Source organism: Humibacter sp. RRB41 (assembly GCF_022761015.1).
Classification (GTDB): Bacteria; Actinomycetota; Actinomycetes; order Actinomycetales; family Microbacteriaceae; genus Humibacter.
In genome coordinates this window covers 911,398-1,026,740 of the sequence record NZ_JAKWJQ010000001.1, presented here as the reverse complement: position 1 = coordinate 1,026,740, position 115,343 = coordinate 911,398, and the positions used below count along the sequence as shown (strand labels likewise).

The 115,343-nt window shown below is 68.7% G+C and carries 87 protein-coding genes (2 of these 87 only partly in view); 28 read left to right on the top strand and 59 right to left on the bottom strand.

Annotated elements, in window-relative coordinates; translation table 11 throughout:
- The 3 genes from MJ603_RS04840 to MJ603_RS04830 form a co-directional block, all read right to left on the bottom strand.
- Positions 1 to 266, bottom strand: the beginning of a protein-coding gene (locus tag MJ603_RS04840; RefSeq protein ID WP_243062512.1) for a Glu/Leu/Phe/Val dehydrogenase dimerization domain-containing protein. The gene continues 805 nt to the left of window position 1, outside the view; the window shows 266 of its 1,071 coding nt (coding positions 1-266); the start codon lies at positions 264 to 266; its stop codon lies off the left edge, out of view.
- Positions 267 to 415: 149 nt separating this feature from the next.
- Positions 416 to 1,624 (bottom strand): dimethylargininase, encoded by a 1,209-nt coding sequence (ddaH, locus tag MJ603_RS04835; protein ID WP_279238638.1) that lies wholly within the window; start codon positions 1,622 to 1,624, stop codon positions 416 to 418.
- A 140-nt stretch (positions 1,625 to 1,764) separates the two neighbouring features.
- The gene (locus tag MJ603_RS04830) at positions 1,765 to 32,361 is read right to left on the bottom strand and encodes a hypothetical protein (RefSeq protein ID WP_243062511.1); all 30,597 of its coding nucleotides are present in this window, start codon (positions 32,359 to 32,361) and stop codon (positions 1,765 to 1,767) included.
- 49 nt (positions 32,362 to 32,410) lie between these two features.
- Between MJ603_RS04830 and MJ603_RS04825 the strand changes: the two genes are divergently transcribed.
- Positions 32,411 to 33,370 carry a hypothetical protein gene (locus MJ603_RS04825; RefSeq protein ID WP_243062510.1) on the top strand — a complete coding sequence of 320 codons (960 nt, stop codon included), beginning with the start codon at positions 32,411 to 32,413 and terminating at the stop codon, positions 33,368 to 33,370.
- A gap of 487 nt (positions 33,371 to 33,857) precedes the next feature.
- Here the strand turns inward: MJ603_RS04825 and MJ603_RS04820 are convergent, their stop codons facing one another.
- The 7 genes from MJ603_RS04820 to sucC form a co-directional block, all read right to left on the bottom strand.
- The gene (locus tag MJ603_RS04820; protein ID WP_243062509.1) at positions 33,858 to 34,124 is read right to left on the bottom strand and encodes a hypothetical protein; all 267 of its coding nucleotides are present in this window, start codon (positions 34,122 to 34,124) and stop codon (positions 33,858 to 33,860) included.
- 544 nt (positions 34,125 to 34,668) lie between these two features.
- A complete protein-coding gene (gene purH, locus MJ603_RS04815) occupies positions 34,669 to 36,267 on the bottom strand; it encodes a bifunctional phosphoribosylaminoimidazolecarboxamide formyltransferase/IMP cyclohydrolase (protein ID WP_243062508.1) in 1,599 nt (532 codons plus the stop codon).
- Positions 36,264 to 36,860 (bottom strand): phosphoribosylglycinamide formyltransferase, encoded by a 597-nt coding sequence (purN, locus tag MJ603_RS04810; RefSeq protein WP_243062507.1) that lies wholly within the window; start codon positions 36,858 to 36,860, stop codon positions 36,264 to 36,266. The genes purH and purN overlap by 4 nt, the downstream gene beginning before the upstream one ends.
- Before the next feature lie 118 nt (positions 36,861 to 36,978).
- Positions 36,979 to 38,355: a DUF6350 family protein gene (locus tag MJ603_RS04805; RefSeq protein WP_243062506.1), complete on the bottom strand. Its 1,377-nt coding sequence runs from the start codon at positions 38,353 to 38,355 to the stop codon at positions 36,979 to 36,981.
- Between the two features lie 112 nt (positions 38,356 to 38,467).
- Positions 38,468 to 40,018 carry a hypothetical protein gene (locus tag MJ603_RS04800; RefSeq protein WP_243062505.1) on the bottom strand — a complete coding sequence of 517 codons (1,551 nt, stop codon included), beginning with the start codon at positions 40,016 to 40,018 and terminating at the stop codon, positions 38,468 to 38,470.
- 247 nt (positions 40,019 to 40,265) lie between these two features.
- Positions 40,266 to 41,168: a succinate--CoA ligase subunit alpha gene (gene sucD, locus MJ603_RS04795; RefSeq protein ID WP_243062504.1), complete on the bottom strand. Its 903-nt coding sequence runs from the start codon at positions 41,166 to 41,168 to the stop codon at positions 40,266 to 40,268.
- 17 nt (positions 41,169 to 41,185) lie between these two features.
- Positions 41,186 to 42,349: an ADP-forming succinate--CoA ligase subunit beta gene (sucC, locus tag MJ603_RS04790; protein WP_243062503.1), complete on the bottom strand. Its 1,164-nt coding sequence runs from the start codon at positions 42,347 to 42,349 to the stop codon at positions 41,186 to 41,188.
- A gap of 235 nt (positions 42,350 to 42,584) precedes the next feature.
- Here sucC and MJ603_RS04785 point away from each other — a divergent pair, with 235 nt between their 5' ends.
- Together MJ603_RS04785 and MJ603_RS04780 are read left to right on the top strand one after the other, a co-directional pair.
- A complete protein-coding gene (locus MJ603_RS04785) occupies positions 42,585 to 43,424 on the top strand; it encodes an oxygenase MpaB family protein (RefSeq protein WP_243062502.1) in 840 nt (279 codons plus the stop codon).
- Between the two features lie 31 nt (positions 43,425 to 43,455).
- Positions 43,456 to 43,836 carry a hypothetical protein gene (locus tag MJ603_RS04780; RefSeq protein WP_243062501.1) on the top strand — a complete coding sequence of 127 codons (381 nt, stop codon included), beginning with the start codon at positions 43,456 to 43,458 and terminating at the stop codon, positions 43,834 to 43,836.
- Between the two features lie 37 nt (positions 43,837 to 43,873).
- Here the strand turns inward: MJ603_RS04780 and MJ603_RS04775 are convergent, their stop codons facing one another.
- Positions 43,874 to 44,083, bottom strand: coding sequence for a hypothetical protein (locus MJ603_RS04775; protein WP_243062500.1), 210 nt, complete (start codon positions 44,081 to 44,083; stop codon positions 43,874 to 43,876).
- Positions 44,084 to 44,182: 99 nt separating this feature from the next.
- Between MJ603_RS04775 and MJ603_RS04770 the strand changes: the two genes are divergently transcribed.
- Positions 44,183 to 44,554, top strand: a complete 372-nt coding sequence (locus MJ603_RS04770; protein ID WP_243062499.1) for a nuclear transport factor 2 family protein — start codon at positions 44,183 to 44,185, stop codon at positions 44,552 to 44,554.
- On the opposite strand, the gene murQ is transcribed toward MJ603_RS04770, so the two are convergent.
- On the bottom strand, positions 44,521 to 45,489 hold the full coding sequence (murQ, locus tag MJ603_RS04765) for an N-acetylmuramic acid 6-phosphate etherase (RefSeq protein ID WP_243062498.1): 969 nt from the start codon (positions 45,487 to 45,489) through the stop codon (positions 44,521 to 44,523). The genes MJ603_RS04770 and murQ overlap by 34 nt on opposite strands.
- A 2-nt stretch (positions 45,490 to 45,491) precedes the next feature.
- Positions 45,492 to 47,981 carry an ATP-dependent helicase gene (locus MJ603_RS04760; protein WP_243062497.1) on the bottom strand — a complete coding sequence of 830 codons (2,490 nt, stop codon included), beginning with the start codon at positions 47,979 to 47,981 and terminating at the stop codon, positions 45,492 to 45,494.
- A gap of 233 nt (positions 47,982 to 48,214) precedes the next feature.
- Between MJ603_RS04760 and MJ603_RS04755 the strand changes: the two genes are divergently transcribed.
- Entirely contained in the window at positions 48,215 to 49,000 is a 786-nt protein-coding gene (locus MJ603_RS04755) for a class I SAM-dependent methyltransferase (RefSeq protein WP_243062496.1), read from the top strand.
- Positions 49,001 to 49,042: 42 nt separating this feature from the next.
- On the opposite strand, the gene MJ603_RS04750 is transcribed toward MJ603_RS04755, so the two are convergent.
- Complete coding sequence (locus MJ603_RS04750; RefSeq protein WP_243062495.1) at positions 49,043 to 49,498, bottom strand: MarR family winged helix-turn-helix transcriptional regulator; 456 nt, start codon at positions 49,496 to 49,498, stop codon at positions 49,043 to 49,045.
- Positions 49,499 to 49,598: 100 nt separating this feature from the next.
- On the opposite strand from MJ603_RS04750, the gene MJ603_RS04745 reads away from it, so the two are divergent.
- Entirely contained in the window at positions 49,599 to 50,339 is a 741-nt protein-coding gene (locus tag MJ603_RS04745; protein ID WP_243062494.1) for an SDR family oxidoreductase, read from the top strand.
- On the opposite strand, the gene MJ603_RS04740 is transcribed toward MJ603_RS04745, so the two are convergent.
- Entirely contained in the window at positions 50,336 to 50,791 is a 456-nt protein-coding gene (locus tag MJ603_RS04740) for a DoxX family membrane protein (RefSeq protein WP_243062493.1), read from the bottom strand. The genes MJ603_RS04745 and MJ603_RS04740 overlap by 4 nt on opposite strands.
- Before the next feature lie 156 nt (positions 50,792 to 50,947).
- Here MJ603_RS04740 and MJ603_RS04735 point away from each other — a divergent pair, with 156 nt between their 5' ends.
- Positions 50,948 to 51,688 (top strand): alpha/beta fold hydrolase, encoded by a 741-nt coding sequence (locus tag MJ603_RS04735; protein ID WP_243062492.1) that lies wholly within the window; start codon positions 50,948 to 50,950, stop codon positions 51,686 to 51,688.
- Here MJ603_RS04735 and MJ603_RS04730 read toward each other — a convergent pair.
- Complete coding sequence (locus MJ603_RS04730; RefSeq protein WP_243062491.1) at positions 51,655 to 53,151, bottom strand: carboxylesterase/lipase family protein; 1,497 nt, start codon at positions 53,149 to 53,151, stop codon at positions 51,655 to 51,657. The genes MJ603_RS04735 and MJ603_RS04730 overlap by 34 nt on opposite strands.
- A gap of 92 nt (positions 53,152 to 53,243) precedes the next feature.
- On the bottom strand, positions 53,244 to 54,263 hold the full coding sequence (locus MJ603_RS04725) for a glycerophosphodiester phosphodiesterase family protein (protein WP_243062490.1): 1,020 nt from the start codon (positions 54,261 to 54,263) through the stop codon (positions 53,244 to 53,246).
- Positions 54,264 to 54,383: 120 nt separating this feature from the next.
- Between MJ603_RS04725 and MJ603_RS04720 the strand changes: the two genes are divergently transcribed.
- Positions 54,384 to 55,238, top strand: a complete 855-nt coding sequence (locus MJ603_RS04720; RefSeq protein ID WP_243062489.1) for a Bax inhibitor-1/YccA family protein — start codon at positions 54,384 to 54,386, stop codon at positions 55,236 to 55,238.
- A 28-nt stretch (positions 55,239 to 55,266) separates the two neighbouring features.
- The gene (locus MJ603_RS04715) at positions 55,267 to 55,920 is read left to right on the top strand and encodes a hypothetical protein (protein ID WP_243062488.1); all 654 of its coding nucleotides are present in this window, start codon (positions 55,267 to 55,269) and stop codon (positions 55,918 to 55,920) included.
- A gap of 85 nt (positions 55,921 to 56,005) precedes the next feature.
- Here the strand turns inward: MJ603_RS04715 and acs are convergent, their stop codons facing one another.
- The 7 genes from acs to MJ603_RS04680 all read right to left on the bottom strand — a co-directional run bounded on the left by acs (position 56,006) and on the right by MJ603_RS04680 (position 63,876).
- Positions 56,006 to 57,976: an acetate--CoA ligase gene (gene acs / locus MJ603_RS04710; RefSeq protein ID WP_243062487.1), complete on the bottom strand. Its 1,971-nt coding sequence runs from the start codon at positions 57,974 to 57,976 to the stop codon at positions 56,006 to 56,008.
- An 11-nt stretch (positions 57,977 to 57,987) separates the two neighbouring features.
- On the bottom strand, positions 57,988 to 58,593 hold the full coding sequence (locus tag MJ603_RS04705) for an acetate uptake transporter (RefSeq protein WP_243062486.1): 606 nt from the start codon (positions 58,591 to 58,593) through the stop codon (positions 57,988 to 57,990).
- Between the two features lie 217 nt (positions 58,594 to 58,810).
- Positions 58,811 to 60,397 (bottom strand): glutamine-hydrolyzing GMP synthase, encoded by a 1,587-nt coding sequence (gene guaA, locus MJ603_RS04700; protein ID WP_243062734.1) that lies wholly within the window; start codon positions 60,395 to 60,397, stop codon positions 58,811 to 58,813.
- Entirely contained in the window at positions 60,393 to 60,929 is a 537-nt protein-coding gene (locus MJ603_RS04695) for a DUF3817 domain-containing protein (protein ID WP_243062485.1), read from the bottom strand. The genes guaA and MJ603_RS04695 overlap by 5 nt, the downstream gene beginning before the upstream one ends.
- Positions 60,930 to 60,933: 4 nt before the next feature.
- A complete protein-coding gene (locus MJ603_RS04690; protein WP_243062484.1) occupies positions 60,934 to 61,815 on the bottom strand; it encodes an SURF1 family protein in 882 nt (293 codons plus the stop codon).
- Positions 61,816 to 61,840: 25 nt separating this feature from the next.
- Complete coding sequence (locus tag MJ603_RS04685; protein WP_374230822.1) at positions 61,841 to 63,343, bottom strand: cation:proton antiporter; 1,503 nt, start codon at positions 63,341 to 63,343, stop codon at positions 61,841 to 61,843.
- A 2-nt stretch (positions 63,344 to 63,345) separates the two neighbouring features.
- Positions 63,346 to 63,876, bottom strand: a complete 531-nt coding sequence (locus tag MJ603_RS04680) for a cation:proton antiporter regulatory subunit (protein ID WP_243062483.1) — start codon at positions 63,874 to 63,876, stop codon at positions 63,346 to 63,348.
- A gap of 322 nt (positions 63,877 to 64,198) precedes the next feature.
- Between MJ603_RS04680 and MJ603_RS04675 the strand changes: the two genes are divergently transcribed.
- Positions 64,199 to 65,158, top strand: coding sequence for a hypothetical protein (locus MJ603_RS04675; RefSeq protein ID WP_243062482.1), 960 nt, complete (start codon positions 64,199 to 64,201; stop codon positions 65,156 to 65,158).
- 141 nt (positions 65,159 to 65,299) lie between these two features.
- On the opposite strand, the gene MJ603_RS04670 is transcribed toward MJ603_RS04675, so the two are convergent.
- The 4 genes from MJ603_RS04670 to MJ603_RS04655 form a co-directional block, all read right to left on the bottom strand.
- Positions 65,300 to 67,021: a glycerol-3-phosphate dehydrogenase/oxidase gene (locus MJ603_RS04670; RefSeq protein WP_243062481.1), complete on the bottom strand. Its 1,722-nt coding sequence runs from the start codon at positions 67,019 to 67,021 to the stop codon at positions 65,300 to 65,302.
- Positions 67,018 to 68,139, bottom strand: a complete 1,122-nt coding sequence (locus tag MJ603_RS04665) for a GuaB3 family IMP dehydrogenase-related protein (protein ID WP_243062732.1) — start codon at positions 68,137 to 68,139, stop codon at positions 67,018 to 67,020. The genes MJ603_RS04670 and MJ603_RS04665 overlap by 4 nt, the downstream gene beginning before the upstream one ends.
- Positions 68,140 to 68,226: 87 nt before the next feature.
- The gene (locus MJ603_RS04660; RefSeq protein WP_243062480.1) at positions 68,227 to 68,517 is read right to left on the bottom strand and encodes a DUF2277 domain-containing protein; all 291 of its coding nucleotides are present in this window, start codon (positions 68,515 to 68,517) and stop codon (positions 68,227 to 68,229) included.
- A 73-nt stretch (positions 68,518 to 68,590) separates the two neighbouring features.
- Positions 68,591 to 69,124, bottom strand: coding sequence for a TetR/AcrR family transcriptional regulator (locus MJ603_RS04655; protein WP_243062479.1), 534 nt, complete (start codon positions 69,122 to 69,124; stop codon positions 68,591 to 68,593).
- Between the two features lie 119 nt (positions 69,125 to 69,243).
- Between MJ603_RS04655 and MJ603_RS04650 the strand changes: the two genes are divergently transcribed.
- Genes MJ603_RS04650 through MJ603_RS18725 form a run of 3 tightly spaced genes read left to right on the top strand, consistent with a single transcriptional unit; the run spans position 69,244 to position 72,604 of the window.
- Entirely contained in the window at positions 69,244 to 69,780 is a 537-nt protein-coding gene (locus tag MJ603_RS04650) for a DoxX family protein (protein WP_243062478.1), read from the top strand.
- Positions 69,781 to 69,815: 35 nt separating this feature from the next.
- Positions 69,816 to 70,973: a MalY/PatB family protein gene (locus tag MJ603_RS04645; protein WP_243062477.1), complete on the top strand. Its 1,158-nt coding sequence runs from the start codon at positions 69,816 to 69,818 to the stop codon at positions 70,971 to 70,973.
- Between the two features lie 50 nt (positions 70,974 to 71,023).
- Positions 71,024 to 72,604 (top strand): FUSC family protein, encoded by a 1,581-nt coding sequence (locus MJ603_RS18725; protein WP_243062476.1) that lies wholly within the window; start codon positions 71,024 to 71,026, stop codon positions 72,602 to 72,604.
- 4 nt (positions 72,605 to 72,608) lie between these two features.
- Here the strand turns inward: MJ603_RS18725 and MJ603_RS04635 are convergent, their stop codons facing one another.
- Positions 72,609 to 73,178 carry a DJ-1/PfpI family protein gene (locus tag MJ603_RS04635; RefSeq protein ID WP_243062475.1) on the bottom strand — a complete coding sequence of 190 codons (570 nt, stop codon included), beginning with the start codon at positions 73,176 to 73,178 and terminating at the stop codon, positions 72,609 to 72,611.
- A gap of 149 nt (positions 73,179 to 73,327) precedes the next feature.
- Between MJ603_RS04635 and MJ603_RS04630 the strand changes: the two genes are divergently transcribed.
- Entirely contained in the window at positions 73,328 to 73,828 is a 501-nt protein-coding gene (locus tag MJ603_RS04630) for a DUF1707 domain-containing protein (RefSeq protein ID WP_243062474.1), read from the top strand.
- 63 nt (positions 73,829 to 73,891) lie between these two features.
- Here MJ603_RS04630 and MJ603_RS04625 read toward each other — a convergent pair whose 3' ends face one another.
- Complete coding sequence (locus MJ603_RS04625; protein WP_243062473.1) at positions 73,892 to 74,461, bottom strand: AAA family ATPase; 570 nt, start codon at positions 74,459 to 74,461, stop codon at positions 73,892 to 73,894.
- A complete protein-coding gene (locus tag MJ603_RS04620) occupies positions 74,458 to 74,820 on the bottom strand; it encodes a ParD-like family protein (protein WP_243062472.1) in 363 nt (120 codons plus the stop codon). The genes MJ603_RS04625 and MJ603_RS04620 overlap by 4 nt, the downstream gene beginning before the upstream one ends.
- 54 nt (positions 74,821 to 74,874) lie before the next feature.
- Between MJ603_RS04620 and MJ603_RS04615 the strand changes: the two genes are divergently transcribed.
- From MJ603_RS04615 to MJ603_RS04595, 5 genes are all read left to right on the top strand, one after another.
- Positions 74,875 to 75,342: an Lrp/AsnC family transcriptional regulator gene (locus tag MJ603_RS04615; RefSeq protein WP_243062471.1), complete on the top strand. Its 468-nt coding sequence runs from the start codon at positions 74,875 to 74,877 to the stop codon at positions 75,340 to 75,342.
- Between the two features lie 140 nt (positions 75,343 to 75,482).
- Positions 75,483 to 76,589 (top strand): pyruvate dehydrogenase (acetyl-transferring) E1 component subunit alpha, encoded by a 1,107-nt coding sequence (gene pdhA, locus MJ603_RS04610; RefSeq protein WP_243062470.1) that lies wholly within the window; start codon positions 75,483 to 75,485, stop codon positions 76,587 to 76,589.
- Positions 76,586 to 77,605, top strand: coding sequence for an alpha-ketoacid dehydrogenase subunit beta (locus MJ603_RS04605; protein ID WP_243062469.1), 1,020 nt, complete (start codon positions 76,586 to 76,588; stop codon positions 77,603 to 77,605). Before pdhA ends, MJ603_RS04605 begins: the two co-directional genes overlap by 4 nt.
- Before the next feature lie 5 nt (positions 77,606 to 77,610).
- Entirely contained in the window at positions 77,611 to 78,900 is a 1,290-nt protein-coding gene (locus MJ603_RS04600; protein WP_243062468.1) for a dihydrolipoamide acetyltransferase family protein, read from the top strand.
- A 66-nt stretch (positions 78,901 to 78,966) separates the two neighbouring features.
- Entirely contained in the window at positions 78,967 to 79,782 is an 816-nt protein-coding gene (locus MJ603_RS04595; protein ID WP_243062467.1) for an LLM class flavin-dependent oxidoreductase, read from the top strand.
- 18 nt (positions 79,783 to 79,800) lie between these two features.
- Here the strand turns inward: MJ603_RS04595 and MJ603_RS04590 are convergent, their stop codons facing one another.
- The 6 genes from MJ603_RS04590 to paaA form a co-directional block, all read right to left on the bottom strand.
- Positions 79,801 to 80,565 (bottom strand): enoyl-CoA hydratase/isomerase family protein, encoded by a 765-nt coding sequence (locus tag MJ603_RS04590; protein ID WP_243062466.1) that lies wholly within the window; start codon positions 80,563 to 80,565, stop codon positions 79,801 to 79,803.
- A gap of 96 nt (positions 80,566 to 80,661) precedes the next feature.
- On the bottom strand, positions 80,662 to 81,789 hold the full coding sequence (gene paaE / locus MJ603_RS04585) for a 1,2-phenylacetyl-CoA epoxidase subunit PaaE (protein ID WP_243062465.1): 1,128 nt from the start codon (positions 81,787 to 81,789) through the stop codon (positions 80,662 to 80,664).
- The gene (gene paaD / locus MJ603_RS04580) at positions 81,789 to 82,298 is read right to left on the bottom strand and encodes a 1,2-phenylacetyl-CoA epoxidase subunit PaaD (protein ID WP_243062464.1); all 510 of its coding nucleotides are present in this window, start codon (positions 82,296 to 82,298) and stop codon (positions 81,789 to 81,791) included. Before paaD ends, paaE begins: the two co-directional genes overlap by 1 nt.
- 8 nt (positions 82,299 to 82,306) lie before the next feature.
- Positions 82,307 to 83,128: a 1,2-phenylacetyl-CoA epoxidase subunit PaaC gene (gene paaC / locus MJ603_RS04575; protein WP_243062463.1), complete on the bottom strand. Its 822-nt coding sequence runs from the start codon at positions 83,126 to 83,128 to the stop codon at positions 82,307 to 82,309.
- On the bottom strand, positions 83,125 to 83,436 hold the full coding sequence (gene paaB, locus MJ603_RS04570) for a 1,2-phenylacetyl-CoA epoxidase subunit PaaB (protein WP_243062462.1): 312 nt from the start codon (positions 83,434 to 83,436) through the stop codon (positions 83,125 to 83,127). Before paaB ends, paaC begins: the two co-directional genes overlap by 4 nt.
- Positions 83,436 to 84,410: a 1,2-phenylacetyl-CoA epoxidase subunit PaaA gene (gene paaA, locus MJ603_RS04565; RefSeq protein ID WP_243062461.1), complete on the bottom strand. Its 975-nt coding sequence runs from the start codon at positions 84,408 to 84,410 to the stop codon at positions 83,436 to 83,438. Before paaA ends, paaB begins: the two co-directional genes overlap by 1 nt.
- 112 nt (positions 84,411 to 84,522) lie before the next feature.
- Here paaA and paaI point away from each other — a divergent pair, with 112 nt between their 5' ends.
- From paaI to MJ603_RS04550, 3 genes are read left to right on the top strand one after another with little or no spacing between them, the layout of a single operon-like run.
- Entirely contained in the window at positions 84,523 to 84,924 is a 402-nt protein-coding gene (gene paaI, locus MJ603_RS04560; protein ID WP_243062460.1) for a hydroxyphenylacetyl-CoA thioesterase PaaI, read from the top strand.
- Between the two features lie 34 nt (positions 84,925 to 84,958).
- The gene (gene paaK, locus MJ603_RS04555; protein WP_243062731.1) at positions 84,959 to 86,272 is read left to right on the top strand and encodes a phenylacetate--CoA ligase PaaK; all 1,314 of its coding nucleotides are present in this window, start codon (positions 84,959 to 84,961) and stop codon (positions 86,270 to 86,272) included.
- A gap of 43 nt (positions 86,273 to 86,315) precedes the next feature.
- Positions 86,316 to 86,993: a TetR/AcrR family transcriptional regulator gene (locus MJ603_RS04550; RefSeq protein ID WP_243062459.1), complete on the top strand. Its 678-nt coding sequence runs from the start codon at positions 86,316 to 86,318 to the stop codon at positions 86,991 to 86,993.
- 53 nt (positions 86,994 to 87,046) lie between these two features.
- On the opposite strand, the gene paaZ is transcribed toward MJ603_RS04550, so the two are convergent.
- On the bottom strand, positions 87,047 to 89,104 hold the full coding sequence (gene paaZ / locus MJ603_RS04545) for a phenylacetic acid degradation bifunctional protein PaaZ (protein WP_243062458.1): 2,058 nt from the start codon (positions 89,102 to 89,104) through the stop codon (positions 87,047 to 87,049).
- Between the two features lie 192 nt (positions 89,105 to 89,296).
- Between paaZ and MJ603_RS04540 the strand changes: the two genes are divergently transcribed.
- Positions 89,297 to 89,653: a PaaI family thioesterase gene (locus MJ603_RS04540; protein ID WP_243062730.1), complete on the top strand. Its 357-nt coding sequence runs from the start codon at positions 89,297 to 89,299 to the stop codon at positions 89,651 to 89,653.
- 10 nt (positions 89,654 to 89,663) lie between these two features.
- Here MJ603_RS04540 and MJ603_RS04535 read toward each other — a convergent pair whose 3' ends face one another.
- The 7 genes from MJ603_RS04535 to groES all read right to left on the bottom strand — a co-directional run bounded on the left by MJ603_RS04535 (position 89,664) and on the right by groES (position 96,313).
- Entirely contained in the window at positions 89,664 to 90,542 is an 879-nt protein-coding gene (locus tag MJ603_RS04535) for a 3-hydroxyacyl-CoA dehydrogenase family protein (RefSeq protein ID WP_243062457.1), read from the bottom strand.
- Entirely contained in the window at positions 90,539 to 91,282 is a 744-nt protein-coding gene (locus MJ603_RS04530) for an enoyl-CoA hydratase/isomerase family protein (protein WP_243062456.1), read from the bottom strand. Before MJ603_RS04530 ends, MJ603_RS04535 begins: the two co-directional genes overlap by 4 nt.
- A complete protein-coding gene (locus tag MJ603_RS04525) occupies positions 91,279 to 92,520 on the bottom strand; it encodes an acetyl-CoA C-acyltransferase (RefSeq protein ID WP_243062455.1) in 1,242 nt (413 codons plus the stop codon). Before MJ603_RS04525 ends, MJ603_RS04530 begins: the two co-directional genes overlap by 4 nt.
- 228 nt (positions 92,521 to 92,748) lie before the next feature.
- A complete protein-coding gene (gene guaB / locus MJ603_RS04520) occupies positions 92,749 to 94,251 on the bottom strand; it encodes an IMP dehydrogenase (RefSeq protein ID WP_243062454.1) in 1,503 nt (500 codons plus the stop codon).
- Positions 94,252 to 94,431: 180 nt separating this feature from the next.
- Positions 94,432 to 94,812, bottom strand: coding sequence for a hypothetical protein (locus MJ603_RS04515; protein ID WP_243062453.1), 381 nt, complete (start codon positions 94,810 to 94,812; stop codon positions 94,432 to 94,434).
- A 68-nt stretch (positions 94,813 to 94,880) separates the two neighbouring features.
- On the bottom strand, positions 94,881 to 95,885 hold the full coding sequence (gene rarD / locus MJ603_RS04510) for an EamA family transporter RarD (RefSeq protein ID WP_374230821.1): 1,005 nt from the start codon (positions 95,883 to 95,885) through the stop codon (positions 94,881 to 94,883).
- 131 nt (positions 95,886 to 96,016) lie between these two features.
- On the bottom strand, positions 96,017 to 96,313 hold the full coding sequence (gene groES, locus MJ603_RS04505; protein ID WP_243062452.1) for a co-chaperone GroES: 297 nt from the start codon (positions 96,311 to 96,313) through the stop codon (positions 96,017 to 96,019).
- Between the two features lie 172 nt (positions 96,314 to 96,485).
- On the opposite strand from groES, the gene MJ603_RS04500 reads away from it, so the two are divergent.
- Positions 96,486 to 97,673, top strand: coding sequence for a class I SAM-dependent methyltransferase (locus tag MJ603_RS04500; protein WP_243062451.1), 1,188 nt, complete (start codon positions 96,486 to 96,488; stop codon positions 97,671 to 97,673).
- A gap of 71 nt (positions 97,674 to 97,744) precedes the next feature.
- Here the strand turns inward: MJ603_RS04500 and MJ603_RS04495 are convergent, their stop codons facing one another.
- The 8 genes from MJ603_RS04495 to glmS all read right to left on the bottom strand — a co-directional run bounded on the left by MJ603_RS04495 (position 97,745) and on the right by glmS (position 105,507).
- Positions 97,745 to 98,368 (bottom strand): DUF4190 domain-containing protein, encoded by a 624-nt coding sequence (locus tag MJ603_RS04495; RefSeq protein ID WP_243062450.1) that lies wholly within the window; start codon positions 98,366 to 98,368, stop codon positions 97,745 to 97,747.
- Between the two features lie 213 nt (positions 98,369 to 98,581).
- Positions 98,582 to 99,052, bottom strand: a complete 471-nt coding sequence (locus MJ603_RS04490) for a hypothetical protein (protein WP_243062449.1) — start codon at positions 99,050 to 99,052, stop codon at positions 98,582 to 98,584.
- Between the two features lie 205 nt (positions 99,053 to 99,257).
- On the bottom strand, positions 99,258 to 100,850 hold the full coding sequence (tsaD, locus tag MJ603_RS04485; protein WP_243062448.1) for a tRNA (adenosine(37)-N6)-threonylcarbamoyltransferase complex transferase subunit TsaD: 1,593 nt from the start codon (positions 100,848 to 100,850) through the stop codon (positions 99,258 to 99,260).
- On the bottom strand, positions 100,847 to 101,467 hold the full coding sequence (tsaB, locus tag MJ603_RS04480) for a tRNA (adenosine(37)-N6)-threonylcarbamoyltransferase complex dimerization subunit type 1 TsaB (RefSeq protein WP_243062447.1): 621 nt from the start codon (positions 101,465 to 101,467) through the stop codon (positions 100,847 to 100,849). The genes tsaD and tsaB overlap by 4 nt, the downstream gene beginning before the upstream one ends.
- A 73-nt stretch (positions 101,468 to 101,540) precedes the next feature.
- Entirely contained in the window at positions 101,541 to 102,068 is a 528-nt protein-coding gene (gene tsaE, locus MJ603_RS04475; protein ID WP_374230820.1) for a tRNA (adenosine(37)-N6)-threonylcarbamoyltransferase complex ATPase subunit type 1 TsaE, read from the bottom strand.
- Positions 102,055 to 103,179 (bottom strand): alanine racemase, encoded by a 1,125-nt coding sequence (gene alr / locus MJ603_RS04470; protein WP_243062446.1) that lies wholly within the window; start codon positions 103,177 to 103,179, stop codon positions 102,055 to 102,057. The genes tsaE and alr overlap by 14 nt, the downstream gene beginning before the upstream one ends.
- Positions 103,176 to 103,574, bottom strand: coding sequence for a holo-ACP synthase (locus MJ603_RS04465; RefSeq protein ID WP_243062445.1), 399 nt, complete (start codon positions 103,572 to 103,574; stop codon positions 103,176 to 103,178). Before MJ603_RS04465 ends, alr begins: the two co-directional genes overlap by 4 nt.
- An 85-nt stretch (positions 103,575 to 103,659) precedes the next feature.
- On the bottom strand, positions 103,660 to 105,507 hold the full coding sequence (glmS, locus tag MJ603_RS04460) for a glutamine--fructose-6-phosphate transaminase (isomerizing) (protein WP_243062444.1): 1,848 nt from the start codon (positions 105,505 to 105,507) through the stop codon (positions 103,660 to 103,662).
- A 66-nt stretch (positions 105,508 to 105,573) separates the two neighbouring features.
- Here glmS and coaA point away from each other — a divergent pair, with 66 nt between their 5' ends.
- A complete protein-coding gene (coaA, locus tag MJ603_RS04455; RefSeq protein WP_243062443.1) occupies positions 105,574 to 106,527 on the top strand; it encodes a type I pantothenate kinase in 954 nt (317 codons plus the stop codon).
- Positions 106,528 to 106,563: 36 nt separating this feature from the next.
- Here the strand turns inward: coaA and glmM are convergent, their stop codons facing one another.
- From glmM to MJ603_RS04425, 6 genes are all read right to left on the bottom strand, one after another.
- Positions 106,564 to 107,925 carry a phosphoglucosamine mutase gene (gene glmM / locus MJ603_RS04450; protein WP_243062442.1) on the bottom strand — a complete coding sequence of 454 codons (1,362 nt, stop codon included), beginning with the start codon at positions 107,923 to 107,925 and terminating at the stop codon, positions 106,564 to 106,566.
- A 25-nt stretch (positions 107,926 to 107,950) separates the two neighbouring features.
- A complete protein-coding gene (gene rpsI, locus MJ603_RS04445; RefSeq protein ID WP_243062441.1) occupies positions 107,951 to 108,445 on the bottom strand; it encodes a 30S ribosomal protein S9 in 495 nt (164 codons plus the stop codon).
- A gap of 50 nt (positions 108,446 to 108,495) precedes the next feature.
- On the bottom strand, positions 108,496 to 108,942 hold the full coding sequence (gene rplM, locus MJ603_RS04440; protein ID WP_243062440.1) for a 50S ribosomal protein L13: 447 nt from the start codon (positions 108,940 to 108,942) through the stop codon (positions 108,496 to 108,498).
- A 187-nt stretch (positions 108,943 to 109,129) separates the two neighbouring features.
- Positions 109,130 to 110,029, bottom strand: coding sequence for a carbohydrate ABC transporter permease (locus tag MJ603_RS04435; protein WP_243062439.1), 900 nt, complete (start codon positions 110,027 to 110,029; stop codon positions 109,130 to 109,132).
- Entirely contained in the window at positions 110,026 to 111,075 is a 1,050-nt protein-coding gene (locus tag MJ603_RS04430; protein WP_243062438.1) for a carbohydrate ABC transporter permease, read from the bottom strand. Before MJ603_RS04430 ends, MJ603_RS04435 begins: the two co-directional genes overlap by 4 nt.
- Positions 111,072 to 112,367 carry an ABC transporter substrate-binding protein gene (locus MJ603_RS04425; RefSeq protein ID WP_243062437.1) on the bottom strand — a complete coding sequence of 432 codons (1,296 nt, stop codon included), beginning with the start codon at positions 112,365 to 112,367 and terminating at the stop codon, positions 111,072 to 111,074. Before MJ603_RS04425 ends, MJ603_RS04430 begins: the two co-directional genes overlap by 4 nt.
- A 241-nt stretch (positions 112,368 to 112,608) precedes the next feature.
- On the opposite strand from MJ603_RS04425, the gene MJ603_RS04420 reads away from it, so the two are divergent.
- The 3 genes from MJ603_RS04420 to MJ603_RS04410 form a co-directional block, all read left to right on the top strand.
- Positions 112,609 to 113,601, top strand: a complete 993-nt coding sequence (locus tag MJ603_RS04420) for a LacI family DNA-binding transcriptional regulator (protein WP_243062436.1) — start codon at positions 112,609 to 112,611, stop codon at positions 113,599 to 113,601.
- 141 nt (positions 113,602 to 113,742) lie between these two features.
- Positions 113,743 to 115,110 carry an acylneuraminate cytidylyltransferase gene (locus tag MJ603_RS04415; RefSeq protein ID WP_243062435.1) on the top strand — a complete coding sequence of 456 codons (1,368 nt, stop codon included), beginning with the start codon at positions 113,743 to 113,745 and terminating at the stop codon, positions 115,108 to 115,110.
- Positions 115,107 to 115,343, top strand: partial view of an N-acetylneuraminate synthase family protein gene (locus MJ603_RS04410; protein ID WP_243062434.1) — the 5' portion only. 636 nt of this gene lie beyond the right edge of the window; the window shows 237 of its 873 coding nt (coding positions 1-237); it begins with the start codon at positions 115,107 to 115,109; its stop codon lies beyond the right edge, outside the window. Before MJ603_RS04415 ends, MJ603_RS04410 begins: the two co-directional genes overlap by 4 nt.

Below are 115,343 nucleotides of genomic sequence, written 5' to 3'. Positions count from 1 at the left end.
TGGGGCAGGTAGACCACAGACTTGCCACCGCCGCGATTCAGGCCGGCTGCCGCGTTCTTGAGCGTCATGCCTTCGGCGAGACGCAGCGAATCGTGCACGGCCTCGAGCCAGTTGTCGTACGTCCACAGCCGGCATCCGCCGAGGGCTTGCCCGAGACGGGTCGAATGGACCGCGATGCTGATCGTCAACCCGCTTCGCGGACCCTTCACGATCACGAGTTTCTCGTGCGGAAGGTCGATTCCTGTCGACGCTAGAAGGTCGGGCATGACGGACAACGGTGTCTCCTTCGATGGCTGTGGCAACGGGGTGTTGTGTCACAAGCGCACCCCGCCTCATGGGCGGGGCGTACCCCACCATCTTGCCACGCCGGCCGCCCGTCGCGCACGGTGGCGCGGGCCGTCAGGAGGTCAGCCCGTCAGGAGATCAGGATGCTCAGGCAGGTGACGCAGCCCTCGAGCTTTTCGAACTCCGAGATGTCCACCGTGATGACGCGGTATCCGAGGTCGCCGATCAGCGCCGCCGTCTTGGGCGCCGATGCCGACACCAGCACGGTGTCGGCGGAGAGCACGACGGCCGCGACTCCTGCCGGCTCCGGAACGGGCAGGAAGCGGTCGAAGACGCTCGTGTCGGCGATGAGCTCGGCGTTGCCGATCACGGTGCCGTCGGGCAGGGCGGTCGCCGTCGACTTGAGGTGCAGCGCACCCTTCACGGGAACCGCGACGACCGAGAAGCCCTCATCGTCGGCGATCACACGCAGCTGGCGGATGCCCTCGGCGTTCGTGCGCTCGCTGCGACCGACGTAGAGGGTGTCGCCGACGCGCAGCACGTCGCCGCCGTCGAGCGTTCCCGGCTCCTCGATGCGATCGATGCGCAGCCCGAGGTCGGTGAGCACGGCTTCGGTGCCCGGCGTCTCACCACGACGCTGCTCGGCACCCGAGCGGGCGATCACGGCAAGACCGTCGAAGACGATGGCGGTGTCCTCGACGAACACGGAGTCGGGCAGCACCTCGGCGGATGCCACCTCCACGGTGTCCCAGCCGGCGCCGGAGAGCGCGGCGACGTAGGCATCCCACTGCTCGTCGGCCTTGGCGGTGTCGACAGGCACGCGGTCGATGTTGCTGACGAGGCCCTCTGCCAGGTTCGTGGCAGGGATGCGCACCAGCGCCACCTTGCGACCCGTGACGGCGGAACGGTCGTACACCGTGATCGTGCGATAGAGCCAGCGACCGAGCGTGGGCGTGAGCACAGTGACGAACAGGATGAAGAGCAGGTTGCGCTCGCCCGCCAGAGTCCAGAGGAAGGAGATGTCGGGCTTCTGGCCGTTGGTGGCCAGGTAGATCATGCTGTCGATCGTCGTCGCGATCACACCGGTCACCAGACCGGTGATGAGTGCGCCCCACCAGGTGTTCAAGGCGTCGAACAGCGAAGCAGCGGCGATCAGAACGAACGCGAACACCGATGCCAACGTGAAGAACCCGCTCAGCGACACGATGGCGGCCCAGCCTGCGCCCTGGAGCAGGAAGGCCTCGTTCGTCAGCACCACCGTTCCCACGTGCACGAGAAGTGCGACGACGAAACCGGTGAGAACGGCGGCCACGATCTTGCGGCCCCAAGCGACAGTCATGGCTGTCACCCTATCCGAGGGGACGCTATGGACCGGCTGGATGGCGGGGGTCTCCGGCCGGGTTTCGAGATGCTCGCCGGAGGGTTTCGAGACGCTCGCTTCGCGTGCTCCTCAACCAGCGGGAAATCGGAGCTGTTCGCTCAGTCGCGACGGGTGCGGCGGCGCAGCTGCAGAAGCACGAGGCCGGAGAGCAGCGTGAGGAACACCAGGACGAGGCCGGGTGCGGTGTCCGACCCGGTTGGCGCGAGCCCAGAGCCCGACGCCGCCGTGCCGTTGCCTCCCCCGCCGGACGGCGGTGCCGGCGGGACGGGCGGCTTCGGCGGGACAGGCGGGTTGGGGATGACCTGCGCCGGCTGCAGGTTGACGTAGACGTTGGCGATCGGCGCGTGCTCGTACGCCGGGTCATCGCTCTCGCTGGAGTGGCTCACCGTCTCGACGATCTCGTTCGGGTCGATCACCGTGCCGGGCTCGTACCGCAGGTAGATGGTGTGCGCCGTCGTGTCGCCCGCGGCGACGACGAGCATGACCATTGTCGAGTAGGTGATGCCGTCGAGAGAGACGAGGGCGTAGGGATCGCCGGGGCCGTACGCGACCGAGATGGTGATGTAGACATCCGCGATCGGCGCCGTCGCCAGGCGGATCGTGTACGTGGCCTGGGTCTTGCCGGTCGACCGGATGACGGTGCGACCACCGGTCTCGGTGACGACGATCTGCCCGCCGCCCGCGAGCGGATCGACCACGGGGATCACCGGGAACACCGGCGGATCCTCGTCGGGCAACAGGGTAGGCAGCAGCGTGATCGGCCCGGCCTGCTCGCGAGTCGGCGCCGCGCGGAAGTTGCGGATCACCAGGTGCAGCCCGTCGCCGGTTGCGCCGTTGATGTTCGAGGAGACGTGGCCGAGACCGCCGACGATGTCGAGGCGCACCGTGCTGACGCCCGCGCCGCCGTCGGCTGTGACGAGTCCGTTCGACAGGAACCCTGACCCGACCTGGAGGGTGCGCAGCACGAACGCGTCGTTGCCGCCACCGGCCTCGAGGCGAAGCTCGGCGAGGTTGTGGTTGACGATGAAGGTGTCGTTGCCGAGCCCGCCGTAGATCGTGGTCGGGAAGCTGACGCCGTCGCTGACGTACCCGAAGCCGGTCTTCACGGTGGGGAACGAGTCCTCCGGGTGCACGTCGGGCGCTACGCGAGGCACCTTGTAGAGCTGGCCGACGATGAACGTGTCGTTGCCTGCTCCGCCGTTCAGGGTGGTGATCGTGCTGTCGTCATCCACCGCGAACAGGTCGTTGCCGCCGAGCCCGTTCACCGTGAGCCGGGCGTTGATGTGGTCGTCGTAGTCGATGCGCTCGGCGGCGAGCGTGGAGTGGAGCAGTGCGACGAACGCCGGCTGCTGCGCCTGCGCCTCGTCGGGGATGATGGACGACCCGCGCAGCAGGAACACGTCGGGGCCGTCCGAGCCGTTGACGGTGAGCGTGTTGAGCCCACCGCGAGCGCCGGTGTTCAGCACCTCGATGCGGTAGTCGTGCTTCAGCGGATCCACGCTGCCCCACGTGGTGACTACGTAGGCGTTGTTGCCGAGCTCACCGTCGAGGTGGAGCGTGTCGCGCACCGGCTGGCCGTCGTACGGGTCGCCCGAGGTGTCGAGGTGCGTGGTCGTCATCGTCTGCAGATGGTCGACGACGAAGGTGTCGTTCCCGTCGGGCGCGCCTGCGATGGCGGAGGGCCCGCCGAAGACATCCGTCTGCCCGCCTAGGTAGGTGTGGTCGAAGACGAACGTGTCGTTGCCGGCGCCGCCGAAGATCTCGGTCGGCTGTCCGGTGAGCGTTCCGCCGAAGGAGAGGGTCGACCCGATCGGCGTCGCCGGGTTCTGCCCGTACTCCGCGTAGATCGTGACGGTGGCGCCCTGGATGATCGCGCCGGCCGGCTCGAAGAGGTCGTCGCCGACCTGCAGCAGAACGTCGGTGCCGGCGGCGTGTGCGACGGCGCTGCCGGCGACGATGCGCCCCTGCGTGACGAGCTCGGCCCCGTCGAGGGTCTGACCGTCGTTCACGATCGTGAGGTCGGATGTTCCGCTGCCGTCGAACGGGACGGCCAGCCGAACGCTGCCGAACATCGACTCGGCGCGCAGCACCGTGAGCGGGCCGGCGGTCTCGGTGATGTCGATCTCGGCCGGCGGGTCGGCGCCGACCGGGAGCGACGGCGTGCGGTCGGTGAGCGCGTACAGCCGGCCGTCGGAAGCGGTGTCGATGTTGAACGTGGCCCCGCTCGCCCCGATGGAGCCGTTGTGCGCGATCAGGTCGATGTTCGCGCCGACCACCTGCACGGCATCCGTCGAGTCGTCGTCGAGGATCGAGCCGTCGTCGTTCGTCAGCGCCACGTCGCCGGTGAGCGAGTCGACGAGGGCGACGTACAGGTCGCCGGTGGTCTGCGTGAGGTAGATGCCGTTCTGTGCGATCGCGAACACGCTGCCGCGCGCGGCGTTCGAGGAATGGATCTCGAGGTAGTTCGCGTTCGGCGTGACGTAGCCGATGCCGCCGAACAGGGCGATCATCGTGATCGTGTTGCCCGTGACGCGGGCGCTGCCGTCGTGGATGGCGTCGACGTCGAAGATGGAGGCGCCGGCGGAGTCGGCGGCGATGAGGGTGACATCCGAGTTCGTCGACGTGATGGTGCCGACCCGCAGGTCGCTCACCGTCTCAGTGTCGACGATGGAGCCGTTCGTGTACAGGTCGATCTCGCCGACGCCGTCCTGCGTCGAGAACGGCACGGGGAACTCCGCCCCCGTGAGCGTGGCGTCGACGTTCGTCGTGACGTCGAGGTTGAGGTTCGCTCTGGCGGCCGTGTGGATGACCCGGATGTCGTTGCCGGCGGTCAGATCGGGGAACACGTACGTGCTGTCGTACGGCTGGTTCACCGTTCCGAAGGCGGTGAGCACGAGCGACAGGTCGTACGACGGCGTCTGGTCGGGGTGGAAGTACACCTTGTACTGTCCGGTCGGCGGGAACGTGGTGCCGATGTGGTCGGTGTTGTAGACGTTCACCTGCAGGTAGTCGGACGAGATCGCGGGCACATCGTTGCCCTGAAGGCTGTCGCCGAGCACGAGGTCGATGTTGTGACCGGCGTGGATCGGCCCGAGGGTCGGCGTGAACGGCACGGCAGCACCGCGCAGGATCGACGTGATGTCGAGCACGACATCCACGAGGGCGTCGGCGACCAGGGCCACGAACCTGGTCGGGTCGACGTTGTCGACCAGGTAGTCGCTCTGCACCAGCTGCACCGGGATGGGCACCCGCACCGTCGTGCCGCCGACGGTGGCGTAGGTGCCGATGGTGCCGGCATCCGCGTAGATCGCCAGGGTGTTGGTGGTGATCATCGGCGAGTCGGGGCCGGCGAGGATGTCGCCGTGCTGGTTGTCGATGTGGGTCGAGCCGATCGGGTTGTAGATCCAGCCGTCGATCACCAGCTGCGGTGTTCCGCCGCCGTCGAGGAAGTTCTCGATGTCGACTGCCGTCGGCGTGAAGATCGGGGTGCCGACGCTGAAGCGGAACGCCGAGCTGTCATCCACCTCGATCTGCATGGTCGCAGCAGTGCTGTTCAGGTTCACGACGCCGACGCCGTGCACGACCATGCTGCGGCTGGAGTGGTTGTAGAGCCTGACGAAGTCGAAGGTGTTCTGCACGGTGAACGTGCCGTCGGTGCCGGTGAGCGTGCTGGCGGGGGCCGTCGCGTTGTTCGGCTGCGTGGTCGGCGTGTTGGCGTGGAAGATCACGGTCGCGCCGCCGGTGTTCGCGATGTTCTGAACCTCGATGATGCGCCCGATCGGAATGGTCGAGCCGAGGGCATAGGTATTCCCCAGGTCGTCTTTCACGACCAGGCCGTAGAGCTTCGTGATGGTGCCGCTTGCATCGATCTCGAGCTGTGGATCGGGCGCGTGCAGGTACACGGTCGCGTTCCACACGATGGTGCGCTGTGCGTTGTTGGTGTCGCTGCCACCCCTGCCTCCGCCGTCGAACACGGCCCCGTCACGGTCGCGCTGCCAGGTCCAGCCGAGCTCGTTCTGCAGCGCCTCGACGTCGAGCGAGCCGGTGCGGATGACCGCGCCTGCCTGTGCCGTGACGTTCGAGAGGCTCTGGTAGTTGTTCGTGGCATCGGAGTCGGTGTCGCCGCCGAAGCAGCCGCAGTTCGCGTTCGAGTGGGCGATCAGCTGGATGTTCTCATGCGCGGCGGTGAGCGTGACCGACTCGTATCCGACGATCTTGGTGTCGTGCTCGATCAGCAGCGTCGAGTTCGAGGTGACGTAGATGTTCGCGGATGCCCGCGATCCGGCGCCGAGCGCCGTCGCGTGAGTGTAACCCTGGTTGTTCAGGGTCATGCCGTCGACGTCGGAGGTGAGGTTGACGGTGTCTGCCGTGATCGCCGCGCCCGGCTGGATGTCGAGGCTGGTGTTGTCGGTGACGTTGATGTCGCAGTGCGGTCCGCCGCACCGCCCGGCGTTCGAATCGGCTCCGAGGCCGCCGGCCTCAGCGTGCGTGCTCACGTTGGAGTACGCCTGGCTCTGCGCACCGAGGTTCGCCGCGTCGCCCGCGGTGAGGTGTCCGGCGATGTTCGTCGTCGCGGTGATCGTGACGGTCGCTCCCGCGTCGGACTCGACGCCGGAGCCTAGCCCCTCGGCGCTGGACTGGCTGGACGCGTCGGCCTGGCCGACCGTGACAGGGGCGATCGTGATGTCGTCGCCGGCGGTGAGTGTCGAGCCGGTGCCGACCGTGACGATGGTCGACGTCGTCACGGTCGACGTGCCCTCTGCGCTGCCGATCGCGACGAGGCCGCCTCCGCTGTTGGATGCGTTGGCCTCGACTCCGGCGTTGGAGTTGGTGGTCACCGTGATGCTGCCGCCGGCGATCAGTGTCGCTCCGCTGCCGATCGTGACGGTGACCGCCGCGGTCTCGTTCGCGGTGGGCGTGGCGCTCGAGGACGAGATGAAGCCGCCACCCGAGCCGTCCACCGTCGCGGTGGACTTCTGTCCGCCGCCCGCCGTCGCGCCTCCGATGCCGAGGGCCGTCAAGGACTGTGTTCCGTTGCCCGCCGAGGTGAGGTCGATGACGAGCTCCTGGCCGCCGCTGCCGCCGGTGCCGAGCTGCACCGGTGCGGGCACGAAGCTGCCGAGGCCTGTGATGCCGGTGCCGTCGAGCGTGATGGCCGCTCCGCCCAGCGTCGTGGACACCTGGAAGCTCGTCGAGGAGGAGTTCACGACGTAGTAGGTGCCGCCGTCGTCCAGTCCCTGGATCGGCTGCCGTCCCGGGATCCAAAGGCTGTGGGTCACGGCTTCGCCTGCGGCCGACTTGTCGGCGGTCAGTGCGATCGGGGTGACCGGAATGGGGTTGTCGTCACCGTCGGTGCATCCGCCGGTGGCCTCGCAGAGTGTGGCGGCGAGCTGGATGTCGTTGGCGTTCAGCACAATGACGTAGTAGGTGTGGCCGTTCACGAGACCGCCGATCGGGTCGGACGCTCCCTCGTAGACGACGGCCTGTCCGGTCGTGAGCCCGTGTCCTTGCACGACGATGGTGTCGTTGTCCTGGTTGACGAGCTGCGGCGGATTCCCCGTGATGACCGGCTGTCCGTTGCTGTCGGTCTCGATGTCCACGGCCTGGCTGGAGAAGCTCACGAGCGGGTCTCCGGCGTGGTAGACGATGGCGTTGCCGTCGTTGTAGGTGTTGCCGACGGTGAAGGTGTCACCACCGGTGACGTTCGACCCGGTCACGGTGACGGGCGCCTGCGACACCGTCGGGTCGAAGAGCTGGATGTGCGAGGCATCCACCACGTGCACCCGGTACTGGTGGCCGGCGATCAGGCCGGGAACGGCGGTGCCTCCGTTCGGCACGACGTAGACGACGATGTCGCCCTCGTGCAGGTTGTGGTTCAGCGGAACGAAGTTGCCGCCGATCGTCGTTCCGAACGCGATGGTGTCCGTCGCGGTGTCGACCCGGGAGCCGTCGAACAGCGATCCCAGCTGCACCGTGTTGCCGCCGATGACGATGACGTTGTACTGCAGGCCGTTCTGCAGTCCGCCGACCGGAGTGCCGCCCTTCGCGTCGTAGGTGACTGTGCTGCCCGTCGTGAAGCTGTGGTTCGCGGTCAGAGTGATCACGTTGGTCGTCGTGTTCACGCCGCTCGACCCGTCGAACTGGCTGGAGTTCGGCGAGGGGGGCGCCTGCGTGTTCTGCTGCGCGGTGGCCGTGATGATGCCGCCCGCGTAGATCTGAGCGCTCTGCCCGATGAGCAGGTTGACGGTGGGGTTGGTCGTGACCGAAGCCGAGTTGTGCGCGAGGTCGAGGGCGATGCCGACGTGCTCGCTCTCGGAGGAGGAGATGGACACCGGGTTGGACGAGACGCCCACCGCGATGTTGTGCACCGTGGCGATCGGTGCTCCAGATGCACCGAAGTCGGTCTCGACGGTGGTGACCGTTGTGGCGACCGCCCCGGCGTTGGCCACCGAGAGACCGCCGACGCTGGTGTCGCTGATCAGCGCGGTCGCGCTGTCGCCGCCGGTCGCGAGGATCTGGATCGAGAGGGCGCCCGGGGTCTTGGCCGTGGCGCCGTGCGCACCGCCGAGCATGCGGGCGAAGGTGTGACCGTTGTCGGTGGCCGCCGGGTTCGCGCTCGAGATCGACCCGAGGCCGCCGTTGGTCGATCCGCCGCGGGCGATGGCCGAGTTCGTGGCGGTCGAGACGACCGACACGGCACCGTTCGGCGCGTTGATCAGGGCGGATGCCCCGATGTTCGCCTGCGTGACGACGCCGCTCGTGATGATCGCCGAGGGAGAGGAGTCGGATGCCCCGGCCAGGCCGAACGCCCGTGCGCCCGAGGTCGAGGCGGCTGCCGAGGTAGAGCTCGCCGAGACCGCCAGACCGGTTCCACCGGTGAGGTGACCGTCGAACTCGGCGCTCGTGCCCGAGGCGACGCGAGCGATCGGGATGCTCTCGTTGCCGGCGATCAGCCCGCCGTCGAGCGTGTCGGTGTTGGAGGTCGCTGTGTTGCCGCTCGTCGACGACACCGTCACGGAGCCCGTGGTGACGAGCGAGCCCGAGCCGTAGGACGCGCTGACGCTCGCCGATCCGAGCACCTCGGCGTCGACCGCTGCACCCGTCACGCTGGCCAGTCCGATTCCGAGCGACTCCGTGGTCGCGGTCGCGGTGTTGGTGCCGGATGCCGTGATGCCGGCACCCGTCGAGCCGAGGATGCTGCCGTTGAATGTCGCGGAGACCGGGGCGGCCACGGTCCCCTTGGCGAAGAACACGCCGCCGTGGATGAGGCCGCCGCCCGTCGAGGTGATCTCGGCGTCTGCCGAGTCTCCGCCTGTGGCGAGGGATGCCCCGACCGTGACGAACCCGGAGGCGGTGAGCGAAGTCGCCGAGCTCACCGTCGCCGTGACACCTGCGGTGGACTGCACCTCGGCGTCGGCGAGCGCGCCGCTCACGCCGATCACGCTGAAGTTGTCGGCGCTCACAGTTGCCTTTGCTGCGTTCTGACCGGACGCCGTCACGATGAACGCGCCCGAGGTGGTCGAGCGGCCGTCGAACTCCGCGTTCGTGCGCGCCGCGATGATCGCGGTCGGGGCGAGGCCGCCGAGCGAGATCACGCCGACCGAGAGCTGCGAAGGCGTCGCGGTCGCGTGGTTCACGGAGGTCGCGGAGACGGTCAGTGCGCCCGAGCCGGCGTTCACCGTGGTGGCGGTCGCGTCCACAACGGCGGTGATGGCCGCGGACTGGGTGATCTCGGCATCCGCTCCGCCGATCGCTCCGCTCAGGATGCCGATCGCGAGCAGGTGCGAGTTCGCCGTCGCCGTGTTGGTCGCGTTCGCGCTCACCGCGAGCCCGTTGGCGCTGAGCACCGGGTCGCCGAGCTCGGCGCCGGTCGCCGCCTCGACGTGCGCGAACGGAAGCGACGCGCTGAAGGTGTAGACACCGATGCTGCCGACCTCGGTGTCGACGCTCGACGAGTTGGTCGCGCCGGCGGATACCGTGACCTTGCCGGTCGAGGCGATCGTTCCGCCGAGCACCGTGGCTGTGGTTGCTGCCGTCGAGGCGATCTGGGCGACGACCCCGGCGAGCGTGACGCCGGCGAAGGTCATCGAGCCGACGACCGTGCTGGCATCCGCGGTGTTCGTCGCGTTCGAGGTGACGGACACTCCGCCCGAGCCGAGCACCATGGTGCGCAGCTCGGCGGTGGTCGGGGCGAGCAGCTCGGCCGCGGCCGTGTAGGCGCCGGCGTTGAGGAAGCCGCCCGCTCCGCCGAGAACCTTGGCGAAGGCGTAGTTGCCGTGACCGGCGCCGTCGACCGTGACGTTCGCCGCGACCGAGACCAGGCCCGTGCTGCGTACGCTCGGGGAGGCCGAGCCGATGCTCGCCAGGATCTTCGCGCTCTGCGCGACCGTCGCGACCGGGAACGTGCCCTGGCCGCCGGCCAGCAGCGTGATGCTCAGCACGTCGGCCTCCGCGCTCACCTGGTTCTGCCCGGTCGCCGAGACCGCGATCGATCCGGATGCCGTCACCATGCCGTCGAGGTGCGCTTCGGTGGTGCCCGTCACGCTGGCGATCGGCAGCAGCAGCGTGATCCCGACGCCACTCACCGTGCCGCCGAGCGCCAGAACGCTCGCGTGGTTAGCCGAGGTGGCGCTCACCGCGACCTGGCCGCCCGCCGAGACGGAGGAGCCGGAGTTCACGCGGGCGAACGTGGTGCGATCGTCCCGAGCCGTGACGACCATGATGCCCGCCGCGATCACCCCTGTGGCGACGCCGAGCGTGACACCGGACGCCGTGTTCACGGCCGAGGCCGCCACGGACATGCCGCCGCTCAGCGTCGCATGGCCGTAGAAGTCCGCAGCCGTGGTTCCGGAGATGTGCGCGACCGCGCCCGCCCCGGTGATGCCGACGCCGATGCCGCCCTGTACCGAGTACGCCTCGGTCGGAACGGTGATGGACGACTGCGCCAGCTCCTTGACACCGCCTGCCGGGGCCGCGCCGCCGATCGTCACGACGCCGATGCCGGCGGTCGTGTCACCGTCGACCTCCGCGTCTGCGACCGCCGCGCCGATCGCCGCAGCCCCGATCGCTATGCCGATGGCGAGCGGGTTCACCGTGCGCGTGGCGTGTGCCTCGACATCCACCGTTCCGCCGGCGGTCGGGATGACCGCGCCGGTGTCGATGTGCGCGTTCTGCACCGCATGGCTGGTGATGACGACCACCTGCGCACCGACGCTGATCAGGCCGCCCTGGCCGGCGAAGGCGATGCCCTTGCTGTTCTCGGTGGTGTCAGCGCGCACGCTCACGTCGCCGCCGGCGGTGACGGACGCGCCAGTGGAGATGCCGGCATCCGCGTTGCTGGTCAGGTTCGCGATGACGACCGAGCCACCCACGGCCGCGATGCCGCCCGCAACGGTGCCCGCGATGCCGAAGTAGGAGTTCTGCTCGTCCGCTCTCATGCGCAAGGCGCCGCCGACGATGATGACGGCGCCGATGCCGATCAGGCCGGCGGTGCCGCGGGGCAGCTGCGGGTTGCTGAACTCGTTGTCGACGATGTCGCTGCCTGGGGCCGCGTCGTGCACCGAGGAGGATGCGCCGGTCAGCGTCGGCGCGATGCGCTGGTTCGTCTTGTCGCCGGAGCCGCTGATGGCTCCGTCGAGAATGCTCTGGTAGCCGCCCGCGCCCGAGCCGTTCGCGGTCGCGCCGGACTGGCTCTGCGCTGTGGCGCCGCTCGACGGGGCGAGGGCGTCCGCCGCACCCTCCCACTGCGTGTGCGACGTGTCGTTCACCGGGTTCAGCGTCGGGTGGTCGACCAGGGCGCCGTACCGGTTGCCGTCCGTGGCCGTGACGACGTCGCCCTTGTTGTAGGTCGCCGCCGACGACCAGGTGCCGCGGTCGACGCCGTTCGCCCCCGAGTTGTACGACGTGGTCGGGTCGGTGCCGACGGTCCAGACCGAGACGGACGCCGCGATTCCGACGGCACCGATGCCGACGCTCAGCGCGTAGCTGGAGATCGACTTCGCGGCAAGGGCGTTCAGCATCAGGTCGTGCGCCGCGTACACGGTCGCGTAGCCGCCGATGTACGCCTGCGTCGTGGTGTCGGCGATGCCGATGTCGATGCCGCCCGCGACGCCGACGATGCCGCCTGCCGCACCGCCGCCGATGGTGAGTGCCTTCGTGGCGTCGGCTGCGGAGACGTTCACCGACTGCTGCGACCCTGCCCCCGCTCCCGTGTTCACCCTGGTGCGATTGAGGATGTCGCTGTCGATGAAGGCTTCCGTCGTGGCGTGCAGCAGGGTGACGTCGATTCCGCCGGCGACTCCCACCGCGCCTGCCCCGACCGCGACGGCGAGGCCGAAGATGTTCTCGCTCGAACCGGCCTGCACTGCGAGGCCGTTGAACGGCGCCGTGCCGAACCCGACGCCGTGGAAGGTGCCGTCGTACACGCCGCCGAGCTGCGTGGCCGGCTGCGTCGCCTTGGCGTCGACCACGCTGCCAGCACCGATGAACGCCCTGGTGTCCTTCGTGATCGAGGTGACCGTCACGCCGATGCCCACGCCGACGAAGCCGCCTGCGACGCCGCCGCCGACCGCGATCACCGTGGTGTCGTCGTGTGCGGAGATCAGCACGTTGTTGCCTGCGGCGATCGTGACGGCGAGTCCGGTGTCCGCGTAGGTGTGAGTCGTGAGCACGACGACCGACGCCGCACCGGAGACCCCGACGAAGCCGACCGAGCCGGTCGCGGAGACCGAGGTCACGGCATCCGTGCCCGTCGCGACGACTCCGACGTCACGGGCCGCCCCGACATACGAGCTTTGGTCGAGGTAGGCGTCGGTCGTGAGCTTCACGACGCCGACCGCCGCGCTGGCGCCGACGCCGACCGTTCCGCCCGCGATGACCGCGGAGACCATCAGCAGGTTGAAGGCGTTGCCTGCGTCGACGAGCACGGACTGCGCCGCGTTCGCCCCGACGTTCGTGGCGTTCACCTGGGCGAGCTTGCCGACGAACGCCGTCGTGGTCGCGGTGACGACGTTGACGCTGCCGCCCACTCCGACGCCGACGATGCCGGCGAACCCTGCCGTCACGCCCGCGGCGGAGATGTCGTCGCTGTTGTTCGCGGTGATCGCCACGCCACGGAACCCGGTCTGGGTGTTGCCGGTGACGGTGTGGCTGCCGAGGGTCGCCGACGGATCGGGCGAGGGCTGATCGCCCTGCTTGACGATGCTGTGCGCCCTGCCGGTGGCCACGGACGGGTCGAGGTTGAGTGCCTGCTGCACGGAGCCGGAGCATCCAGTCGCGCTCGGGTTCGCGTGACAGAGGGAGTCGGCGAGCTGGATCTGGTGCGATCCTGGGGCGCCGGGGATGACGTAGTACTCGCCGCCGTCGACGAGGCCGCCGATCGGGGTGCCGCCGCCCGAGCTGTAGATCACCGGGTCGCCGAGGGACAGGTCGAGGTCGTACGGCAGCGTGATGACGGTGCCGGAGACATCCGACGGCTGGAAGTACGGTGCGGTGCTCGTCGGCGGCGTCGCCTTGTCCGTCGGGTTGAGCCGCTGTGACTCGCCGCCGCGCGCCGGTGCCGTGAGGACGATCGGAGTGCCGCCCGGCGTCAGGGAGAGCTGGATGTCGGTGGGCGAGACGACGTGCACGTAGTACACCTGACCCTGCGTCAGGCCGCCGATCGGGTCGCCGCCGCCGGTGTCGTACATCACCTGCTCGCCGTCGGTGAAGCCGTTCGAGAACGGGAGGTGCAGCGTGATGCCGTCCGGCTGGATGGCGGTCGAGGGCGTGAACCTCGTGTCGACACCCGTCGTGGTGAAGCCGCCGGTCGCGACGGTGATGCCCGCCGCGTTGCCGAGCGCGTTCAGCACCGAGTCGTCGCCGAGGTAGGCGGTCGTGGTCTTCGTGATCACCGGCACCGCCGCGGCGACGCCGGCGCCGACCGACCCGCCGATGGCGATCGCCCCGGCCACCACGGTCATCGTCAGCTGCTCCGTCGCCGCGACCCGCGCGTTGCCGCCGGCGTTCACGACCGAACCGGAGCTCGCGCACGCCGCCGGGGTGGCGGGCTTCGCCGTGCAGATGCCGCCGATCCACGCCTGGGTCACGATGGTGAAGACCGGCACTGCGGCGTTCACGGCCACCGCGACGGCGCCACCGCCCGAGCCGCCCGTCGAGATGGATGTGACGTTCTCGCCCGAGACGGCGTCGATCGTCGCGTTGCCGCGCACCGCGACCGTGACCCCCGGCGCGATCCACGCCTGGGTGCTCTTGTTCAGCACCTCGACGTCTGCCCCGGCGCCGACACCCGCTGCCCCTCCGATCGCGAGCTGGCCGGCGATGCCCTTGAGGGTCGTGGTGTCCGAGGCACTGAGCGCGACCCCCTCGGTCGCCGCCGCGCCGCTGTTGTCGGCGTTGACGCTCACGCCCGCGTCGATGTGGGCGTGCGTGGTGTCGTTCTGCACCCCGACGGTCGCGGATCCTGCGACCCCCGCGCTGCCGCCGCCCGCACCGCCGACGGCGAGAAGCGTGACATCCTCGGACTGCGTCGCACCGATCGACAGTCCGTTCGCGCCGTGTGCCTGGAGGATGTCGGAGGCGGCGATGTAGGCATCCACGATTCCGGTGCGCACCAGCACCTCCGACGAGACGCCGACGCCGGCACTGCCGCCGATGCTCAGGTTGCCCGCGTAGAGCGACAGGGTCGGCACGGTGTCCGAGGCCTGCAGGCTCACGTCGCCGCCTGCCAGCACGGTGCTCGGGGACTGGGCGCCGCCGTCGATGTACGCCCTGGTGCCCGGCGCGTCATCGCCCTGGTTGACGACGATCACGATGATCGAGCCGGCGACGGCGACGCTCGTCGAGGCCGCCGCATCCACCGCCAGCACCGTGAACGACTCGGACGCGGTCGCCGAGATCGAGACCGAGCCGCCCACCCTTGCCGTGACGCCGGCGCCGAGCGAGGCGCGCACATCCTTGTTGAAGACGTCGACCACGAGTCCGAGCCCCACGCCGACCTCGCCCGCGGTGAGCGCGATCGCGCCCGCCAGCTGCACGAACGTCGTGGTGTCCTGCGCGGAGATCGTGATCGACTGCGCCGCGCTGACCGGCACGTTCTGGTTGATCGAGGCGTGGTCGGCGATGTAGGCGCGGGTCGCGAGGTTGACGACGTCGACGATGACGGAGCCGCCGATGGCCACGCCGCTCGTGCCGGCACCACCCGCGATGGCGACCGAGGTGACGTTCGGCACCGTGATCTTCGGCAGATTCGGCGCGAGGGCCGCGATGCCCGCCGTCGAGGTGATGACGATGGCGCCGCCCGCGTCGATCACGGTGTGCTGCGAGGTGCTGGAGTCGATGTACGCCAGCGTCGGAACGGTGAGGATGTTCACCGCGACCGCTGCGCCGACGCCCGAGCCGTCGAACGAGATGCCGCCGGCTGCCGCGATGTTCTGCAGCCCCATCGGGTTGCTCGCCTGCACCGCGACGCCGCCGGTCGAACGCACCGTCGACCCTGCGCCGATCACCGCGGTCGTCTCGTAGTCGATGACCTGAACGCCGACGGAACCCGCGACGCTCGCCTCGCCGTCGCCGCCCGCGGCCGAGATGCCCCAGACCACGAAGTCGTTCTCAGCGTTCGCCGGAGTGAGCGCCTGCACGGCGACGCTGCCGCCCGTGATGTGGGTGCCGACGCCGATCGATCCCTTGTTCACGACCGTCGCGACGTTGAGCCCGATCGCTGCGCCGATGTTGGTGCTGCCCGACTTGAGGGCGGTGCCCATCGCCTTCGAGGTGGCGTCGGTGCTGTTCGTCGATGACACGACGACGGCTCCGGTCGCCGTGATCGTGAGGCCGTCCGCGACCGAGGCGGTCGTGGTGTCGACGAGCCAGTTGACGGTGACGGCCGCACCTACGCCTACGCCCTGACCGGACTGCCCTGACTGACTGCTCGACTGGCTGTTCGCGCTGCTCACGCTGTCGCTCGAGGACGGCAGCGGTCCCGACTTGCCCGCGGTGCTCGGCGTGCCGTTCAGCTGCTGCGACGCTTGCGAGTCGGAGTTGCCCCCGGTGCCCTTCGCCGATCCCTGGGCGCTGGCGGTAGCATCCGCTTCGCCCGCCGTGGTCGTCGACGCCGCGATCAGCACCGAGGTGCCCGTGATGCTGCGGGAGGTCGCCGCCGTGGTGGTCACGGTCAGGATGTTCAGCGCGATCACGGCTCCGACGGCGACTCCGTCGCCCGCGGCGGTCGCGTCGCCGGTGACCGAGGCGGAACCGGTGTGCGTCGCCGTGAGCTGCACCGCGCCGGTGGCGGTCAATGCGCCGCCCGTTCCGAGCCGGGCGATCGTGACGGGGCTGACGATGTTGATGCCGACCGCCGGGCTGACCGCGACACTCGATCCGGCCGAGCCCGCCGTCACCGAGTTGGTCACGGGGTCGGAGCTCGTGGCGCTCAACGTCACGTTGCGGCCGCCTGTGAGCACCGCGCCGTCCTCGACCTCGGCGCGCGTCACGTTGTCGGTGAGCACGTTGATGGCGACGGATGCCCCGACGCCCACCTTGCCGCCGCCCCCGATGCTCGTGTCGGCCTTGGCCTTCGCCGAATCGGTGCGCAGGTTCTGCGCCGTGAGGCTCACATCGCCCGTTCCCGCGCCGACGACGGCCGTGCCCGGCACGTACGCCTCTGTGTGGTCCGTGACGAGGTTCAGGGCGACCGCGCCCGCCACGCCGATGTTCTTGGAGCCGGCACCGGCGTCGGCCTCGACCGTGAAGGTGTGAGTGGTATCGCCCGCGACGTTCGTCATCGTCGCGCTCTCGGAGAACCCGTTCGCCGTGACCGTCGTGCGGGCTCCGAGCCATGCCCGGTTCACGAGCGTCACGAGGTTGAGGGCGACGGCGGCCCCGACGCCGACGTTGCTGGCCTGCACCGCGGTGCCGTCCGCCTTGACGATGCCGTCGGTGTTCTCCGACGAGCTCAGGCTGACCGGACCGCCTGCCTTCAGCGTCAGCCCGTCCGGCAGGGTCGCGGTCGCGGTGACGTCGGCGACGTTGATGGCGATGGCCGCGGCGACGGCGACCTTGCCGTCGGAGGTGGATGCCGAGGGGTTCGCGCTGCCGGTGGCACCGCCGCCGCCGTACGTGCTCGAGGTGTCGCTCGCGAACGTGCGCTGCTGCTGGGCCTGACCGTCGACGCCGCCGGCCGGCGCGTTCGGGTCGCTCGTTCCCGGCGCGCCGGAAGCGGAGGCGGAGGCGGACGCGCCGTCGGCCGATGATCCGAACGCCTGGAAGGTGATGGACCCGCCCGCAGTGATGTTCCTGCCGGTCGTGCTCGTCACGGTGTGCGTCACGAGGTTGAGCCCCAGGGCGATGCCGACCGATGCGGTGGAGCCGCCGGCGGCCACCGCGCCCGCCGAGCTCGTCGCGCCGGCGGTCTGCGAGGCATCCGCCGCGAAGCTGCCCGTGATGACCAGCCCCCCGATCGTGAGGGTGCCGATGGTGGCGGAGGTCGTCACGTCGGAGATCGTGATGGCGATCGCCGGGGTGACGGCGACCTTGGCGCTGCCAGTGCCCTGGGTGCCCATCTTCGCCTCGGTCGTCGCGATGTCGGTGGCCGAGGACGTGAGGGTGAAGTCGTGCGCGCCGGTGACGATGATGCCGTCATCCAGCACCGCCGTCGTGGTGTCGGTCACGAGGTTGAGGGCGACGGATGCGCCGATGCCCACGTCGCTGGCGCTGACCCCGCCCTGCGTGGGCTCCGCCTTCACCGTGCTCGTGGCGTTGCTGGCCGCCGTGACGGTGACGTCGCCGCCGGTCAGGGTGACGACGCCGGCGAGCTCGGCGAGCGTGTGCTGGTTGACGATGGCCAGAGCGAACGACCCGGCGACCGAGATCTTGCCCTGGCCGGCTCCGCTGGCGGACTGTGCGCCGTAGGTGCTCGTGACGTCGGCACCGTTCACGGTCTCGGTCGCCGACACGGTGAGCCCGTGCGCGTGCACGGTGTCGCCGGTGGGCAGGACCGCCTGGTTGGTCACGTTCGCGAGCGTGATGGCCACCGCCGCTCCGACCGTCGCTGTGGCGCCGTGCGAGGCCGAGCCGTCGGCATTCGTGGCGGCATCCGTGTTCTGGCTGGATGCCAGGGTGACGAGACCGCCGGCGGTGAGGTCGAGCCCGTCGTGCTCGATCGTGGCCGTCGTGTTCACGGTCGCCAGCGTGATGGCGATGGCGGCGGCGACGTTCACCTTGCCGTCGCTGGTGGAGGCGCTCGGTGCGCCCGTCGTGCCCGAGCCCTTCACGCCGTTGTTCGCGGCCGAGGTGTCGGCGAAGTCGCGCTGACCCTGTACCTGGCTGTCGACGCCGTCGCCTGCGCCGCCGCTCGACCCGCTCGACTCCGGGGCGCCCGATGCGGACGCCTGCGCCGTCGCCGACGAGTCGGACACGCTCGAGGACTTCAGGGTGATGTCGCCGCCCGCCTTGATGCTGCGGTCGGTGGTGGCGCTCACGGTGTCGTTCGCGATGGTCAGTGCGAGCCCGACGCCGATCGCTGCGCTGGATCCGCCCGCGACCACGGCGCCCGCCGTGGTGGAGGCGCCGGCGACCTGGGTCGCCTGAGCTGTGAAGGAGCCGGTCAGGGTGATCGGCGTGGCCAGCGAGCCGATGCGCGCCGTCGTCGTCACGTTGGAGAGCGTGATCGCCACCGCGGGGGCAACGTCGACCTTGCCGCCGGACGCACCCATCTTCGCCTCGGCCGATGCGACGTCGCCCGCGGTGGCGGTGAGGCTCACGTTGCCTGCGCCGGTGAGGGCGATGCCGTCGTCGAGGGTCGCGGTGGTGTCATCCTGAATCAGGGCAAGGGCGACGGATGCACCGACACCCACGCTCGTCGCGGTGACGCCTCCCGGTGTCGGCTCGGCCTTCACCGTCGTCACTGCGTTGCTCCCCGCGGTGATCGCGGCGTCGCCGCCGGTCAGGGTCACGACGCCGGCCAACTCGGCCAGAGTCTCCTGGTTCACGACCGCCAGGCCGAAGGAACCGGCCACCGAGACCTTGCCCCCGCCTGCCCCGCTGGTGGACTGCGCACCGTAGGTGCTCGTCACGTCGGCGCCGTCGACCGTCTCGGTCGCGCTCACCGTGAGTGCGTGTGCGTGCACGGTGTCGCTCGTCGGGAGGACGGCGTGGTTGGTGACGTCTGCCAGCGTGATCGCGACACCTGCGCCGATGTTCGCGGTTCCGCCACTGGTTGCCGAGCCGTCGGCCGCTGACGCCGCGTCGGTGTTCTGGCTCGACGCCAGGGTGACCGTGCCACCCGCCTTGAGATCGAGGCCGGTGCCGACGATCGTCGCGGTGGCGATCACCGTGGCGAGGTCGATGCCGATCGCCGCGGCCACGTTCACCCCACCGCTCGACGTGGTCGCCTTCGGCGTGCTCGCATCACCGGAGCCCTTCACGCCGTTGTCCGCGGCGGAGGTGTCGGCGAAGTCGCGCTGACCCTTCACCTGGCTGTCCACACCGTCACCGGCCCCGCCACCCGTGCCAGCACCACCCGAGCCGTCCGCGCTGTTCTCCGGAGCACCGGCAGCCGACGCGGACGCCGACGCCGACGAACCAGAGACGCCCGACGCGCCGAGCGTGACGTCGCCGCCTGCCGCGATGCTGCGCGCCGTCGTGCCGTTGGCCGTGTCGTTCGCGATCGTCAGCGCGAGCCCGACGCCGACCGCCGCGCTCGACGCGCCCGTGACGACCGCGCCAGCCGTCGTGGACGCCGAGGTCTTCTGCGTCGCCGTGCCTGTGAAGTTGCCGGTCAAGGCGAGGGCCGTGGTTCCGAGCACGCCGACGAGAGCCTGCGTGGTGACGTTGGAGAGCGTGATCGCCACGGCGGGCGCGATGTCCACCTTGCCGCCGGCCGCCCCCATCTTCGCCTCGGTGGTCGCGTCATCCCGTGCCGTCGCGGTCAGCGAGACGTTCGCGGCGCCGGTGAGCGCGATGTGGTCGTCGAGCGTCGCGGTGGTGTCGTCCTGAATCAGGGCCAGTGCGACGGATGCACCGACGCCCACGCTCGTCGCGGCGACCCCGCCCGGTGTCGGCTCGGCCTTCACCGTCGTCGACGCCGCGCTGCCCGCCGTCACATTCGCGTCCCCGCCCGTCAGGGTCACGTTGCCCGCCAGCTCCGCGAGCGTGTCCTGGTTCACAACCGCGAGCGCGAAGGAGCCCGCAACCGAAACCTTGCCGCCACCGGCACCGCTGGTCGACTGCGCGCCGTACGTGCTCGTGACGTCTGCGCCGTCCACGGTCTCGGTAGCGCTCACCGTCAAAGCACGTGCGTGCACGGTGTCGCCGGCGGGAAGGATCGCGTGGTTGGTGACGTCCGCGAGCGTGATCGCGACCCCGGCGCCGATGTTGGCCGTTCCGCCGCTCGTGGCCGATCCGTCGGCGGATGACGCGGCGTCCGTGTTCTGGCTCGACACCAGGGTCACTGTGCCGCCGGCGGTCAGCGACAGGCCCGTGCCGACGATCGTCGCGGTCGCGATCACCGTCGCAAGGTCGATGCCGATCGCTGCGGCCACGTTCACCCCGCCGCTCGACGACGTCGCCTTCGGCGTGCTCGCACTCCCCGAGCCCTTCACACCGTTGTCCGCCGCCGAGGTGTCGGCGAAGTCGCGCTGACCCTTCACCTGCGTGTCGACACCGTCACCGGCCCCGCCACCCGTGCCCGCGCCTCCCGAGCCGTCCGCGCTGTTCTCCGGAGCGCCGGCCGCCGAAGCGGACGCCGTGGCAGACGAGACCGAGATGCTCGAGGCGCCGAGGGTGATTCCGCCGCCTGCGCTGATGCTGCGTGCCGTCGTGCCGTTGACCGTGTCGTTCGCGATCGTCAGCGCGAGCCCGACACCCACTGCGGCGCTCGACGCCCCACTGACCACGGCACCGGCCGTCGTGGATGCCGAGGTCTTCTGGGTGGCCGTCCCTGTGAACGATCCGGTCAGGGTCAGCGTGCCGCCGAACGTTCCGACGAGAGCCCGCGTCGTGACGTTGGAGAGCGTGATCGCGACGGCGGGGGCGAGGGCTACCTTGCCGCCTGCCGCGCCCATCTTCGCCTCGGTGATCGCATCATCCTGCGCCGTCGCGGTCAACGAGATGTTGCGGGCGCCGGTGAGGGCGATGCCGTTCTGGAGGGTCGCCGTGGTGTCATCCTGAATCAACGCGAGAGCGACGGATGCCCCCACGCCCACGCTGGTCGCGGTGACGCCGCCAGGAGTGGGCTCCGCCTTCACCGTCGTGGACGCCGCGCTGCCCGCCGTCACGTTCGCATCGCCGCCCGTGAGCGTGACCGTGCCGGCGAGCTCGGCCAGGGTCTCCTGGTTCACGACCGCCAGGGCGAAGGAGCCGGCGACGGACACCTTGCCGCCGCCCGCACCGCTCGTGGACTGGGCACCGTACGTCGAGGTCGTGTCGGCGCCGTTCGGCGTCTCGGTCGCCGAGACGGTCAGGGAACGTGCGTGCACCGTATCGCCGGCAGGGAGGACGGCGTGGTTGGTGACGTCCGCGAGCGTGATCGCGACGCCCGCGCCGATGTTCGCGGTTCCGCCGCTCGTCGCCGACCCGTCGGCGGATGACGCGGCGTCCGTGTTCTGGCTCGACGCCAAGGTGACCGTGCCACCCGCCTTGAGATCGAGGCCGGTGCCGACGATCGTCGCGGTGGCGATCACCGTGGCGAGGTCGATGCCGATCGCCGCGGCCACGTTCACCCCACCGCTCGACGTGGTCGCCTTCGGCGTGCTCGCATCACCGGAGCCCTTCACGCCGTTGTCCGCGGCGGAGGTGTCGGCGAAGTCGCGCTGACCCTTCACCTGGCTGTCCACACCGTCACCGGCCCCGCCACCCGTGCCAGCACCACCCGAGCCGTCCGCGCTGTTCTCCGGAGCACCGGCAGCCGACGCGGACGCCGACGCCGACGAACCAGAGACGCCCGACGCGCCGAGCGTGACGTCGCCGCCTGCCGCGATGCTGCGCGCCGTCGTGCCGTTGGCCGTGTCGTTCGCGATCGTCAGCGCGAGCCCGACGCCGACCGCCGCGCTCGACGCGCCCGTGACGACCGCGCCAGCCGTCGTGGACGCCGAGGTCTTCTGCGTCGCCGTGCCTGTGAAGCTGCCGGACAGCGTGAGAGCGCCGCCGAACGTGCCCACCAGCGCCTGCGTCGTCACATTGGAGAGGGCGATCGCGACGGCCGGTGAGAGATCGACCTTGCCGCCCGCGGCACCCATCTTCGCCTCGACCACGGCGTCATCCGTCGCCGTCGCCGTGAGCGAGACGTTCGCGGCACCCGTGATCGCGATGCCGTTGTCGAGCGTCGCGGTGGTGTCATCCTGGATCAGGGCAAGGGCGACTGATGCACCGACACCCACACTCGTCGCGGCGACCCCGCCCGGCGTCGGCTCCGCCTTCACCGTCGTCGACGCCGCGCTGCCCGCCGTCACATTCGCGTCGCCGCCTGTGAGCGCTACCGTGCCTGCGAGCTCGGCCTTCGTCTCCTGGTTCACGACCGCCAGGGCGAACGACCCGGCGACGGACACCTTGCCACCACCGGCACCGCTCGTGGACTGCGCGCCGTACGTGCTCGTGACGTCTGCGCCGTCAACTGTCTCGGTCGCCGAGACGGTCAGGGAACGTGCGTGCACCGTGTCGCCGGCCGGGAGGATCGCGTGGTTGGTGACATCCGCGAGGGTGATCGCGACGGCCGCGCCGATCGTCGCCGTCGCCCCCTGCGATGCCGACCCGTCGGCGGATGACGCCGCGTCGGTGTTCTGGCTCGACGCCAGCGTCACCGTGCCGCCCGCCTTGAGGTCGAGGCCGGTGCCGATCACGGTCGCCGTGGTCTTCACCGTCGAGACGACGACGCCGACAGCCGCTGCGACGTTCACCTTGCCGCTGGAGCTCGTTGCGCTCGGCGTCGCGGTCGAGCCGGACTTCTCGCCTCCGCTCGCCGCCGCCGTATCGTCGGCGTTCGTGCGCTCCTTCGAGATCTGCTGGTCGACGCCGCCCCCGGCGCCACCGCCACTGCCCGCACCGCCGGAGCCGTCTGCACTGTTCTCCGGAGCACCGGAAGCGGATGCCTGGGCCGAGGCCGAGGAAGCGGACACGCCGGTTGCCGTGAGTGCGACATCCCCGGTAGCCGCGATCGAGCGTGCTGTCGTCGCGCTGACGGTGTGGTTGGAGATCGTGAGGGCGAGTCCGACACCGACCGCCGCTGTGGATCCGCCGGAGACGACGGCGCCGGCCGTGGTGCTCGCCGACGCGTGCTGGGTGGCGGAGCCGGAGAAGCTTCCAGTCAGGGTGAGCACGCCGCCCGGCTTGCCGACGACGACCGTGGTGGTGACGGTCGAGAGCGTGACGGCAACGGCCGGCGCCACGTCGACGCTTCCGCCCAACGCGCCCATCTTCGCCTCGGTGACCGCGTCGTCCGTCGCGGAGCTGGCCAGTGCGACGCTCTTGCCGCCGGTGAGGGCGATGCCGTCGTCGAGCGTGGCGAGTGTGGTGTCCGTGATGAGGTTCAGCGCGACCGACGCGCCGACGCCGACGCTGGTCGCCGTCACCCCACCCGCCGTGGGCTCCGCCTTCACGGTGGAGGCCGCAGCGCTGCCTGCCGTGATGCTCGCGTCTCCCCCGGCGAGCACCACGGCTCCGGCGACTTCGGCGAGCGTGTGCTGGTTGACCACGGCGAGCGCGAGCGAGCCTGCCACCGACAGCTTTCCGCCGCCCGCGCCGGAGGTGGACTGCGCGCCGTAGGTGCTCGTGGCATCCGCACCGTTCACGGTCTCGGTCGCCGAGATGGTCAGCCCCTTGGCGTGCACGCTGTCGCCGGTCGGGAGAACCGCATTGTTGTCGACGTCGGCGAGCGTGATCGCGACGGCTGCTCCGATGTTCGCGCTGGAGCCGCCCACCGCCGAGCCGTCGGCCGTTGTGGCGGCGTCCGTGTTCTGGCTCGCGGCCAGAGTGGCGGTGCCGCCGGAGGTGAGGGTGATGCCGCTCCCGACGATGGTGGCCGTGGACTTCACGCTGGCGACGACGACAGCGACGGCGGCCGCGACGTTCACCTTGCCGCCCGAGGTCGACGCGCTCGGCGCCGCGGTGTCGCCGGATGACGCACCGTTGTTCTCCCCGGCGACCTGGTCGGCGTTGGTGCGCTCCTTCGAGATCTGCTGGTCGACCCCGTCACCGCCGGAGCCGCCCGAGCCGCCGTTCTCGGCCGCCCCGACTGCCGATGCGGTCGCCTGCGCCGACGAGGCCGACGTTCCCGCCGCCATCAGCGCGATGTCGCCGCTCGCGGTGATCGATCGGGCCGTGGTCGCCGTCACGGTGTGGTTCGAGATGGACAGCGCGAGTCCGACCCCGACCGCCGCCGACGAGGCGCCCGACACGATGGATCCCGCCGTCGTCGACGCCGAGGCGTTCTGCGTCGCCGTTGCGGCGAGCGCTCCGGTCAGCGTCAGCAGTGCGCCGCTGCCGATGGTGGTCGTGGTGGTGACGGTCGAGAGTGTGACGGCAACGGCCGGCGACAGGGCGACACCCCCGCCGGACGCGCCCATCTTGGCTTCTGTCGTGGCGTCATCCGTTGCCGTGCTCGTGAGGGTGAGGCCGCCGGTTCCGGTGACGGACGCACCGCCCACGATCGCGGCGTTCGTCGTGTCCGTGATGATGGCGAGCGCGACGGAGGCGCCGACCCCCACGTTGGTGGACATCACACCGCCGGCCGTCGGCTCGGCCTTCACCGTCGTCGCCGCAGCGCTCCCCGCTGAAACCGTCAGGTTCGCGCCGTGCAGCGTCGCCGTGCCGGCCAGCTGCGCGAGCGTGCTCTGGTTGACCACAGCGAGCGCGAGCGACCCGGCGACCGAGATCGACCCGCCGCCAGCACCGCTGGTGGCCTGGGCGCCGTAGGTCGACGTGGTGTCGGCGCCGTTGACGGTCTCGGTGGCGCTGATCGTGAGCCCGTGCGCGTCGACCGAGTCCCCGACGGGCAGGGTCGCGACGTTGTCGACCTGGGCGAGCGTGATCGCCACGCCGGCGCCGATCGTGGCGGTCGCCCCCTGGGATGCCGAGCCGTCGGCCGCCGAAGTCGCATCCGTGTTCTGGCTCGACGCCAGCGTCACGGCACCGCCGGCGGTCAGTGTCACGCCCGTGCCGATCACGGTCGCCGTGGACTTCACCGTCGCGACCACGACGCCGACGGCCGCGGCCACGTTGACCTTGCCGCTGGAAGTGGATGCGCTGGGCGTCGTGGTGGTTCCGGATGACGCCCCGTCGTTCTCCGCAGCGACCTGGTCGGCGTTCGTGCGCTCCTTCGTGAGCTGCTGATCGACGCCGTCGCCGGCTGCTCCCCCGCCGCCTGAAGATGAGTTTTCTTTGGCGCCCGACGCCGACGCCGTGGCGGATGACGAGGACGAGGAGACACCGGTTGCCCGCAAGGTCACTGCGCGCCCGGCCGTGACGGACCGCGCCGTCGTCGCCGACACGCTGTGGTTCGCCACCGTCAGCGCCAGTGCCACGCCGACGGCTGCCGTGGTCCCCCCTGCCACGGCAGCCCCTGCGGTCCCCGACGCCGACGCGTTCTGCGTGGCCGTTGCGCTGACATCACCCGTGACGGTGACCACCGCGCCGGTGCCGAGCGAGACTGTGGTCGTCACCGTCGAGAGCGTGACCGCGACGGCCGGAGCGATGTCGACGCTGCCGCCGGAGGCACCCATCGTGGCGTCGGTGGTGGCGGCATCCGTCGACGTGCTGTTCAGCGTGAGGCTGCCTGCGCCGGTGAGCGCCACGCCGTTCGCGATGCCCGCTGACGTGGTGTCGGTGACGATGTTCAGGGCCACGGACGCGCCGACGCCGATGTTCGCGGGCGTCACCCCGCCGCCGCTCGGTTCGGCCTTCACGGTGGAGGTGGCGTCATCCGACGCCGTGACGAGCACCGCGCCTCCGGTGAGGTGGCCGGTGCCCGCGAGCTGGGCCCGGGTGGCGAGGTTGACGATGGCCAGTGCGAGCGACCCGGCTACCAAGACCTTGCCGCCGCCTGCGCCGCTGGTGGACTGCGCACCGAACGCCGAGACGGAGTCTGCTCCGTTCGTCGCCTCGGTCGCCGACACGGTGAGCGACTTGGCCGCCACGGTGGTGTTCGCGGGGAGCACGGCACTGTTGGACACGTCCGCGAGGGTGATGGCGACGGCGGCGCCGATCGCGGCGGCCCCGCCCCCGACGGCCGAGCCGTCGGCGGTGGTGGCGGCATCCGTGTTCTGTGCCGAGGTCAGGGCGACCGTTCCGCCTGCGGTGAGGGTGATCGCGGGCGCCGAGGCGAGCACGGTGGCGGTCGAGCTCTGGGTGGCCACCACGATGGCGACGGCTGCCGCGACATCCACCTTTCCGCCCGAGGTGGACGCCGACGGTGTCGAGGTGGTGCCGGTGGGGGTGGCGCCCGAGGTGATGTGGTTGGCGTTCGCCGTGTCGCCGGCGAGCTGTCGCTGCTTCGACACCTGGTCGTCGACACCCGAGCCGGCGCCGCCGCCCGACCCGCTGGTCTCGGCGGCTCCCGACGCCGAGGCGGTCGCCGACGACGCCGACGACCACAGCCCGGTCGAGGAGAGCGTGAGGTCTCCCGTGGAGGTCAGGCTGCGCGCCGTCTGGGCGAGCACCGAGTCGTTCGCGATGGTCAGCGCGAGGGCGATCCCCGCGGCGGCGGTCGATGCGCCGGCGGTCACCGCGCCGGCCGTCGTGGAGACCGTCGCGTTCTGCGACGCCGTGAGTGCGAGGCTGCCGGTCACCGCGGTCGCGGAGCCGAGCGTGCCGATCAGGGCGCTCGTGGTGATGTTCGTCAGGGTGACCGCGATCGCGGGGGCGATGGCGACCGATCCGCCGGAGGCGCCCATCTTCGCCTCGGTGGTCTCGGCGTCCATCGATCCGGCGGTGAGGGTGAGGTTCGCGGCGCCGGTGACGACCGCTCCGTCGTCGATGCGCGCGACCGTCGAGTCGGTGACGAGGTTCAGGGCGACGGATGCCCCGATCCCCACGTTCCCGCCGCTCACTCCCGCGCCCACCGGTTCCGCTTTCACGATGGAGGACGAAGCACTGTTCGCCGTCACTCCCAGGTCGCCACCGGTGAGTGTCACCGCCCCGCCGATCTCGGCGAGGGTGGCGAGGTCGATCGTGGCCAGCGCAAGGGAGCCGGCGACCGAGACCTTGCCTCCTCCGGCGCCGCTCGCGGAAGCGGCGGCGAACGTATCGGTGGTGTCTGCACCGTTCGGCGTGATGCCTGCCGACACCGTGGCCGCGTGGGCGTGGATCGTGTCGCCGGTGGGGAGCGCCGCGTCGTTGATGACGTGTGCGAAGGTGATCGCCACACCGGCGCCGATCGATGCGGAGCCGGGTGCGACCGAGGAGCCGTCGGCGGAGGATCCGGCATCCGTGTTCGCACTCGAGCCGAGCGCGACGGTGCCGCCCGCCCTCAGGTCGACTCCGTTCGCGGTCGGGTCGATCGTGGCGGAGGAGACGGTGTCGACGACCGTGGCGGCGACCGCGGCCGCCACGTTGACGCCGCCGTCGCTGGTCGACGCCGACGGCGTGCCCGTCGAGTCGGACTTCGCTCCGCCGTTGTCCTGCGAGGCGCTGTCGGCGAAGCCGCGCTGGTCGGCCAGCTGCTGATCCACTCCGCTGCCGGACGATCCACCCGAGCCGTTCTCCGGGGCGCCGCCGACGGAGGCCGTCGCCTGCGAGGCGGACGCGGAGACGCCGGATGCCGTCAGAGACAGGTCGCCGCCCGCTGCGAGGGAGCGCGCGGTCGATGCCGTCACGCTGTGGTTCACCACGGTCAGCGCCAAACTCACGCCCACCGCCGCCGACGACGCGTCGCTCACCGCGGAGCCCGCCGTCGTCGACGCGGACGCGTTCTGCGTCGACGACGCCGCGAACGCGCCCGTCACGGTGATGGTCGCTCCGGCGAGCACCGCGACCGAGGTCTGAACCGTCGAGAGGATGATCGCGACGGCCGGCGCCACGGCTACCCCGCCGCCGGAGGAGCCGGACTTCGCCTCGGTGGTCGCTGCATCCTTGGCGGTCGCGGTGAGCGTCAGGCCCGTCGCGCCGCTCACGGTGCCTGCGATCGTCGCGGCGGTGGTGTCGGTGATCAGGTCGAGGGCGACGGATGCCCCGATGCCGGCCTTCGTCGCGGTGACGCCGGCGGGCGTCGGTTCCGCGATCACGGTGGAGGTGACGTCGGACGCGGCGGTCACCGCGAGGGCACCGCCGCTGAGGGTCACCGCTCCGGCGAGGGACGCCTGCGTCAGCGGGGTCACGACGGCGACGGCGAGCGATCCGGCGACGGAGACGCTGCCGCCGCCCGCCCCGCTGGTCGCCGATGCCCCGACGGTCGAACCGGTGTCGGCCCCTTCGACGGCGACGGTCGCCGAGAGCACCAGTGATGCGGCCTTCACGGCGTCGCCGGCGGGAAGCGAAGCCGTGTTCACCGCGTGCAGCAGCGTGACGGCGACTGCCGCACCGATCACGAAGTCGGCGGTGGAGACGGCGGATCCGTCTGCGGTGGTGGAGGCGTCGGCGTTCTGTGCCGACGAGATCGTGACGGCGCCGGATGCCGTGAGCGTCACTCCCGTTCCGACCGCGGCGGCCTGAGCGGTCGGGGTGGAGACCATGACGGCGATCGCTGCCGCGGCGGCGACCCCGCCCTGCGATGTCGAGGCGCTCGGCGCCGCCGTCGTGCCGGGTGCCGCGCTGCCGGTCTGCGTCGCGAGGTCGGTCGCTGTGCCTTTCGCGCCGGTCACGGAGTCGTCGACGCCGCTGCCCGCCCCGCCTGCGGAGCCGCTCGACGGTGCTCCAGACGCCGATGCCGTCGCCGTCGCGGTGCTCGCGCTGAAGCCGGTGGCGCCGATCGCGATGGATGCCGCGGTGACGGACCTGGCGACCGTGGCCGTCACCGTGTCGACGGCGATGACGAGCGCGAGTCCTGCGCCGACCGCTGCCTTCGCTCCGCCCTGCACCGTGCCGTCGGCGACGGCGGTCGCCGACGCGTGCTGCTCTGCGCTGAGGTGTACGGCTCCGGTCGCCGTGAGCGTCGCTCCGGCTCCGATGAGCGCCGTGGTGGTGACGTTGGCCGCGAGCACGGAGCCGAACGGTGCGACCGAGACGCCGGTGGATGCCGCGCCGGCCCTCGCTGTGACGGTGGCGTCGTCGTGCGTGGTCGCGGCGAGCGTCACGTCCGTCGCGCCGGTGACGACCGAGCCGTCGCCGATCGCGGCCGTCGTGGTGTCGTTCTGCAGAGCGAGGGCGAACGAGACGCCGATGCCCGTGGTCGGGGTACTGGATCCGCTGTCGGCCATGAGTGCCGAGACGGTGGAGGCGACGGATGACGAGGCCTGCGCGGCGAGGGGGCCGGTCCCGAGCGAACCGCTCAGGGTGACGACGGGAGACGAAGTGCCGTCGATGAGAAGCGAGGCCGAGGTGGAGACGGTCGCCGATTGGATGGCGACGGAGCCGGCGATTCCCAGCGAGCCGTTGGTGCCGGCTCCAGCTGTGGAGGTGGTGGCGAACCGGTCGGTCTGGTCCGCGGTTCCGGCGGCGTTCGTGGAGCCGACGCCGGCGGTGATGCTGAGGGAGGTGGTGGTGAGGGTGGTGTGGGGTCCGACGTTCGCGGTGATGGTGACGTCGGCGACGGTGACCGCTACGGCGGCCGCGATGCTCGTTCCGCCCCCCGGTGGTGCGCGAGTCGATGGGCCGCCCGTTGCGATGGTGGCGGCCGACACGTTCTCGGTCGCGGTCAGCCCGATGGTCTTCGCGACAACAGTCACGCCGTCGATCGACGCGTCGGCGCTGGCGGTGTGCACCGTGATCGCGATCGCCGCGGCGACGCTGACCGTTCCGGCCGGGGTTGCGGGCTGACCCGGCCCCGGGTTGTCGCCGCTTCCGCCCGACCCGTCCGGCAGTGCGCCGCCCGTGGTGGGCGCCGCGTTGTCGGCGAAGGTGCGCGCCCCGGAGGCGAGGTCGCCGGGTGACGCCGGTGAGGCATCCGTGCCAGGAGCTCCGGTGTTCGAGGCCGTTGCGGTGGTGGTCACGCCGGAGGCGCCGTTCGCCGTGAGGCTGAAGGCGCCGGCCGCGGTCACGTCGCGGTGCGTGGTCGCCTGCACGAGGTGGTTGGCGTAGGTTTGCGCGACCGCGACGCCGAGCGACCCATCAGCCTGAGCCTCTCCGGTCGCCGTGGTTGTCACGTTCGCGACCTGGTGTGCGGTCGCCGTGTAGGTGCCCGAGAGCGTGACGGCGCTTCCCGTCTCGCTGTTCGCCGTGGTCCGAACGTTGGAGGTGGTCAGCGCGTACACCGGCGCGACCGCGACGTCCTTGGAGTACGCGGCGCCCTTGGCCTGGGTGGTCGCAGGCGACACGGAGTCGGAGGTGATCGTCAGGTTATGGGCTCCGTTGAGGCCCGCGCCGGCCGCGAGGCCCGCTGCCGTGGTGTCGTTGATGATGTTGAGCGCGACGGATGCTCCGATGCCGGTCGCCGCGCCCGTGCTGTCGGTGCCCGGTGCTGCGGTCGAGTTGTCGGTGTCGTTCGACGTGGCGGCCAGCGTCACGTCGGAACCCGACGCCGTCACGGGCGCACCCGTCAGAGTCGCGGTGGTGGTGAGCGTCACGATGTTCACCGCAACCGCGCCGGCGACGCCGACGTTCGTTCCTCCGCCGGCACCGGAGGTCGCACTCGCGCCGAACGTGTTGGTCGCGCCGCCCGCGGCCGGCTTCGTCACCGCTTCGACGTTCAGCGACGGCGTCGTCACCGTCACGCCGGACACGTGCGCGTCGGTCGAGACGTTCGCGGTGTTCACCGCGACGGCCACGCCGACCCCGGCGGGATCGCTCGCCGCAGCGCTGCCGTCGGCCGACGCCGAGGATGAGCCCTGGTTGCCGGCGTGCACGTCGATCGGCGCACCGCCGCCCGTGCCGCTGGTGCCGGTGACCGCGATGACCAGCCCCCCGCCGATCGGCGCGATGTACGCGTGCGTCGACTGCTGCAGGTTCGTGTACGAGAGCGCGCCCGCGACGTCGATCGTGCCTCCGGGAGCCTGAGCGTGACCGTCGGTGGTGGAGTCGGGCGAGGAATCGTCGCCGGTGGAGCCACCCGGGCTCGCCTTGGCGACCGTGACGACGACGTTGGTCGAGTCCGCTGCGACGCTGACGCTGCCGGCCGAGAGCCCGAGCGTGCTGTCGCTGTCGATGTAGGCGGCCGTGTTGCTCGTCACCCTCGAGACCGCGACGCCGGCACCCGCCGTCGCGGCGGTGGCGTCCGCCGTGGTGGTCACCGCGGTGTTGTTCGCGGAGACCAGCGAGAGCGCTCCGTTCGCGTGCACGGTCGCGGTGTCGCTGACCCGCGTCGTCGCCGTGCTGTCGATCGTCGCCGTGGCGATGGCGGCGTCCGCAGCGCTGCTCGCGCCGGTCCCTGTCGATGCGATGTTCGCGGTCACCGACGACGAGCTGCGCAGTGCGACGTCGCCGGCAGCGTCGAGGAGCGCGGCTCCGATCACGGCGACCAGTGCGCTCGAGGAGGCTGACACGATGTTCTGGCCGACGACCGGCGACCCGGACGGCGTCTGGGTCGCGGTGGCCGAAAGGGTGATCGTGCCTCCGTGCACCGTTGCACCGTCGATCGTGACGGAAGCCGATGCGGGGGCGCCGGTCTCTGCATCCGTGGCGGCGAGCGTGACGTCACCGGCGCCGGTTCCCGATCGGGTGTCGATGGTGACCCCCTGCGTCACCGTGATGGTGGCCGCGTCGATCTCGAGTCGCGCGCCAGGCAGGTCGAGATCGCCGGTGACCGTCACGGTCACGCCCGATGCGGTCGCGCTGATGGTGAGCGATCCGCTCGGCACGTCGATGGTCTGCGTCTCCATCGAGGGCGAGCTCACGATGATGTGGCCAGCGCCGTCCGAGGTCACCGTGACCGTGTCGTTCGCGGTGGACGGGTTCACGACCACGTCGGAGACACCCGTGATCATGACCGGCTCGAGTCCGGCGTAGCCGAGCACGTGTCCGGCGAAGGCGAGCGTTCCGCTCGACGGTCCGCTCGGGGTCGAGACGACGCGTCCGCCGGCGGCGTTCACCACGACGGTGTCGAAGCCTCCCGCGCCGCCGTCGATGCCGCCGCCCAGCCATCCGTTCCGGTCGAAGACGTACGTGTCGCGGTTGCCGGCTGCTCCGAGCAGGCGGTCGAAGCCGCTGAAGCCCATGGAGGATCCGCCTGCCGTCGCGGCGAGCGATCCCGAGTCGTGTCCGGTGACCTTCCACGTCGTGTTCGCCGTTGGGCCGTACAGCGAGGTGCCTGCGCCGGTCGCGCTGATCGAACGCACGCCGCTGTAGGCGAGGGATGTCAGGCCAGACGCGACCACGCTGCCTGCGCTCTCCGTGTCGGCCGTCCAGTCCACGCCGTCGCCGATCACGGCGACCGAGTCGGATCCCGACCCGGAGAACGTGATCGGAACCGTGACAGGACCTGCGCTGGTGTCGATCGTCAGCGTCACGCCGTGCGCGCCGCTCCCGGTGATCGTCGCCGAGGTCAGCGACGCAAGCGCCACTCGAGTGAGCGCCCCGTTGTCGTCGATGACCAGGTCGAGGCCGTCCACATAGACGCGAACGCTGTGAGTCGTCGACGAGGCGTCGGCGGTGTACGTGTAGGTGCCCGGAGCGGCCGGCACAGTCGAGGCCGACGACTGCGCGGCGGCCTGTTGCGTTGCGGCTCTGGTCGTGCCCGCCGCGGACGCGCCGTCGGTCGAAGGTTGCGTCGACGGGTCGGTCGATGCCGTGCCGCCCGCTGCAGGGGTCGAGCCGCCGGATGCCCCGGAGGTCGACGAGCCGGCGTCACCCGACGGCGAGGACTGCTGGGTCGACGGGTCCGTCGCCCCGGCGCCTGCGCCGCTTGAGTCTGACCCGGTCACCGACGGTGCGCCGGTCGAGCCGTCACCCTGGCCCGCGTCGCTCGCCGGGGGCGCGCTGGTCGCGCCGGTGTCGGTGGCGGCCGTGGCCGGGTCCGTCCCCGTCGAGTCGGCGCTCGTCGGAGCCGCGCTCGGCGTCGGCTGGTCGGTGGCGGCGGGAGTGGAGCCCGCGGGATCGGCCGGCGTCGAGGCATCCGTCGCATCGAACACGAATGCGAATCCGAGCGATGCACCCAGGCCGCCGTGCAACACGACACGGCCGTCGGCGCTCGGCTCAGGAGTCGAGTCGCTGCTCGGGGTGTCGGTGCTGCCCGGGTTCGAGGAGGGCGTCGGCGTCGGATCGCTGGTCTGCGTCGGCGTAGGGGTGGGGGTCGAGGTCGGAGTAGGGGTCGGCGTCGGAGTGGGAGTCGGCGTCGACGAGGGGTCCCCCGTCTGCGTCGAACCGCCCACCGAGGTGGGACCGGTGGTGCCGGGCCCGCACACCAGCGTGCTGCTGGACGTGCTGGTCGACGAGGAACTCGTCACGGTGTTCGTCGTCGGATCGACGGTGGTCGTCGGGGTCGGGGTCGAGGTCGGCGTCGAGCCGCCCTTGGTCATGTGGCAGTTCGACCCGTACGGCGACGTGGTGTGCCCAGAGGTGCTGTGGCTCGGCGTGCTGATCGTGGCCGGAACGCTCTGCTGCGAAGCTGCCAACGACGCCAGCAGCGCCGCGAGCAACGAGGGATCGACCTGTTGCACCACCTGCTGGGTGACGACCGGCGCCGGCGCCTGAGTAGTCGTCGTTGTCGTCGTCGGAGTCGGCGCGGGTGCCGGTGCGGGCTGCGGTGGCAGTTGGACGTGCACCGTGATGGTGTGCGTCGCGGGTGCCGCGGAGTCGGCGAATGCCGGACCCGTGACCACGGACTGCGCGAGGGCGAGCGCGAAAGCGCTGATCACCGCCGCGAAAACGACGACTGCCGACCGGCGGCGTGCAGGTGCGCGTGAAGTGACGTGACCGGTATCCCGATCCGTCGACATGCGCTTTCGCCCTGTCACGGCTACCCCGAGCTGAAGAACTCCATCCGCGGTGACCCGAACACCGCGACCCCATGGAGCCGACATCGGTGACGCTAGACCCAGGCTCAAGAGGGGTGCAACGACTTTCTTCCGCCTGACGCTCGCGACGGCATCCGCTCGTCATATGCCGCAGCGGCGTGTCGCGCGGCAGGCCGCCGAACTCGGGGCGTCGCAGCGGCCGCCGGTTCCCCCGAAGTGGGGGGTCAGTTCAGGTTGTGCGGCACCACCCCGCCGCGCTCGTTCGAGTCGTACGCGGCCTCGACGATCGCCATCGTGTGCTGCACGTCGTCGACCGAGGTCGGAAGCGTCGCGATCGACCCTTCGAGATACCTCTGCAGCACCCCCATCGAGCCGACGAAGGCGTCGGGGAACCAGCTGCCCTCGAACGGCAGGGGCTGCGGGCTCCGCCGAAGGTCCCAGACATGCTGGTGGGCGTCGATCATCACCATGCGCGCGGGACGGTCATGCATCGGAGTTCACCTCTTTGTGTGCCCGGGTGCGCCACGCAGTCGACATCAATCCCCGGTCGATGAGCTAGGGGTACGACAGGGTGCGCTTCGTGCGTCTGGTCTTCATCGGCGACACCGTCACCACTAGCGCCGAAATCGTGGACAAGCGCGACCATGCGACCCGAACGGAACACGGTCTCATCGACGAGCGAGTGACCGTTCAGAACGAGGACGGAGAGGTCGTTCTCGCCCTCGTCCACGTCTACCTGGTGGAGCGGGGCGGCCCCGCGCCTCCGCCGGTTGAGCGCGCCGCGGTCGCCGCAGACGCCCCTCCCCCGTCAGACCTCCCGAGGACGTTTTCGGTCCCCCAAAGGCCGTTTCGAAGTCAAATAATGCGAACCTCGAGCTCGGGGTTCGCATTATTTGACTTTCAAACGGGGCTTTCGATAGGCGTGCCTGCGGCGCGCTCCCCAACCGGCGGGAGGATCAGTGCGTGCGCTTCGCGCCCGACTGACTCCATCGGCTCGGCAGAGCACGCAAGCGTCCTCCGCTCTCGCCTCAGTCGTCAGTGGAAGAAGTGGCGCTCGCCTGTGAAGTACATCGTGACGCCTGCGGCCTTCGCTGCGTCGATCACGAGCTGGTCACGGATCGATCCGCCCGGCTGCACGATCGCCTTCACGCCTGCAGCGATCAGGGTCTCAGCGCCGTCGGGGAACGGGAAGTAGGCATCCGACGCCGCGACCGATCCCGCAGCGCGGTCACCCGCGCGCTTGACGGCGAGATCGCAGGAGTCGACGCGGTTCACCTGCCCCATGCCGACGCCGACCGACGCCCCGCCCGACGCGAGCAGGATGGCGTTCGACTTGACGGCCCGGCACGCGGTCCACGCGAATTCGAGGTCTGCGAGGGTCGCGGCATCCGCTGCCTCGCCCGACACGAGAGTCCACTCCGAAGCCGGCGTGAACCGGTGATCGGAGACCTGCATGAGCATGCCGCCGGAGAGCTGCTTGTACTCGACGGCCGGCAGCGCGAAGCCGGGCTGCAGCTTGAGGATGCGCAGGTCCTTCTTCGTCTGCAGCAGCTCCAGTGCCTGAGCCTCGTAGTCCGGCGCGATGATCACCTCGGTGAAGATCGGCTTCACGGACTGCGCCATCGCGAGCGTGACGGTGCGGTTCGCGGCGATGACGCCGCCGAACGCGGACTGCGGATCGCACTCGTGCGCCTTGCGGTGGGCATCCGCGATGTCGTCGGACTCCCCCGTCACCGCGATGCCGCAGGGGTTCGCGTGCTTGATGATCGCCACGGCAGGGGACGCGAAGTCGTTGGCGGCGCGCAAGGCGGCATCCGCGTCGACGTAGTTGTTGTACGACATCTCCTTGCCGCCGAGCTGCTCGGCCTGTGCGATGCCGTTGCCGCCCACGCTCTCGTAGAGTGCAGCGCCCTGGTGGCTGTTCTCGCCGTAGCGCAGCGACGCCTCGCGCTGCCAGGTCGCGCCCACCCACGCCGGGAATCCGGTGCCCTCGTCGTCGGCGGCGATCGTGCTGCCCAGCCATGAGGCGACGGCGACGTCGTAACTCGCCGTGTGGCGGAAGGCGTCGCGGGCCAGCGCCGTGCGGAACGCGAGCGTCGTGCCGCCGGCAGCGACGGCATCCGCCACCTCCGCGTAGCGGGAAGGCGAGGTGACGATGGCGACGTTCGCGAAGTTCTTCGCGGAGGCGCGCACCATGGCCGGGCCGCCGATGTCGATGTTCTCGACGATCTCCGACGCATCGGCGCCCGAGGCGACCGTCTGCGCGAACGGGTACAGGTTGCTGATCACGAGCTCGAAGGGTGCGATGCCGAGCTCGGCGAGCTGTCGTTCGTGGTCCTCGAGGCGCAGGTCGGCGAGCAGGCCGGCGTGCACGGCCGGGTGCAGTGTCTTGACGCGCCCGCCGAGCGATTCGGGGAATCCGGTGAGATCGGAGACATCCGTGACGTCGAGGCCCGCCTCGCGGATGACGCGCGCCGTGTTGCCGGTCGAGACGAGCTCCACGCCGGCGTTCTTCAGCGTCGCCGCCAGCTCGACGATGCCCGTCTTGTCGATGGCTGAGAGCAACGCACGACGCACGGGAATGACGTCGCGTTCGCGGTAGAGGCTCGGATCTGCGGCGTGCGGTGCGCTCATGCTGTGGCCAGCTCCTTGAGGTCGATGTGTCCGTTGGCGATGTCGAGAACTGCCTGGATGAGCAGGCGGCGCTCCACGACCTTGATGCGATCGTGCAGACTGCCCTCCGTGTCGTCGGGCAGAACCGGCACGCGTTCGCGGGCGATGATCGGGCCGGAGTCGACACCGTTGTCGACGACGATCACGCTCGCCCCGGTCTGCGAGACGCCGGCGGCGAGCGCGTCGCGCACCCCGTGGGCACCGGGGAACTCCGGCAGGAACGCCGGATGGGTGTTGATCATGTTCGGACTGAGCGCATCGACCACCCGCGACGGGAAGAGTCGCATGAACCCCGAGAGGATGACCACGTCGGGCCGCCACTGCACGATCTGCTCGAGCACGGCGTCGCCCCACTCCTCCCGGCTGTCGAAGGACGAGAACGCCACAGTGAACGTCGGGATGCCGTATTCCTCTGCCACCTGCAGGCCACCTGCATCGTCGCGGTCGCTGCCGACGGCGACGACCCTGGCCGGAAACTCCGCATCGGAGGATGCCTCGAGCAGAGAGCGCAGGTTGGATCCCTGGCCTGAGACCAGCACGACGAGCGACAGCACCCCCCAAGCCTACCGGCGCGCGAGTGCTCGATTGAGCACACCGCGAGGGCCGAAGCGACTGGCTCTTCGTGCCGCTACAGGGCTGCCGCAACGTCAAGATGGGACTGCAAGGCGGTCATCACGACCACGGCTCCTTTGCACCCAGACGCGGAATCGGTGCGGTGTCGGATGCCGTCGACTGCGCCACGGTCCTGCGCTCGCGCAGGCTGAGATGCGGCTCTGCGTCGTCGCTCTGCCGACGAAGGGCGATGCCGATCGCCGCGCCCACGAGCACCTCGAGCGCGACGGCACCGGCGATGAGGAGTCCGTTGGGTCCGGCGTGCTGAAGACGGCCGGGTCCGATCGCGCCGGCCGACCACCAGGCGAGCAGGCCGACGATCGCGCCGGAGCCGACAGCCGTTCCGAGCACGACGAGTGCGAGTCGACCAGTGCTCCAGTCATCCTGACGGGACAGGCGAAGGGCGCGTGGGGCGAACATTGGGTTCAGTCGCTGCCTGGTGAGCATGCCGGCGGCCACGCCGCACAGAACGGGTGCGAGCACGCCGATGAGCCCGAACGCCGGATCGCTCTGCGGCAGCGCTCCGAGCAGCGGCACGTTCGGCAGGGGGCCGACCAGCGTCTGCGTCGGATCGACCGACGAACCGGTGCCGAGCGCGAAGCCTGGACCGGCGAGCCACGAAGCCGTCCAGATCACGGCGTTCGGCAGCAGTGCCAGCTGGGTGAGAGTGAGCGCGGCCGAACCCAGCGCGCCGGGTTGCAGTGCCTCGTAGAGGGCCACGATCCTGCCGTAGCGCACCGCCATCAGCACGGCGAGGAACAGGGCTGCGACAGCCACGATCAGCAGGGATGCCGCGACCGCGCCCCTCAGCGACGCAGCGAGCACAGCGCGCGTCGACGGACTCCAGCTGCTCACCGGCCACGGCACGGATGCCCGCCCGCCGGGCTCGTGATCCCGGGCGCCGTGATCCGCGAGCCCGGTGTCCGCGCGATCGTGTGTCTCTGCCGCGGCCAGCCCGATCACGATTCCGAGCGCGAAGACCCCGGCCGGCAGGATCGCGCCCTGCAGCAGCGACGGCACGATCGGCCCGGTGTGCGCGCTCAACGTGACGATGGTCGACAGCACGGCGAACACCACGACCCCGGTCACGGACGCCGTGATCGCGTGCGGGGTCGCCCAGGCCCGGCGTCCGGTGCGTGATCCGAGCAGCGCGGTCAGCACGGCGAACCCGAGCGCCGCGATGGTCACGGTGAACACGGTCTGGCCGCCGAGCCCGAAACCGGCAGCCACCGCCGGGTCGAGCGTGACGGTCACGTCGACGCCATGGCCGAGCAGCCACACGTCGCAGGCGGCACGCCAGAACGTCACCCAATCGGCGGCGAGGTTGAACTGCACACCCCACATGATCGTGAGCGGAACGAGTGGAATCGCCACGCCGATACCGAGCGCGATCACCGCGTCGAGCGCGGCGAGAAGGGAGACGGCGATGCGGTTCATGCGGCATCGACCCTACCGGCGATGAGGAACCCATTCCTGCTGGCGCGCCAAGGCACAGACAGCTGTCAGCGCTCCGACGCCGGCCGGCGCCACGGTCAAGCAGTCGCGGAGGTCAGGCGGTCGCGGCGAACGGCGTCGCGGCATCCGTTTCGTCCGCTTCGACCGGTGGCCTGGCGAGCAGCTCGAGCACGGCGACCACGACAATGGCGATGACCGCTGTCCAGACGATGAGCGGCGGCGTGAGGGGCCGGCCGAACACCACGATCGCTGCTGCGATGAGCCCGACCAGCACGCGGAGCAGCAGGCGCTGACGGTACATCCAATCGCCGACCTTGCCGGTGCTGATGCCGTGCCGTTCCGCACCCCGACGAGCCGCTGCGAAGCCGGAGCTCACGTATCCGCGCAGGGCTGCGGCCCATCTGAACGGACCGGACAGAACGGCGATCACGAACACCGTGAACGCGAGCACGGCGACCGCGACGACGATGCTCTGCACGAATTGCAGGATGCCGCTGTAGATCGTGCCTGCGGCATCCGCGGGTATCACGTCGGCGACGGAGAGTTGGAAGATCGTCTTGCCCACCGAGATCCCTATGCCGACGAGCACCATCGTGAGGCCGAGTGCGAACGATGCCCAGATCAGCGCGATCGTGCGCCGCCGCGCCACCAGCACCCCGGCCGCCAGCAGCACGAGAACGACCCAGGGCAGCCAGATGCCGACCGCGACCACGAGGTTGTACAGGCCGATGTAGAGCGAGACGGAATTCGACTGTGCGATCACGATGGTCCGATTGATCGCAGGGATGCTCTTCGCGAACGTGAATCCCTGATCGACGAGCTGCTTCTTCACCGCCTCGATGATCGGTCCGAGTTGCAGGCCGATCTGGCCGCCTGTGCCGACGGTGACGGCCGCGTTCTTGTCACCGCGCAGGGTGGCGAGCAGCTGGGTGTGCGTGGTGGTGAGCGCCTGTTTCCAGATCGTGGCGAAGGCATCCGACTGCACGAAGCTCGTGACCGTCGAGGTGATGAGGCTCTTGATGCCCGCAACGAGCGGCGCCTGCAGGGTACCGAGGGCGCTCGACGCGCGTGGCGGCAGGCCGAGGTTCTCGATGCCGGTGAAGACGTCCGAGGTGATGCCCTTGATATCGACGTTCGCCTCGATCGCGGCAACCGACTGCGTCACCACCAGGTTCTGTACCGCCGGCTTCTTCGCGAGCGGGGCGAAGGTGTTCACGAAGTAGTCAGTGTTCGTCAGTTCGCGCTGCGCCCAGCTCGACACCACGGACACGGGCGCGAGCAGCGACGCGACCACCACGAGCACCGTCGCCAACAGCGTCCAGCCCCAGCTGCGCTTCTTCTTCGTCTTAACGGCCGCCACACCTGCCGTGCCAGCCTTCACGCTCGCCACGGCCGCGGCATCCACCTGCGCCCGCGCCTCCGCCAGAGCTTCCACCCTGGCCGCCTCGATCGCCTCAGCCGACCTGATCCGCTCGGCCTCGACGTCCGCACGCGCCTGTTCGGCCACTGCGTGCTCTGCATCGACATCGGCCCGAGCTTGCTCGGCCGCGACACGCTGCGCCTCGACCTCGCGAGCGAGTTCTTCGTTCGCTCTCGCGAGCTGCTCGAGCTGCTCCTGCAGTTGCTGATTGGTCAGGCGCGCCATGGCATCCCCCACACGACGTCGGCGGTCGCTGCGCCCAGCGATTCGTCCGCATCGTGGCGCGCATCGAGACGGCACACCGTACCGCTGCGACACACTCTAGGACGCTGCAACAACGTCATGGCCATGCCGGTTGCGGTTCATCCGTAAGAGATGAGCGTCAACGACCGCAGCCACTTCGCGCGTCCACAGCCAGTTCACCTGGCCGCGATTGCGCGAAGCGGCTGCGATTCGATGCGATTCGATGCGCTTACAGCGTTGCGTAGACCTCACGGAGGAGCGCTGCGGTCTCGCTCGGCGTCTTGCCGACCTTGACGCCCGCCGCCTCGAGTGCTTCCTTCTTCGCCTGCGCGGTTCCGGCGGAGCCGGACACGATCGCACCGGCGTGACCCATGGTCTTGCCTTCCGGCGCCGTGAAGCCCGCGACGTAGCCGACGACCGGTTTCGTCACGTTCGCCTTGATGAAGTCGGCCGCGCGCTCCTCGGCGTCGCCGCCGATCTCGCCGATCATCACGATCGCCTTCGTCTCGGGGTCGGCCTCGAACGCGGCGAGCGCGTCGATGTGGGTGGTGCCGATGATCGGGTCGCCTCCGATGCCGATGGCGGTGGAGAAGCCGAGGTCGCGCAGCTCGTACATCATCTGGTAGGTCAGCGTGCCCGACTTCGAGACCAGACCGATGTGGCCCTTGCCCGTGATCGTGGCGGGCGTGATGCCCACCAGCGACTCACCGGGAGTGATGATCCCGGGGCAGTTCGGCCCGATGATGCGGGTCTTGTCGCCCTTCGCCTTGGCCTCGGCCCACGCCTCGGCACTGTCCTGCACCGGGATGCCCTCGGTGATCACGACGAGAAGCGGGATCTCGGCCTCGATGGCCTCGAGCATCGCATCCTTGGCGAAGGCCGGCGGCACGAAGATGATCGAGACATCCGCCCCGGTCTTCTCGATGGCCTCTGAGACGGCGCCGAAGACGGGCAGTTCGACTGCGGACCCATCGGCCGCGGTGTGCGAGACGGTGGTGCCGGCCTTGCGTGCGTTCACGCCGCCGACGACCTGGGTGCCGGCCTTGAGCATGAGCGCGGTGTGCTTGGTGCCCTCGCCTCCGGTGATGCCCTGGACGATGACCTTGGAGTCCTTGTTGAGGAAGATCGACATGAGTTTCTACCGGATCCTTACTTCGATGCCAGCTCGGCGGCCTTGTCGGCGCCCTGGTCCATCGTCTCGGCGAGCGTGACGAGCGGGTGGTTGTAGTCGGTGAGGATGCGACGACCCTCGACCACGTTGTTGCCGTCCAGTCGTACGACGAGCGGCTTCGACGCCTCGGCGCCCAAAATGTCCAGCGCGCCGACGATGCCGTTGGCAACCGCGTCGCAGGCGGTGATGCCGCCGAACACGTTGACGAACACGCTCTTGACCTGCGGGTCGTTCAGGATGACGTCCAGGCCGGCGGCCATGACCGACGCGGATGCCCCGCCTCCGATGTCGAGGAAGTTCGCCGGCTTCACGCCGCCGTGGTTCTCGCCCGCGTAGGCGACGACATCCAGTGTCGACATCACAAGGCCAGCACCGTTGCCGATGATGCCGACCTGCCCGTCGAGCTTGACGTAGTTGAGGTCGTTCTCCTTGGCCTTGGCCTCCAGCGGGTCGGCCGCGGCCTTATCTTCGAGCGCCTCGTGGTCGGGGTGGCGGAAGCCGGCGTTCTCGTCCAGGGACACCTTGCCATCGAGGGCGACGATCTCGCCCTCACCGGTGAGCACCAGCGGGTTCACCTCGACGAGGGTCGCGTCCTCTCCCTTGTACACGTCGTAGAGCCTGACCAGCACGGGGGCGACCTTCTCGATCAGATCGTCCGGGAACCCGGCCGCCTTCGCGATCTGCTTGGCCTTCGACTCGTCGATCCCGTCGAGCGGGTCGACCTCGATGCGTGCGAGCGCCTCGGGCTTCTCGACCGCGAGCTGCTCGATCTCCATGCCGCCCTCGACGCTGGCCAGCGACAGGTAGGAGCGGTTGGCCCTGTCGAGCAGAACGGAGAAGTAGAACTCGCGCGCGATGTTCGCACCGCCTGCAACCATCACGCGGCGCACGACGTGCCCCTTAATGTCGAGGCCGAGGATGGCCTTCGCGGCCTCTTCGGCGTCATCCGGCGTCTTGGCGACCTTGACTCCACCGGCCTTGCCGCGCCCGCCGACCTTCACCTGGGCCTTGACAACGGTCACGCCGCCGAGCTTCTCGGATGCCGCGCGCACCTCCTCGACGGTGTCTGCGACGATCCCCGGCAGCACCGGGACCCCGTATTTTTCGAACAGGTCTCGTGCCTGGTACTCGTAAAGATCCACTGCTTCCCAATCCGTGTGCGGGTGAATGGCAGTCGGTGCGTGCAAGACGGCTGAGGGCACTGTGCTTACCAAAACCGTGCGGTTGAACACATCAGTCAGATAGCTCGACGCCGAGATAAATTGCCAGCGACAGCCTACCCGAGCGGCATGGCCGCTCTCTCCATGCCGGCGGACCCGTGGCCGGCTCACGTCTTGGGCCTCGCGTCCCTCCAGCCTCGGCGGCTACCGTGACCACATGATTCTGCAGCGCACTCTGAGGCGCACTCTGAGGCGCACCTCGCGGCGCATCTCGCAGCCGCTCGGGCTCGCCGACATCGGCGGCGAGTGGATCATGCCGATCGGCGGCGGGTGCGCGATCCTGCTGCAGCTCGCAGAGCCTTCCGTAGGCCGCGGCGTCGCGGACCACAGCGACTTCGCCGCAAGGCCCTACGACCGGCTGGTGAACACGCTCACGTATGTGACGGCGGTGGCGTGCGGCGATGCGGCAGACATCCGTGCCGTGCACCGCTCCATCGGTCGCGCTCACGCCCCGGTGCGCGGCGACGCGACGGATGCCTCCCCGGGCTACTCCGCGTTCGACGCCGACCTGCAGCTCTGGGTCACCGCCACCCTGTACTGGACGGCTTCGCGCGTGCACGAGCGGGTCTTTGGACCGCTCGATGCGGCATCCGCCGACCGTTTCTACCGGGAGTTCGCGGCAATCGGCACCTCGCTGCAGCTGCCACAGAATGCCTGGCCGGCCGATCGCGCCGCCTTCTCCGCGTACTGGGACGGCGCCGTCGCCGCGCTGCGCGTGACGCAGCAGGCCAGAGTCGTCGCGCGCGAGCTGTTGAGCGCGCGTTCCGCACCGGTGTGGATGCGTGTGGCCATGCCATGGGCACGGCTCGCGACCGTCGCGCTGCTGCCCGAGCCGGTGCGCGCAGCATTCGGGCTGCGGCTGAGTGAACGCAACCGACTCAGGTACGAGCGGATGATGTCGCTCACCGCCGCGATCTACCCGCGCTTGCCCCTGCGCGTGCGTCATCTGGTGCGCGATCGGCTGCTGCGGCGGCTGCGCGCGACCTCCGTGTCATAGCGCGTCGCCCGGCTCCAATATGCTGTCGGGCGTGTCCTCCTCTTACGACTGTTTCATCGCCGGCGACCACGAGGCAGCGAAGCATCTGATCGCGGGCGCACTGAACTCCCAAGGCTTCACCGTCGAAGTGCAGCCCGACAACAACTGGCTGGCCAAGCGCGGGAACCTGACGACGACGGTATTCGTCGGCGCGCTCGCTGGCGACGACTTCCAGGTCACGTTCGGCGTGCAGTTCTTCGTCGACGACCAGGGGCAACTCGTGGCCAGGCTGGACAAGAACGTCGCCGTCGGATTCTTCAAAGGCGGCGTCTGGGGCCTGAGCAAGATCGACAGGGCGTTCGCCGAGACCGCAGGGGCCGTCTATGCCGCGCTGACCGGCGCGGGCGTGCTCACGAACACGCTCGAGGGTTAGGACCGCCCGCACACGAGACCGTCACAGGACGGTGCCATCACGCCGCGCGCGAGGTCGCGACGACGGATGCCGCCTCGTTCTCGAGCTCGCCGGCGCACTCGGCGCACAGCCATACCGATTCGCCCTCGTCGTCGAACTGGAGGAAGGCGGGCTCTGCACAATCGGCGCAACGATGGGTGGCGAGCAGAGCGTCGAGGTCGTCGTCGGCATCCGCGTTCTCGATGATGAACTGCTCGTCTCGGGTCATGTCTCCATGGTGCGACGGGGGTGCGACATTCGACTGAGGCGTGCCGCGAATGCCGGTATCCGGCATGGCGCGGTCGGCGGCCCGTGCTACACCGTTGCCATGAGCGAACGAGTGCAGCGGTGGATCGATGGCTACGTCACCGCGTGGAATTCGAACGAGCCGGCCGACATCCGGGCCCTCTTCACGGACGACGCCACGTATCTCACCGCCCCGTTCCGCGAGCCGTGGCGCGGGCCAGACGACATCGTGACGAAGTGGCTGGAACGCAAGGACGAGCCGGGCGACACGAGCTTCACATGGGAGCAGATCGGCGAAGACGGAGATCGCGCCTTCGTGCAGGGCGTCACGGTCTACGAACGCGCCACGTTCAGCAACCTCTGGGTGATCGACTTCGCGCCCGATGGCCGGGCGGTCGCGTTCACCGAGTGGTGGATGGATCAGTCCGACTCGGATGCCGCCTCGGAAGAGTGAGCCGCGGCCGGTGACGCGGCGGCGATCGCGTCGCGCAGCATCCCATCGTGGTCGTTCAGGACGCCCACCGCGGCCTCGCCCCCGAGCCCCGTGACCACGACGAGGATCGCCGCCTTCACCCACCCGCCCACCGCGGCCAGCGCGGCGGCCGCGGTCGCGGCATCCGTCCCGGTCGCCTGCATCACGATGCGCTCCGACCGCGCCCGAAGCTTCTCGTTCGTGGCCCGCACGTCGACCATGAGGTTGTCGTAGACCTTGCCGAGCCGCACCATCGTGAGCGTCGAGATCATGTTGAGCACGAGCTTCTGCGCCGTGCCCGCCTTGAGCCGCGTCGAACCGGTGACGAACTCCGGGCCGACGACGGTCTCGATCGCCACGTCGGACGCTTCGCCGATGGCGGACCCTGCGTTGCACGCGAACCCGACGGTGGCCGCTCCGCGGTCGCGCGCCCTGCGCAGGGCGCCGAGCACGTACGGCGTGCGACCAGAGGCTGAGATGCCGACCACGGTGTCGTGCTCGCCGACGCCGTGCTCGTCCATCGCAGTGGCGCCGGCGACGTCGTCGTCCTCCGCGTTCTCGACCGCCGTGCGGATCGCGGTGTCGCCACCGGAGATCACGCCGATCACGCGGGAGGGGTCCATACCGTACGTCGGCGGGATCTCACTGGCGTCGAGCACGCCGAGCCGGCCGGGTGTACCGGCGCCGACGTAGATCAGCCGGCCGCCGGCGCGCATCCCGTCGACGACGAGCGCGATCGCCCGTTCGATCTCGGGCGCGGATGCCGCCACCGCCTCTGACACCTTCGCGTTCTCCGCGTTCATCAGCGCGATCTGCTCCGACAGCGGCAGCAGATCGAGGCCGTGCGTCGCGGGGTTCACGCCCTCGGTGGAGAAGGCGTCGAGGCTGTCGCGGAGTTCGGAGCGATCGTCGTTCATGCTCACAGTTTCTCGATGGGGGCGATCTTGATCAGTAGCTTCTTCGCACCCGACGTGTCGAACTGCACGTGAGCGACCCGCTTCGTGCCTTCGCCCGTCACTGCGGTGACACGCCCCTCGCCGAAGTCGACGTGACGGATGCGATCGCCCGGCTCGAGCGTGAGGTCCCCGTTGTCGCGCACCTGCGCCGTCACGCGGTTCGGCCATGCGCTGGCCGGAATCTGCGGCTTCGCGCCGAACGTTCCACCCGCCCCGGAGAGTCCACGATCGGGACCGCGCTCCGGGCGGCGTGCATTCAGCGCACGCGACTGCGTTCCTCCGCGAGAGTTGGCGAAGCCCGGCGACTGCTTCCACTCGATCAGCTCGCCGGGGATCTCTTGCAGGTATCGACTCGGCATCGCGACCGCGACCTCGCCGTATTGGGCCCTGGTCATCGCGAGCGACAGGTAGAGCCGCTTGCGGGCGCGGGTGATGCCCACATAGAACAGTCGGCGTTCCTCGGACGGCCCGCCCGGCTCGTTCGCCGACATGCGGTGCGGGAGCAGGTCTTCCTCGACGCCGGTGATGAACACGGCGTCGTACTCCAGGCCCTTCGCCGTGTGCAGCGTCATGAGCGAGACTGTTCCGCTCGCGTCGTCGATCTCGTCGGCCGCGGCGACCAGTGAGACCTCTGTGAGGAATTCGATCAGTCCGCCCCCCGGGTTGTTGCGCTCGAACTCCTTCGTCACGGCGACGAGTTCTTCGACGTTCTCCGCCCGCGCCTCGTTCTGCGGGTCGCGGCTCGCGCGCAGCGAGTCCACCAGCCCCGAACCCTTCAGCAGGTGCACGAGAACGTCGCTCACCTTCGCGGCTCCTGCCGGGTTCTCCGGGTCGACCATGCCCGAGCCCTCATCGAGCAGCCGGGCGAGGTCGACGATCGCCTTCGTCACCTTGGGCCCGAGTCCGAGGGATGCCGCGTCGCGCATCGCCTGCCTGAAGTCGAGCCCGTTCGCCTCGGCATAGCCGGCCAACTGGGTGACCGTGGCAGGCCCGATTCCACGTTTAGGCGTGTTCAGGATGCGCCTCAGTGCCATCTCGTCGGACGGATTAGCGACCGCGATGAGGTAGCCCATCGCATCCTTGATCTCGGCACGCTCGTAGAACTTGGTACCGCCCATGATGCGGTACGGCAGCGCCGACCGGATGAAGATCTCCTCGAGAGCACGCGTCTGAGAGTTGGTGCGGTAGAAGACGGCGATCTCGTTGTACGGCATGCCGTCGGTGTGCAGCTTCTCGATCTCGTCTGCCACGAACTGGGCCTCGTCGTGGCCGGAGTATCCGGTGTAGCCGATGATCTTCTCGCCGTCGCCGCCCGACGACCACAGCTTCTTGTCTTTGCGGTCGAAGTTGTTCGAGATGACCGAGTTGGCGGCCGACAGGATGTTCTGGGTGGAGCGATAGTTCTGCTCGAGCAGCACGACCTTCGCGCCGGGGAAGTCGCGTTCGAACTCCGAGATGTTGCGGATGTCCGCCCCGCGGAACGCGTAGATCGACTGATCGGAGTCGCCCACCACCGTGAGAGATGCACCAGGAACGCGGCCGGTGGCATCCACCAGCCCGCGCATCGTGAAGTCCCGCGCCTCGAGCTCGGCGACCTCCTCGGGTTCGATCGGCTGCGTGAGCGCGTGGATCAGCTCGTACTGCGCGTGATTGGTGTCCTGATACTCGTCGACCAGGATGTGCCTGAATCGTCGCTGGTACAGCGCCGCCACATGCGGGAACGCACGGAACAGGTAGACGGTCTGGCTGATCAGGTCGTCGAAGTCGAAGGCGTTGGCACGCTCCAGCTCCCGGCTGTACTGCCGGAAGATCTCCAGGAACATCGCCTCCTTCGGGTCGGATCGGTTCGCCGAGCGGGCGAACGAGTCCACGTCGGAGAGATCGTTCTTCAGGTTGGAGATGCGCGCTGCGGCGCTGCCGGGAGTGAAGCCGAACGTGTCGGCCTCGAGCTCCTTGATGATGCGCTTCAGGAGCGCCTTCGAGTCGCCCGCGTCGTAGATCGTGAAGCTGCGGTTGTAGCCGAAGTGCTCAGCCTCGCGGCGCAGAATGCGCACGCACGCGCTGTGGAACGTGGAGATCCACATGCCCTGCGCGCTCTCACCGACGAGGGCCTCGACGCGCTCCCGCATCTCGGCGGCAGCCTTGTTGGTGAACGTGATCGCGAGGATCTGGCTCGGCCACGCCTCGCGGTTCGCCAGCAGGCTCGCGATGCGGTGCGTGAGCACGCGGGTCTTGCCCGACCCGGCACCGGCGACGATGAGCAGCGCCTGCCCGCGGAATTCCACAGCTTCTTTCTGCTGCGGATTCAGGCCGTCGAGCAGGCTGTCGCCGCCGAAGTGCGGATGGAACGAGCGTTCGTCCGCACCGACATCGACACCGTCGAGGATGATCGGAGCGGATGCCCGAAAGGCGTCCGGCTCGCGCGTGACATCGGATTCGAGAGGCGTCGTCATGGGTGTCACAAGTCTACGGTCGACCACCGACCGCGCGGGCGCGCGCGTCGACTCCGGCGCAGCTCCCCCGCGCCTCCCCTGTTTCTCGGGCACGCTCCCGCACTCGAGCGGTGTGCTCGAATTCGGAGATCCGTGACGACGCGCCGCCGATCGGGGCCGACACGCGGGCATCCGCCGCGGATCTCCGAAACCCGGCACGCCGATCGCGCCACCCGTCGCGAAAGAATGGTGGCATGACCCCCTCGAGACACACTGACGGAAGCGCCGGCGACGCGAACTACGGCACGATCGGCGCGAACTACGCCAGATATCGCAGGCCCGATGCGCACATCGCCGCCCGAATCAGGGATGCCATCGGCGACGCCCGCACCCTGCTGAACGTCGGTGCCGGCGCGGGCTCCTACGAACCGACCGATCTCAGCGTCACCGCGGTGGAGCCCTCCGCCACCATGCGCGCGCAGCGACCCACCGATCTGACTCCTGCGATCGACGCGGTGGCCGAGCACCTGCCGTTCGACGACGGCGCGTTCGATGCGGCGCTGGCGACGTTCACCGTGCACCAGTGGCCCGACCTCGAGGCAGGGCTGGCCGAGGTGCGACGGGTGACGCGCGGACCGATCGTGGTGCTCACCGCTGACCCTGCACGGCTCACGCGGTTCTGGCTGAACGAGTACGCACCCGAGGTTCTCGCAGCCGAAGGCGGCCGGTACCCGAGCATGGCGCGACTGCTGGCCGCGCTGGGTGGGGAGGCCCGGGCATCCGTGCTGCCGGTTCCGATTCCGCTGGACTGCACCGACGGTTTCGGCGAGGCCTACTACGGGCGGCCAGAGGCGCTGCTCGACCCTGGAGCGCGGCTGGCGAACTCGGCGTGGAGTTTCGTGGGCGACGACGTCGAGCAACGCTTCGTCGAGCGGCTCTCCGCCGACCTCGCCGACGGTTCGTGGGATGCCCGCCACGGTGCCCTACGCGCCGCACCTGAGTTCGAGGGGTCGCTCGTGCTCGCTGTCGGGCGTCCGTGAGGCGGTGGAATCGTCCGCTCCGACGCGCCTCCGTGCCGCTCGCTATCCGGGCAGTCCGGGGTGCGCTTCCAGTAGTTTCGCCAGCAGACTCCGAAGCTGATCTGATTCCGCCGCGGAGAGATTCGTGGTGAGTTCTGCTTGAGCGGCATCGGTGGCGGCCTGTAACTCGTCCAGGTAGCGCCGTCCGCTCGGCGTGATCGAGACCGTGTTGCGGCGGCGGTCCGAAGGGTCCGTCGCCCGGATGATGCACCCGGCGTCGTCGAGGCGCGTCGCGATGCCGTTGATGCGGTTGCGATCCAGCCCGAGTCGACGGCCGAGGTCTGCCTGGCTGATGGGGCCGTATTCCTCCAACGCGGCCAAGACGGCGAAGTCCGCTCGTCCGGTCGCCGGCATCCGTGTTCCGGTCGATCGTCTTCCGGCGATGTTGACCTTGTTCACCTGCCAGCTCACGAGCGACCGCAATCGGGCCGGCGGTTGGGTCGCGTCGTCATCAGCCATGCCGACATCATAACCGTTGCCATCAACAACGAATGTATGTATCGTTGTCGTCGACAACGTTGTTTAATACAACGAATTGGATTCGAGGTTTGGAGACCCGATGAGTGAAACCCCTTGGACGACACCCGAACTGATCGGTCACCGAGTTCTGGTGCCGGGCGGCACAGGAGCAGTCGGGGGAGGCGTCGTTCGAGCATTCCTCGCGGCCGGCGCAGAGGTGATCGTTCCCACCCGGTCAGAGGAGCGGTCGATCGAGTTCCGGACCTTGCTGGGGGCGGTCGCGGATGAGCGTCTGCACCTGATCGTGCACGACTACACCTCCTTCGCCGGCGCGCAGGATCTTGTCGAGCAGATCGTGCACTTCCGCGGTGGTCTCGATTCCGTCGTCGCGCCGATCGGGGGCTGGTGGCAGGGACGCACGCTCGCGGAGGTGACCGAGGAAGACTGGCACGCTGCGTTCACCGAACTCGCGACCACGCACATGGCGGTGCTGCGTGCGGCACTTCCGCGCCTGAGCGACAAGGGCGCGTACACGATCGTCGTCGGTGATTCTGCGACCTGGCCGGTTCCGGGCAGCGGTCTTGTGAGCATGGAGCAGGCGGCGCTGCTGATGATGCAGCGAGTCGCCGCTGCCGAGGCTGCGGAATCGCGGCGCGTGTTCTCCTTGGTCCTCGGACCGGTCTCCACGCGGCATGCCGAAGGCACCGTCGACGCGGGCGATGTCGGTAGGGTTGCCGTCGCGATCTCAGCCGGCGCCACTCCGAGCTCCTCCATCGGCCTGCACGGACCGGACGAAGTCAAGACCGCTCTCGATCAACTTGCGATCGAGGTAGTGGCCTAGACGAAGGCGGCTACCAGAATGAGCGCGCCCAGCATGATCTGCGCGATGAGGCGCGGCCAGAACGGCACGGCAAGGGCTCCGAACTTCTCACGGTGCCGCGCGGCATAGGCGTTGGCCGGGAAGACGGCCGCGAGGAACACGACGAGCGCGATGCCCGCCGCAATCCGCGTCGGTGCGAAGAGCAGGCCGAGCCCGCCTGCGATCTCGCAGACGCCCGTGAAGTACACCAACATCCGTGGCGTGATCTGCGTCGAACGCAGCCGCGGTGGGATCATCGCCGCCATTCCGCGCACCGATCGCGGAACGAAATGGTTGATCCCCATCCCCACGAACACGGCAGCCAGCAGGATGCGCAATACGAACGCGGCCACGGTCATGAGAGCGACCTCCTCGTTCTGCCTGTCGTGCACATAGAGCCCGTAGCGCACATTCGGCATCTTCAGGTGGTTCATCGACACCGACGCTCAGGGGCAAGGGCCGCCCACCATCCTTTCAGTTCGTCTGGCCTCGGCCGGCCGAACTCGGGCAGGGCAGCGGATCTGAGACCGGGAGTACACGCCGAGTGCGCTTTCGACCGCGGTGTCGGTGGCTCGCGGCAGCATCTCCCCATGACAGACACCACGACGATCGTGCTCGTTCCCGGATTCTGGCTCGGCGGCTGGGCATGGGATGCCGTCGCCGAGCGGCTGCGCGATGACGGCTTCCCCGTCGTCGCGCTGACATTGCCCGGTCTCGAATCCGCCGATGCCGATCGATCCGGAGTGTCGCTCGCCGACCACGTCGGTGCCGTCACGGATGCCGTCCATACAGCCGACTCCTCCGTCGTGCTGGTCGGCCACAGCGGCGCAGGCGAGGTGATCACAGGTGCGGCGAATGCCGCTCCCGAGTCGATCGCCCGCCTCGTGTTCGTCGACAGTGGTCCGGCCGCTGACGGCCACGTCGGCTCGCAGGGCCTCGGCGAAGACGTGATCGAGATCCCCCTCCCCTCCTGGGACGAGCTCGAAGCGAACGGCTCGAGCCTTGGCGGACTCGACGACGATGCCCTCGAGCGATTCCGCTCGCGGGCCGTCCCACATCCCGCTGGGCCTGCGCGCGAGCCGCTCGTACTCCACGACGATCGCAGGCACGCCATACCCGTGACACTGATCTGTGCGTCGTTCCCGCGTGCGCAAGTGAAGGCGATGAAGGATGCCGGGCATCCATGGTTCGCGGAACTCGCCCGCTTCGACACCGTCGACTACGTCGACGTGCCGACCGGACACTGGCCGATGTGGTCGCGCCCCGACGACACGGCGGATGCCATCGCCGCGGTCGCCTACGCCGTCAGCAGCGGCCGCACCTCCGCATAGCCGTCCAGCACGACCGTCGACGGCGTGTCGAAGACGCGAGTCTCGCCGCGTTCGGCGGCGTAGCGCGGCCATCCGGGGTCACTGTCGCGCACGAACCGCACGGCGGCACCATGGATGTCGTCGGCAAGAGCCTGCGGCGGCCGGTCGCCCGCGATCGCATCCACCTTGTCTGCAGCGAGGCAGTCGAAGAAGAAGGGCACGTCATTGCAGTGCACGGCGATGCCGAAGTTCGGCGAGCGCCATGAGAACCGGTACAGCCAGGTGGGCGCAGCGCCCCTGGCCTGAGCGATCCGGAGCGCGTACACCCGGAACATCCGATCGGTGAGGTAGTGGCCGATGAACCGCGCAGTGCCGCGCTTAGCGACGTCGCGATTCGCGGCGCGATACGCCGAGCGTGCCGCGCCACGGAACCCGAGCTTGCCGAACAGGTAGCCCGCCGGAACCCAGCGCAGCTGGCGCTTCGCGACATCCAGCACCATCGAGAACTCGTCGTCGGTGGTGCCGAGCACCAGCGGCTTGTCTGCACCGACACCCTCGGCGAACGCGGCGAGCGCCGTCCGCGGCACGAGATCGCCGTCGATCACGGGTGTCAACGTGAGACCGCCGTCGATGAAGGACCGCAGACCGTCGACCGGGTCGCCCTCCAGCTCGGGCGACGTCAGCTGCTGCTGGAGCTCGAGGATGCGCTCCTCACTCAGCGCGGACAACCCGGCACGAGTCGGCTCGACACCGGCGGCAGCCGCGAGACGACGGGCGAACTTCTCGGCATCGACGACGGATGCCTGCGCGGCTACGCCCGAGACGCAGTACGCGGCGGTGAAGAGGGATTGCGCTGCGGGCATCGCGAGCAGCGTCAGCACGGCGCCGCCCCCTGCCGACTGGCCCGCGATCGTGACGCGGGCGGGATCCCCGCCGAACGCACCCACGTTGTCGCGCACCCACTCCAGCGCCAGCAGCCAGTCGAGAACGCCGCGATTCAGCGGGGCATCCTCGATCCAGCCGAAACCGTCGAAGCCCAGTCGATACGAGATCGACACGGTCACCACGTCGTCGCGGTTGAACGCCGCGCCGTCGTACCAGGGGCTAGCGGGCGAACCGGCGAAGAAGCCGCCGCCGTGGATGTACACCATGACGGGAAGGGCCGCTCCGCCGACGGGCGCCGGCGTGAAGACGTTGACGTTCAGGGTGGAATCGCCGGGGATGCTCGGTTCGGGAATGAGCGTCACGCCCGGGTCGCCGCGCTGGGCGGTCGCGCCGTACTCGAGGGCATCCAGCACGCCGTCCCACCGCCGATGGGCGACGGGCGCCGCGAAGCGCAGGTCGCCGATGGGCGCCTCGGCGAACGGGATGCCCAGAAAGGCCGCCGACGCGCCGGGACTCTCCGGGGCTCCGCGCCACCGGCCGCGCACGCTGCCGCTCGCGGTCTCGACGACGACGTACTCTGCGGCGCTCTGCTCCGGCATGCTTCTCCTCGCGACGATCTCAGACACGTGCGATGTCTCCGATACGAGTATCGGGCTTCAGTACGCACCCTGCGAACGAGCGGCGCGATAGGTCAGAGGGCGTCGCGCGCAACGACCGCAAGGTCCGGATGATCCGCGAAGACGCCGTCCACTCCCGTGGAGATGATCACCTCGAACTCGCGCTGCCAGTCGCCGAAGCGATCCGCGGGGCCGCCGCGCCGGAAACGCTTGGAAAGGAACCGGTTCTCGGGCCGCAGCGTCCAGGCATAGATCTCGAGGCCGACACCGTGCGCGCGATCGACCAGATCGGTCGTCCCGTCACCCGCGGCATCCAGCAGCAACGTCTTGCTCACGCTGATGCCGTCGAGAGCGGCGTCGCCCGTCGCGGTCGCCAGCGCGTAGAGCCCTGCGCCGTCGATCTCCTGCGCGTAGGTGCGCGCGGACGCACCGTCGCGGACGACGGCGTCGTATGGTGCTCCGCTCGCCTCGATGAGATAGACGATCTTGCCGCGAACCCCGCGCTCACGGATGCCCGCCAGCACCGTGCGTTCGAATGACTCGACCACGAGGCGGCTGGCACCGTCCTTCCAGCCGGAGTCCCGCATGACCGCGGCGAACAGCTCGTCGAGCGGCAGACCGAGATCGTGGAAGTAGCTGGCGTGCTTGAGTTCCGCGACGATGCCGAGTGCTCGCCCCACCCGCTCGGATTCGGCGTCGACCAGCTCGAACAGCTGGGAGAGACGCATCAGCGGATACCTGCCGTCGAAGCTGGAGCTCGCCTGCCGCAGTCCGGGCAGCCGCTCGACGGCGCGCAAGGTGGACAGCTCCGCCCAGGTGAAGTCCTCGGTGAACCAGCCGGTGTGCTTGAGGCCGTCGACCACCTTCGTGGTGCGCAAGTGCTCGAACTCCTTGCGGGAGGCCACGTCGGTGGTGGCCGAGATCTCGTTCTCGTGCCTGATCACGAGCACGCCGTCCTTCGTCGCCACGATGTCGGGCTCGACCGCATCGGCCCCGAGCGCGAACGCGAGCTCGTACGACGCTCGGGTGTGCTCAGGCCGATACCCGGGCGCACCCCTATGGCCGACGATCAAGGGAGACGACGGGGTGCGCATGCGCAGATCTTAGCCAGGCGGCATACCGAGTCCGTGAACGCCGTCATATCCTTCGCGTGCGCCGCGTTTGCTCAGCGGAACCCCAGCCCTCGACGGCGCGCCGTCCGGTAACGTTGATTCATGGCCCTCTCCAATCCTGCTTTCTCGCGCAATCCGGCGTTCAAGCCGAACTCTCCCGTCGACGGCGCAACGGTTGCGACGGAGACCAACGCACTCGCTACTGCCGACGGCATCCAATCGCTCTACGAGGCTCCGGCAGCGACCTCGGCCGACACCGGCCGCATGACCTACGAAGACACCGTCGTGAAGACGGTGCTGCTGTTCGTCGTGATCCTCGCCACCGCGGCGGTCGGCTGGTTCTTCCCCGTGCTGATGCTGCCGGGTGCCATCGTCGGCCTCGTACTCGGTCTGGTGAACTCGTTCAAGCGCACGCCTTCGCCCGCGCTCATCCTGCTCTATGGCGCGGCGCAGGGACTCTTCATCGGCGGCATCTCCGCCCTGTTCGAGAGCCTCTGGAACGGCGTCGTCATTCAGGCGGTCATCGCCACGTTGGCCGTCTTCGCGATCACGCTCGTGCTGTTCTCGTTCGGCAAGGTGCGCGCATCCGCTCGGGCCACCAAGGTGTTCCTCGTCGCGATCATCGGTTACGCGCTGTTCGGCATCGTGAACCTCGTCGTGATGATGTTCGGCGGTTTCAGCCAGTCGTCCACCGGCGGCCCGTTCGGCATCTACTCCATGCCCCTGCCGTGGCTGTTCGGCATTCCGCTTGGCGTGATCATCGGCATCGTCGCCGTGCTGCTCGCGGCGTACTCGCTCGTGCTCGACTTCGACTTCATCCAGAACGGTGTTCGCAACCGCGCGCCGCGGGTGATGGGCTGGTACGGCGCGTTCGGCTTGGCCGTCACGCTCATCTGGCTGTACGTCGAGTTCCTGCGTCTCTTCGCGATCCTCGCGGGCGGCGGCGGCCGCAGTTGATCCGTTCCCGCTGCTGAAGCCGCACTCGGTGATCCCGAACAGCGACCCCGCCGCGGTCTCGCACATCGAGCACGGCCCCGGCACGGGCATCCTGGCCCGCCCCGATCGTGTACGCGACGAGCCACGCCTGAGAGTCGAGCGCAACGGCGACATCATGCTCGGCGACCGGCAGATCTCCGAGGTCGAGCTGCGGCGCATCCTGACCGCGCAGGGTCTCGTGCTGCCGGTGCCGACGAAGGCGACCTACGACCAGACCACCGACGACCTCACCGGATGGCGCTTCATGCTCGCCCCGCGCTGGCTCGGCATGACGGTTGCAGTGATCGGGTATGCATCGATCGGCATCGCCGTGATCGCTGCAGCGATCGGCTGGATCGTCACCGATGTGCGGCACGGCAGGGTCAACTCGATCGACTCGCCGATGGCCTACATCGTCGGCGCGTTGCTCTACCTCACGGTCGGCGTCTGGATCTTCGTCTGGGTGGTGCGCGAGAAGCATCAGAAGGTCAACCGGTTCGATCCGCGCATCTGGATCAGCGAGCTGCGACGCATCCGCAAACAGGCGAGCAAGCCGCTCGACGACTCCGAGATCGAAGACCGCATCGTGGACGGCTGGTATGCGGCCATGCCGCCACGGTCGACGCTGACCTCAGCGGATGCCGCGCCTCCCGTGAACGATTGACCACACCGCGCCCCTGCACTCCACTGGTTGTTCGGGGCGCGCGGGGCGACGGATGCCTGCGACGCGTGCCGCAGGCATCCGCGCGTCAATCCTCGTCGTGCCTGCCGCTGGCCATGCCCTCCTTGATGGCATCCATCACCGTGGAATCCGCCAGCGTCGAGACGTCGCCGACCTCGCGGTTCTCTGCGACGTCGCGCAACAGGCGTCGCATGATCTTGCCACTGCGGGTCTTGGGCAACTCGGCAACGATCATGATCTGTCGCGGCCGGGCGATCTTGCCGATCTGCGTCGCGACGTGCTCGCGCAGCTCGGCGACGGCATCCTCACCGCCGTCGCCCGCCTCGGCCCGCAGGATCACGAACGCCACGATCGCCTGACCGGTGATCTCGTCGCTCGCCCCGACGACGGCCGCCTCGGCGACGATCGGGTGGGAGACGAGCGCCGACTCGATCTCGGTGGTGGAGAGCCGGTGGCCGGAGATGTTCATCACGTCGTCAACGCGACCGAGCAGCCAGAGGTCGCCGTCCTCGTCCTTCTTCGCGCCGTCCCCGGCGAAGTACACGCCGGGAAAACGCGACCAGTACGTCGACAGGTAGCGATCGTCGTCGCCCCAGATCGTGCGCAGCATGCTGGGCCACGGCTCGGTGATGACGATGTAACCGCCCTCGCCGTTCGGCACCGGCTCGCCCGACTCGCTGTAGACATCCACGCTGATGCCGGGCAGCGCACGCATCGCGGCCCCCGGCTTGCCGTGTGTGACGCCGGGAAGCGGACTGACCATGATCGCGCCGGTCTCGGTCTGCCACCAGGTGTCGACAACCGGCGTCGTGTCATGTCCGACGTGGTGCCGGTACCAGACGTACGCCTCAGGATTGATGGGCTCACCCACCGACCCGATCAGACGCAGGCTCGACAGCTCGTACTTCGCCGGAATCTGCGCTCCCCACTTCATCAGCGTGCGGATGGCCGTCGGCGCGCAATAGAGCTGCGTCACGTGGTACTTGTCGATGATCTCCCACCACCGGCCCTGATGCGGTGAATCCGGCGTTCCCTCGTAGAGCACGGATGTCGCGCCATTAGCGAGCGGTCCGTAGACGATGTAGCTGTGGCCTGTGACCCAGCCGATGTCGGCGGCCGTCCAATAGACATCCTCGGCGGGCTTCAGGTCGAACACCGCCCAGTGCGTGTAAGCGGCGCCCGTCAGGTAGCCGCCCGAGGTGTGCAGAATGCCCTTCGGCTTGCCGGTCGTTCCCGAGGTGTACATGACGTACAGCGGATGCTCCGCGTCGAAGCTCTGCGCCTCGTGCACGGGCGATGCGGCGTCGACGACGTCGTGCCACCAGACGTCCCGCCCATCAACCCACTCGACGTCACCACCGGTGCGTCTGACGACCAGTACGGTGTCGACGTCTGCGCCGTCGGCGATCGCCTTGTCGACGGCCGGCTTGAGCGGAGCGGGATTCCCCTTGCGGAAGGCCCCGTCGGCCGTGATGACGACGCGTGCAGAGCAGTCCTCGATCCTGGTGCGCAGAGCCTCTGCCGAGAAGCCTCCGAACACGACGGTGTGCGGCGCTCCCAACCGGGCGCAGGCGAGCATGGCCACCACTGTCTCGGGAATCATCGGCATGTAGATGGCGACACGATCGCCCTCCTTCACGCCCAGGTCGGTCAGGGCGTTCGCCGCCTTGCAGACGAACTCGGTCAGTTCGCGGTAGGTGATCACACGGGAATCACCGCGGTCGCCCTCGAAGTAGTAGGCGACCCTGTCGCCGTACCCGGCGGCGACGTGGCGGTCGAGGCAATTGACCGCCACGTTCAGGCGTCCGCCCGTGAACCATTTCGCGAACGGCGGGTTCGACCAGTCGAGCACCTCATCCCACGGCGTGTCCCACTGCAGCCGGCGTGCTTGCGTCTCCCAGAAGAGCAGGCGGTCGGCGGCGGCGCGATCGTAGGCATCCGCCGTGACGTTCGCGTTCGCAGCGAGTTCGGGCGGCGGGGCGAATCGGCGGTTCTCATGCAGCAGGTTCTCGATGGTTGGATCTGTGTTCTGAGCCATTGACGCTGCCCCTAGGCTCGTACGCCGAGCGGCAGCACCGTGCGCTTGAACGTGAAGTTCGTGACTGTTGCGAACGATCCGTACCAGGCGAGGAGCGCGGTGATGAGGCCGAGGTATCCGCCGACGTAGTTCCATGGGCTCGCTGCGATCCACGCGCCGAGCATCAGCGCCAGGAAGGTCAGGGTCAGCGCGACGAAGACGAGGAACACGACGATGTTCGTTCGCCATGCCGCGATCATCATGTAGCAGGTGAAGATCGCCCAGGCCAGCAGGTAGAGCCCAACGCCCTTGGTCGCGTCTGATCCGAGCTTGGTCGCGGTGTTCAGGTACCAGAACGACAGCCAGAACAGACCGTATGAACTGAACGCGACGGCCCCGAACGTGTTGTGGTTCGCGAATTCCCAGACCCCCGCGATCACCTGACCGACGCCGCCATAGAACATGGCGAGGCCGAACACGACGGGCGTGACGTCGGCGGGCAGCCATCCGGCGTTGATGGCGCTCAGCACGAACGTCGTCATCGCGAAGGCTCCGAGACCGAGGGCAGCAGGGTCTCCGAATGGAACGGGTTTCGCCGCGACCGCAGCCGGGGCGGACTCAGTGATGTGTGTCGACATTGAAGGCGACTCCTCTGAATACGGATCGGCACCATTGCCGGTCACCTGATTGCCACCGTACGCTCAGGCGGTTTTCAGGTCTATAGGCAAGCTATCCAATTCGCATGCGAATTCACGCAGGAATCGAACGGGCGTCAGCCCTTCCGCGCCTCGCCGGTGGATGGTCCTATGGACATCCAGCGGGGTGCGGTCGCTACCGATCAGCGGGATGCGCTCGCTACTCCCACTCGATGGTTCCCGGGGGCTTCGACGTGACGTCGAGCACCACCCGGTTCACCTCGTCGACCTCGTTCGTGATGCGGTTCGAGATGCGGGCCAGCACGTCGTACGGCAGGCGCGTCCAGTCGGCCGTCATGGCATCCTCGGAGCTCACGGGACGTAGCACGATCGGATGCCCGTACGTGCGCCCGTCCCCCTGCACACCCACCGACCGCACGTCGGCCAGCAGCACGACGGGGCACTGCCAGATCTGGGCGTCGAGGCCGGCGGCGGTCAGCTCGTGCCTCGCGATGGCATCCGCTTTGCGCAGCAGCTCGAGCCGCTCGCGCGTCACATCGCCGACGATGCGGATGCCCAGCCCTGGTCCAGGGAACGGCTGGCGCGACACGATGACCTCGGGCAGGCCGAGCTCACGGCCCACGGCCCGCACCTCGTCCTTGAACAACGCACGGAGCGGTTCGACGAGTTCGAACTGCAGGTCTTCTGGCAACCCGCCCACGTTGTGGTGACTCTTGATGTTCGCCGTGCCGGTGCCGCCGCCGGACTCGACGACGTCCGGGTACAGCGTGCCCTGCACGAGGAAGCGAACTGGGTCTCCGTCGGCAGCAGCCTCCGCGACGAGCTCGGCCTGGGCCCGCTCGAACGTGCGGATGAACTCGCGCCCGATGATCTTGCGCTTCTGCTCGGGGTCGCTGACTCCGGCGAGCGCGTCGAGGAAGACATCCGCAGCGTCGATCGTGATCAGCCGAACGCCCGTCGAGGCGACGTAGTCGTTCTCGACCTGTTCGCGCTCGTCTTGACGCAGCAGCCCGTGGTCCACGAACACGCAGGTGAGCTGGTCGCCGACCGCCTTGTGCACGAGTGCAGCAGCGACGGCGGAGTCCACGCCGCCGGAGAGCCCGCAGATCACGCGTGCCGTGCCGACCTGGGCACGGATCGCAGCAACCTGCTGCTCGATGACGTTCTCGCTGTTCCACTCGGCAGGGATGCCGGCAGCACGGTGCAGGAAGTTCTCCAGCACGGCCTGCCCGTACGTCGAGTGCCTGACCTCCGGATGCCACTGCACGCCGTACAGGCGGCGCTCGTCGTTCGCGAAGGCGGCGACCGGTGTCGAGTCCGAGGACGCGAGCACGTCGAAGCCCTGCGGTGCCTTCGTGACCGAGTCGCCATGGCTCATCCAGGTCGTCTGGTCGGAGGGCTGGTCGGCCAGCAGCGTGCCGGAATCGCTGACGCGAACATCCGTCGAGCCGTACTCGCGCGCTCCGGTCTTCGAGACCTCGCCGCCGAGACTCGCCGCCATCACCTGGAAGCCGTAGCAGATGCCGAGGGTGGGCACGCCGAGGTCGAAGATCTCGGAGTCGAAGCTGGGCGCCCCCGGTTCGTACACGCTCGACGGTCCGCCGGAGAGCACGATGCCCACCGGGTTCTTCGCGGCCACCTCCGCGGCTGTGATCGTGTGCGGCACGATCTCGGAGTACACGGATGCCTCGCGCACGCGTCGTGCGATCAGCTGCGCGTACTGCGCGCCGAAGTCGACGACGAGAACCGGGCGATTGCTGTCGTGGCGCTCGTTCTGCTCGCTAATGGGATGCCTCCACCGGGGTCTGCGATGCCTTGGCAGGAACGGGGTTCTCGGCGAGGAACTTCTTCACCTGCCTGGTGATGAAGTGCTCGACGATGAACGACATGAACGGAACGACGCCACCGAGCGCGATCTGCACGAACTTGGTGAACGACATGCGCATGAGCGACCACAGCCTGAAGTCGGCGATCAGATAGAGCACGTACAGCCATCCGTGCGCGATCAGGATGCCCGTCGACACGTCGAATCCGCCGATGCTCGCATTCTCGGGCGTGTACGCGACGAGGGAGAGGAACCCCTGCCCCGGCGCGAACGCGTACACCGAGTACCCGACCCCGTACTTCAGGATCATCTCGGCCACCAGCAGCAGCAGCATGATTCCGGTGATGTAGGCGGTCACCTGGTAGAACTTCAGCGCACCGGGGATCTTGGGGATGTCCACGAGGCGCGGCCTCGCGGAATTGGCCGACCTGAGCTGCTCGATGGTGCGTTTGAGGAGGCTCGAGCCGTCCTCGTTCGCGGGGGGATTCGGCATGGTCTCAGTCTAGTTTCTGTCCGGATGCCGACTCGCTGGGAGCCGAGCCCCTCGCCACCGCCCACGCGGCCATCGCCGCCTCGTAGTCGGCCTCGTCGTCTTCGCGCTGCTTCTCCCAGGCATCCCTCACGACCCGGTACCAGAGGAAGATCGCGAAGCCGGCGAAGATCGCCCACTCGGCCGCGTAGAAGATGTTCAGCCAGTCGACTGTCGCCTGCTCGACGGGGCGCGGCGAGTAGATGGCGGTCAGCCCCGCCGGCGGAGTGCCGTGCTCGACGAGGTAGGAGCTGTAGACGTCCGAGTCGCCGAGGCCGTGCCATAGGTTGACCAGGGCGGCCACCGACATGTCCTTCATCTCGAACGGGTCGCCGCCGGATTTCGGCGCCTCCGGCGCTTCTGTGGGCAGCAGACGCCCGACGAGCGTGACCGTCGTGGCGGGCTGCGAGCTCAGCTCGGCGATGGCATCCTTCGCCTTCTGCTCGGTCGGGGCCCAGCCCCGTGCAACGGCGAGCTGTGCGGTCTTACCGTCTTTGTCCTTGTCGGTCGGGGTGAATCGCGCCGTCACCCAGTAGCCCGCCGTGCCGTTGTTGAGTCTGCCGACGAGCATGCCGTAGTCGCCGGGGGCGAACGTGCCCGTCGCGTGAACGAGCTGGCCGTCACCCACCGACGTCGCGGCGCCGTTCACGCGGGCCACGTCGTTCAGCGGCTTCACCGACTCGGTCGCACGCTCGACGACGTGGCCAGACTGCACGGCACGCTCCAGCTGCCATTGGCCGAGCCACGCGAATGCCCCGGCGATGACCAAGGCGAGGAGAAGTGCGGCGATCCACTTCGGTCGCACCATCGTGCGTCCGAGCGTCTCGATGTGCGGCGGTGTGGGTCGCACCACCTGCTGGGTGTCACCGGAGATGTCAGTTCTGCTTTCGTCTGTCGTTCGGATCCGTTCGCCCGGTCTGCCGCATCGCCTCTTCGACCACGCGGTCGATTGCGGCGCGCGTCGGCTCGTCGGGCTCGTCGGCCCCTTCGCCGTCTGTCACGCCCTGGGTCGCGGCATCCACCAACGCGGCTTCCTCGTCGAGCACGGGGTTGTGCGGCTTGGGCGGGCGGCGGCGGATGGGGCGGATCAGTGCAGTGCCGATCCTCTCAGAGTTAGCTGCGAGAACCGGTCCGAGGATGGCCATGATGAGCACGTAGAGTCCGGCGAACGGTTCTAGCTTCTCGTTGAGGCCTGCCGCCAGCGACAGGGTCGCGAGGATCAGGGTGAACTCGCCTCTGTTCATCAGGATGGCGGCGATGTTCAAGCCGGCCCTGGCATCCATCTTGTTGAACAGGGCTATCAGCTCGCCTGAGACAACGTTCAGCACGACCGTGAGAACGATGGCGATGAGCACAACCCAGACGACGCTGCCGAACTGGGCGATGTTCAGCGCTAGTCCGAAGTTGAGAAAGAAGAACGCGGCGAACACGTCGCGCAGCGGTATCGAGATGCGTTCGACCTTGCCCGAGAACCGTGTGGCGCCCAGCACGAGGCCGATCAGGAACGCGCCGATGGCATCCGTCACCCCGATCAGCTCGCCGAGGCCCGCGAACAGCAGCGCGAGACCGAAGAACAGAATCGTGAACAGCTCGTCGTCACGAGTTCGGAACAGCCCCGAGACCACGCGGCCGCCCCAGCGGGCGATGGAGAACATCGCCACCAGGAACACCGCGGCGATCGACAGTTGCAGCACAATCGGCCAGAACTCGGTCTTGCCGCTCAGCACGACCGAAACGATGGCGAGATAGACGGCGATGAAGACGTCGCCGATCACGGTCGCGCCCAGGATGGCCGGGGTCTCCTTGTTCGCCAGCCGGCCGAGCTCGATCAGCATCTTCGTGATGATCGCGCTCGACGACGTGCCCACCATGCCGGCGATGATGAGCGCCTCGCGGGTGCCCCAGCCGACGAACTCGCCGAACAGGAAGCCGACGCCCATGTTCAGCACGATGTACGTGCCGCCCGAGATGAGCAGACGCCCCGCGTTGCCGAAGAACTCGTCTTGGTCGAACTCCAACCCGAGGTTGAACAGCAGCAGGATCAGACCGAAGACCGCGATCAGGCTGATGTCGGCCGAGTCGAAGTTGAGGGGGAAGAAACCGGTGTGCGGGCTGGCGAGCAGGCCGACGACCATGTAGATCGGGATGGCCGGCAGCCCGATCATCTTGCCGAGCCGGCCGAGTCCGTACGCGATGACGAACAGGGCGCCGAGCACCATGAGGTCGGTGGCCAGGGAGGCATGCTCGGTCGCTGCCATCATGAGCGGGCCGAGGCGGGCATCCGGATGTGCCGTCAGGGCCGCGGAGGACGCGTCAAGACGAGCGACAACGTCGTCACCGAAGGAGGAGAACAAGGCGGGCGCGGCGGCGACGGACACTGTCACACTCCGGGCGGCGCGTCGGCCAGGGCCGGCTTGGAGACCTCACCCGTGCGGAAGTATGTGAACGCCTTGGCGACCTTCTCCGGCGCACCGGCGACGACGAGCGTGTCGCCAGGGAACACCTTGAAGTCGGCGGCGGGCGCCGGGTTCGTGGAGTCGCCGCGCACGACGGCGACGACGGTGAGCCCGACCATGCCGAGCTCTGCCGGTCGGCCGAGGCGCTGGCCGGCGATGTAATCCTCGTAGTCGACGGTGAACCAGTCGATGGAGAGACCCGGAATCTGGTCGAGAGCGGTCAGCGACTCCGTGATCTGTGTGCCGCCGAGCAGCTCGGCGAGCGTGTGCGCCTCGTCTTCGCTGAGACGAAGCGAGACCTTCGTCACATTGGCCGTGTCTTCGTCATCAGAGAAGGTGATCAGGTCTGAATGCCCTGAGCGGTGAGCGATCACACCGACTTTGCCGCCGTCGTCCGTGACGAAGGTGTGCAGCACTCCCACTCCGGGAAGCTTCACCCGTCGAACGTCAACCATCGTGTGGACTCCCGTGTATCTGCGTTACTGCAAGTCTAGCCAGCCCGCCGCGACGCGCAGCCCGCTGCCGCTCCGCCCACGGTGAACGCAGGCTGGCGCCCGCGCCCGTCCATCCGTCATCCGTCCATTCGCGGCACTTTGCGCAGGCACGCGGGCCATCGGCACCCGCGGATCGCGCAAAGTGCCGCCGATGGGCGAACTGGGCTCGAGGATGGGCGCGGTGGGCAGTTCCACGGGGCCACAAGTCTCCACAGGATGCTGCAGTCCACAGGATTCGGTTGGGAACGTCCAGACGCTCCGACGACCGGCATCCTGATGCACAATGGACCTCGAAACCCTTGAGGCTCTGACGGACAACGATCTCATCCTCGCCCGAGACGCGCGAGCGCACGGCCTCGGCGACCACCTGCGGCATGCCTCGGATCGCGGAAGGTTCGTGCGAATTCGTCGTGGTGCGTACGTCGCAACCAGCAGGTGGCAGAAGCTCGGCGTCGAGGAGCGGCACTCGCTCGTTGTGCACGCCGTGCACGCCACGCGCGAGAGACCAGTCGTCTTCTCGCACTGGTCCGCAGCAGTCGCATGGGGATTGCCCGTCGTCGGTGGCCGACTTGGATCGGTGCACGTCATCGAGGACACCGCGGCGGGAGGGCGGTCCGGCAGCGGTATCGTCCGCCATCCGGGGCTGGAACGGCTCGCACCGCAGACGCATCGCGGCCTTGCCGTAACGAGCGTCGTCGACACGGTGATCGACATCGCGTCGACGAGTCCCTTCGCGGCGGCCGTTGCCGTCGCGGACGCCGCCCTTCACGTTCCGCGACGAGGCTCGGCGATGTGCTCACGCGAGGAGCTGATGCAGGACCTCGAACGATTGCGAGGCCGCAAGGGCGAGCGCCGGGCCTTCGCTGTCGTGAGATTCGCGGACGGACGAGCCGAGAGCCCCGGTGAGTCCACCAGCCGAGCGAACATCCACCTGGGCGGATTCATCGCGCCCGATCTGCAATGTGCCATCTACGACGCGGCGGGGCTCATCGGATACACCGACTTCTACTGGGAGAGCGTCCGGCTGGTGGGCGAGTTCGACGGTGCAGGCAAGTACTTGAAGGAGGAATACCTGCGCGGCAGAAGCACGGCCGACGTCGTCCTCGCCGAGAAGAAGCGAGAGGATCGGCTACGTGCTATCGGCCTCGGCGTCGCACGGTGGGATTGGGATGTCGCACTTCACCCCGACCGGTTGTATCGACGACTCGCCGAAGCCAATGTGCCACGCGTCCGTCGTCGGTGACCACCGCGCGGCGTCATGGCGATGATCCGCTGCGGTTCGAGCGATCCGCGGGTGCTGATGACCCGCGTGTCTGCGCAAACTGCCGCGGACGGGGTGGACGGCCGGGGTAAGCGGAACGGGGAGTGCGGGATGGCCACCGCTCTACGGGATGTCGGGGGCCTCCAGGCGCACCCGGTCGGCGGAGGCGTCGTCGGGCTGCTCCTGCGACTCGCGCTCGGCGATGACGCGGCGCAGATAGTACGCGATCTCGCGCTCGATGCGCTCCTCGTCCCAGCCGAGTTCCCCACCCATCAAGCGGGCGGCGACCGGTGCAGCGGAGACGCCGCGATCCCACGCCTCGATCGAGATGCGGGTGCGGCGCGCGAGAACGTCGTCCACGTGCAGCGCACCCTCGTGGGATGCCGCGTACACCACCTCCGCGGCCAGATAATCGTCCGCACCTGGCAGCGGATCAGCCAGTTCGGGGCGCTGCGCGATCAGATCGAGCACCTCCTGGGCGAGCGTGCCATAGCGGTTGAGCAGGTGCTCGACGCGCGTGACATGGATGCCCGCCCGCCGCGCGATCCGCGCTCTCTTGTTCCACGCTGCGCGGTATCCCTCAGCGCCGACGAGCGGGATCTCGGCGGTGGCGGATGCCGGCACCTTGCCATCGAGGGCGCTCGCGGCCGCGTCGATGGCATCCTTCGCCATGACCCGGTACGTCGTCCACTTGCCGCCGGCGATCACCACGAGCCCGGGAACGGCGTGCGCGACGATGTGCTCGCGCGACAGCTTGGACGTCTCGTCGGACTCGCCCGCCAGCAACGGTCGCAGTCCAGCGTAGACACCCTCGACATCCTCTCGCGTGAGCGGGATGCCCAGCACGGCGTTCACATGAGCCAGCAGGTAGTCGATGTCGGCCGCCGTCGCCGCGGGGTGCGATTTGGAGAGGTGCCAGTCCGTGTCGGTCGTGCCGATCAGCCAGTGACGTCCCCACGGAATGATGAACAGCACGCTCTTCTCGGTGCGCAGCAGAAGTCCAGCGCCGGACTGGAACCTGTCGCGCGGAACGACGAGGTGGATGCCCTTCGACGCCCGCACCTTGAACTTGCCCCGTTCGCCGACCAGCGACTGCGTGTCGTCGGTCCACACGCCCGTGGCGTTCACGACCTGCTTGGCGCGGATCTCGAACAGCTCGTCGGTCTCCTTGTCGCGGGCCTGCACGCCGACCACGCGCTCACCGACCTTGAGGAATCCTTCGACGCGCACCCGATTCGCGACGTGCGCTCCGTAGTGCGCGGCGGTGCGGGCAAGAGACGCGACGTAACGCGCATCATCCACCTGGGCGTCGTAGTAGGTGATGCCGCCGATGTACGAATCCCCGGCCAGTGACGGCGCGAGTTTGCGCACCTGGGCGCGGGACAGGTGCCTGTGGTGCGGCACGCCCGGCGGACGTCCGCCGGTGTAGCTGAAGAGGTCGTAGAGCAGCATGCCGCTGCCGATGTAGAACCGCTCGATGATGCGGCGCTTCAGCGGGTACAGAAAACGCACCGGCTTCACCAGGTGCGGCGCCAGCAGCTGCAGCAGCAGTCCGCGTTCGATGAGTGCTTCACGCACCAGCCTGAAGTCGAGCTGCTCGAGGTATCGGATGCCTCCGTGCACGAGCTTCGACGAGCGGCTCGACGTGCCGGATGCCCAGTCACGCTGCTCGACGAGTCCGACGCTCAGCCCTCTGGTGACGGCGTCGAGGGCGGAACCCGTCCCGACGATTCCGCCGCCGATGACGAGTATGTCCAGCTCCTCGGCCTGCAGCGCCGCGATCGCGTCAGCACGGGCAGCGGGGCCGAGCGTCGACGACTGCGAGATCGGCTCCTTCGCGCTCATCGTCCGACCTGGTATGGCGCGACGACGACCTCGACGCGCTGGAATTCCTTGAGGTCCGAATATCCGGTGGTGGCCATCGAGCGCCTGAGCGCTCCGACGAGGTTGGCCGTGCCGTCAGCGACTGTCGCCGGGCCGTACAAGATCTCTTCCAGGGTTCCGGTCTGACCGACCTCCACGCGGTGGCCGCGCGGCAGCTGCGGGTGGTGCGCCTCAGCGCCCCAGTGCCAACCGCCGCCCGGGGCATCCGTGGCCCGCGCGAGAGTCGTGCCGAGCATGACGGCATCCGCTCCGCACGCCACCGCCTTGACGATGTCGCCGGATGAACCGAGGCCGCCGTCGGCGATCACGTGCACGTAGCGTCCGCCTGACTCGTCCAGGTAGTCGCGGCGTGCGCCCGCGACGTCCGCCACGGCAGTGGCCATCGGAGCATGGATGCCAAGGGTCGCCCTGGTCGTCGACGCCGCGCCCCCGCCGAACCCGACGAGCACGCCTGCCGCGCCGGTGCGCATCAGGTGCAGCGCGGCGGTGTAGGTGGCGGCCCCGCCGACGACGACCGGCACGTCGAGTTCGTAGATGAACTTCTTCAGGTTGAGCGGCTGCTGGTTCTTCGAGACGTGCTCGGCCGACACGGTGGTGCCGCGGATGACGAAGAGATCGACGCCCGCGTCGACAACGGTCTGGTAGAACTCCTGCGTGCGCTGCGGCGACAGGGATCCGGCGACAGTGACTCCCCCAGCCCTGATCTCGGCGAGCCTGTCGCGGATCAGCTCGGCCTTGATCGGCTCGGCATAGATCTGCTGCATGCGTGTCGTCGCCTTGTCCGCCGGCAGGTTGCGGATCTCAGCGAGCACCGGCTCCGGATCTTCGTAGCGCGTCCAGACGCCCTCGAGGTCGAGCACGCCGAGCCCGCCGAGCTGACCGATCATGACGGCGGTCGCAGGCGAGACAACGGAGTCCATCGGCGCCGCGAGGAACGGAATCTGGAACGTGTACGCGTCGATCGTCCACGACACGGAAACGTCCTCGGGGTCGCGTGTGCGCCTGCTCGGAACCACTGCCACATCGTCGAACGCGTACACGCGACGCGCACGCTTGGCCCGGCCGATCTCGATCTCCATGCTCACCTCGCAAGCCTAGTTGGGGCGGAGATGAAAGGCATGCCGGTCACTTCGCTGCTCGACGGGCGAAGGCGGGTGCCGCGCGCGTCAGGACGCAGCGGGCACCGCGGCGTAGCGACCGGAGCGCACGGCCCTCGCCCGAGCCTTCTCGGCCTCTTCCTCACGGTTCTTGGGCGGAGTGGTGGCGACGAGATCGTCGAGCAGGTGCTGGGTGAGGTGCGCGATCTCGTGAACGGCGCGATCGAACGCATCCTGATTCGCCTTCGACGGCTTCGTCGTACCGGCGATCTTGCGCACGTACTGCAGCGCGGCGGCATTCACCTCGTCGGAGGTGGCGGCCGGCTCGAAATTGTGGAGGGTGTGGATGTTGCGGCACATGCCGCCGAGGATAGGCGCGTTGCATCCATAAGCAAAGACCCCGCGAGTCCGCAGAGCTCTCATCGGGCCCTGTTCAGCGCTCGAACAACACTGCGGCCACCGAACTCGCCAGTTCGTCGGCGGTGGCGCCGTCGGCACGGATGACGCCGGCGTTCCACAACGTCGAGAACCCGTGAACGATCGACCATGCGGCGAGCCCGTTCACCCTGGAATCCCCCGACCGTTCGGCGGCGCCAGCACCGAGCACAGCGGATGCGCGCGCCATCGCGGCCAGCAGCGCCGGATCGTCCCCGTTGACCAGCTCCGGCCGGAACATCACCTCGAACCTCCCCCGATCGGCGATCGCGAACCGCACGTACGCGACGCCGGCGTCCACGAAGCCACCGTCCGCAGCCTCGAGCGCGACCGCGAGGCGCTGGAAGCCATCCGTCGCGATCGCGGTGAAGAGTCCCTTGCGGTCGCCGAAGTGGTACGCGGATGCCGCGTGCGAGACACCGACCGTGCGGGCGACGTCGCGCAGGCTGAGTCGGTCGACGCCGTCGTGCTCGATCGCCTCGACGGCGACGTCGATGAGGCTCTCGCGTAGATGCCCGTGGTGATACGCCATGCTCCGACGATACGACGTTGATCTTGTCATTGACAAGTTCGAGATGACCGTGCAGGCTGATGTCGAACTTGCCACTGGAAAGATTCGGATGCTCGCACCGGCGAGCAAAGGAGGGAACCATGAACCAGCACACAGCAGAGAACCGACGCGAGGCGGCCCCTGCGGCGCACGAGACGGCCCCGCCGACGTCGAGGGGATGGCTGCGCGCCGTTGTCGCGCCCGTCCCGCTCGCGTTCGCGGCCGGCATCCTGATCACGGGCGTAGTCGGCGCATTCGGTGTGCCCTACTTCGGCGGCTGGCAGGCGGCACTGACCGGCGGCCTGGTGCTGCTGTTCCTGATGGGAGCCGTCGGACGCCTCGGGCCGCAGCGCGCCGGGCTGATCGCCATGGTGCCGAACCGGTTTCCGCGACCCGATCTCATCGTCGCAGCGACCGGCATCCTCGAGGCAGCGGGCGCCATCGGCCTGTTGCTCCCGCCCACGCATCGACTGGCGGCTCTCTGCCTCGCCGCACTTCTCGTCGCAGTGTTCCCCGCGAATGTGAAGGCCGCCCGCTCCTCGGTCGGGCTCGCGGGACGCCCGGCGACGCCACTGGTTCCCCGTGCCGTTGTGCAGGCGGTGTACCTGGCCGCTTGTCTCGCGGTGGCACTGGCGTGATCGGCCCAGCGCTGACGCGTGCGAACATGGGTCGCATGCCCGTGACCGCTGAAGCCCTCGCGTTGCTCCGCACCCGCACGAGCGAGAAGTGGACCGCGTATCCGCCCGAGGTGCTGCCGCTGTTCGTGGCGGAGTCTGACTTTCCCCTCGCCGAGCCGGTGGCATCCGCTCTGACCGCCGCGATCACCCGGTCGGACACCGGATACATCGGCGATGACGGCGGCGCGATGGCAGGGGCGTTCGCCGGTTTCGCCGGGCGGCACTGGCAGTGGGAGGTCGACCCCGAGCGCGTCAGCAGCACGACGGACGTGAGCGTGGTGATCGTCGAGGCGCTGCGCGTGCTCATCCGGCCCGGTGACCGCGTGGTCATCATGCCGCCGGTGTATCCGCCGTTCTACGACCTGATTCCGGAGGCAGGCGGCCGGGTCGTCGAGGCGCCGCTGGCGCATTCCGACGAGGAGGGTTACTCGATCGATCTCGAGGCCGTCGACCGTGCGCTGGCATCCGGCGCGCGGGCGGTGCTGCTCTGCAGCCCGCACAACCCGCTCGGACTGGTGCACTCACGCGAGAGCCTCACTGCGCTCTCCGAGGTCGTGGAGCGGCACGGGGCCGTGGTCGTCGCCGACGAGATCCACGCGCCGCTCACGCACCACGACGCATCCTTCACGCCCTACATCACGGTGTCGAATGCCGCCCGCGAGCACACCATCGCTGCACACTCCGCGAGCAAGGCGTTCAATCTCGCCGGCCTCAAGTGCGCGCTGTTCGTCACGGACTCCGACCGGATGACCGACCTCGTTCGCAACATGCCCACCGAGGTCGAGACCCGCACCGGGCTCTTCGGGCGCATCGCGACCACCGCGGCCTTCGAACACGGAGAGGCGTGGCTCGACGGCGTGATCGACAGCATCGAGGCCAACCGGCGACTGCTCGGTACTCTGCTGGCCGAGCGGATGCCCGCCGTCGGCTACCGCGAACCCCGCGCGAGCTACCTCACGTGGCTCGACCTCTCCGCACTCGGCTGGGGAGACGATCCGGCGGTCGTCGCCCTGGAACGCGCACGGGTCGCGGTGAACAGCGGGCTCACGTTCGGCACGCAGGGCGTAGGTCATGTGCGGCTCAACATCGGATGCTCGGCCGAGGTGCTCACCGAAGGGATCGACCGCCTGGCAGCAGTCTCGCCGGTCGGATAGCGGCGGGGGTGTGCGCCTCGACCGGCAGAGGCGTGCATCATCATGGAACGGTGCGAACGACCGCTGGTGCACTGCTCCGCAGCCTGGCCGACCCCGGGCTCCTGCGGCTGCGTGCCGCCGCCGCCACCTACATCACGGCACTGATCGGCGGTGTCGTGGCATCCGTGCTGGCGATCCGTTTCGACCTCGGCGCCTCGATCGTGGTGCTCGCGGTGATGCTGTCCATCACATTCACCGCCGAGCGGGCCGGTACAGGCACGACGCAGCGCCTCACATCTCTCGTCATCCTGCCGGTCGCCGGCATCGCGGCGGGCGCGGTCGCCGCGCTGTTGTTCACCGTGCCGCTTCTCGGCGACACCCTGTTCGTGGTCGTGGTTTCCGGCGCCATCTGGATCCGCAGGTTCGGCCCTGTCGCGACGCGGATCGGCACCCTCGTCTCTCTGCCGTTCATCACGGTGCTGGTCGTTCCTGCTCCCTCCACGCCGAACGGCGGCTTCGCGCTGTGGGCGGCCGCGGTCGCACTGCTCGTCGCGGTGGTTGCTTTCGGCGTGCAGTGGTGCGCGCGGGTGACGGGGTTCAACCCTGCGCCCAACGCAACGTCAGGGGCGAGCCGGCGGGCGGCATCCGCTGCTCAGATGAAGGGCGGTGACGCATCGGTCCGGCAACCCGGCGCGAACAGGCTGCCGGCCAGCACGCGCATGGCCGTGCAGATGGCGATCGCGCTGACCGCGGCGTTCCTGATCGGTCATCTGGTGTTCGGGGAGCACTGGTTCTGGGTCGTGCTGACCGCGTTCATCGTGGCGAGCGGCAATCGCGGGAGAGGGGATGTGCTCTACAAAGGCATCCACCGCACGATCGGCGCTGCGGCGGGAACGGTCGTCGCGGCAGGGCTCGTGCTCTTCGCGCCGACGCACGTCACGGGCGGGACGGCCGACGCGACGATCGCCGCCATCGCCGTGATCCTCGCGCTCGGACTCTGGCTGCGCCCTGCAGGCTACGGCTGGTGGGCTGCAGCGATGACGGCGATGCTGTCGCTCCTGCACGAGTTGACGGGCACCGAAGCCGACTCGGCGATGTTCATCCGATTGGCCGCGATCCTCGTTGGCGGCGTTCTGTCGACCGCGATCGCCTGGTGGGTCCTCCCGGTGCGTACCGGCGATGTGCTGAGGCGCCGCACCGCCGACGCTCTGGCGGCGCTGTCCAACCTGCTCGTCGGCTGCATCCGCGAGCCGGATGCCGTCGCTCCCCTGCGTTCAGCGCTCGACGACTCCATCGCTCATCTCGAGCAGCTCGGACCGACGCTGCGGCTGGAACGGGCGGCTCGGGTCCGCGGGCGGAAGGGCGCCGAGCCGCGAAGACGGGATCACCGCGCCGACGTCATCCCCGCGCTGCAGAAGTGCTGGGCAAGCGCGGACACGATCGCTGCGAGCGTGGAGCACGGGCATCCGCTCTCCGGGTCCGACGCGAAGGCGCTCGGCGCGATCGCACGACGACTCGGCGAGTACCGACGGATGCTCGTGGGCGCGCCGGCACCCGAACTCGCCGAGCACTCCCCCGCGTTCGCCGACCTGGGCTCGGCCGTCGACGGCCTTGGCGCACCGTTGTCGCTGGTGGCCAGGGCCTCCGGGTAGCCGCTCAGGCTGCAGCGCGTACGCCGGCGGAGTCCAGGAGCTTGAGGAACGCCCCCATCCAGACACCGTTGTCGGGCCAGGCCCGCGACGTGACCAGATTGCCGTCGACCACCGCACCGCCGTTCTCGAAGATGCCGCCGGCCGTTTCGACATCGACGGCGAGCTCCGGATAGGCGGACGAGGTACGCCCCTTCAGAACTCCGGCGGCCGCCAACAGCAGCGGACCGTGGCAGGTCGCGGCGACGGGCTGATTCTTCTCGAAGAAGTAGCGGACGATGCGCTTGGCGTCCTCGTTGTTGCGGAGGTACTCAGGAGCGCGACCGCCGGGCACGACGATGGCGTCGTAGTCGGCCGGATCCACGTCCGCGAACGCGATGTCCGCATCCCATGTGTGACCGAGCTTCTCGGTGTACGTGTCGAAGCTGTCGACGAAGTCGTGCACCACGAACTGCAGCTTGCGCTTCTCCGGAGCGCCGATGTGCACCTCGTAGCCGGCCTCCTGCAGCCGCTGGTAGGGGTAGAACACCTCGAGGGTCTCGGCGGCGTCTCCTGTGAGAATCAGAATCTTCGGCATGGCAGTATCTCCCTGTACTTGTCGGCCCGTTCGATTGCTCCTCCATCGTGCGCGCGCCGCCCCGCGATCACACCGGGCGATTCGCACCTGCTGCTGAGACCCGGTGCTGAGCGAGTGCCTCGCGCGCTCAGCATCCGCAACGTGCGCACATGGCAGAGACACTGGCATCCGCCGCCCTGAAGGGGCAATCTGGACCAATGGTCGACTACGCGAATCCCCTTCGTCCGAATGAGCGCATCGCCGATCGCGATCGCGCGGATGCCGTCGCGGCTCTCAGTCACGCCCGTGACGAGGGCAGGCTCACGCCGGACGAGTTCGAGCAACGCACCACGACAGCCCGTTCGGCCGTGACCTGGGGCGATCTCAGCCCGCTCTTCAGCGACCTGCCGCGAGCCGGGGCGACCGGCCAGGGCGGCGGATACGTCCAGGACGGCGGCTACGGCCAGCCGAGGGAGCACACCTCCCGCGCCCTGGGCGGCGCGTGGGGCGCGACGATCATGTCGCTCGTCCCGTTCATCTCGCTGGGGCTCTTCTTCATCTCCGGCTTCATCTGGCAGGGGTGGGCATGGGGATGGCTGTTCTTCCTGCTCGTGCCGATCGCCGGCGCGCTGATCTACGGACCCGGATCGCAGTACCGCAACCGGCGGTAAGCGTGCGGTCGGAGAAGTCACTCTAGGTTCCCAAGGCGACGACAAAGCGCCCGCCGCACCCATCTACCGGAGTTCGACGGGCGTCCACCGTGGCCAGTTCGTCTCACCGACCAGGGTCCCGCGCTCGAAGGCCGCGACAGGTCGAAACGCCTGCGCCGCGGTGCTGTTGTCGTAGAACACCGTTCGGGTGGCGACGTCTCGTGCTTGCGCGATGAGGGTCCATAGGCGTCGATATCGCTCGCGGATCTTCGCCTCGGGAACGGAGTGACCGCCGTGGTCGACCCGATACCGGACACGACCGACCGTCACATCCTCAGGTATGAGAAGAACGTGCAGGGTCACCAAGTAGCCGAACTCGACGGCCTGCTGTACCAGGTCGGCCTTGCTGGGATGGCTGAAGACGGTCTCGGTGATGAAGGAGCGCGATTCGCGCATCGCCGCGACACGCTCTTGCGCGGCCAGTCGGGATGCCTCGTAGGCGTGGGCCTGCTCGTCACCAGGCCACCATTTCGCAGCGATGCGGTCGGCGTTGACGAACGGGAGATGCGTGGCAGGGATCAGCACGCGGTCGACGAACGTGGTCTTGCCGGCGCCGTTCGGCCCGGCGAGCACATGCAGAACCGGGGTGCTCATTCAGATGCAGAACGCGGGTTGCGCACGACGGCCGCACCGTCGGCATCCGACTCGGTCCACGCATCGCCGGCAGCGCGCAACTCCGACAGGAGGTCGAGGCCGCCGAGTTGTTCGGCGATCCGCTCTTCCCAGATTGCGCGCACGACGGCCTGAGACTCCTCGGTGAGCCCGTCATAGGACCCCTGCCCCGCCAGCACACGCTTCAGAACGTGGTTGGTCACGCGCGGCGAGGCTTCGAGCTCGCGCCCGATCCGCGCCCAGTGATCGATCTGCTGTGCCGCGCTGCGGCTCTGCGTTCGCGCGGCGTTCTGCGCAGATTGGAAGAGCTCGCCGTCAACGCGAGTAGGCATTGATCCCATGCGTCAACTGTAGCAGATTGCTACAGGCTCGACGCCACGTAAGCTTCATTACCGATGAACCTGGACAAGGTCGACCGGTCGATCATCGCTCAGCTGAGCGCAGACTCGCGCCTCTCCGTGCGCGCCCTCGCCGAGCGCGTGCACATCTCACGCACGGCCGTCGCCAACCGTCTGCAGCGACTCATCGCCGAAGGAGTCTTCACTGGATTCGGCGCCCGCATCGACCGCAAGGCGATCGGGCTGCACGTCACGGCGCTCGTCATCGTCAAGACCGCCGGACAGCACGAGTGGAAGGATGTCGCGACCGCGCTCGCCGCCCTCCCGTTCGTCGAATCCGTGCTCGCCGTCAGCGGCGACATCGACTTCGTGCTCACCGTCAGCGCGCCCGACCACGAACGACTCAGCGACGTGATCATGCGGCAGTTGCACGAGATCGACGGCGTTGAGTCCACCCGGTCCCACATCGTGCTCGACTCGTGGGACGGCACGGCACCGGGCATCGCCCGCGACTCCTGGAACTGATCGGCCGAGCGCCGGACGAATGGCACGTCCGCCGGGCCGCAGAGCGCAGTTCTGCCACTCTTGCCGTGCCGCTCGCGCCGTCTGAAACGACCTGAGCGGATGCCGGCCCGCCGGCCCCGAAAGCACCGCACCATGGCAGTGTGAGCGACGACGATGTCACGCGGCCGACCGCCGAGCCGATCCGGCTGATCGATGAGCGGGGAGAGCCCGCGCCGCACGAGCGAGGAGCCGGGTTCGGGATGCCGGAGGCCGGCATTCTGCTTGATCTCTATCGCCGCATGGTGCTCGCCAGGCGCTTCGATGTGCAGGTCACGGCGCTCACCCGTCAGGGACGTCTCGCCACCTATCCCAGTGGACTCGGTCAGGAGGCGTGTGAGATCGCCGCGGCCGCGGCACTCGCCGACGACGACTGGCTCTTCCCGACCTACCGCGATTCGATCGCACTGCTGGCACGAGGGGTCAAGGCGGTGGAGATCCTGTCGTTCTTCCGCGGCGACTGGCACTCCGGCTTCGACCCCAAGCAGCGCCGCATCGCGCCGCAGTCGACGCCGCTGGCCACCCAGGCCCTGCACGCCGTCGGGTTCGCGACGGCGTCGAAGATGCGGCACGAATCCGTCGCGACCCTCGCGTTCCTCGGCGACGGTGCCACCAGCGAGGGCGAGGCGCACGAGGCGTTCAATTTCGCCGCCGTCTGGCAGGCGCCCACCGTGTTCGTCGTGCAGAACAACGGCTATGCGATCAGCGTGCCGTTCTCCAAGCAGTCGCGCGCGCGAACGCTCGCCGACAAGGCGATCGGCTACGGAATGCCCGGTCACTTCGTCGACGGCAACGACGTCGCTGCGATGTACGCCGTGATCACGGATGCCCTCGATCGCGCCAGGAACGGCGGCGGCCCGACACTGATCGAGGGCCTCACCTATCGCATGGAGGCTCACACCAACTCCGACGACCCGAGCCGCTACCGAGGCGACGAGGAGGTGGAGCGCTGGCGCGTCCTCGACCCGATCGCGCGCATCGAGTCCTATCTGATCCGCGAGGGCGCACTCACCGAGAAGCTGCGTGCGGAGATCGCGGATGCCGCAGAGCAGCTCGCCGCCGAGACCCGCGACGCGATGAACGAGTCCCCGCACCTTGATCCGCTCGAGCTCTTCGACCACGTGTACGCGACCCCGCGCGCGGCGCTCGCCGAGCAGCGGGACTACCTGGCAACCGAACTCGAATCCAGTGAAGCGAGGCACCTGTCATGACGATCGCACACGACACGAACGTGACGGCGGCTGTGGCGCAGGCGCCGGCATCCGTCACACTCGCCGGGGCGCTGAACTCGGCGCTCGCCGACGCGATGTCCGAGGACGACTCGGTCGTGGTCTTCGGCGAGGACGTCGGCCCGCTCGGCGGCGTCTTCCGGGTGACCGACGGGCTGAGCGCCAGGTTCGGCGACGACCGGGTGTGGGACTCGCCACTCGCGGAGGCCGGCATCGTCGGCACGGCGATCGGCATGGCGATGAACGGCATGCGGCCCGTGATCGAGATGCAGTTCGACGCCTTCAGCTATCCGGCGTTCCAGCAGATCACGTCGCACCTCGCCAAGATGCGCAACCGCACGAAGGGCGCGCTGGAGCTGCCCGTCGTGGTGCGCATTCCCTACGCGGGCGGGATCGGCGGTGTGGAGCACCACTCCGACTCCTCCGAGGCTTACTGGACGCACACTCCAGGTCTCACGGTGGTCACGCCGTCGAACCCGTCCGACGCCTACTGGATGCTCCGGCAGGCGATTTCGAGCAACGACCCCGTGATCTTCCTCGAGCCGAAGAGCCGGTATTGGATGAAGGATGCCGTCGACCACTCGACCCCGGCCGCTCCGCTCGACCGTGCCCGCGTCATCCGCACCGGTACAGACGTCACGCTGCTCGCATACGGGCCGACCGTGAAGACCGCGATGGATGCCGCAGCGCTGGCCGAGCTCGAGGACCTCTCGATCGAGGTGATCGACCTGCGCACGCTGTCGCCGTTCGACGACGAGACCGTTGGCGGCTCGGTGCGCAAGACCACCCGCGCCGCGGTCATCCACGAGGCAGCGCAGTTCGGGGGCTACGGTGCCGAGGTCGCCGCGCGCGTGACGGAGCGCAACTTCTTCCACCTCGCGGCGCCGATTCTGCGCATCGCCGGCTTCGACGTTCCTTTCCCCTCGCCGAAGCTCGAGGAGTACTTTCTGCCGACCGCCGAGCGCGTGCTCGCCGCACTCGACACCTGGGAATGGTGAGCCGAGTGACAACCGAGCGATTCCTGCTGCCCGACCTCGGCGAGGGCCTCACCGAGGCGACCATCGTGACCTGGCTGGTGCAGCCGGGCGACACGGTCGCGATCGACCAGCCCGTGGTCGAGGTGGAGTCGGCGAAGTCCTCCGTCGAGTTGCCGTCGCCGTTCGCCGGCCAGGTCGAGGAGCTCTGCGCCGCCGTCGGCGATGTCGTGCGCAAGGATGCCCCGCTCATCGCGGTCGCGGTCGGCGCCGTCGCCCCTGCGGCGAGCGCGGACATCGTGCCTGGCACGGCGCTGCGAGCGGATGCCGGCGGCAGGGAACGGTCCGCTTCCGGTCCCGTACTGGTGGGCTACGGGGTCACCGAGTCGACGAGGCGGCTGGGACGGCCGGCAGGGGGACGGTTCGGCCGCGGACGCAGGCACAGCGGTGAGACGACCCGGCACTCGCCGGTGGTCTCCCCGATCGTTCGCAAACGCGCGCGTGACAACGGCTTCGACGCATCCCAGCTGGCCGGAACGGGGCCAGGATCGCTTGTGCTGCGCGAGGACGTCGACGCTGCGATCGCGGCTCGCGACCGTGCACGTCGCAGCGAGGAAGAGGCCGCAGGCCAGGCATCCGATCTGCGCATTCCGATCACCGGCATGCGCAAGTTGATCGCCGACCACCTCACGCTGTCGCGGCGGACGATTCCCGAGGCGACGATCTGGCTCGACGTAGATGCGACGGAGTTGGTGCGGGCGAAGGAGCGGCTGCTGGCCAGCACCGGGGAGCGCTACAGTCTCACGGCGCTCATCGCACGGTTCGTGGTCTCCGGGCTGCAGAAGTATCCGGCATTGAACTCATCGGTCGACGACACGGCCGGCGAGATCGTGCAGCACGCGGCCGTGAACCTGGGGCTGGCGGCGCAGACGTCGCGCGGCCTGATGGTGCCCGTCGTGCACGACGCCCAGGCGATGTCGCTGCGGGTGCTGCGGGATGCCATCGGCGACCTCGTCACGCACGCCGAACGCGGCGATTATCCCCCTGCAGCACTGGCCGGCGGCACCTTCACCCTGAACAACTACGGCGCGTTCGGGGTCGACGGGTCGACGCCGATCATCAACCATCCGGAGGCCGCGATGCTCGGGCTCGGCCGGGTGATCGACCGGCCGTGGGTCGTGGCTGGCGAGCTGGCCGTGCGCAAGGTGGCGACGTTGTCGCTCGTGTTCGACCACCGGGTGTGCGACGGCGACGTGGCATCCGGATTCCTCACGTACGTCGCCCGGTGCATGCAGGAGCCTCTGGTCGCCCTGCTCTAGTCGGAGTACTGCAGATGGTCCGGCCGGTGGATGCGGACCGACCCGGCTTCGCACGATGCTGAAGTCATGACATCCTTCCGATTCGGCGCGGTCAGCGGAGCCCATGGCGATGCCCGGTCATGGGGCGAGAGCGCACAGCGACTCGAGGACGCCGGGTACTCCGCTCTGCTCGTGCCCGACACCCTGTACACGCCGTCGCCGTTCCCTGCGCTGGCGGCCGCCGCGGTCACGACGAGCACGCTGCACCTCGGCACGTGGGTGCTCGCGGCCCCGCTGCGTACTCCCGAACACACGCTCCGTGAGACGCGCGCCCTCGTGGAGTTGTCGAACGGACGCTTCGAGCTGGGCCTGGGTGCAGGACGTCCGCAGGCCGAGCAGGATGCCGCGGCCCTGAACGTTCCGTGGGGCTCCGCGCGTGATCGGGTCGACCGCGTACAGGCAGTGCTCGAGGCGACACGTGCCGCGTTCGGCTCCGCCGTTCCGATCACGCTCGCGGCGTCCGGCGACCGGATGCTCCGCCTCGCCGGACGGCACGCCCACGCCGTCGCGCTCCCCCTCGCCCCCACTGCCGATCTGGATGCCGTCGCTGCGACGGCGAAGCGAGTGCGGGAGGCGACCCCGGCCGAGAGGCCGCCGCTGGAGCTGTCGCTTCAGGTCGTCGGCGTCGGGGACGACGTGCCCGAGTGGCTTCGACGAACCGCCGGCATCACGCCGGAGCAGCTGCGCGACTCGGGAGCGATCGGGATGCTGTCTGGCGATCCGTCGCGCGACGCCGACGCCCTGCTCGCCCTGCGTGCCGCCACCGGTGTGTCGTACATCACGCTGTCCGAGGAGTACGCACAGCGACTGGCACCGCTCGTCGCCGCGCTCAGCGGAAGCTGACGAGGATGCCGGCGGACGTCACCGCCCGGTGAAACCCGGCCTGCGCTTCTCGCGGAACGCCGCGAAGCCCTCCGCGTAGTCCGCCGTCGCCGACAGGGCGACCTGGGCATCCGTCTCGTCTGCGACCGAGTCCCAGAGACCGATGCGATCGTCCCGCAGTCGCGCGACGAGGCGTTTCTCGGTGACGAACGCGGCCGTCGGCCCAGCTGCCACCGCCGCGGCCTTCTCGCGGGTGAACGCGAGCACATCGTCGGCGGGCACGACGCGGCTGAAGAGGCCGGATGCCACGGCATCAGCCCCGCTCATCAGCTCGCCCGTGTAGATGAGGTCGAGTGCACGATGGGTGCCGAGCCGCGCCACGAACAGCGCATGCCCGCCCGAGTCGAGCGCGGCGCCCAGACCGGCGAACGGGGATCCGATTCTCGCGGTGTCGGCGACGTAGACCACGTCCGTCGCGATGAGGAGTCCGAGCCCGACGCCGAGGCACGCTCCGGTCGCCACACCGAAGGTCGGCGCAGGGAACTCGGCAAGCCTGTGGAGCAACGCCGTGAGCGTGTCGAGATAGCCGCGCGGGTCATCCGTCGCGGGGTCGACGTGCGAGACGTCGCGCCCGGCGCAGAAGGCCCTGCCTTCGCCGCGCAGCACCAGCGCCCTGGCATCCTCGACACTTCCGAGCGCCGAATCGAGCTCGACGAGTGCGTCGAGATCAAGCGAGTTGAGCTTCTCGGGCCAGTCGAGCACGACCTCGACGACATCGCCGTTGCGCTCGGTGCGGATCGACATGGTGGAGTCCTCTCTACATTCGGTTCAGGTCGCACAAGTTGGGATCATGGATGCTCGTCGACCCCAGTTCGTGCGACCCGAACGCGAACCAGCGGGTCACGTGTCATAGTCCACTTCGACGCGATCGCTCGTGGGGATCGACTGACAGGTCAACACATAGCCGCGCTCGAGTTCGTCAGGCTCCAGCGCGTAGTTCTCCACCATGTCGACGGTGCCCTCGCGCAGCACCGCGCGGCACGTGCCGCACACTCCGCCCGCGCACGCGAACGGCACATCGCCGCGCACCCGCAGCGCCGCGTTCAGGATGCTCTCCTGCGAGTGCACCGCACTCGTCACGGTCGACGTCGTGCCGTCGAGCCGGAACGAGATGGTGCACACGTCGTCGCCGGGATCGACCACGATCGGACGTCCACGCTGTGGCGCCGGTGAACCCGGTTCTCCCGTCGTGAACAGCTCGTAACGGATGCGTTCGGCGGGAACCCCACGCCCGGCGAGCGTGTCGCGACACAGCTGCACGAGCTCGAACGGCCCGCAGAAGAACCACTCGTCCACATCGTCCACGGGCACGAGCGCGTCGAGGATCTGCGCCAGCTTGCCGGCATCCAGCCGCCCGCTGAGCAGCTCGGAACTCCGCCGCTCCCTGGTCAGCACGTGATAGAGCGCAAGGCGCGAGGGATACCTGTCCTTCAGGTCCGCAAGGTCGTCGACGAACATCGTGTCCATCGCCGTGCGGTTCGAGTAGACGAGCGAGAACCGGTTGCCCTCCGAGGCCGCCAGCACGCTCTGCGCAAGGGCGATCACCGGAGTGATGCCGCTGCCGGCCGCGATCGCCGCGTAGTGTCCGGGTCTCTCGAGCAGCACCTGCGACGTGAACCTGCCTTCCGGACTCATCACGTCGAGACTCATGCCCGGCGCGAGGCTCTCCAGCGCCCAACCCGAGAAGACGCCGCCGAGGTCGCGTTTGATCGCCACCTTGAGCTCGCCGGGCGCCGGCGCCTGGCAGATCGAGTAGCTGCGCCGCAGCACGTCCTCGCCGATCTGCATGCGGATCGCGATGTACTGCCCCGGCTCGTAGTCGTACGCATGCGCGAGCTCGTCGGGCACGGCGAACGTGACCTCGATGGCATCCGGAGTCAGCCTGCGCACATCGGCGACCTCGAGAGTGTGGAACGCGCCACGACGCCTGGACTGGGACGGGAGCGGTGCCGAGATCACGCTCTCCATCAGTGGGCCTTGAAGTAGTCGAAAGGCTCCCGGCAGCGCTGGCAGACGTAGAGCGCCTTGCACGAGGTCGAGCCGAAGTGGGAGAGCTCACGGGTGTGCAACGATCCGCAGTGCGGGCAGCGGATGCCGAGCCCGAGTCCGACCCGGCCGTCCCTTCGCGCACCGGGCGGTGCGATACCGAAGGCCTCGAGCTTCGCCTTGCCTGCGTCACTCATCCAGTCGGTGGTCCAGGCGGGCGCCAGCACCGTGCGCACGGTGACGTCGGTGTAGCCCGCGTCGTTCAGCGTGTTCACGATGTCGTCGCGCATCGCGTCGATGGCGGGGCATCCGGAATACGTCGGCGTGATCTCGACCAGCACTGTTCCACCGTCGGCCGGCGCCGCGATGCGAACGGACCGCAGCACGCCGAGATCCTCGATGGTCAGCACCGGCACCTCCGGGTCGCACACGGTCGCGGCGAGCGCCCAGACCCGCTGTTCTTCGGTTCGCTGCTCCTTGGTTCGCTGCATCGTCGCGATCACCACGTCGCCCCCGGATGCCGCCTCGCAAGCACCTGCATCTCCGCGACCAGATGCCCGAACGCTTCGGTGTGCAGGCCGTCGCGTCCTCCACCGCGTGCCGGCTGCAACTCCGGCACCTGCAGTCCGGATGCGACGATGACCGCGGGAACCGTGCGTTCGAACGTCTCGCGCAGACTCTCCGGTGGCACGGCCACGGGCCCCAGCGCGGCGACCGACTCGTCAGGACGGAACAGCTCGTCGACGAACGGCCACATCGCATCGAGACCGGCCTGCATGCGCTCGTGGGAGACATCCGTGCCTCCTCCCAGCCTGCGCACCCATTGCACGCTGTGGTCGACGTGGTAGTCGACCTCCTTCAGCGCTTTGGCGGCGATCGCGGCGAGCGTGGCGTCGTCGGATGCCTGCAGCCGCCGGTACAGCGCGTCGAAGTACACCGAGGCGATGAGCTGCCTGGCGATGGTGTGCGCGAAGTCGCCGTTCGGGCGCTCGAAGAGCTGGTGGTTGCAGAACTCCTGCTCGTCGCGGAAGTACGCGAGATCGTCCTCGCTCTTGCTCCAGGCGGAGCCCGCGTAGGTGAGGAACGACCGTGCGTGACCGAGCAGATCCAGACCGATGTTGCCGAGCGCGACATCCTCTTCGAGCTCGGGGGCGTGCGCGATCCACTCGCCCAGCCGCTGGGCGAGGATGAGGGCGTCGTCTCCGAGGCCGAGCGCATACCGTGCGACGTCGTCTCTCGGGCGTTCGAGGCCCTCTGCCAGCTCGCGCTCGATCACCTCGGCCGACACGGCGGTCGAGACGGCGCGATTCGTGTGCTTCACAGGTGCGGCACCTCTTCTGACGCGGTGTAGTACGTGGCGTGACGGAATTCCTTGCCCTCCGCCGACTCGAAGAAGCCGCCGCGCGCATCCACGTCTGACGTGGTGATCTGCTCCGACGGCACGACCCAGATCGAGACGCCCTCGCCGCGCCGCGTGTAGAGGTCACGGGCGTTGCGAACGGCCATCACGGCATCCGGCGCGTGCAGCGATCCGGCGTGCACGTGCGACAGTCCGCGCGACGAGCGGATGAAGACCTCCCAGAGCGGCCACGTCTCGTGTTTTCCCGCTTCCGAACCAGGTGCGGCCATCAGGCGACCTTCTCCAGCAGCGCCGAGCAGTCGGCATCCACACGCGCCGCGTACGCCCGTGCTGCCTCCCGCACCCACGCGCCTTCTTCGTGCGCCTCACGCCGATTGGCGAGGCGAATCGTGTTGGCCTGGCCGCGACCGGCGAGCACCTCGGAGAACTCGTCCCAGTCCAACTCGCCGAAGTCGTAGTGCCCGCGCTCCTCGTTCCATTTCAGGTCGGGATCGGGCAACGTCACGCCGAGTACCTCGGCCTGCGGCACGATCATGTCGACGAAGCGCTGCCGCAGGTCGTCATTGCTGAACCGCTTGATCTTCCACGCCATGCTGCGCTGCGAGTTGGGCGACTCTCCGTCAGGAGGGCCGAACATCATCAACGCCGGCGCGTACCAGCGGTTCACCGACTCCTGGGCCATGCGGCGCTGCTCGTCGCTCCCGCGCATCAGCGTCAGCAAGATCTCGAAGCCCTGGCGCTGGTGAAACGACTCCTCTTTGCAGATGCGTACCATCGCGCGACCGTACGGACCATAGGACGCCCGGCACAGCGGCACCTGATTGCAGATCGCCGCACCGTCGACCAACCATCCGATCGATCCCATGTCGGCCCACGTGGGCGTCGTGTAGTTGAAGATCGACGAGTACTTCGCAGCACCGCTGAGCAGCTGCTCGTACATGGTGTCGCGGGTGGTGCCCAGCGTCTGCGCCGCCGAATAGAGGTAGAGCCCGTGTCCGGCCTCGTCCTGCACCTTGGCCATCAGGATCGCCTTGCGCTTCAGGCTCGGCGCGCGGGTGATCCAGTTGCCCTCCGGCTGCATGCCGATGATCTCGGAGTGGGCGTGCTGCGAGATCTGGCGCACGAGCGTCTTGCGGTAGGCATCCGGCATCCAATCTGTCGGCTCCACCCGGGAGTCCTCGTCGATCAGTCGCTGGAACTCGAGCTCCTCCGGCGTCGGCGCAGAGGCTTCGGCTGTCGTCATCGTCGACTCCATTCATTACTAACCGGTCGTTCAGTTAGTATATAGTCGGTGCCGGAAGGCCGACAACCACCCCTCGGTGTCGGCACGTTCAGCGTTCGACGAGGAGCCTGGAATGAGCAGTCAGACGATGATGCGACGCGATCGTGCCTCGGCATCCCTCGGCATGGAGGTGCTGGCCGACGAGGCGGGTTACGCGGTTGTGCGGATGCCCGTGCGCGACGAGATGCTGAACGGTTTCGACATCATCCACGGCGGCCTCGTCTTCGCGCTCGCCGACACCGCGTTCGCGATCGCCTGCAACGAAGACGAGAACGTCACGGTCGCCGCCGGCGCAGACATCACGTTTCTGAGATCCACCACCTCGGGCGCTGTGCTCACGGCGACAGCGCGCAGACGCGTACTCAGCGGACGCACCGGGCTCTACGACGTGAGCATCGTCGACGAGGCAGGCGACGCGGTCGCAGAATTCCGCGGCCGCTCCATCACCACCCGCCGTACTCCGCCCACCGCCTGAGCGACCGCCCGACAATCAGGAGAGGTCGATGTCGATGACGACACACGCACCAGCCCCAACCACCGATCTCGATCTCGATCTCGATCTCGAAGAGCGCATGACCCGCGACGAGCTCGAGGCGCTGCAGCTGAAGCGCCTGCAGTGGACCGTTCGGCACGCCTACGAGAACGTGCCGCTCTACACGCGCAAACTCGACGAAGCCGGCGTCGCGCCAACGGACATCCGCTCGCTCGAGGATGTCCACCTGCTCCCGTTCACCACGAAGGCGGACCTGCGTGAGACGTACCCGTTCGGCATGTTCGCCGTTCCGATGTCGCAGGTGGCGCGCATCCACGCCTCCAGCGGCACGACCGGACGGCCGACGGTCGTCGGGTACACGACAGGGGATCTGGATCGCTGGGCCGATCTCGTGGCGAGGTCGTTGCGGGCATCCGGCGTGCGTCCCGGCATGAAGGTGCACAACGCCTACGGCTACGGCCTCTTCACCGGCGGCCTCGGCGCGCACGCCGGCATCGAGCGGCTCGGGGCAACGGTCATCCCGGTCTCCGGGGGCCAGACCGCCAGGCAGGTGCAACTGATCAACGACTTCGAGCCGGATGCCATCATGTGCACCCCGAGCTACCTGCTCACGATCGCGGACGCGATGGAGACCGCCGGAATCGACCCTCGCGCCACGAGCCTGCGGGTCGCGATTCTCGGAGCGGAGCCGTGGACGAACGAGATGCGGCACACCATCGAGCGGCGCCTGAACATCGACGCCGTGGACATCTACGGGCTCAGCGAGGTGATGGGGCCGGGCGTCGGCAACGAGTGCGTCGAGACGAAGGACGGCCCGCACATCTGGGAGGACCACTTTCTGCCCGAGGTGATCGACGACGACGGCAACCCGCTGCCCGACGGCGAGCGCGGCGAGCTCGTTTTCACGTCGCTCACGAAAGAGGCGTTCCCTGTGCTGCGGTACCGCACCCGCGATCTGACGCGCCTGCTGCCAGGCACCGCGCGGCCGTCCATGCGCAGAATCGAGAAGATCACCGGTCGCAACGACGACATGATCATCCTGCGCGGCGTCAACCTGTTCCCGACGCAGATCGAAGAGATCGTGCTCGGCATCGAGACGCTCACGCCGCATTTCGTGCTCGAGCTGACGAGGTCAGGGCAACTGGATGCCATGACGGTGCGCATCGAACGCCACCCGGACCTGCCGCGCGAGACGTGCGAAGCCGCGGCGATCGTACTCGCGCAGCGCATCAAGGTGCACATCGGCACGAGCGTCGAGGTGAAGCTCGAGGAGCCTGGCACGCTGCCGCGCAGCGACGGCAAGTACAAGCGGGTGTATGACCTGCGCTGATGGCTCACGGATCGGACGCAAGCGGAATGCCAGACTTGGTCCGATGACTGAGACGACGAGACGCGGGCGGCCCGGGTACGACCAGCGAGGCATCCTCGAAGTCGCCGTCGCTGCCTTCAACGAGTACGGCTACGACGCCACGTCGATCGGCGTGCTCGCCCAGCGCCTCGGCCTGTCGAAGTCCGCGATCTATCACCACGTCACGTCGAAGGACGAGCTGTTGCAGCTCGCACTCGATGAGGCCCTGGACGGACTCGAGGGCGTGCTCGCCGAAGAGGGAGCCGTCACGGGTTCCGCTTCCGACCGGCTCGCCCACGTGTTGCGCGGCGCCGTGCGCGTGCTCGTCGACCGTCTTCCGTACGTGACGCTGCTGCTCCGCGTGCGCGGCAACACCGACGTGGAGCGCGCCGCCCTCTCCCGAAGGCGTGCGTTCGACCGCGCGGTCGCCCGTCTCGTCGTCAACGCCCGCGACGAGGGGTCACTGCGGGCGGACGTCGATCCCGGCATCGCCACGCGCCTGCTGTTCGGCATGATCAACTCGATCGTCGAGTGGTACCGGCCCGGCGGCGCCGAGGACGCGGAGCAGCTGGCCGACGACGTGCTCACGGTCGCCTTCGACGGCCTGCGGATGGCCGCCGATCCCCCTGCCGATCCCCCCGCCTCTTTTCAGGACATACACGCTGCCGAGCACATATCCGGCTCGGCTCGACACATGTCCTGAATTGCGGCGCCTCTGGCGTGCCGCCAGGTGCCGGCGTCGACCATCCGCCGCTCCTACTCTTTCGCGACGAGCGTCAGCACGTCGTACGTTGCCACGGTCTCGTCGCGCTGATTCGTGAGCACGGCGTCCCAGCGCACCTCGCCGTAGGCATCCGTCTCGCGCGGCGTGATCTGCTTCGCCGTCAAGTCGACGCGGATGCTGTCGCCGGGCGACACCGGAGTGAGGAACCGCAGGTTCTCGAGCCCGTAGTTCGCGAGCACGGGCCCGGGGGCCGGATCGACGAAGAGCCCTGCGGCGAACGAGATCAGCAAGTAGCCGTGCGCGACCCGACCCGGGAAGAACGGGTTCGCTGCGGCGGCCTCCTCGTCCATATGCGCGTAGAACGTGTCGCCGGTGAAGTGCGCGAAGTGCTCGATGTCGTCGAGCGTGACCTCGCGAGCCTCGGACGAGATGCGGTCGCCGATGCGCAGCTGCGACAGCGGCTTGCGGAAGGGATGCCGCTCGCCAGCCTCCGATGCCGCCCCGGCGTGCCACTCGCCGGTGATCGCCGTCAGCATGTCGGGCGACCCCTGGATCGCGGTGCGCTGCATGTGGTGCAGCACGGCCCGGATGCCGCCCAGCTCCTCCCCGCCGCCGGCTCGGCCCGGTCCTCCGTGCACGAGGTGCGGAACGGGCGAGCCGTGTCCGGTGGAACTGCGCGCGTCGTCGCGATCGAGCACGAGTACGCGGCCGTTGAACGCTGCGATGCCGCTCACCAGGTCCACGACTTCTGATGCGTCGTGGGATGCGACGCTCGTCACGAGCGAGCCGCGGCCCGCGGCGACCAGCGCGATGGCATCCGCGGTGTTCTCATAGCCGAGCACGCTCGCGACCGGACCGAAAGCTTCGACGCTGTGCACGGCATCCGCCCACTGGTCTTCGAACTCGAGGAGGATCGGCGCCACGAAAGCTCCATCGGGGTCGACGCCCCGACTCCCGTCGCTACGGACCACCTCGGGAGCGTCGAGTGACCCGAGCACGACGTGTCCACCGGCGTCGAGCAGACGACTGACCTGTCGCAGCACCTCTGTGCGCTGCTCCCTCGAGGCCAGTGGTCCCATGGTGACGCCCTCGGCACGCGGGTCGCCGAGAACGACGCGCTGGGCGATCCGCTCTGCGATCGCCGCCATGACGGCTCCGCGCGTCCGCTCGGGCACGATGATGCGACGGATCGCTGTGCACTTCTGGCCGGCCTTGGCCGTCAGCTCGGTGACCACGCCGCGCACGAACGCGTCGAACTCCGGGGTGCCGGGAGCGGCATCCCTGCCGAGCACGGAGGCGTTGATCGAGTCGGTCTCGCTGGTGAATCGCACGCCGCCGGTCTGCACGCTGTCGTGGGCGCGCAGGCGCTCGGCCGTCGACGCCGATCCTGTGAACGACACGATGTCGCCGAGCCGCAGCGCGTCGAACAGGCCTGGCACGCTGCCGGAGATGAGCTGCAGCGTGCCATCCGGCAGCAGGCCGGACTCGACGAGGATGCGCACGAACGCCTCTGCGAGATAGCCGGTCGGCGTCGCGGGCTTCACGACGGACGGAACACCGGCGAGGAACGCAGGCGCGAACTTCTCCAGCGATCCCCAGACCGGAAAGTTGAACGCGTTGATCTGCACGGCTGCTCCCGGCAGCCGCGAGTAGATATGCCGCCCGAGGAATGTGCCGCCCTTCGACAGCTGCTCCGCTGGCCCGTCGACGACGAGCTGCGTGTTCGGCAGCTCACGTCGCCCCTTCGACGAGTAGGTGAAGAGCACGCCGATGCCGCCGTCGATGTCGACCATGGCATCCGTCTTCGTGGTGCCGGTACGAGCCGAGAGCTCATAGAGCTCCTCTTTGCGGGCAGTGAGCGCCTGCGCGAACTGCTTGAGCAGCAGGGCACGCTGGTGGAATGTGAGGCGGCCGAGGGATGCCTGCCCCGTCGTGCGCGCAAACTCCAGCGCGCCGGCGAGGTCGAGCCCCTGCGTACTGACGTGCGTCACGATCTCGCCCGTCGACGCATCGCGCACCGCAACGGCATCCGAGTCGTCGTCGGGTGTCCACCACGACCCCTGCACGTAGCTGGGCAGTATGTCGGTCATCGGATGCCTCCTTGTAGGCGAGCGGGTTCGGCGAGACTGCACGTCCGCGCCGAGAGTGCGGGCTTTACCCGCTGTCTCGGCGCGGGCGTGCAGCCTCGCGGATCGTGGTGTCGCTGGTAACCTGCCGCCGTGGCAACTGTGGGCGATGACGACGGGCAGTGGCGCATCGTGCTCGGCGAGCTCGACGTCAAGATGGGCGTCGAGATCGTGGAGCAGTCGGCACAGCGCGTCGTCGCGACCATGCCGGTCGAGGGCAATCGCCAGTCGTTCGGGATGCTGCACGGCGGCGCATCCGTCGCGTTCGCCGAGGCGCTCGGATCGTGGGCCGCCGTCATCCACGCCGGTCCAGGCAAGTCGGCGGTCGGCGTCGACATCAACGCGACGCACCACCGCTCCGCCCGGTCTGGACGCGTCACCGGGGTCGCCGAGGCGATCAGCCTCGGCCGCCGGGTCACGTCGCACGCCGTGACCATCACCGACGAGGACGGCCGCCTGCTCTGCACGGCGCGCATCACGAACCTCATCGTCGACCGACCGCTGGTCGAGTAGCGGGGCGCGGTCACGCTCCGGCCTCCGGCCACTCGTAGAACCCGCGTCCGCTCTTGCGGCCGAGCTCGCCCGCGGCGACCTTGTCGCGCAGCAGCTGCGGCGGCGCGAACCGCTCGCCGAGCTTCTCGTGCAGGTACTCGGCGATGCCGAGGCGCACGTCGAGTCCGACGATGTCGGTGAGCTTCAGCGGGCCGACCGGATGCCGGTAGCCCAGTTCCATCGCCGCGTCGATGTCCTGCGCGCTGGCGACGCCGTGTTCGAGCATCCTGATCGCCTCGAGTCCGAGGGCGACGCCGAGCCTGCTGGAGGCGAATCCCGGCGCATCGCGCACCGTCACGGCCCTCTTGCCGATCCCGGCGACCCAGTCTTGCGCAGCGTCGAGGGTCTGCTGCGACGTCGCGGCACCTCGCACCACCTCGACGAGCTTCGACGCCGGCACCGGATTGAAGAAGTGCAGCCCGAGGAATCGCGATGCGTCATCCAACGCCGCACCGAGCTCGTCGATCGAGATCGACGACGTATTGCTGGCGATGATCGCGCCGGGCGCCACGACACGGATGCGCACGAGCGACTCGATCTTCAGCTCCGCCACTTCCGGTACGGCCTCGATCACGAGCCCGCAGCCCGCGAACGCCGCATCGTCCGTCCCCACGGCGAGCCGACCGGCCAGCGCATCGAGCGACTCCGTGGTGCTGCCCCGTTCGACGCTCGCCGCGGCCGAGCGCAGCACGCGTGCGGATGCCGCCACGCGCTGCTCCTCGTCACGCTCCACCACCTGCACCAGGCATCCCGACACCAGGAATGCGTGCGCGATGCCCGCACCCATCACTCCGCCGCCGAGCACGCCGATGGCCTCAGGCAGCCGCACGTGCGGCGAGCGCGTCGTCATCGCTTCCTCCGCTCGAGGAATTCGGTCATGCGCCGCCGCTTCTGGGGCGACTCGAACAGCACGGCCTGCGCCTCGAGATCGACCAGCGGATGCTCGTGCCCGGCCGCCGCGAACACCGCCTTCGTCGCGCGCGTCGCGGCCGGGTCGAGCGCGGCGATGCGGTCGGCGAGGCGATCGGCCGCCGCCAACAGGTCCGACAGCTCGACGACCTCGCCGAGCAGCCCGAGCCGCAGCGACTCGTCGGCATCCAGTCGACGACCAGCGAGCAGTACCTGCTTCGCGACCGGCTCGCCCACGAGCTCACGCAGCCGCCAGGATGCCCCAGCCGCGGCGATGATGCCGAGCCCGGTCTCCGGGTTGCCGAACACCGTGCGCTGCGTGCCGATCCGGAAGTCCGCCGCGTAGGCAAGCTCCGCTCCGCCGCCGAGAGCGTATCCGTCGACGGCGGCGATCACCGGCATCGGCAATCGCGCAATGCGGATGAACAGGTTCATGTTGATGCCGGCCAGCGCATCGTCGGCCGTACGCTCCCGCATCTCCGCGATGTCGGCACCCGACGCGAACATGCCGTCGCCACCCGCGACGACGAGGATCTTCGGATCCTCCTCGAGCTCAGCGCAGACCTCGTGCAGCTCATCGACCATGCGCCGGTCGATGGCGTTGCGCACCTCCGGGCGGTTCAGCGTGACACGCACACGGTCGGCGCCGCGGTCGACGCGGATGGTTTCCGGTGCGCTCATGCGGCATCCACCCGCGCAGCGCTCGCCTCGCCCGCCCGCTCAGTGTTCACCTCGCCCACCCGCTCGATGATCAGCGCTGAGCCCTGCCCGACCCCGACGCACATCGTGGCCAGGCCGTAGCGCGCGTTCTCGCGCTCCATACGGCCGAGCAGCGTGACGACGAGCCGTGAACCGCTTGACCCGAGCGGATGCCCCAGCGCGATCGCCCCGCCGTCGGCGTTCACCCTCGTGTCGTCGAGCCCGAGCTGACGTATCACCGCCAGCGACTGCGTCGCGAAGGCCTCGTTCAACTCGATCGCGCCGAGCTCGTCGATCGTCAGACCGCTGCGCTGCAGCACCTTGCGCGTCGCGGGAACCGGTCCGATTCCCATCACCTCCGGTGCGACGCCGACACTCGCCCCGGCCGTGACGCGAGCGCGCGGCACGAGGCCGTAGCGTTCGACGGCGTCGGCACTGGCGACGGCGATCGCGGACGCCCCGTCGTTCAGCCCGCTCGAGTTTCCTGCCGTCACGACGGATCCGCCCGCGACCACGGGACGCAATCCGGCGAGCGCCTCGAGGCTCGTGTCCCGGCGCGGACCCTCGTCGACGGTCACGGGCCCCGACCTGGTCGGAACCGCGACGATCTCGTCGTCGAAGCGGCCGGCGTCGATCGCTGCGACGGCGCGACGGTGGCTTTGCAGGGCGAAGGCGTCGGCATCCTCACGGCTCACGCCGTAGACGCGGGCGACCTCCTCGGCGGTCTCCGGCATCGAGAACGTCGCCTTGTCGCGTGCGGCGATCGCGGGGTTCGTGAAGCGCCACCCGATCGACGTGTCGAACTGGGCGCCCGGCTTCGCGAACGCGCGTTCCGGCTTCGCCTGCACCCACGGCGCCCTGGTCATGGACTCGACACCGCCCGCGACGATGATGTCGGCATCCCCCGCGCGCACTGCTTGCGCGGCCATCGCCACGGCCGAGAGGCCGGATGCGCAGAGCCGGTTGATCGTCACGCCCGGCACCTGATCCGGTAGGCCGGCCAGCAGCACTGCCATCCGCGCGACGTTGCGGTTGTCTTCACCCGCCTGGTTCGCGCCACCGAGCATCACCTCATCGATGGCATCCACCGGCACGCCCGCCCGCTCGATCACCTCGCGGACGACGAGTGCGGCGAGGTCGTCGGGACGCACGCCCGAGAGCACCCCTCCGTACCGTCCGACGGGCGTTCGCACGCCCGAAACTAGGTATGCGTCGGCCATCGTCGCCTGCCCTTCATCGCGCCACGAACGGCCGGATTACATTACCGACCGTTCGGGTAGTAATTCTGGCAGAGCGCCCCCGCGCGGTCAAACGGTGACTTCCGTGGGCGCCGCATGCCATCGCGAGTAGACCCACACCGCAAAATCGACGATTCGCCGTACGGCAACCTCGGTTTCCGTACGGCGAATCGTCACATCCCCGGTGCGGGGAAAGCGGGCGGCGTCAGGTCAGCGCGTGTAGTTCGGCGCCTCGACGACCATCTGGATGTCGTGCGGGTGCGACTCCTTGAGCCCCGCCGGCGTGATGCGCACGAACTTGCCGCGCTCCTTGAGCTCCGGAATCGTGCGAGCGCCGACGTAGAACATCGACTGACGCAGTCCGCCGGTGAGCTGGTACGCGACGGATGCCAGCGGCCCGCGATACGCGACGCGCCCCTCGATGCCCTCCGGGATGAGCTGGTCGTCGCTCGGAACATCAGCCTGGAAGTAGCGGTCACGCGAGTACGACGTCTTCTTGCCGCGCGTCTGCAGGGCGCCGAGAGATCCCATGCCGCGGTAGTTCTTGAACTGCTTGCCGTTCACGAAGACCAGGTCCCCGGGGCTCTCGTCGCACCCGGCGAGCAGGGAGCCGAGCATGACGGTGTCCGCGCCGGCGACGAGCGCCTTCGCGATGTCGCCCGAGTATTGCAGGCCGCCGTCCGCGATCAGCGGTACACCGGCGGCGCGTGCGGCGAGGGATGCCTCGTACACGGCCGTCACCTGCGGTACGCCCACGCCGGCGACGACGCGCGTCGTGCAGATGGACCCGGGTCCGACGCCGATCTTGATCGCGTCAGCACCGGCATCGATGAGTCCCTGAGCACCGGACCGGGTCGCCACGTTGCCGCCGATCACGTCGATGTGTGCGGCGCGCGGCTCGTGCTTGAGCTTGTGGATGATCTCCAGCACGCCCTTGCTGTCGCCGTTCGCGGTGTCGACGACGATCACGTCGACACCCGCGTCGACGAGTGCCATGGCGCGGTCCCACGCATCGCCGAAGAAGCCGATCGCCGCACCGACGCGAAGGCGACCCTCGTCGTCCTTCGTCGCGTCCGGATACTTCTCGCTCTTGTCGAAGTCCTTGACGGTGATGAGCCCGCGGAGCTTGCCATCGGCATCCACCAGCGGAAGCTTCTCGATCTTGTGCTGCGCGAAGATGGCGATCGCGGAGTCCGGGTCGACACCTACCGGCGCGGTGATCAGCGGCGTCCTCGTCATCACGTCGCGCACCAGCGTCGTCGACTTCTCGAACTGCGAGACGAAGCGCATGTCACGGTTGGTGATGATGCCGACGAGCGTGCCGTCGGCCTCGACCACGGGAAGACCGGAGACGCGGAACTGGCCGCACAGGGCATCCACCTCGGCGACGGTGGCATCGGGAGTCGTCGTGACCGGGTTGCTGACCATGCCGGACTCGCTGCGCTTCACCTTGTCGACCATGACCGCCTGGTCCTCGATCGAGAGGTTGCGGTGCAGAACACCGAGACCACCCTGGCGGGCCATGGCGATGGCCATGCGCGCCTCGGTGACAGTGTCCATGGCGCTGGAGAGCAGCGGCGACGCCACGGTGATGCGCCTGGAGAGGCGCGACGACGTATCGGCCTCGCTCGGAATCACGTCGGTATGCGCAGGAAGCAGCATCACGTCGTCGTAGGTCAATCCCATGAAGCCGAACGGGTCCGCCTGGTCCATCTCTCCCCTGTCTACGCCGGCACAGGAACGAAAGAGATCGTCGAACGCGCCTGCCGTGCGAATCGTGGTGCTGCTGCGTCACCTCGGCGTCGGAGCGGGGACCGTGGTGCAATCCCCCTGCACCAGCGCTTTCGGATGATCCATGTTAACGCCCGTGACCTTGACAGAATTCCGGGTGCCTCACGCGGGGACCGGAGCCGCCGCCCCGGGCTGCGGAGTGAGGGCCGCCGCGACCTTCCTGGCCGCGGAGCGGATGCGCCTCCCTGCCTTCTTGAACCAGTCGTCGTCGTCCTTGTCGCGGTTCAGGATGAGGCTCAGGATGCGCATCGCTGTGATCGCCAGCCAGAGCGCTGCGAACACCGTGTCGCCGTTCGCCACGTCGATCACGGCCAGCACGGTCGCGAGCACCGCAACCGTCAGGGCGAAGAGCACGTAACGCGTGCGCCACACATACCGCTCGTGCGATCCGCGCACGGCTCGCCGGTACGTGGTGAGCGCAACGGTCTCCGCGATGTTCGCGACGAGCACCGCGCACAGCACCACCAGCTCGGTGAAGGGCATGACTCCACTATGCGCCGCTGAGCCGACGAACGCGCCTGGGAGTACGCCGACGAGAGTGTGCGACCCAGCTATTCGGGCAGAACGTCGTCGGACACCGCGTCGGTGGCATCCGCCATGTCGCGACCTGCTGCGCGCTCGCGCCGAACCGCGACCACCATATCGACGGTCAGAACGATCAACGCGACCCACACCAGCGCGAAGCCGAACCAGCGCTCCAGCGGCATCTGCTCGTGGAGAAGCACGACGCCCACCAGAAACTGCAGCACAGGAGCGAAGTACTGGATGAACCCCATCACGACCAGCGGAAGCCGCCTCGACGCGGCCGCGAACAGCAGCAGTGGAACGGCGGTGATGATCCCCACCCCGATCGTCAACACCGTGTGCCACACGCTCACGTGCCCGAACGTGATGCCGACCGTCGCACCGACGACGATCAGCTGCACGATGGCGACCGGGGTGAGCCAGGCGGTCTCGAGCGTGAGACCGGTGAGGGCGTCCACGTCGCGTCCCACCTGCTTCTTGACCAGGCCGTAGAAGCCGAATGAGAAGGCGAGCACGAGCGCGATCCACGGCAGCTCCCCGTACCCGACGGTGAGCACCACGACGGCGACGACCGAGATGCCGATCGCGATCCATTGGGTGATGCGAAGACGCTCACGCAGCACGATGACACCGATGAGCACGGTGACGATCGGATTGATGAAGTAGCCGAGGGATGCCTCGACCACCTCGTTCGACGTCGCCGCGAACACGTAGGTCTGCCAGTTCACATAGATCAGCGCACCCGCCAGCCCCATGATGAGCACGATGCGGGGCCGCTTCAGGATGGCCGCGAACGCACGCCAGGCACGCGTCACCAGGATGGCGATCGCGCAGAACGCCAGCGAGAAGATCACCCGCCATGCGACGATCTCGAACGCTCCGGAGGGCGCAAGCGCGATGAAGTAGACCGGCAGGAACCCCCAGAGCACATACGACGCGACGGCGTAGACCATGCCGCGCGTGCTGAGGCGATCCGCCGAAGACGGGGCGGGAACGTCGGGGCGCTGCACAGGTGTGGACACCTGGTTCATCGTATTCGTACCCTCTGTGCTCGGCTCCGGCCGGTCGAGTGCGTCCTCTTCCGCCGGTCGACGAAGGGGTCCGGATGCACAGGCATCCGGACCCCTTCACGCAGCGTTGAGGCTGCGTACGTGAGCGAGCGTCAGCGCTCGATGACCGCCAGCACGTCGCGGGCCGACAGCACGAGCAGCTCGTCGCCGCCGAACTTGACCTCGGTGCCGCCGTACTTCGAGTAGAGCACCTTGTCGCCGACGTTCACGTCGAGCGGAACACGGTTGCCGTTGTCGTCGATGCGACCGGGTCCGACGGCGACGACCTCGCCCTCCTGCGGCTTCTCCTTGGCGGTGTCCGGAATGACCAGACCCGACGCCGTGGTCTGCTCAGCCTCGACCTGCTTGATAACGATGCGATCCTCGAGCGGCTTGATGGAGACCGACACGGTTGACCTCTTTCTGTACTTTGTACTGAAGACGTAGTTAGCACACTGACAGTGAGAGTGCTAATGAGAGTGTAGGCGCACGGCTGGCACTCGTGCAACGTGAGTGCAACCTTCGTTCGCATCGGCCACCGGCAATCCGTCGCGGTGCAGGTCGCCGCGATAGGTTGGCGCAGTGGAACGCGCGGAGCTCGTCGAGTTGCTGAGCCCCGAGGGGCTCGGCCTGCTGGATTCCCTTCCGCCGTACGAGAGCTCTGCAGACGTGGTGCACACGGTGAGCGCGTTGCGCAAACAGGGGCATCCGCCGGGGCTGGTCGCCGCTGTGCTCACCCAGTCCAAGCTTCGCGCGAAGGCCGCAGCCAAGTTCGGACCGTTCGCCTCGCGCATGCTGTTCACCGAGGCAGGGCTCGAACAGGCGACACGGCTTTCGGTCGCGGCACGTCACGCTGCGCGTTTCGCACAGGCGGGCCCCACCAGAGTCGCCGACCTCGGCTGCGGCATCGGCGGAGACGCGATGGCGATGTCCGCGCTCGATCTGCAGGTCACGGCGGTCGACGTCGACGAGGTCACCGCCGCGATCGCAAGTTACAACCTCGCACCGTTTCCCGGCGCGACCGTGCTGAACGCCCGGGCAGAAGATTTCGATCTCACCGGACAGGATGCCGCCTACCTCGACCCTGCCCGCCGTACGTCCGGCCATTCCGGCACGAAGCGGCTGGCGAACGCGGCCGATTGGTCCCCGAACCTCGACTTCGTTTTCGGTCTCGCCGAGCGGATGCCCGTCGGCGTCAAACTCGGTCCTGGCATCGACCGCTCACTTCTTCCCGACGACGCCGAGGCGCAGTGGATCTCGGTGGACGGCCAGGTGGTGGAGGTCGGAGTCTGGACTGGCGCGCTCGCTCGCGAAGGCATCCGCCGGGCCGCGCTGGTGCTCCGTGCAGACGGCGCCGCAGAGCTGACCGGAGCCACCGACGCTGAGGACGAACCCGCCGGAGATCTCGGCGAATTCCTCTACGAACCCGACGGCGCCGTCATCCGCGCCCGACTGATCGGCGAGGTAGCCAGAGGGCTGAACGCGCACATGCTGCGCCACGACATCGCCTATCTCACGGCAGACGCACTGACACCGACACCGTTCGCCACCGCATTCCGGGTGCTCGAGGAGCTGCCCTACAAGGAGTCCGAATTGCGCGCGGCGTTGGCCAGGCGCGGCATCGGAAAGCTCGAGATCAAGAAGCGCGGAGCGGATGTCGACCCCGCCGCCCTGCGCACCCGGCTGAAACTCAAGGGCGAGCGAGCCGCGACCCTCGTTCTCACCCGCATCGGAGCACGGCACGCGGCCCTGCTCGTCGAGCGCTGCTGAGAAGGGCGAACACGGGCCGGGAACGAGCGAAGGGCCGCACCGGAAAATCCGGGGCGGCCCTTCGCGTCGGATCAGTAGCCGTAGTCCAGGCTCGCCGAGGCGATCGCTCCGATGATGATGAAGAGGATCCAGAGCAGGATCAGCCCGACCGAGACGAAGCCCAGAATGATGCCGGTGAGCCACAGACCCTTCGCCTGCGGCTCGCGGCTCTTGCCGAGGAAGCCGAGCACGATGCCGGCGATGCCGAACAGCACGCCCCACCCGAGTGAGATGACACCGATGATGCCGCCGATCAGGGCGAGGATGCTCAGAATCGGTGTCTTCTGCGCCACCGGAGCGTACGGCTGGCCGTATTGGGGTGCACCGTACGGTTGCTGAGGCGCGCCGTAGGGCTGCTGCGGAGCGCCATAGGGCTGCTGAGGTGCACCATACGGCTGCTGTTGCGGCGCACCGTAGGGCTGCTGGGGTGCACCGTAAGGCTGCTGAGGCGGCTGAGGCGCGCCGTATGGCTGCTGCGGAGCAGGCGGCTGCTGAGGTGCCACGTAAGGCTGCTGCGGTGCTGCAGGCTGCTGCGGAGCAGGCGGTTGCTGCGGCGGGACGGGCTGCTCCGGCGGCACAGGAGGCTGCTGCGGCGCCCCGTATCCGGGAGGCGGCGGAACCTGCTCGGGGTTCTGCGGGGCGTTCGGGTCGGACATGGACGGATTCCTTTCTGATGTCGCCGCGGCCGGGGTGCTCCGGCCGTGCAGCGAACCTATGCTCGACGCCTCAGGGCGTCGTGTCAATCGCCGTGCTCATCGGGAATCCATACGCACGACATCGGAACCGACATGCGGCTGGATGCCGACACCTGCGAACACGGATACGACGAAGCGGGCCGCCTTGTCGACGGCCCGCCTCATCCGCGCAGATCAGTAGCTGAGTGACGAGCCCACCGACGCCAGGATGGCGACGAGGACGATGATCCAGATGATCTCGATCACGATCGCGACGAAACCGAGGATGATGCCCGTCAGCCAGAAGCCCTTGGCCTGCGGCTCCTTGCTACGGCCGAGGAAGCCGAGCACGACGGCGGCGATGGCGAAGAGTCCTCCGAAGTAGAAGAACGATCCGACGATGCCGATGATGCCGCCGATGAGCGACAGGATGCTCAGGATCGGCGTCTTCTGCGCCACCGGAGCGTACGGCTGACCGTACTGCGGAGCGGCCGGAGCGCCGTACTGGGGCGCTGCGGGCTGCTGCGGCGGGACCGGAGGCTGCGGAGCGCTGTACGCCGGCGGCTGCTGCGGAGCGGCAGGCTGCTGCGGCGGGACCGGAGGCTGCGGGGGCACCGGCTGCTGCGGAGCGGCAGACGGGTCCTGGGGAGTGTTGGGATCGGACATGTGCGTGATCCTTTCGGACGGAGCGGACCATGGCGGGCCCACGTCGTGTGATTCGCTCGTGAAGATTCCTGAGCGAAAGCTGTGTATTCAGTACTCTGGCATCCCTAGAAAGGGGTGTCAACGAGTAGTGCGGCTCGGCGTGTCATCCGCCGCAACACCGATCACGGTCAATGGTCGCGGGCGATCGGCAGCCTCGCGCGTGCGTTCAGACCTGGATGTCGGTGACCGGCAGAGTCGAATCCGCCCCGAAATCGAGGCCGCTGGGTGCGTGCCCGGCCGCGATCCGCTGCGCCGCGAGCGCAGCGATCATTGCGCCGTTGTCGGTGCACAGCGACAGCGCGGGAATGCGCAGGGCGATGCCGGCGGCATCCGTGCGCTCCTTCGCCAGCTGCCGCACGCGCGCATTCGCCACCACCCCGCCGCCCAGCAGCAGGCGCGGCACCTCCCGGTCGACGCACGCCGCGATCGCCTTGCGCAGCAGCACATCGACGACGGCCTCGCGGAAGCTCGCCGCGACATCCGCGACCGGAACGGGCTCGCCGGCATCCTCGCGTTTCTCGACCCAGCGGGCGACGGCGGTCTTGAGCCCGGAGAACGAGAAGTCGTAGCGATGCTTCGCCATGTCCTTGGGCAGGGTCAGTCCGCGGGGGAATCGGATCGCGTTCGGATCGCCGGTCGCCGCGACCCGATCGATCTGCGGTCCGCCCGGGTAGGGCAGGCCGAGCACGCGTGCGACCTTGTCGAACGCCTCTCCCGCGGCATCGTCGATGGTCTCGCCGAGCAGCTCGACGTCGTCGGTGAGGCTTCGCACATGGAGCAGCGAGGTGTGACCGCCCGAGACGAGCAGCGCGATCGTCGGCAGCTCGATCTCGCGTCCTTGGCCACCGTCCGCGTCGAGCAGGTCGGCGCCGACGTGACCGACCAGGTGGTTCACGCCGTACAGCGGCTTGTCGAGTGCCACGGCGAGCGCCTTCGCCGCCCCGACGCCGACCATGAGAGCGCCTGCGAGGCCGGGTCCGCAGGTGACCGCGATGGCATCGAGCTCCTCGAGCCGGATGCCCGCGCGCGCCACAGCCTCCGTGATCGTCGGCTCCAACGCCTCCAGATGCGCCCGCGCCGCCACCTCGGGAACAACGCCGCCGTAGCGGGCGTGCTCGTCCATGCTCGACGCGATCACGTTCGCGAGAAGGCGCGTGCCTCGCACGATGCCGATTCCGGTCTCGTCGCACGACGTCTCGATGCCGAGGACCAGGGGCTCGGCACGGGAGTTGGTGTGCGCGCTTCGAAGGGCGTCCTGCATCGGCAGGGTCAAACGCATCACCAAGGCGTCGACGTCGTCGGGCTGGTAGTAGTGCGGTCGCACGGCCAGCTGCTCGAATCCGAGGGAGGCGTAGAGCCGCTGGGCGCCTGGGTTGTCGGCTCGAACCTCGAGAAACACCTCGCGGGCGTCCCGGCGTTCCGCCTCGTCGATGAGCGCAAGCATCAGCGAGCGGCCGAGGCCCGCGCGCCGCACGGCCGGGGCGACGGCGATGGTCTGGATGTCGGCATCCGTCGATCCGTTCACGGCGCGAAGACCCGCGTATCCGACGACCCCCGGTTCTCCGGATCCAGCGCGTTCGGCGACGAGATAGTACGAATGCTCGCTCCTGAGCTCGGAGCGCATCATGGCGGGCGACCAGGCATCCGTCACGAAGGTCGAGGTTTCGAGCGACATGATCGCGTCGAGGTCGGCCATGGTCGCCCGGCGCAGCACGGGCGGGGGTACGGGGGCTGACGCAGAAGCGGCGTCCGCTGTCATGCCGTGACTCGCTTCGGGCCGGTGGACGGGGTGACGTCCGGCGAACGCAGGTAGAGCGGGCGATCTTCGGCGAACGGCCGCCGATGCGCATAGAGCCATTCGGCGAGCAGCCCGAGCTGACCAGCTGAGACGGATGCCGCGTCGTATCTCGGCAGGTCGGCGTGCGGCACCTCCGCAGGCTTGGCAAGTCCTGGTCCGCCGCTGCGCAGCGGGATGCCGAGCACGTCCACACCGCCGTACGCGCTCCAGTAGAGCTCACGGCGACGGGCATCCGTGACGACGAGCAGCGGACCGGTGTGGCCGGCGCTGTAGCGCTCGAGCGCGACCGCATCGTGGCTCACGATCGGCACGAGCGGCTTGCCCGCACCGAGTGCGAACGCCTTCGCGGCCGCGATGCCGACCCGCAGCCCGGTGAACGGACCCGGCCCCATGCCGGCGACAACGCCAGAAAGGCGAGCGGGCGTGACGGATGCCTGCGCCAGCGCATCCCGCACCATCCCACCGATCACCTCGGCGTGCCGCATCGTGTCAACCGTGGTCAGCTCGCTGAGCACGCCACCCTCGAGGTCGACGACCGCGACGGAGGTGCCGGCCGACGTGTCGATGGCGAGGAGCATCCCTCCAGCGTAGTCAGCGCGCAGGCACCACGGCTTTTCGACGACCATGCGGATGACTGAGGCTTGCGTCGCTTCACACCCAACGCGGACCGTGCTGCGTGATCGTCACCGTGCGCGGCTCTTCGGGGGCCGCGTCGGCGTCGGCGCCTTCGTCCCCGTCGGCTGCCGGGCCCCCGTCGCCTGCTACGTCCCCTGCGCCCGTCGGTCGTTCGATCGCGACGTCGAGCCAGGAGTCCGCGACGCCGTCCAGCATGCCGTCGCCCCACTCGACGACCACCACGGAACTCGCGAAGTCGATGTCGAGATCATCGAGCTCGAGCGCGTCGCCCAGGCGGTACGCGTCGACATGGACGAGCGGCGCTCCGCCCGTCAGCGACGGATGCGTGCGGGCCAGCACGAACGTCGGGCTGGTCACCGGTCCACGAACGTCGAGCCCCTCGCCGATGCCGCGCGTGAGGGTGGTCTTTCCCGCGCCGAGCGGTCCCGTGAGCACCAGCAGGTCGCCGGCCCGCAGCTGCGCAGCAAGACGACGCCCGAGCGCTTCCATCTCGTCGGACGTCGCGACGGTATATGTGCCGGCCAAGGCTTCACTGCCCGACATAGCGCCTGGTCACCCGCCCTCCGAGCCTGGTGACGATGTCATAGCCGATCGTGCCCGCCGCGCGGGCCCAGTCCTCGGCGCTCGGCACACCGGACGCCGGGTCGCCGAAGAGGATCACCTCGTCCCCCACAGCCACCGCCCGTTCGCCCGTCGCGATCACGATCTGGTCCATGGCGACGCGCCCGGCGATCTGGAATCGTTCGCCGCCGATCACCACCGGGGCCGCACCGGATGCCTGCCTCGGTACTCCGTCCGCATATCCGACCGGAACCAGTGCCAGGTTCGTCGCGCCGTTCGCCCGGTAGGTGTGGCCGTATGACACGCCTTGGCCGTGTTCGATGCGTCGCACCGCTATGACGCGCGTGCGCAGGGTCATGGCGGGGCGCAGACCGAACTCGGCCGGCTCCCGGTCGGAGAACGGCGAGAGGCCGTAGATCGTGATGCCCGTGCGCACCGTGTTGTATCTGGTGCGCGGCAGTGTGAGCGCGGCGCCGCTGGCCGCGAGGTGCACGAACTCGGGGTCGAGCCCCGCAGCGGACGCCTCCGCGAGTCCCAGGTCGAAGGCGTCGGCTTGAGCGGCATCCGCCTCGGGCGACGTGCCGGACAGATGGCTGAAGACGCCAGCGACGGTGACGAGGCCCGCGATCTCGGCCACGCGCGCCGCGCGGGTCACGGAGGGCCAGGCATCCGGTGAGACGCCGTTGCGGCTGAGGCCGGTGTCGAGCTTGAGGTGCACGACCGCCGGCCTGCCGACGCGGGTCGTGGCGTCGATCACGGACTGCAGCTGGTCGAGCGACGAGACGCCGATCTCGATGTCGGCGACGATCGCGCTCTCGAAGTCGGCGTCGGGGTCGTGCAGCCAGGCGAGGACGGGCGCCGTGATGCCGGCATCCCGCAGCTCGTGCGCCTCGGCCAGATCGGCGACCCCGAGCTTGTCGGCTCCGCCTCGCAGCGCCGCGTGCGCGACGGGAACCGCTCCGTGACCGTACCCGTTGGCCTTCACCACGGCGATGAGATGCTCCGTGCCGATTCTCGAACGCAGCACGCGCACGTTCTCCGTGATCGCATCGAGATCGACGACGGCTTCGCGCAGCGGCGATGCCCCGCTCACGAGCCGCCGCCTGTCACGGCGCCTGCCGCCGGCAGCACAGGGTCGCCGGTCTCTGCGACCACGAAGGCGCACGCCACGCCCGCATCGTGCGTCATTGTCAGATGCCAGCGCAGGATGCCCCGCTCGGCAGCCACCTCGCCGACGGTTCCGTGCAGCACGAGGTCGGGGTTGCCGTGCTCATCTCTGACCACCTCGACGTCGGTCGCGGTGATCAGATCCGGGCGTCCGAGCGCCTTGATCACGGCCTCCTTCGCCGCGAATCGGGCAGCCAGCGAGTGCATCGGCAGACCCCGTTCGCTCTCAGCGAACAGGCGGGTGAGCAGCTTGGGCGTGCGGGTGACCGCACGGTCGAAGCGGGCGAGGTCGACGATGTCGACGCCGATGCCGGCGATCACGGGGTTGCTCGCTCAGTGCGTTGCAGCATCCGCTCGGCTCCTCTTCGACCGTGGCTCATTCGACCGTGGCCCGCTCGATCGCGGCCTACTCGACCGTGACCGACTTGGCCAGGTTACGCGGCTGGTCGACGTCGAGGCCCTTCGCCGTGGCGAGCTCCATCGCGAAGATCTGCAGCGGGATGACGGCCAGCAGCGGCTCGAACAGCGGTGCGGCGAGCGGAATGCGCACCACCTCGTCCGCGAACGGCAGCACGGAGGCGTCGCCTTCCTCCGCGATCGCGAGCACGCGAGCGCCGCGAGCGCGGATCTCCTGGATGTTCGACACGACCTTCTTGTGCATCTCGTCGGACCCGCGTGGGCTCGGCACCACCACGAACACGGGCTGTCCCGGCTCGATCAGCGCGATCGGTCCGTGCTTCAGCTCACCCGCGGCGAAGCCCTCGGCGTGGATGTACGCGAGCTCCTTGAGCTTGAGCGCACCCTCGAGCGCGATCGGATAGCCGACGTGCCGGCCGAGGAACAGCACGGCCCTGGTGTCGCTCATCCAATGCGCGAGCTGCGCAACGGAGTCGGTGGACTCCAGCACCCGCTCCAACTTGCCCGGAATGGCGGTGAGCTCGGCGATGGCGGCCGCCTGCTCCGCGACGGAGAGCGTGCCGCGCAGCCGCGCGAGGTGCAGGCCGAACAGATAGAGCGCGGTGATCTGGGCGACGAACGCCTTCGTGGAGGCGACCGCCACTTCGGGTCCGGCGTGGGTGTACACCGCGCCGTCGGACTCCCGCGGAATGGTCGCACCCTGGGTATTGCAGATCGACAGCGTCTTGGCACCGGCCTCACGTGCGAACTTCACGGCCATCAGCGTGTCCATGGTCTCGCCCGACTGACTGATCGAGATCACCAGAGTCGACGGCGTGATGACCGGGTCGCGGTAGCGGAACTCGTGGCTGAGCTCCACCTCGACAGGGATGCGCGCCCATTTCTCGATCGCGTACGAGCCGACCTGCCCGGCGTACGCCGCCGTGCCGCAGGCGATGATGGTGATGCGGTCGATACCTACGAGCAGGGCGTCGAGGTCCTCGAGTTCGGGGATGACGGCAGCGTCGTCGCGAATGCGGCCGCGCAGCGTGTTGGCGACGGCATCCGGTTCCTCGGCGATCTCCTTCGCCATGAAGCTCGGCCAGCCGCCCTTGTCGGCGGCAGAGGCATCCCACGCCACCTCGAACGGCTCGACGTCGACGCCGTTGCCGTCGAAGTCGGTGACGGTCACCTCGTCCGGCGTGATGACGACGATCTGGTCCTGGCCGATCGCGACCGCGCGACGGGTGTGCTCGACGAAAGCGGCGACATCCGATCCGAGAAAGTTCTCGCCATCACCCAGGCCGATGACCAGGGGTGAGTTGCGACGAGCACCGACCACGACGCCCGGCCGTTCACGATGCACGGCGAGCAGAGTGAAGGCGCCCTCGAGGCGTGCCGCAACGGCCCTGAAGGCTTCGACCAGATCGCCGGTGCGACGGTATTCGCGGCCGAGCAGCACGGCGGCCACCTCGGTGTCGGTCTCGCTGGCGAACTCGATTCCCTCTGCGGTCAGCTCGTCGCGCAGCGAGGCGAAGTTCTCGATGATGCCATTGTGGATGACGGCGAGCCTGCCGTCATCGCCGAGATGCGGATGCGCGTTGCGGTCGGTCGGGCCGCCGTGCGTCGCCCATCGCGTGTGGCCGATGCCGGTCGCGCCGTCCGAGATCGGATGCCGCTGCAGCTCGTCCTCGAGCACGCCCAGCTTGCCGGCCCGCTTGGCCACGTTCAGCTCGCCTGCGGCGTCGATCACGGCCACCCCTGCAGAGTCGTAGCCGCGGTATTCCAGCCGCTTCAGCCCGCCGAGCAACACCTCAAGGGACCGGTCATGGCCCACGTATCCGACGATTCCGCACATGGGCGCCAAGTGTACCGATCCGAGGCTGGCCGGACGCCGCTGACAGCGGCACTAGACTCATCACCCATGGCAGGGAACGGTTCGGCGCATGTCGCCGCGCAGTTCTCACCCTTCCTCGAACTCGATCGCAGCGACTGGGCAGATCTGGCCAAGAGCACCCCGCAGCCGCTGAGCGAGACGGAGATCGTGCAGTTGCGCGGTCTCGGCGATCCGCTCGACATGCGCGAGGTGGCGGAGGTCTACCTGCCGCTCAGCCGCCTGCTGAGCATGTACGCAGAGGGTGCGCAGCGACTGCACCGTGCCACCAGCGACTTCCTCGGCGAGCGTGCTGCCCGCACCCCGTTCGTCATCGGCGTCGCCGGTTCGGTGGCGGTCGGCAAGTCCACGATCGCGCGCCTTCTGCGCGAGCTTTTGAGTCGCTGGCCCACCACCCCGAACGTGCAACTGGTGACGACCGACGGATTCCTGCTGCCCAATGCCGAGCTCGAGCGGCGAGGGATCATGAGCCGCAAGGGCTTCCCCGAGTCGTACGATCGCCGCGCGCTGCTGCGCTTCGTCACCGCCGTGAAGAGCGGCGCCGACGAGGTGCGCGCGCCGTTCTACTCGCACCTCAGCTACGACATCGTGTCCGACGCCCAGGTGGTGGTGCGACGTCCTGATGTTCTCATCGTCGAGGGCCTCAACGTGCTGCAGCCGGCCGGGGGCGGCAACCGTCTCGCGGTGAGCGACCTCTTCGACTTCAGCATCTACGTGGATGCCCGTGCCACCGACATCGAGAACTGGTACGTCGAGCGCTTCCTCAAGTTGCAGCGAGGGGCGTTCGCCGATCCGAAGTCGTACTTCCACCGGTACGCCTCGCTCACCGGAGAGGAGGCGCGAGCCCAGGCCCTGTCGATCTGGCGCGCGATCAACGAGCCCAACCTGCTGCAGAACATCCGCCCGACGAGGTCGAGAGCGAAGCTCGTGCTGCGCAAGGGCACCAATCACACCGTCTCGACAGTGCTGCTCCGCAAGCTGTAAGGCCCACCGCCGGTCGATCAGCGGGGGCGGGGGCGGCTACAGCGCGAGCTGCACGCGCACGACGTCGGCGAGCGTGTGTGCGTGGCGGTCGGCTGTCTCTTGGTCTGCTGCCTCGACCATGACGCGCACCATGGGTTCCGTGCCGGACGGACGCAGCAGCACACGACCGGTCTCGCCGAGCGCGACCTCCGCATCGGAGACCGCCTTCGCGATCACGACGTCGTCCTTGAGGCGATGGTGGTCCACTCCGCGCACGTTCACGAGGATCTGCGGGTACACCGTCATGCACGCAGCGAGCTCCGAGAGCGGCTTGCCCTTGCGTGCGATCTCGCTGACCAGGTGCAGTCCGGTCAGGATGCCGTCGCCCGTCGTCGCGAACTCGCTCATGATCACGTGTCCGGACTGCTCACCGCCGAGCGAGAAGCCGTTCTCGTTCATGCGCTCCAGCACGTAGCGGTCACCCACGTTGGTCTGCACCACATCGATGCCGTTCTCGGCCATCGCGAGGCGCAACCCGAGGTTGCTCATCACCGTGGTGACCAGCGTGTTCTGGTTCAGCTTGCCGCGCTCGGCCATGCTGAGGGCGAGGATGGCCATGATCTGGTCGCCGTCCACGCTGTTGCCGTCTGCGTCGACGGCGAGGCAGCGATCGGCATCGCCGTCGTGCGCGATCCCCACGTCGGCACCGTGTGCGACGACCGCCTCAGCGAGCTTGTCGATGTGCGTCGACCCGACGCCGTCGTTGATGTTCATGCCGTCGGGATCGTCACCGATCACGGTGACCCTGGCACCGGCGTCCGTGAACACCTCGGGAGAGATGCCCGCGGCCGCGCCGTTCGCGCAGTCGAGCAGCACGTGGATGCCGTCGAGCCGATGCGGCAGGCTCGCCAGCAGGTGGAGCACGTAGCGGTCCTCGGCATCCGCGAAGCGCCGGATGCGGCCGACGTCGGCGCCGGTCGGCGTCAGCTTCGGCTTGCCGAGCGCAGCCTCGATGCGGTCCTCGACCACGTCGGGCAGCTTGGTGCCGCCACGGGCGAAGATCTTGATGCCGTTGTCGGGCGCCGGATTGTGCGATGCCGAGATCATCACACCGAAATCCGCGCCGATGTCGGCGATCAGAAAGGCTGCAGCCGGGGTCGGGATGACTCCGGCGTCGAGGACATCGACGCCGGAGCTCGCGAGCCCTGCCGCAACCGCCGAGATCAGAAACTCACCCGAGACGCGGGGATCGCGGGCCACGACTGCCACAGGGCGTTTGCCCTGGGCGCGCCGTGCCTCTGCGCTGCGTCCCTGCGTGAGCACGACGGCCGCCGCCTGGGCAACGCCCAGAGCGAGGTCCGCCGTCAGTTCGCCGTTCGCGAGTCCGCGAACGCCATCCGTACCGAAGAGCCGTGCCATGAAGCCGCAGCCTACGAGCGCTGAATCAGCGCTTCGAGTACTGCGGGGCCTTGCGGGCCTTCTTGAGACCGGCCTTCTTGCGCTCCTTGACCCGTGCGTCGCGGCTCAGGAAGCCGGACTTCTTCAGGGTCGCGCGGTTGTTCTCTTCGTCGATCTGGTTCAGCGCACGGGCGATGCCGAGGCGCAGTGCGCCAGCCTGGCCGGAGGGGCCACCGCCGGTGATGCGGGCGATCACGTCGTAGCCGCCGAGCAGGTCGAGCACCTTGAACGGGTCGGTGATGAGCTGCTGGTGCAGCTTGTTCGGGAAGTAGTCGGCGAACTCACGGCTGTTGACCGTGATGGTGCCGGAGCCCGGAACGAGGCGCACGCGGGCGATCGCCTGCTTGCGGCGGCCGACGGCCGCACCGGGAACATTGAGAACCGGGCGGGGCGTCGCTGCTGGCGCCTCGGTGGCCGGGGTTTCGGTCGTGAAGCTCTGCGGCACTTCTTGTGCCTCGAGCTGGTCGGAGATCTTCGCCACGATGGTTTCGTCCTTGTCTGAAGAAAGAGAAGAGTTCTGGGAACCGGCGCTTACTGGGCGACCTGGTCGAGGGTGTAGGGCTTCGGCTGCTGGGCCGAGTGCGGGTGCTCAGAACCGGTGTAGACCTTGAGCTTGCTCAGCTGGGCGCGGCCGATCGTGTTCTTCGGCAGCATGCCGCGAACGGCCTTCTCGACGGCACGAACCGGGTTCTTCTCGAGAAGCTCGGCATACGTGACAGCCGACAGACCGCCCGGGTAGCCGGAGTGGCGGTACGCCTTCTTCTGCAGCGCCTTCTGACCAGTGAGGGCCACCTTGTCGGCGTTGATGATGATGACGAAGTCACCGGTGTCGACGTGCGGAGCGAACGTCGGCTTGTTCTTGCCGCGAAGGATCGCGGCCGTGTGGCTGGCCAGGCGGCCGAGCACGACATCGGTGGCGTCGATGATGACCCAGTCGCGCTGGATCTCGGATGCCTTGGGGCTGAAAGTGCGCGTCACAGTAGTGGCTGCTTTCTTGTCTCGTGGTTGGGTGGTCGTGAATCCCACTCCGGTCGGGTGTTGCCGGCTCGATGATCCGGAAACGCCGCAGGTGGAGGGCTCAACTACGGATGCCGCACCGCAGTGGCGCGGACACCAAGGGTCAATGGTACGCGAGGCATCCGCCCGCGTCCAATCGGCGCCGCGCTCAGCCCTTGACGGCGCCCGCCGCGATGTTCGCGATGAAGTGCCGGGATCCGATGATGAAGATCGCGATCAACGGAAGCACGCTGATCAGCGCACCCGCCATCACCCAGCCGTAGTTGGTGGCGTACGACGTGTTCAGGCTCGCCAGAGCCGTCTGCAACGTCTGCGTGCCCGGATTCACCAGCACCACGAGGGGCCAGACATAGTCATTCCAGGCACTGATGAACGTGAAGATGCCGAGGAAGGCGATGCCACCGCGCATCATCGGCACCCCGATGCTCCAATAGGTGCGGAAGAACCCCGCACCGTCGATGCGAGCCGACTCGATGAGTTCGTTGGGCACCGAGGTCTCGCAGAACTGCCGCAGCAGGAAGATGCCGAACGCGTTCGCCGCCCCCGGGATGATCAGGGCCTGGAGTTCGCCGACCCAGCCCAGCTTGCTCATCAGCACGAAGCTCGGCACCAGCGACAGGCTCGCCGGAATGAGGAACGTGACCAGAAGCACGCGGAAGAGCGCATTCTTGCCGGGGAACTCGTACTTGGCGAACGTGAACGCGGCCAACGAGTCGAAGAACATGACCAGCAGGGCGCACAATCCAGACACGATGAACGAGTTGAGCATCGCCTGGAAGATGTTGACGTTGTCGAGCACCCCCTGGATGTTGGCCAACAGCTGATTGCTCGGGAAGAGGTCGGGCGGAAATCCGAAGATCTGCGCCGTCGTCTGGGTCGACATCGCGAAGAGCCAGTAAAAGGGGAAGAGCGAGAGGATGACCCCCACCCAGATGCACGCGTGCGTGACGATGCGCGTGACGAGCTTTCTTCTACGCGCGACCGATCCTTCGTGATCGTTGAAGCGCTGGATCGCCTCGGGAGCGGCAGTGGTTGCCATGACGGTCATCGTGTGGACTCCTTCGTCGCTGCGGCCCGGCGTGCCGTGAATCGGGATATCAGGCTCGGGGCGACCTGACCGAGTTGGTCCTCCCTGCGCCCCATCACGAGGCGCCAATTGATGAGGGCGAACACCGCCACGAGAACGAACAGGGCCCACGAGATGGCCGAGCCGTAACCGAAGTCGAAGTTGTTGAACGCTTGGTAGTACTGGTAGAGCACGATGGTCAGGCCGGCGCTGTTCGTACCTCCGAGATTGGGAACACCGGTGTTGCCCAACAACACCTGAGGTTCGGTGAAGAGCGACAGTCCGCCGATGGTCGAGGTGATCACGGTGAAGAGGATCACCGGTCGCAGCAGCGGAACAGTGATGCGGGAGAAGATGCGCCAGGTGCTCGCCCCGTCGACGCGCGCCGAGTCGTAGAGCTCCGTCGAGATCGCCTGCAGCCCGGCGAGGTAGATGATCGCGTTGTATCCGGTGAAGCGCCAGATCACCATGATGGCGATCGTCACCTTGATGCCCCAGGGGTTGGTCAGCCACTGCACTCCCGCATCCGATCCGGCGATCCACTTGAGGAACGAGTTCGCCAGACCGAACTGATCGGAGAAGACCGATCCGAAGACGATCGCCATGGCGACCATCGATGTGACGTTCGGGATGAAGAACGCCACCCGGTAGAACGACTTCATCCGGATGTTCTGGTGCAGCAGGAATGCGATGACCAGCGCGATGAACAGCATCGGGATCGTCGAGATCACCCAGATGATGAACGTGTTCCACACCGATTGCCAGAACAGGGAGTCCCCGAGAAGGTAGCTGTACTGATCGAGCCCGACGAACGTCATCTTGCCCATGCCGTCCCAGCTCGTGAACGAGATCACGATGGAGAACACGATGGGGAACGCGCCGAAGACGAGGAACAGAACGTAGAACGGCGCGATCGACAGATAATGCGGCCACCACCGCAGGAACCCGTTCTTGCGCGTCTTCGACGCGGCGATCGGAGTGTTGCGGGGCTTCGAGCGCAGCGGAACCCCCGTGGTGTGTGCGGTCATGCGTTCACCCCGTGCTTGCGAAGGACTCGATTGGTCTGGTTGACAGCGTCATCCCACGCCCGATCGGGGTCCTTGCCACCGGCCTCGACGTTGACGATCTGCGTGGTGAAGAAGTTCGCGATCTGCTCGTAGGTCGAGATGAAGGCTGCCGGTACGGTCTCCGCCTGCCTCTTGAAGAAGTCCAAGGAATTCTGAGGGCCGAAGAAGCCCTTGCTCGCGTCTTTCATGCGGCCGCTCGTCAGTGCTCCGGGAGTCGACGGGAACAGCTGCACCTCGTTGTAGGCCTGCGCCTGGCGATCCGCGCTCTGCGACCAGACGATGAAGTCGTATGCCGCCTTCGGGTCTTTGCAGGTGTGCGGGATCGCGAGGAATGACCCGCCGCTGTTGCCTGCGCGCACAGGCTGCGACGCGAGACGCCACTTGCCCTTGGTCGCCGGCGCGGTGTCGAGGAGGATCTGCGCCCACCAGACAGCTTCGATGTGACCGGCCGTCTTGCCGCTGATCCAGGCGGCGTTCTGATCGGTCGGGAGCTGCTGGTTGCCGAGCACCCCGGCCTTGATCGCCCGCACGGTGATGTCCCACGCCTCCTTCACAGCCGAGTTCTTCTCGCTGTACAGCGGCCTGCCTGACTTGCTGTAGTAGCGCTCCGGCGAGGCGTTGATGATCTGGGTGAAGAGTTGATAGGCATCGATCAGCATGTAGCTGCCGGTCTTGGCCTTCAGTCGTTTGCCGAATTCGATCCACGCATCCCACGTCGTCACAGCTGCGGACACCTCGTCGGGCGCAGAGGGAAGGCCCGCCTTGGCGAACACGTCGGCGCGGTAGTAGAAGCCCGTCGGGCCGCTGTCGATGGGGAAGAAGCACATCCTCCCGGTCGGCGTCAGACCGTAGTTCCACTTCCACGGGAAGTAGTCGTCCTTGAGGTCCTTCGCGCCGAACTCGTTCAGGTCGATGAACATCTCCTCGTCAGGGAAATACAAGGACACGTTCGAGTTGATCGCCGTGATGTCCGGAATGTAGGCGTCTCCGGCCAGACTCGTTCGGAGCTTGGTGTCCCAGCCGGAGTTGGGCGGCATCTCGGGGTTCAGGAACCGGTCGGTGCCGGGTATCCGGTGCGACGCATCCTTGAGCGCGCTCGGGTTCATCGAGCGGTTCCAGTACCAGAGCACCAGCTCGTCAGGGTTCGAGGAGATCGACTTCTGCGATGAACAGCCCGTGAGCCCGGCTGAGAGCGCGAGCAGCCCCAGCCCTCCAGCCCCGGTCAGCAGCGATCTGCGTGAGAGTACGGCCATGAATCCCTCGTTTCTCGGCTTTGAGTCCTTGGGACGGATGAAAGTGGATCGTGTCCGCGCCGCGGCAAATCTTGACGATCTACCGTGAACGTTCACGATGCGTTCACACAATGACACCGCTTTTGTACTGATGTCAAGACTTTTCCGCTACCTCGCCTAGCGTTGAGTCCTGTTGGAGCGCTACTCCCCCTTCGGGGGTGGCTCCGTTGCACAGAGTCGACGCACCCTACAATCGGCTGGCATGGGGACGAAGCGGCGGGCGACCATTGTGGATGTCGCGTCGGCCGTCGGCGTCTCCCGCCAGACCGTCACCAGGGCGATGAACGACATGTCGGGCATCAACGAGCTCACGAAGCAGCGTGTGCTGGATGCCGCTCGCGAGCTCGGCTACCGTCCGTCGCGCTTCGGCCGCGGACTGGTCAAGAGCGGGCAGCAGACCGTCGGGCTCATGGTGCACAACCTCACCAACCCGTACTACCCGGAACTTGCGGCCGCGGTGGTCTCGCACGCGGCCCGCCAGGGGTGGTCGGTCGTACTGCTCGACCTGAGCGAGATCGAGGACCAGCGGGCCTTTCTGACAGCTCTCGCACCGCAGGTCGACGCGCTGCTCGGTTATGTGACCCTGCCCCGGCGCGAACTGGGGCTGATCCTGCCCGGCGTGCCCGTGGTCGAGATCGATGCTCCCTCCCGCTCGGGCCCCGCGGGGTGGGGAGGCGTGGAGTTCGATCTCACACCCGGTGTGCGAGAGGCCGTGACGCACCTGATCGACCACGGGATCAGCAGGCCGATCGTGCTCGACAGCTCGCAGCCTGGCAAACCGAGCGCGCGGGCGAAGCTGATCATGAGGGAGTGGCGAACCCGAGGCATCGATCCACCGGTGGTCCACGGGAGAGGCGACGACGTGGCATCCGCCGAGATCGCGACAGTGACCCACCTCGACCAGGTGCGGGGTGCGGACGCGATCATGGCGTTCAACGACTACTGCGCGTTCGGCGCGATGAAGGCACTGCGCCGTCACGGTCTGCATGTTCCAGAGGACATCAAGGTCGTCGGAGTCGACGGCCTGTCGGCAGGCACGTACACCACCCCGGAGCTGACGACGCTGGGGGTCGACATGAACGAGGCCGCGCAGTCCGCGATCTCGATTCTGCGGTCGATGTTCGAAGGCGGCAGCGACCCGGCACCGCCGCGACTGCGGCTCAGACACCACCTGATCCTCCGCGAATCCGCGTAGCAGCCGTGCGGGCGCCCGCATGGTGGTGCGACGCCTGATCGCTTCGCCACCCCCTGCGCGAATCCTGCACGCCATCCGACCTTTCCTGTCTGTTCACTCAGGTGCCATGGTCGCGACCGTTCGGATTCCTAGGTTGACGTCATGTCCCCGATCCCCGGCCACGTGGTCGCCGTCATCCCCGCCAGGGCGGGGTCTGTCGGTGTGCCGGGGAAGAACCTACGCGAGGTGGGCGGGGTCCCACTCGTCGCCAGGGCCGTGGCGTGTGCGCTCGCCTCTTCCTCTATCGACCACGTCGTGGTCTCCACCGACGGCGAGGAAATCGCCAGGGTGGCCGCCGAAGCCGGGGCCGAGGTCATCGTTCGCCCCGCTGCGCTCTCGACCGGCTCAGCCTCGAGCGAGAGCGCCGTCACGCACGCGCTCGACGTGTTGGAAGACGCCGGCGTCGAGCCCGCCATCGTCGTGTTCATGCAGGCGACCAGCCCGTTCACCCGCCCAGAAGACATCGACGAAGCGGTGGCCAGAGTGGCAGGGGGTGAGCACGACGTCGTGCTCGCCGCGGTCGAGACCCATGCATTCCTGTGGAACGTCGACTCCGTCGGCAATGCGCAGGGCGTCAATCACGACCCGTCCTTCCGCCCGATGCGGCAGGACCGCGAACCGCAGTACCAGGAGACCGGCGCGTTCTACGCGATGGATGCCGCGGGCTTCCGTCGCACCGGATATCGCTTCTTCGGTCGCGTCGGCTTCGCCGTGATCCCGGATGCCATCGACATCGACACCGAAGAGGACCTCGCCGTCGCCGACGTCGTCGCCCGCACCCGCGACATGGTCACGGTCGGTGCCGCCGCTGCTGGCCCCGCTGGTCGAGTGGCGACCGCGGAGCGAACGCGTATCGAGGCCTCGTTGTCGCAGGCGGGTCTCGATACGCGTGCACCTTCGGTGCGCGCTACTCGACCAGCGGAGGTGCGCGAGGTGCGCGCCATGGTTCCTGAGCTTGTCGAAGGACGACCAGCGGAGGAACCGGAGAACCCCACCCTTTCGTCGATCGAAGCGGTCGTCACGGACTTCGACGGCGTGCACACCGACGACAGCGTGCAGGTCGATCAGAACGGTGTCGAGTCCGTCACGGTCAACCGCCGCGACGGACTGGGCGTGCGCATGCTGCGCGAGGCGGGCATCCCTGTGCTCATCCTGTCGACCGAGAAGAATCCGGTCGTCGGAGTTCGAGCCGCGAAGCTCGGCGTCGACGTGCTGCAGGGCATCGGCGACAAGGCGGCAGCGCTGACCGCGTGGGCGGCGGATGCCCGCATCCGGCTCGACCGCGTCGCCTACCTCGGCAACGACGTCAACGATCTCGGCGCGCTGGGCGCCGTCGGCTGGCCGTTCGCGGTCGCGGACGCACACCCGCGGGCCATTGCTGCATCGAGACGGGTTCTCACGGCGTCCGGCGGTGCCGGCGCGGTGCGCGAACTCGCGGAAATCATCCTTGAGGAGAAGGCGAAATCATGACTGTCACCATCGGTTCGAACGTCATCGGCACCGGCAACCCGGTCTACGTGATCGGCGAGATCGGGCTCAACCACAACGGCGACGTCGAGATCGCCAAGCGACTGATCGACGTGGCGGCCGACGCAGGGGCGCAGGCCGTGAAATTCCAGAAGCGCACGCCTGCCATCTCCACCCCCGAGCACATGAAGAACACCCCGCGCTCGACCCCGTGGGGCGAGATGACCTACCTCGAG

What these genes read in the sequence shown, in the direction of transcription:
- MJ603_RS04595 (WP_243062467.1), top strand. Translation starts at nt 78,967, where the DNA reads ATGACATCCTTCCGATTCGGCGCGGTCAGCGGAGCCCATGGCGATGCC.
- MJ603_RS04630 (WP_243062474.1), top strand. Translation starts at nt 73,328, where the DNA reads ATGGCAGAGACACTGGCATCCGCCGCCCTGAAGGGGCAATCTGGACCA.
- acs (WP_243062487.1), bottom strand. Translation starts at nt 57,976, where the DNA reads ATGGCTCAGAACACAGATCCAACCATCGAGAACCTGCTGCATGAGAAC.
- MJ603_RS04805 (WP_243062506.1), bottom strand. Translation starts at nt 38,355, where the DNA reads ATGAACCGCATCGCCGTCTCCCTTCTCGCCGCGCTCGACGCGGTGATC.
- paaB (WP_243062462.1), bottom strand. Translation starts at nt 83,436, where the DNA reads ATGGCCGCACCTGGTTCGGAAGCGGGAAAACACGAGACGTGGCCGCTC.
- MJ603_RS04670 (WP_243062481.1), bottom strand. Translation starts at nt 67,021, where the DNA reads ATGAGCGCGAAGGAGCCGATCTCGCAGTCGTCGACGCTCGGCCCCGCT.
- MJ603_RS04430 (WP_243062438.1), bottom strand. Translation starts at nt 111,075, where the DNA reads ATGACCGCACACACCACGGGGGTTCCGCTGCGCTCGAAGCCCCGCAAC.
- MJ603_RS04770 (WP_243062499.1), top strand. Translation starts at nt 44,183, where the DNA reads ATGAGCGAACGAGTGCAGCGGTGGATCGATGGCTACGTCACCGCGTGG.
- MJ603_RS04740 (WP_243062493.1), bottom strand. Translation starts at nt 50,791, where the DNA reads ATGAACCACCTGAAGATGCCGAATGTGCGCTACGGGCTCTATGTGCAC.
- MJ603_RS04695 (WP_243062485.1), bottom strand. Translation starts at nt 60,929, where the DNA reads ATGCCGAATCCCCCCGCGAACGAGGACGGCTCGAGCCTCCTCAAACGC.
- MJ603_RS04515 (WP_243062453.1), bottom strand. Translation starts at nt 94,812, where the DNA reads ATGCCCTTCACCGAGCTGGTGGTGCTGTGCGCGGTGCTCGTCGCGAAC.
- paaI (WP_243062460.1), top strand. Translation starts at nt 84,523, where the DNA reads ATGAGCAGTCAGACGATGATGCGACGCGATCGTGCCTCGGCATCCCTC.
- MJ603_RS04535 (WP_243062457.1), bottom strand. Translation starts at nt 90,542, where the DNA reads ATGACGACGCGCTCGCCGCACGTGCGGCTGCCTGAGGCCATCGGCGTG.
- MJ603_RS04530 (WP_243062456.1), bottom strand. Translation starts at nt 91,282, where the DNA reads ATGAGCGCACCGGAAACCATCCGCGTCGACCGCGGCGCCGACCGTGTG.
- tsaB (WP_243062447.1), bottom strand. Translation starts at nt 101,467, where the DNA reads ATGCTCCTCGCCATCGACACGTCGGCCGGCACCTCCGTCGCGGTCGTC.
- MJ603_RS04750 (WP_243062495.1), bottom strand. Translation starts at nt 49,498, where the DNA reads ATGGCTGATGACGACGCGACCCAACCGCCGGCCCGATTGCGGTCGCTC.
- MJ603_RS04540 (WP_243062730.1), top strand. Translation starts at nt 89,297, where the DNA reads ATGGGCGTCGAGATCGTGGAGCAGTCGGCACAGCGCGTCGTCGCGACC.
- MJ603_RS04590 (WP_243062466.1), bottom strand. Translation starts at nt 80,565, where the DNA reads ATGTCGATCCGCACCGAGCGCAACGGCGATGTCGTCGAGGTCGTGCTC.
- MJ603_RS04665 (WP_243062732.1), bottom strand. Translation starts at nt 68,139, where the DNA reads ATGGAGATCGAGATCGGCCGGGCCAAGCGTGCGCGTCGCGTGTACGCG.
- MJ603_RS04435 (WP_243062439.1), bottom strand. Translation starts at nt 110,029, where the DNA reads ATGACCGTCATGGCAACCACTGCCGCTCCCGAGGCGATCCAGCGCTTC.
- MJ603_RS04605 (WP_243062469.1), top strand. Translation starts at nt 76,586, where the DNA reads ATGACGATCGCACACGACACGAACGTGACGGCGGCTGTGGCGCAGGCG.
- MJ603_RS04415 (WP_243062435.1), top strand. Translation starts at nt 113,743, where the DNA reads ATGTCCCCGATCCCCGGCCACGTGGTCGCCGTCATCCCCGCCAGGGCG.
- MJ603_RS04705 (WP_243062486.1), bottom strand. Translation starts at nt 58,593, where the DNA reads ATGTCGACACACATCACTGAGTCCGCCCCGGCTGCGGTCGCGGCGAAA.
- glmS (WP_243062444.1), bottom strand. Translation starts at nt 105,507, where the DNA reads ATGTGCGGAATCGTCGGATACGTGGGCCATGACCGGTCCCTTGAGGTG.
- MJ603_RS04785 (WP_243062502.1), top strand. Translation starts at nt 42,585, where the DNA reads ATGATTCTGCAGCGCACTCTGAGGCGCACTCTGAGGCGCACCTCGCGG.
- MJ603_RS04745 (WP_243062494.1), top strand. Translation starts at nt 49,599, where the DNA reads ATGAGTGAAACCCCTTGGACGACACCCGAACTGATCGGTCACCGAGTT.
- MJ603_RS04525 (WP_243062455.1), bottom strand. Translation starts at nt 92,520, where the DNA reads ATGGCCGACGCATACCTAGTTTCGGGCGTGCGAACGCCCGTCGGACGG.
- MJ603_RS04800 (WP_243062505.1), bottom strand. Translation starts at nt 40,018, where the DNA reads ATGGCGCGCCTGACCAATCAGCAACTGCAGGAGCAGCTCGAGCAGCTC.
- MJ603_RS04550 (WP_243062459.1), top strand. Translation starts at nt 86,316, where the DNA reads ATGACTGAGACGACGAGACGCGGGCGGCCCGGGTACGACCAGCGAGGC.
- MJ603_RS04615 (WP_243062471.1), top strand. Translation starts at nt 74,875, where the DNA reads ATGAACCTGGACAAGGTCGACCGGTCGATCATCGCTCAGCTGAGCGCA.
- MJ603_RS04645 (WP_243062477.1), top strand. Translation starts at nt 69,816, where the DNA reads ATGCCCGTGACCGCTGAAGCCCTCGCGTTGCTCCGCACCCGCACGAGC.
- MJ603_RS04420 (WP_243062436.1), top strand. Translation starts at nt 112,609, where the DNA reads ATGGGGACGAAGCGGCGGGCGACCATTGTGGATGTCGCGTCGGCCGTC.
- MJ603_RS04490 (WP_243062449.1), bottom strand. Translation starts at nt 99,052, where the DNA reads ATGTCCGATCCCAACACTCCCCAGGACCCGTCTGCCGCTCCGCAGCAG.
- paaD (WP_243062464.1), bottom strand. Translation starts at nt 82,298, where the DNA reads ATGCAGCGAACCAAGGAGCAGCGAACCGAAGAACAGCGGGTCTGGGCG.
- MJ603_RS04620 (WP_243062472.1), bottom strand. Translation starts at nt 74,820, where the DNA reads ATGGGATCAATGCCTACTCGCGTTGACGGCGAGCTCTTCCAATCTGCG.
- murQ (WP_243062498.1), bottom strand. Translation starts at nt 45,489, where the DNA reads ATGAACGACGATCGCTCCGAACTCCGCGACAGCCTCGACGCCTTCTCC.
- MJ603_RS04820 (WP_243062509.1), bottom strand. Translation starts at nt 34,124, where the DNA reads ATGCATGACCGTCCCGCGCGCATGGTGATGATCGACGCCCACCAGCAT.
- MJ603_RS04425 (WP_243062437.1), bottom strand. Translation starts at nt 112,367, where the DNA reads ATGGCCGTACTCTCACGCAGATCGCTGCTGACCGGGGCTGGAGGGCTG.
- MJ603_RS04680 (WP_243062483.1), bottom strand. Translation starts at nt 63,876, where the DNA reads ATGGTTGACGTTCGACGGGTGAAGCTTCCCGGAGTGGGAGTGCTGCAC.
- purH (WP_243062508.1), bottom strand. Translation starts at nt 36,267, where the DNA reads ATGAGCGCACCGCACGCCGCAGATCCGAGCCTCTACCGCGAACGCGAC.
- paaE (WP_243062465.1), bottom strand. Translation starts at nt 81,789, where the DNA reads ATGGAGAGCGTGATCTCGGCACCGCTCCCGTCCCAGTCCAGGCGTCGT.
- glmM (WP_243062442.1), bottom strand. Translation starts at nt 107,925, where the DNA reads ATGGCACGGCTCTTCGGTACGGATGGCGTTCGCGGACTCGCGAACGGC.
- MJ603_RS04660 (WP_243062480.1), bottom strand. Translation starts at nt 68,517, where the DNA reads ATGTGCCGCAACATCCACACCCTCCACAATTTCGAGCCGGCCGCCACC.
- paaZ (WP_243062458.1), bottom strand. Translation starts at nt 89,104, where the DNA reads ATGACCGACATACTGCCCAGCTACGTGCAGGGGTCGTGGTGGACACCC.
- MJ603_RS04625 (WP_243062473.1), bottom strand. Translation starts at nt 74,461, where the DNA reads ATGAGCACCCCGGTTCTGCATGTGCTCGCCGGGCCGAACGGCGCCGGC.
- tsaD (WP_243062448.1), bottom strand. Translation starts at nt 100,850, where the DNA reads ATGACAGCGGACGCCGCTTCTGCGTCAGCCCCCGTACCCCCGCCCGTG.
- paaK (WP_243062731.1), top strand. Translation starts at nt 84,959, where the DNA reads ATGACGACACACGCACCAGCCCCAACCACCGATCTCGATCTCGATCTC.
- MJ603_RS04650 (WP_243062478.1), top strand. Translation starts at nt 69,244, where the DNA reads ATGAACCAGCACACAGCAGAGAACCGACGCGAGGCGGCCCCTGCGGCG.
- MJ603_RS04775 (WP_243062500.1), bottom strand. Translation starts at nt 44,083, where the DNA reads ATGACCCGAGACGAGCAGTTCATCATCGAGAACGCGGATGCCGACGAC.
- paaA (WP_243062461.1), bottom strand. Translation starts at nt 84,410, where the DNA reads ATGACGACAGCCGAAGCCTCTGCGCCGACGCCGGAGGAGCTCGAGTTC.
- MJ603_RS04755 (WP_243062496.1), top strand. Translation starts at nt 48,215, where the DNA reads ATGACCCCCTCGAGACACACTGACGGAAGCGCCGGCGACGCGAACTAC.
- ddaH (WP_279238638.1), bottom strand. Translation starts at nt 1,624, where the DNA reads ATGACTGTCGCTTGGGGCCGCAAGATCGTGGCCGCCGTTCTCACCGGT.
- MJ603_RS04635 (WP_243062475.1), bottom strand. Translation starts at nt 73,178, where the DNA reads ATGCCGAAGATTCTGATTCTCACAGGAGACGCCGCCGAGACCCTCGAG.
- MJ603_RS04725 (WP_243062490.1), bottom strand. Translation starts at nt 54,263, where the DNA reads ATGCGCACCCCGTCGTCTCCCTTGATCGTCGGCCATAGGGGTGCGCCC.
- guaB (WP_243062454.1), bottom strand. Translation starts at nt 94,251, where the DNA reads ATGGACCAGGCGGACCCGTTCGGCTTCATGGGATTGACCTACGACGAC.
- rarD (WP_374230821.1), bottom strand. Translation starts at nt 95,885, where the DNA reads ATGAACCAGGTGTCCACACCTGTGCAGCGCCCCGACGTTCCCGCCCCG.
- sucD (WP_243062504.1), bottom strand. Translation starts at nt 41,168, where the DNA reads ATGTCGATCTTCCTCAACAAGGACTCCAAGGTCATCGTCCAGGGCATC.
- MJ603_RS04760 (WP_243062497.1), bottom strand. Translation starts at nt 47,981, where the DNA reads ATGACGACGCCTCTCGAATCCGATGTCACGCGCGAGCCGGACGCCTTT.
- MJ603_RS04675 (WP_243062482.1), top strand. Translation starts at nt 64,199, where the DNA reads ATGGACCTCGAAACCCTTGAGGCTCTGACGGACAACGATCTCATCCTC.
- MJ603_RS04655 (WP_243062479.1), bottom strand. Translation starts at nt 69,124, where the DNA reads ATGGCGTATCACCACGGGCATCTACGCGAGAGCCTCATCGACGTCGCC.
- MJ603_RS04720 (WP_243062489.1), top strand. Translation starts at nt 54,384, where the DNA reads ATGGCCCTCTCCAATCCTGCTTTCTCGCGCAATCCGGCGTTCAAGCCG.
- MJ603_RS04735 (WP_243062492.1), top strand. Translation starts at nt 50,948, where the DNA reads ATGACAGACACCACGACGATCGTGCTCGTTCCCGGATTCTGGCTCGGC.
- tsaE (WP_374230820.1), bottom strand. Translation starts at nt 102,068, where the DNA reads ATGTCGGGCAGTGAAGCCTTGGCCGGCACATATACCGTCGCGACGTCC.
- coaA (WP_243062443.1), top strand. Translation starts at nt 105,574, where the DNA reads ATGGCAGGGAACGGTTCGGCGCATGTCGCCGCGCAGTTCTCACCCTTC.
- MJ603_RS04730 (WP_243062491.1), bottom strand. Translation starts at nt 53,151, where the DNA reads ATGCCGGAGCAGAGCGCCGCAGAGTACGTCGTCGTCGAGACCGCGAGC.
- MJ603_RS04495 (WP_243062450.1), bottom strand. Translation starts at nt 98,368, where the DNA reads ATGTCCGACCCGAACGCCCCGCAGAACCCCGAGCAGGTTCCGCCGCCT.